The organism is Streptomyces sp. NPDC020299, assembly GCF_044387825.1.
Lineage (GTDB): Bacteria > Actinomycetota > Actinomycetes > Streptomycetales > Streptomycetaceae > Streptomyces.
In genome coordinates this window covers 75,246-188,796 of sequence record NZ_JBIRWL010000007.1, presented here as the reverse complement: position 1 = coordinate 188,796, position 113,551 = coordinate 75,246, and the positions used below count along the sequence as shown (strand labels likewise).

Genomic DNA, 113,551 nt, shown 5'->3' with positions numbered 1-113,551 from the left:
CAACCCGCCGTTCGCCGACCGCGACTGGGGTCACGACGAGCTGGCCTACGACCCGAGGTGGGCGTACGGACTCCCGCCGCGCTTCGAGTCCGAGCTGGCCTGGGTGCAGCACGCCCTCGCCCACCTGGAGCCCGGCGGCCACGCGGTCATGCTGCTGCCGCCCGCGCTCGCCTTCCGCTCCTCCGGCCGCCGTGTCCGCGCGGAACTGATCCGCAGCGGGGCCCTGCGCGCCGTCGTCTCCCTTCCGGCCCGTGCCGCGTATCCGCTGCACATCGGGCTGCAGATCTGGGTGTTCCAACGCCCCGAGCCGGGCGGAACGGACCGTTCGACGGTGCTGTTCGTCGACGGGGAGGGAGAGCAGCGGGACGGCGCCGCGGGCACTCCGTCCGCCACCGACACGGCCACGGCCGGCCCCGGCACGCGTGGCGGCTCACGCCCCCGCCGGTCCGGCTCCTCCCCTTCCCCCGCCGCCTCTTCCTCCTCTGCCTCGTCCTTCGACTGGGAGGGGCTGACCGACCGGGTCCTCGGCCAGTGGGCCGCGTTCACCACCGCCCCCGACACGTACGCCGACGAGCCCGGCGTCGCCCGCGCGGTGCAGCTCGTCGACCTCCTCGACGACGTCGTCGACGTCACCCCGGCCCGCCACGTCCGGGCGACCGCGGCCGACATCGACCCGGCCGCCCTGGCCCGGCGCGTCGACGACCTGCACGGACAACTGGCCGAGCAGGTCGCCGCCCTGGCGGCAGCCTCCGCGTCCGGCGGGTGGCGGCCGTCCGGTCCCTCGGCCCGCGAGTGGCGTACGGCGACCGTCTCCGACCTGGCACGCGGCGGGGCCCTGACCGTGCTGCGGGCGGCGACGCCCGGCACACGGGGCTCCAAGGGTGGAGGCGCCGCCACCGTGGACCGGCCGGTCCTCACCGCCCGGGACATCTCGGCGGGAACCGCCCCCTCCGGCACGGCTGTCGACCTCCACGCGGACGCCGCGCAGCCCGTCGCCGCCGGGGACGTCCTCGTACGTGCCCTCGCGGGCGGCGGCGACTCGGCCGCCATGACCCGGGTCGCGGACGACCGGGACGCCGGAGCACTGCTCGGTCCACAGGTCCACCTCCTGCGCCCCGACCCGGCCCGCCTCGACCCGTGGTTCCTGGCCGGGTTCCTCGGCGCCGCGGACAACATCGCCTCCGCGTCCACCGGCTCCACCCTCGTGCACGTCACACCGGGCCGCCTGCGCGTACCGCTGCTGCCCCTGGAGGAGCAGCGGCGTTACGGGGAGGCCTTCCGCCGCGTGTACGAGCTGCGCGCGGCCGTCCGCCGAACCGCCGTCCTCGCCGCCGACACCGCGACCACCCTGACCACCGGCCTCACCGCCGGCGTACTCCTGCCACCGGACACCCCGGTCGCGCCGGTCACCCCGGACAGCCGTTCCGCCTGAAACGCCCCACGCGTCCCACCGCACACGACCACACTGGATCCCTGCCGTCCCACGCCCGGACGGTGCTCTTCGAAAGGAAGCCGGGACCTCTTGAACAGCAGCAAGCACACGGAGTTGGCGAACCACGCCTGGTCCGTCGCCGATCTCCTGCGCGGTGACTACAAGCAGTCCGACTACGGCAAGGTCATCCTGCCGTTCACCGTGCTGCGCCGCCTGGAGTGCGTCCTGGAGCCGACGCGCGAGAAGGTCGTCGAGACCGTCGCCAGGTTCGCGGGCCAGGACATCGACACCGACCACTTCCTGCGCAAGGCCTCGGGCCACTCCTTCTACAACAAGAGCGACCTCACACTGCGGAAGATCGCCGCCGACCCGCAGAACGCCGCGAAGAACCTGCAGATCTACGTCGGCGCCTTCTCCGACAACGCCCGCGAGGTCCTCGACAAGTACGAGTTCAACCAGCAGGTCCGGAAGCTCGACGGCGCGAACCTGCTCTACCAGGTCATCGGCAGGTTCACCGACCTCGACCTGCACCCCGACGTCGTGCCCAACCACAACATGGGCTACATCTTCGAGGAGCTGATCCGCCGCTTCGCCGAGCAGTCGAACGAGACCGCGGGTGAGCACTTCACCCCGCGCGAGGTCATCAAGCTGATGGTCAACCTGCTGGTGGCGCCCGACGCGGACGCCCTCAGCCTGCCCGGTGTCGTCCGCACGGTCATGGACCCGGCCTGCGGCACCGGCGGCATGCTCAGCGCCGCCGACGACCGCATCAAGGCCCTCAACCCGGACGCGACGGTCGAGGTGTACGGGCAGGAGCTCAACCCCGAGTCCTGGGCGATCTGCCGGTCCGACCTCATGATCAAGGGCCAGAACCCGGAGAACATCCGCTTCGGCAACTCCTTCTCCGACGACGGCCACGCCCGCCGCTCGTTCGACTACCTCCTCGCCAACCCGCCGTTCGGCGTGGAGTGGAAGAAGGTCAAGGAGGAGGTCGAGTACGAGCACAAGTCGCTCGGCGACGCCGGCCGCTTCGGCGCGGGCCTGCCCCGCATCAACGACGGCTCGCTGCTCTTCCTCCAGCACATGATCTCGAAGATGAAGCCGGTGGACGTGAACGGCGGGGGCGGCTCCCGCATCGCCATCGTCTTCAACGGCTCCCCGCTGTTCACCGGCGCGGCCGAGTCCGGCGAGTCCAACATCCGCCGCTGGATCCTGGAGAACGACTGGCTGGAGGCGATCGTCGCCCTCCCCGACCAGCTCTTCTACAACACCGGCATCTCCACGTACTTCTGGATCCTCACCAACCGCAAGGACGCCGACCACAAGGGCAAGGTCGTCCTGCTGGACGCGCGCGACCAGTGGCAGAAGATGCGCAAGTCGCTCGGCGACAAGCGCAAGGAGCTGGGCGACGGGACGAACGGCCGCCCCGACCACATCGGTGACATCACCCGGCTGTATGCGGAGGCGCTGCAGGTCGCGGGCGATCCGGAGCACGCTCTGCACGGCAAGGTCAAGGTCTTCTGGAACGAGGACTTCGGCTACCAGCGCATCACCGTCGAACGCCCGCTGAAGCTCCGCTTCGAGGTGACGGAGGAGACGTTGGCGGCGCTGGCCGAGGCCAAGCCGGTGGCGAGGCTGGAGCGGAGTGAGGAGTTCGTCGCGGCGGTGCGTACGTTGCTCGGCTCGTCCTGGACGACGAAGTCCGAGGCGTTCATCGCGCTCAAGGACGCGGTGGTCGCGGCCGGCCTGACCTGGCCGTCGGGAGCGCCGTTCGCGAAGGCGGTACGGGAAGCGGTCGGGGTCCGGGACCCGGAGGGCGAGGTCCAGAAGATCAAGGGCGCGTCGGAGCCGGACGGGGACCTGCGGGACTACGAGAACGTTCCGCTGGGCGAGGACGTCGAGGAGTACCTCAAGCGCGAGGTGCTGCCGCACGTCCCGGACGCGTGGATCGACCGCACGAAGACCAAGATCGGCTACGAGATCCCGTTCACGCGGCACTTCTACGTGTACAAGCCGCCGAGGCCGCTGGCGGAGATCGACGCGGAGTTGAAGTTGCTGGAGGCGGAGATTCAGGCGCTATTGGGTGAGGTGACCGAATGACCGCCATTCCCGGACTCGGCGTAATTCCTGATCACTGGGCGTCAGAGCGTGCCCGTTGGCTACTGCATCGGCAACAGCGAGACGTTCGCCCCGAGGATGGAATCGTGACCGCTTTCCGGGATGGGCAGGTAACTCTCCGGGAACGGAGGCGCACTGAGGGCTATACTAATGCCATCCAGGAGATCGGCTACCAAGGAATTCGCGCTGGCGACCTTGTAGTGCACGGTATGGATGGGTTCGCCGGGGCTATCGGCGTATCGGATTCTGATGGGAAGTCATCGCCAGTTGTTCATGCGTACCGCCCCAGCAGAAAAACTGATGCTCGATACGTTGCGTACGCGTTGCGCACCATGGCCGTCAATGGATACGTGAGTACGCTGGCGAAGGGAATTCGTGAGCGTTCGACATCATTTGACGCATCTACGTTGGCCAACGTACTTCTCCCTGCCCCGCCGCTGGAGGAGCAGCGCCGTATCGCCGACTTCCTCGACGCCGAGACCACCCGCATCGATCGGCTGACTCAGCTGCGCAGCCGCCAGGCGGGCCTCCTCGAAGAACGATTCACGCTCGCGCTCGACAGAGCTTTCGAGAATTCTACGCATGAGCCCACTAGGTTGAAGTATCTCTTGGCGGTAAAGCCTCGATACGGTGTCCTGGTCCCTCAGTTCAGTGATTCGGGCGTGCGATTCATCCGGGTCAATGATCTTCTTGACCTGGCTGGCAGGGCCGACTCGCTGGCAAAGATCCCGGACGCACTTTCATCCCAATACGCACGGACGGTAACGCGACCCGGGGATGTTCTACTCAGCGTCGTCGGGACGATGGGACGATCCACGGTGGTGCCTCCCCAGCTAGCTGGGGCGAATGTGGCTCGGGCCGTAGCATCCTTGCGGACACGTCAAGGAGTCTCACCTGAGCTCCTTGCCACATGGCTGACCACGCCCTCTTTTCTCCGACAGGCATCGGACGTGACCGGATCGGACACCGCACAGCCGACGTTGGGCATGGAGGACCTTTCCAACTTCAGGTTGTCGTGGCCGGTCGATGAGCGGGGCCGAGACGAGCTCTTGCTAATCACCTCAACAATTCGTCGGCAACAAGGAAAGCTCACCGGGGTTCTCGAAGCCCAACGTCGGGCGCTTGCCGAACGCCGCCAGGCCCTAATCACCGCCGCCGTAACCGGCCAGTTCGACGTAACCACCGCCAGCGGGCGCAACGTAACGGACGGAGTCACCGCGTAGCCATGAGCCCCATCCACACGGAGTCCGCCTTCGGTGACGCCATCGTCGCCGCCATGGTCGAGCGCGGCTGGCGCGAAGCCCGCCCGCAGGACTACCAGGCCGATCTCGGCCTGGACACCAACGAGTTGTTCACCTTCATCGGGGCGACCCAGCCCGACGAGTGGAACGAACTGCTCACCGTCTACGGCAGCGACCCGAACGAGGCGCAGCGTGGGTTCGCCGGACGCCTCGACCAGGCCATCGCCACCAACGGGCTGGTCGATGTCCTCCGGAACGGCGTCAAGGACAGGGGCGTCCTGCTCCGCGTCGCGTACTTCAAGCCGAACCTCGTCGCCCACGACTCCGTGTTGGACGGCTACCGGGCCAACCGCCTCACCGTCGTCCGGGAACTCGAGTACGCGACCAAGCAGGCCGACTGGGGCAACAGGCTCGACCTCACCCTCTTCCTCAACGGAATCCCCGTCGCAACGGCCGAGTTGAAGAACCCGCTGACCAAGCAAGGGGTGGAGCAGGCCAAGGAGCAGTACCGGACCGACCGCGACCCCACCGAGCTGATCTTCACCCGCCGGGTCGTCGCGAACTTCGCCGTCGACCCAGACCTGGTTTTCGTCGCCACCCAGCTCAAGGGCAAGAACACCCGCTTCCTGCCCTTCAACACCGGCTCCAACGGCCCCGGTCAGCCGGGCGGCGCCGGCAACCCGGCCCCGACCGCCTACGGCACGTACGCCACGTCCTACCTCTGGGAGCAGGTCTGGCAGCCGGACAACTGGCTGGACCTGCTCCAGCGGTTCGTGCACCTGCACAAGAGCAAGACGCCCGGTGGCGGCAGCATCAAGACGATGGTCTTCCCCCGGTTCCAGCAGTGGGACGCGGTCAAGAAGCTCACCGCCCACGCAGCCACCCACGGCGCAGGCCACGACTACCTGGTCATGGCCTCGGCCGGCTCGGGCAAGTCGAACACCATCGGATGGCTCGCGCACCGCCTCAGCGACCTGCACACCTCCACCAACCCCGGCGAACTCGACCCCGAGGCCATCGCCAAGGGCCTCAAGCCGGGCGTGCCGGTTTTCGACAAGGTCATCGTCATCACCGACCGCCGCAACCTGGACGCCCAACTCCGGGAAACTGTCGGCAGTTTCGAGCAGACCGCAGGCCTCGTCGTAAAGATCGACGAGAAGCACGGAGCCAAGGGCGAGCAGCTCGCCAAGGCCCTCTCCCGCGACACCGGGAAGATCGTCACGGTCACCCTGCACTCGTTCCCAGCGCTGATCTCGTACATCGAGCGCAACCCCACCGAGATCCGGGGCAGTCACTTCGCGATCATCGTGGACGAGGCTCACTCCTCCCAATCCGGCGACGCCGCCAAGGACGTACGGGCCGCCCTGCGCGACCTCGGCCTGGACTCCGACTCGGAGGACGCGGGCACGACCACGGTCAAGGCCGAGGCCGCCACCCTCGACGAGCAGCTCAAGAAGAGGGCCGAGCAGCGTTCCCGGGCCGCGAACCTCTCCTACTTCGCGTTCACCGCCACGCCGAAGGCCAAGACCCTGGAACTCTTCGGCACGCTCCAGGACATCGACGGCAAGGCGACCTACCGCCCCTTCCACACGTACTCCATGCGGCAGGCCATCGAGGAAGGCTTCATCCTCGACCCGCTGCGCAACTACGTCACGTACAACACGTACTGGAAGCTGGTGAACCAGAACCCCGACGAGCGGGAGGTCGACCCGTCGAAGGCGAACTCCCTGCTCGCCCGGTACGCGCTCACCCATGACTCGACGGTCGCCCAGCACGCCCAGGTGATCGTGGAGCACTTCGTGACGCACAGCCGGGGCCGTCTCGGCGGGCGGGCCAAGTCCATGGTGGTGACCGCCTCGCGGCAGTCCGCCGTGCAGATGGCGCGCGCGATCAAGAGCTACATCAAGGACCGGGACTACGACACCAAGTACCCCGACCTGGGTGTCCTGGTCGCCTTCTCCGGCTCGCTCACCGTCGACGGCGAGGAGACCACCGAGCCGAAGGAGAACGGCGGGCTGTCGGAGAGCGCGCTGCCGAAGGCGTTCGCGTACACGCGTGCCGACGACAAGGCCGCCCGAGCCGGCGGTGCGGGCCAGCGTGAGTACCGGATTCTGGTGGTGGCGGAGAAGTACCAGACGGGCTTCGACCAGCCGCTGCTGACGACGATGTACGTCAACAAGTCGCTGACCGGCATCTCCGCCGTCCAGACCCTGTCCCGGCTGAACCGGACCGCCGAGCGCAAGACCCAGGCGGACCTGGCGGTACTGGACTTCGTCAACGACGCCAACGACATACAGGAGTCCTTCCGCCCGTACTTCGAGGAGGCGCACACCCTTCCCTCCGACCCCAACCTGCTCTACACCGCGCAGAGCCGGGTGATGCAGGAGGCGATCCTCTCGGGGCAGGAGATGGACGATTTCGCCGCCGCGTACTTCGCCGCCAAGGAGAAGGCGGCGGGCTCACAGTCCAAGTGGGAGAAGGCGCACGCCGAGCTGTACCGTCTGCTGTCTCCCGCGGTGGCCCGCTTCACCGCGCTGCAGGACAGCGAGGACGAGGACGACCAGGAGACGGCGGAGGGCTTCCGCGCCGGCCTCAACGACTACGTCAGGAAGTACGGCTTCCTCGCGCAGATCGTCCCCTACTGGGACGCCGAGTTGGAACGGCTGCACCTCTACGGCCGCTACCTCCTCAACCGCCTCCCGCGCCGCGCGGACGGCGGCGTGGACATAGGCGAGGTCGACCTCAGCCACATGCGGGTGGAGAAGACCGGCGAATACGACGTCTCCCTCACCGCAGAGGGGCCGACGACGATGAAGGGCTTCGGCGACGGCTCGGGGGGCGCGAAGGACGCGGAGAAGTCGCTGCTCTCGCAGTTGATCGAGAAGTTCAACGAACGCTTCGGCACCGAGTTCACCGAGCAGGACGTCATCCGCCCGTTCGAGGAGGCCATGGCCGAACCGAAGGTGCAGGCGGCGGCCGTCGCCAACAACGACGTGGAGAATTTCGGGCTCGTCTTCGACAAGGTCTTCGCGGACAAGATGGCCGACCACATCGACACCATCGCGGGCATGGGCCGCCAGTACTTCGGCCCCGACAAGGGCTTCAAGTCCAGCCTGGACCGCAGCGCCCGCAAGGCCGCCTGGCGCATGATCCGCCGCGAGCACGGCGTGGACGACGACATCTGATCCGCGCGCCCCGGCTGGGCATGCCGGCCGGGGCACCCTTTGGCCTCGATTCGTCTGCGGCCTCCCGGCCGTAGGTGATCTGGTGCCTTGCTCTGCGTTCTGTCTTATGTACGCCATAGGTTGTTGTGAGAAAGAGGGGGAGGCAATGGCTGAAGCCCGCAAGGCAATCGTTCCGGTGTGGACGCTGGCGACCGGCGACGTCCGGGCACCCGCATTGACCGGAGGCGAGCCGATGACGGCCGAGCGCCTGGCTGAACTGCGCGGTGTGCTGGCCGCCATGACCGACGCGCCGATTGCCACGCTGGAGGTGCATCCGCTGCCCGACAAGCTCGTCCGCAGCCGAGGTATCCCGCTCGATGCCGCGAGCCCCCTGGCGCAGCACCTGTCACAGTTCATCACGCAATCGACGCGAAGTTCCCTTACAGCGGCCAGGGCGACCGCTACCGGCGAAAACCTGTATCGCATGGTGGTTCCAGCGAAGGTTGCCGCCCAGTTCGGTCAGGGCATGGTTCGTCCGATGGCGTCGAAGGCGGCGGCCGGTGGCATCCACAGTGCGCTCATGAACTCGACGGGCATCGCCGCCAATGCGACGTTCGTGCCGGTCGGTAAAGCGGCAGCAGCAGGCGCAGCCGGTGGAGCCGGTGCGACAGCCGGCGTCGCGGCCGCCGGCAGCGCGGCGCTCACCGTGGCCGCGCCCCTTGTACTCATGGCCGTAGCGGTGGGGGTGAGCGCGCATGCCGACAACAAGCGCCAGCAGGCTATCGAACACATCACAGAACTGCTGGAGCAACTGCACGAGCAGAAGCTCGAAGACGAGCACAGCGAACTCGACGGCTGCCGCGATGCCATCGACAAAGCCACCGCCATTCTGCTCGACCAGGGCAAACTCGGTGTCTCGCTGGGACTGGACTCGGCGGTCCATGCCATCAACACGGCTCTGGGCGCCGCTGACCGCCGCCTTGCCCGGTGGCAGACCGCACTCGACAAGCTGGCCGACGACAAGCCCGTCGAGATCAGCACGCTGACCAAGTCGTTCCCCGGCGTCGACGAGGACGGCGGCATGTTCCGAGCCCACCTCGAACTCGCAGCCTTGGCCATTGCGTTGAAGCGGCGGGTCGTCGTCCTGCAGGCTGTCGATCACGCCCAGGACAACCCTGACAACTTGTTCGAGAACTTCACCCGCGAGCTCAAGCGCGACCAGCAGCGCCTCGAAGAGCTGGAGTCGAGCATCGCCGGTGTCCTGGAACGCCTGTCGGCGCTGGAGTTGGCGCGCCCGAACGGTTTGATGCCTGTCTTCACGACTAGTGAGGTCGATCGCTTGATGCGCGCGGCACACCGCATTCGCAAGCTGGGCGACGGCGTAATGGTCAACAGCCGTACGACAGACGTGGCGATTGAGATTGCCCGCGACAAGGACGGCTCGGTGGTCGTTTTCCCAGCTCTGCCCGTGTAGGCGTAAGCGGTGTCCGATTGACGCGTGGGTGGAGTACAACCCCAGACGTGGGTCCAGCCGCCTGTGCGACTGGATCCACGGGGGTTGCACATGTACGGCTCAGATGGGCTGGTCGGCGGCCAGCCGGACGAGCCCGGCCCACGCGTCGGGGGTGACCGTCAGAACCGGTCCGGATCGGATTTTCGAGTCCCGGATCAGTACGGCCTCGGGAACCTCGGCGACCTCGACGCATTCGCCACCGTTGCCGGTGCTGTAACTGCTCTTGAACCAAGCGGCTTCCGGCACAGCCGCCCTGCTGCGCTGTACGTTCATGCCTCTCCCATCAGTTGCTCGATGAACGCCGACGACTCGCTCGGGGTCAGCGCCTGTGATCGGAGGATGCCATAGCGTGCTTCGAGCGTACGTACGTATGAGGTATCGGTGTAGAGACGGCTGTCGTCCTGAACCTCCGCGTACGCGATGCGATGCCCCTTGTCGGTGTCGATCAAGGTGAAGGGGCCACCAAGCGCGGCATGGTCCTCGCGTCCGATCGGCATGACCTGTACTTCCACGTTCCTCGACTGCCCGGTGAGCAAGATCTGTTCCAGGGTTCCGCGCATGCTTTTCGGGCCGCCGAGCTGCCTGCGCAGCACTGCTTCCTCGATGACGAAACTCATCAGAGGGGCCGGGCGACGGGTGAAGATGCTCTGCCGCACCATACGAGCTTCCAACCGCTGCTCGATTACGTCGTCCTCCAACAGCGGGCGCTGCATCTGGAAAACAGCCCGTGCATAATCCTCCGTCTGCAACAGCCCGGGCACGGCAAACACGGCGTACACATTCAGTGCCGTCGCCCGCGCCTCCAAGCGCGCCGCGTCCCGAAAGAACGCCGGATACTGCGCCCGCCCCACCTCCTCCTTCAGTGCCATGAGAACGCCCCCGGCGTCCAGCACCTCGTCCGCGCGGTCGATGAACCCGGGCGAGGGAATCCGCCGCCCCTGCTCGAAGGAGGCGATCGACTGGCCCGCGTAGCCCACGAGCTTGCCGAACTCCGGCCGTTCCAGGCCCGCCCGTACCCGCAGCAGCTTCAACATCCGCCCGAACGCCGTCACCACGCCCGATCCCGGCTCGTCCTCAGGCCTCGGCCCGGCATCCTCGCGCACACCCTCGGCCTGCTCCACCGACTCCATCGGCTCCACCGCCTCCCCGGCCCAGTTCCCCGGCCCAACGCGCCCGCCCCGAGCCGGTCACGCGACGCGCCGCGTACACCTCCCGCTCCATCGCGTACAACCGGCACGCGACCGCGAGTCACCACTGGTCACGCTACGCCACCACCGGGACCGTTGGAGCATGAACAGCCAGACCGCTCCGCCCGGCAGCATCGCCAGGCCCACCAGCCCCGCCGGCCACTTTGAGATGCGCTTCAGCTCCACCCCGCGCGGTGCGCGGCTCGCCCGGCGTCTTGCCGGGCAGCGGCTGGACGCGTGGGGCATCCCCTACGACTGCGACACGCACCACGCGCTGACGCTGATCGTCGGGGAGCTCACCGCCAACGCCGTCCGGCACGGCCGGGTCCCCGGCCGCGACTTCCACCTCTCACTCACCCGCGACGCCACGACCGTACGGATCGAGGTCACCGACACCCGCACCGAAGGCGTACCGGTCGTGGCGGCACCCACGGACCTCCCCGACACCGGCCGCGGCCTGCTCCTCGTGGAGCACCTCGCCGACCACTGGGACTGGCACCCGCGCCAGGGCGGACCCGGCAAGACGGTCTGGGCGGAGTACGTCCTGCCGGCGCCGGGCTGGCCGACTGCCGCACCCCGGCTGGACATGCCGACCGAGGCTGGTTGTCGAGGGCAACACCGTGCTGGTGGGCTTCGATCGATGTCGGGAAACATCCAATCGGCCACTCGCAGATCATCTGGGCACGTGGTGCGTGATGATGCCCTGGAGGTCGGTGAGCCACCGGCGTAGTGGGACATTCTCTGGAGGGGCGATTCGCAGGCCGAGCACGCGCACTCCTTCCGTCAGCTCGTCGTCCGTCGAGTTGACGGCGAGAAAGCCGTCGATGTCCTGGGGGACGGCCTGGTGGTCCTCATGAGCTTCGGCAGACAGGTAGTCGTCGATCGCTTCGGCGTGGGACTGGTATTCCAGAGAGAAGTCCTGATGGAAGTGCGGCACATGGCTGATTCCCGCGAGCACCCGTGGACGGCCTGTCGCCGCATCCGTACGCTGGGTAGGAAGTCCGGGCAGAGCAAGCAGGGGGCGACGTATGGGCGATACGTGGAACGCGGACCCGCAGGCGCGGCTGACCCGGCGCATCGGCCTCTCGCCGTCCGAGTTGGGTACCACTGGGGGCAGGGACGGCTGTCCGGACATCTGGGAGCTCGAGAACGGCGACTTCGCGGTCATCGGCCGTGACCTTACGGCGGTCTATTCCGAGGGACTGCCCGATGACGCGGTGATCGGCGGTGGAGAACGCCTCGTGGTCATCCCGCGCGTCACTCTGCTGGCCGCCAAGACGCACATTCCGGATGCGTGACCTTCTTGGCGTCTCGCCCGGCGAGCGGTTGGGGCTGGACGCCTATCGCGAGGACTTCCGCAGCAGGGACTTCGTTGTCGACGGGTGCGATTCGTGGAAGCTGGAACGCCGCCAGCACTTCCGTGAGCCGGGCGACGCGAGCTGGAACGCCTTTGCCCAAGGGGACTGGGATGAGGCGCTGAGGCTGATCGAGGCCCAGCGTGCCGAGTTGCTTGACGTGTCTCGTCTGGCCGCGCGTCATCGGTGCCGTCTCCTGCGTGTCCGTGTGGTGGAGCAGCCGCTCACGCCGTACCTGCAGTGGGAGCTGCATCTGCTGCGTGTGCGGGCGGAGTGCGGTGAGCTGATCCGCGTCATCGGCCCGCAGCACCTCGCGGCATACGAACAGGAGGGTCCAGTACCGGAGTTGGTTACGCTGAACGACGACACGGTGTACGAGATCCTTTACGACGTGGAGGGTGTCCTGGAAGGGGCCGTGCGCTACCTCGGTGCGGGAAAGCGGGATCGCGTCGCGGCGCGAGTCGAGGAGCTGTACGTGCTGGGTGAGGACGTCGGCACGTTCTTCGAGCGCGAAGTGGCCCACCTCAAGCCTCCGACGGGTGCGTGAGCCGCGCGAGGAAGTCAACTCCTCACTCTCCGGCACCGCCCGCGACGTCGTGCAGGCCCGCGACGTACAAGGCGGAATACATTTCCATGCTCCGGCGACCGATCGCGTGCGGTCGCCGGTGCCGTACCAACTCCCTTTGGCCGGGCATGGCTTCGTCAACCGACACGCTGAGCGCCAGGCGCTCGACCGTCTACTCGATGACGGTCTCGCCTCTGCGCGGGTGCTGCTGGTAACCGGCACTGCGGGAGTTGGCAAGACGTCGTTGGTGCTGCACTGGTCGCACGCGGTCCGTGACCGCTTCCCGGACGGCCAGTTGTATGCCGACCTGCACGGCTACGACCCGCAGGCCCCGGTCAGGTACGAGCGGGTTCTTGAAAGCTTTCTGCGGGTGCTCGGCGCCCCTGCGGACGCGGTCCATGCCGATGGCGAGCACATGGCCGCGGCCTTCCGCTCATGGCTTGCCGGCCGCAGGCTGCTGATCGTGCTCGACAACGCCGCCAGCGCCTCCCAGGTGAGGCCTTTGCTGCCGGCGACGCCCGGATGCCTGGTCATCGTGACCAGCCGGCACCGTCTGCCTGGTCTGACGATCCGGGAGGGAGCGCGGCGCCTCACGCTGGATGTGCTCGACCAGGACGGCTCAGTCGCCCTGCTGCGCAGCGTCATCCGGGGCTACCGCGACGGGGACGACCCCGCTCACGTGGCGGAGCTCGCCTCGCTGTGCGCGCGCCTGCCGTTGGCGCTCAGGATCGCTGCCGAGCGTGCGGCGGGGCGGCCGTTGATGCACCTGGCGGATTTGATCGGCGAGCTGCGTGACGAGTCCGGTCGGTGGGAAGTTCTGTCGGCAGACGGCGACGAGGAGTCTGAGGCGGTGCGTCCCGTGTTCACGTGGTCTTATCGGGCGTTGCCCTCAGATGCCGCCAGGCTCTTCCGGCTGCTCGGACTGCACCCCGGGCCGGACTTCAGCGACACGGCTGCGGCAGCTCTCGCGGGAGTCGACATCCGTACCGCACGACGCCTGCTTGATGTCGTCGCTGCCGCGCATATGGTCGACCAGACCGCGCCCGAACGCTTCCGCCTGCACAACCTGCTGCGTGCCTATGCCGCCGATCAGGCACGGCTGGAGCAGACCCCCCAGGAGTGCCAGGACGCGCGGCGCAGGGTGCTGACCTGGTACCTGCACACCGCGGACGCGGTCCAGGCCAGTGTCGCACCGCACGAGCCTCGCGTGGAGCTGGTACCTGCCGAGGGAGGGCTGCCCGAGCTGCGGTTCGCCGACGAGGCGCGGGCGATGCGCTGGTACGAGGCAGAACGCGACAACCTCGTGGCCGCTGTGCGCGCGGCGGCGAGTAGCGGGCTGGACCGGATCGCCTGGCAGTTGGCCGTGGTCCTGCGTGCCGTCTACATGACCAACAATCCGTTCCAGGACTGGCTCGCCACCTCGCAGATCGGTCTGGAGGCCGCCCGGCGCGACGGCGATGCAGGCGCCGAAGCCGAACTGGAGGAGAGCCTCGGCATGGCGTACGCCCAGTCCCAGTGCCTGGCAGCCGCCGCCGAGCACTACGAATCGGCTCTGACCCTGCGCCGATACCTGGGCGACACCTTCGGTGAGGCACTGACGCTCAACGGCCTTGGCCTGCTTGAACTACGCCGCCGCAACCTCGCCCAGGCACAAGCGGCGTTCGAAGGCAGCAAGGCGCTGTTCGCGGCCCTGAACGACGGCTTCTGGGAGCCTCGCGTGGCAGTCAATCTCGCGCAGGTGGAACTGGAACTCGGGCACCCGGCCGGCTCACTCGGCCCACTGCGCCGAGGAATCGAGGTATTCAGGGCCCACGGCGATCGTCACGCCGAGGGCAACGGCCTGAGGCTCCTTGCCGCGGCGGAGTTGGACAACGGGAACACGGATGCCGCGTTGGCACATGCCGAGCAAGCCGTAGCCATCGCCGCCGAGATCCGCAGCGCAGCCGCGGAAGGCTACTGGCTACTTGCCTTGGGCGATGCGCAACGCGCCACCGGGCATCCCACCCGGGCACTGGCCTCCTACCGTCGCGCCGCCGCACTCCAAGAACAACTGGGCGACCGCGCCCGCCAAGCCGCAGCCTGGGACGGCCTCGGGCAGACCTGTCTGCAACTCGGCCGCGCTCAGGAAGCCACCGAGTACCACCTCCGGGCAGTGGCCACCTACCGAGACCTTGAGCAGGCATGGGAGACAGCACGAACGCTGGCACATCTGGCGGATGCCCTGGACTGTGCCGGCACACCGCAGGAGGCCGCTGACGCACGAGCTGACGCATGCGATCTGCTCACGGCGTTCACCGATCCGCGCGCTGTACGGCTACGGGAAAGCATGGCCCAGCGGTGACGACCCCACGACGAGACCAGCTGGCGTTCACGAGCCGGAACCGGCCCCGATTCGGTGCCCCACAGCGGCCCGTCCCCGCACCGCATCCTCACACCGCTCACCTCGCTGACGCTGGTCCACAGCACACTGACCCACTTGCCCCGACCGACCGCCAGCGGCCCCGGCACGGCGAACATGCCGAAACGGCAAGCCCCCGAGGCCCTCAGCCCCGTACGACATCAGCACTACGCGTATCCATCAGCCACCTTCCACCATGACGGACGAAGCCGAACCGCAAAGGTGCGTGATCATCTCGTGGATCCGATGACATCCGTGCTCCTGCCCAGCGCCCAGTCCCTCGTCACGGCGATTCTCACCGACGGCTGGACACACGTGCGCGACGCCCTGGCACGCCGCTGGAGCCGACAGACCGGCGAAGCGCGAGCCGACATCGAACGCCGCCTGGACACGGCCCACCGCCAGGCCGGAGGCATGGGCGACGGCGAGGCCGTTCAGAGAGCGTACTGGGCTGGATACCTCGCTGCCGTTCTCGCGGAGCGCCCGGCCCTGCTCGACGTCGTACGCGAGCTGCCCGACATGCCTGACCTGCGCAACACCAACAGCGGAACCGTCACGAACCTTATCCAGGCTCGCGACGTCCACGGCAACATCACCTTCGGACCGCAGTAACGGGCGGCCTGAAGGCGTGCGGCGGTGGGCTACGGACCGTATAGGGGTGCCGCCCGCCCCGAGCCGGTCACGCGGCGCGCCGCGTACACCTCCCGCTCCATCGCGTACAACCGGAAGGCGGCAGAGCGTCACCACTGGTCACGCTACGCCACCACCGGGGAGCGTGGAGGCATGAACAGTGAGACCACTCGAGATGCGCTTCAGCTCCACCCCACGCGGCGCCCGGCTCGCCCGGCGTCTCGTCGGGCAGCGGCTGGACGCGTGGGGCATCCCCTACGACTGCGACACGCACCACGCGCTGACGCTGATCGTCGGGGAGCTCACCGCCAACGCCGTCCGGCACGGCCGGGTCCCCGGCCGCGACTTCCACCTCTCGCTGGCCGCTGACGCCACGACCGTACGGATCGAGGTCACCGACACCCGCACCGAAGGCGTACCGCTCGTACCGGTCGTAACCACGCCCACGGACCTCCCCGACACCGGCCGCGGCCTGCTCCTCGTGCAGCACCTCGCCGACCGCTGGGACTGGCACCCCGGGACGGCCCCGGCAAGACGGTCTGGGCGGAGTACGCCCTGCCGACGGGAGGCCGACCGGCCGCCGCCGCACGACCCCAGCAGAGCGACCGAGAGCGGCCCAGCACGTGTATCAGGTGGGCCGCTCTCGGCCCCTCAGGCGGGACCGGGATCGAAGATCTCGTGTCCACCGACCCGACGCCAGACGACGTGCGGCTCACCTTCGCGGAGTTCATCTCCGTACTGCCAGGTGGCGCGCCCGTCAGGCGCCCAAGTCATTTCCATGATGGGACGCTCGCCGTCAGGGAGCCTGACTCCCTGGACCGGCTTGACCCGGAGGCCGGGTCGAAACTGCCCAGTTGCGACATCCGGTACGAACTTGTTCCGGACGGTGTCCTCGAACCGCTTTCGCTCCTGCGGGAGGAGCTTCTTGAAGTCGCGGTCGAAGCGGGCAGTCGTCGCGAAGGTCGGCAATAGGGCCTCCAGGCGGGTCAGGGTCAGCTCTCCTTGTCGAGGTGCGCGAACATGCTGTCCGCGTCCTCGTGGCGGGTCGTGCGCCCAGCCGCGATGTCCTCGCCGGCCTCGCGCTCACCCGCCTGCCACCGCTCCGTCCAGAACCATGCCTGATCGGTGCGGATCTTCCTCAGCCCGTGAACCTCGACGACTCCGGCGTCGTTGATCTCGAACTCAAGCTCGTCACCTGGGGAGACCCCCAGCGCCTCGCGTACGCCTGCGGGCAGCGTCAGCTGCCCCTTGTCCCGCACGCTGGCCTGGAACGTAGCCGCAGCCATGGATGACCTCCCACTCTCACCTTCCATGTCTTCTTCGCTACTCAGACTACCCAGGATTTAGCTAAATCACGACTCTTCGACTCTTCGCCTTTCCAACTTTCCAACTTTCTCACAATCTACCATCGACGGTAGTCGGCACCGGCCGCCGCATCCCTCCTGCCCGCCATCCACCACCACACCCAAGCCCATTCGCACCCCGACACCTGGACGGCAGATCAACGCAGCGGTCACACTTGACCCCTGACCGTGACTGTTCATCACGCACACCGGGGGCAAGGTGCCGCAGGAGGCGATCTCCGACCGTTACGAACTCCTGGAGGAACTCAGCCACGGCGGCATGGGCGACGTGTGGCGCGGCTACGACGCCGTGCTCGACCGGCCCGTCGCCGTGAAGCTCGTCCGGCAGGCGTCGGTCACCTCCCCGCAGCTGGCCGAGGAGTTCGCCAAGCGCTTCCGCCGCGAGGCCCGCATCACCGCGCGGATCCAGCACCCCGGCGTGCCGCAGGTGTACGACGCGGTGCTCGACGCGTCGTACGAGCGGCTGTTCCTGGTGATGGAGCTCGTCGACGGCGTGCCGCTGTCCGCCTACCTCGATCCCGGCCGGCCGCTGCCGGTCAGCTGGGCGGCCGCCGTCGCCGCGCAGGTCGCGACCGTGCTGTCGTACGCGCACGACGTGCCGGTCATCCACCGGGATCTCAAGCCGGGCAACATCCTCGTCGCCCGTGACGGCACCGTGAAGGTCCTCGACTTCGGCATCGCGGCGATCCTGCGCACCGACGTCACCAAACTGACCGCCACCGGCAGCCCCATCGGCACCCACCAGTACATGTCGCCCGAGCAGGTCCGCGGCGGACGCATCACCCCGCGGACCGACCTGTACGCGCTGGGCTGTGTGCTGCACGAACTCCTCAGCGGGCGCCTCGCGTTCGAGGCGGAGAGCGAGTACCTGCTGATGTACCAGCACGTCAACGCCGCTCCCACCCCGCTGCGACAGCTGCGGCCCGATGTCCCCGAGGCGCTGGAGGAGCTGGTCCTGCACCTGCTGCGCAAGGCGCCCGAGGCGCGGCCCGCCGACACGCAGGAGGTGTACGCGCGGCTCCTGCCGTTCCTCCCGCCGCCGGGCGGAGAAGCGGACGCAGCCGATGCCGGACCGGCCGGCGCACCCGACCCGACGAGCGTGTTCCGCCATCCGTTCGCGCCCCGCGCCCGCGCCCAGGCCCCCGCACCCGGTGGTTCGACGCCGACAGCCGTCCTCCCGGGGGCCCAGCCGGTGCCCGTCCCCGCCCGGCTGCGCGAGGACATCAAGGAGGCGTACGCCCGCTCCGACGCCCTGCTGGCGGAGGAGCGGTTCGCGCAGGCGGCCGAGGTGCTCGGCGAGGTCATCGAACCCGCGGCCCTCGCCCTCGGCTCCGAGAGCAAGCAGGTCCTGGCGCTGCGCCGCCAGCGGGCGGCGATCCGCCTCCTCGGCGGCGACTACCGGGCAGCCCTGCCCGAGTTCGACGCCCTCGCCGACGCGTACGCCCGCATCGCCGGACCCACCGGGGAGCAGGCCCGCGCCTGCCGCGCCCAGGCGGCCCGGTGCCGTGCCGAACTCGGCCAGGTCACCGACGCGCTCGCCGCGCTCCAGGGCGTGCTGAACGTCGTACGGGCCGTCGACAGCGACGTGAGCGAGGAAGCCGTGGAGCTACGGCACAACATCGGGATGCTGCTGCTCGCCCAGGGCCGGTCCGTCGAGGCCCGGCAGGTCCTCGAACCGCTCCACCAGGACATGTGCATGGTGTTCGGCCCCGACGACGAGATGACCGTCGAGATCGCCGAGGCACTCGCGGTGGTCCGCCTCGGCCTCGACGGTTCGGCTACCTGACCCGGGTCCCCGGGGCCCCTGCGTGCGCGACGCGTGAGCGGTCTGCCCGCATGGATGGACCGCGTCCTCGTCGACGACCTGTCCGCCCCGCGCTCCCCGGTCAACGGCATGCGGCGAGACCCGGACGCCGTCCGTCAGCCGCCGACGGGGCCGGTGTAGGTGCCGGGGTGCGTGGCGCCGTCCTGGAGCTGGACGCTGCCGCCGGGCCAGGCCAGGGTGGTCGAGCTGGTCTCGTTGGGCGGGGTGACGACGACCGAGGTGGCCTTGAACTCGGTGCCGCTGCCCTGGTTCCACGGCAGGTAGGTGATGGTGAACGTGGTGGTGCCGCCGGCGGCCAGGGTGACCTTCTTGGGCGCCGCACCGCTGCGGGTCAGCGACCAGCTGCCGCCGGAGGACTTCAGGTCGACCCCGGGGAAGCCCTGGATGGTGCACGCGGCGGAGGTCTTGTTCTTCAGCACCACGGCCAGTTGCTGCTGGTCGTCCGAGCTGCTGACCTTGCCGTCGCCGGAGCCGAAGGAGAAGCCCAGCCCGGCGGTGTGGCAGCGGCCGGCGCCGGTGCCGCCGCCACTGCTGCCGGTCCCACCGCTGCCCGTGCTGGTGCCCGTACCGCCGCCGCCCGTGCTGCTGCCCGCGTCCTTGGTGGAACCCGTGTTCTCGGCCGGGGCGCTGCCGGCCGCAGTGGCCGACGACGAGGACGTCGGTGCGGACGACTTGTCGCCCGACGCGTCGTTGCCGCTGCCGTTCCCGCAGGCGGTGAGCGCCAGGGCCAGCGCGGACGTGGCGGCGAGTGCGGTGGCGGCGTGGAACAGACGCATGGTGGTTTCTTCCCGTTGGGTGAGGGCGCCGACGGGCGCCTGTTGATCACCATGGTACGAGGGGAATCTCAATTACCCTGTCACAGACATGTCCTGAGCTGGCATCAGACATCGCGCGTGCACGCGAGAGGTGGTGCGCGGCCGGCGCTGGCAGGTCACCTCGTGGCCATCGGCGAAGCCCGACCGTCGGTTGGGTCCCGGACGAGTCTCCGGGCCGCCCCCGGACAGGCCGGGGATGAAACCATCCCTACAGAGCTGGAACCCCCGGAAGCCGACCGCGCGTTGGAGACCATAGACGTAGGCACTGACACGGCCCCGCCTGATACGGCTGCCCGTGCGGCTCCGACTTCGTCCGGCGGGCCACGGTCGGAGCAGTCGGCCGAGTAGCCGGTGTCGATAACCTGACCGAGTGAAGACCGAGTTGACGCTCCTGTCGCGTGTGGCCTATCGCGGGCGGGAGATCACCGCGCCCCGGCTGCGCGGGCTGCTCGCGCTGCTGGCAGGTGAGCTGCGGTCCGGTTGCAGCGCCGCGAGGCTGGTGGACGGGCTGTGGGGGGACGAGTTGCCGGCCAACCCGGCCAACGCGCTGCGGATTCTGGTCTCTCGGGCCCGCTCGCAGCTCGGGGCCGATGTCGTGGTCAGTACCCCGACCGGCTACCGGCTGGTGCTGGGTGAGGAGCAGGTCGACAGTTCGGTGGTGGTGTGGTGCGCCGAGGCGAGCGCACGGCACATCCGGGCCGGAGATCATGCCGCCGCCCTGGCGAGTGCGGAGGAGGGCCTCGCCTTCTGGGACGCGGCTCCGGACGCCGAGGCCGTGCCGGGCGACCCGGTCGCGGAGTTGCGGGCCGAGCGGGCGCCACGGTACGGCTCCCTCGTACGCTCCCGGGCGCTCGCGCTCGCCCGGCTGGGGCGACGGGCCGAGGCGCTGGCGCCGCTGGCCGAGGTGTTCGCCGGGGCGCCGCGCGATGAGGAAGTACTGGCCGAGTTGCTGCGCGCCGAGGCGGCCACGGCCGGGCCCTCGGCGGCGCTCGCCCGCTACGACGCGTACCGGCGCGAGCTCCGCGACGATCTCGGCACCGATCCGGGCGCCGGGCTGAAGGCCGTGCACCAGGAGTTGCTGCGGGTCGAGGCCCCCGTGGTCCGGTACGGGGTGCCGCACGATCCGAATCCGCTGCTGGGGCGGGACGAGGATCTCGCGGCGGTGGGCGGGCTGCTGCACTCCTCTCGGCTGGTCTCGATCGTCGGTCCCGGTGGGCTGGGCAAGACGCGGCTCGCGTACGCCGTCAGCCGACAGGCGGAGCAGCGGGTGGTGCACTTCGTCTCGCTGGCCGGAGTCCGTGCGGACGAGGACGTGGCCGGCGAGGTGGCGTCGGCGCTCGGCGGCGGGGCGGCGCCACGCGGGGGCGTCGGGGCGTACGGCGGCGGGGCGGATGTGCCCGCCGGAATCGTCGCCGCCCTCGGCGCCGGACCCGCGCTGCTGGTGCTGGACAACTGCGAGCAGGTCGTCCGGGGCGCCGCCGACCTGGTACGGGAGCTGGTGGCACGGTCCAGGGATCTGCGGGTGCTGGTCACCAGCAGGGCACCGCTGGGGCTGAGTTCGGAAGCGGTGTACCAGCTGCCGCAGCTGAGCCCGGCCACCTCGGTCGAGCTCTTCGAGCAGCGGGCGCGGGCCTCGCGCCCCGATGTCGAGCTGCCGCCCGTCGCGGTCGCGGCGCTGTGCCGGCATCTGGACGGGCTGCCGCTCGCGGTGGAGTTGGCGGCGGCGCGGGTGCGGGTGCTGTCCGTGCCCGAGATCGGCCGCCGCCTCGGCGACCGGTTCGCGCTGCTGCGCGGCGGGGCCCGGGACGCACCCGAGCGGCACCGCACCCTGCACGCGGTCGTGGAGTGGAGCTGGAACCTGCTGGAGGAGGACGCGCGGGCGGCGCTGCGGGCGCTGTCGGTCTTCCCCGGCGGCTTCACCGAAGAGGCGGCCGATCGGCTGCTGGGTGACAGCGGCGGCGCGCTGTACCTGCTGGAGCAGCTGGTGGACCAGTCGCTGCTGAAGGCCGCCGACACCGCGGCCGGGATCCGCTTCCGCATGCTGGAGACGGTGCGGGAGTTCAGCGCCGCCCGGCGGGCGGCCGCCGGGGAGGAGGACTCCGTCACCGACCGGTTCCTCGGCTGGGCACGGGACTTCGGACTGGCCAACCACGACGTGATGGCCGGCCCCGAGCCGCTGCGGCACTGGGCGCGGCTGCGCGCGGAGCAGGACAACCTCGTGCTCGCCCTGCGGTATGCCCTCGCCCGCCAGGACCACGCCACCACCGCGGCGGCCGGCGCGGTACTGGCCGGCACCTGGTTCATAGACTCGACGAACTTCCACCGGGTCTTCGCCCTGGCCGCCGACACCGCGGCGCCGCTGTCGCACTACCGCCCCGACGCCCGGCACACCGAGGTCACCCGCACCCTCAGCACCATCTGTACCGCCGCCCCGTTCATGGGAAACGGCCCGCTCCTGCCGCGCCATCTCGTCACCCTGCGTCGGCTGCCGCCCGCGGAGCCGGACACCCTGCTGCGGGCGCTGGCCGTCGTACTGTGCGCCCTTCCGGACATGCGCCCGCCCGGCTACGAAGCGCTGCACGAACTGTGCGCGAGTGACGCGCCCTTGCTGGCGGGCATCGCCGAGTGCGTGGCCAGCTATCTCTGGGCGTACGAGCACCAGCCGGAGCGTGCGCTGTCCTCCGCTCGCCGGCTGCTCACCGCGGTCGACGCCGTGCCCAATCCGTCGCTCAAGCTGCTCGGCCACTCCCGCTGCAGCGAGCTGTGCGCGGACGCCGGTCTCGGCGAGGAGGCATACCGGCATCTGCTGGCGGCGCTGGACGCCTTGGAGCACCTGAGTGACCAGTCGCCCACGACGGGCCTGCACCGGGGTCTGGCACTGGCCTGCCTGCAGCGCGGTGAGCCGGACGAGGCCGAGGAGTGGCTGCGGCGCGTGGAGCAGAGCCAGCCGGCGGAGCAGACCTCGGCCGTCGCGACCGACCTGGCCGCCTGGGCCGAGATCGCGCTGGCCCGCGGGCTGACCGAGCTGGGTCTCAAGCGGTGGCGGACGGCCGTGGAGCGGCTGCGCGGGGGCGATTCACCGCCCGTCGACCCCACCATGGACATGTGGACGCGGGCGATCGAAGCCTACGCGGTGGCCGCTCACGCGTACGCCGGGCGGCTGGAGCCGGTCGCCGGCCTGGTGGCCGAGCTGGAGGACCGGCTGCGCACGCTGCTCGCCGACGGCTCCCGCCCGGCCGGGGAGAACCCGGGGTCCGGCGTCGACGTGCTGGCCCTCGGTCTGGTCCGGCTGACCACGGGCGAGACCTCGGGCGACACCTCGGCGGTGCGGCTGCTGGCACTGGCGGAGCGGATGCACGTACCGCAGACGTTCCCCGCGATGTCCGCCGACCGTGCCCGGCGGGCCGCCGAGGAGGCCGACGGGGCGGCGTACGCCGACGCGGTGTCGGAGTACGCCGCCCTGGAGTGGAACGGGTTGTGGGAGGCAACCCGCGCACTCATTTCGGGTCGCGGTTGAACTGCGCCGTCGACCATCGGTAGCCGAGCGCGGTCAGGCCGACGCACCAGGCGATCGCGATCCACCCGCTGTTGCCGATCTCGGTGCCGAGCAGCAGGCCGCGCAGGGTCTCGATGGCCGGCGTGAACGGCTGGTACTCGGCGATCGGCTGGAACCAGCCCGGCATCGTGTCGACCGGGATGAAGGCGCTGGAGATGAGCGGCAGCAGGATCAGCGGCATGGCCATGTTGCCGGCCGCCTCGGGGTTCGGGCTGGCCATGCCCATCCCGACCGCGATCCAGGTGAGCGCCAGGGCGAACAGCGCGATCAGCCCGAACGCGGCCAGCCACTCCAGGGCCGTGGCGTTCGTGGAGCGGAAGCCGATGGCGACGCCGACGGCGCCCACGAGGACGACGCTCATCAGGCACTGCAGCACGCCGCCGACGACGTGCCCGACGAGCAGAGACGCCCGGTAGATCGCCATCGTGCGGAAGCGGGCGATGAGCCCCTCGGTCATGTCCATGGACATGTACACCGCGGCCCCGACCACGGTGCTGCCGACGGTCATCAGCAGGATGCCCGGGACGATGTAGGCGATGTAGTCGGAGCGGTCCGCGCCGCCGCCACCGATGCCCCGGCTCATCGTGTCGCCGAAGATGTAGACGAAGAGCAGCAGCATCATGATCGGCGTGAGCAGCAGGTTCAGGGTCGCGGACGGGTAGCGCCACGCGTGCAGCAGATTGCGGCGCAGCATCGTGTTCGAGTCGCGCACGGCGAGGGAGATCCGGGTCGGGCGGGCGGGAGCCAGGGGGGTGCTCATCGGACGTTCTCCTTGGGCTGGTTGGGCTGGTTGGACTGGTTGGACTGGTTGGGGACGTTGGCCGGGCCGGTCAGGGCGAAGAACACGTCGTCGAGGTCGGGGGTGTGCACGGTCAGCTCGTCCGCCTCGATGCCCGCCGAGTCCAGCCAGTCGAGGATGGAGCGCAGTTCGCGCTGGCTGCCGCCGCTGGGGATCTGCAGCGCCAGCGCCTCGTCGTCCCGGGTGACCTCGCGCAGCTCGCGGGCGGCGCTCTGGTACGCGGCCGGGTCGGAGAAGCGGAGTCGTACGTGCCCGCCCGGGATGAGCCGCTTGAGCTCCTCGGCGGTGCCCTCGGCGGCGATCTTCCCGTCGTTGAGCACGGCGATCCGGTCGGCGAGTTCGTCGGCCTCCTCCAGGTACTGCGTGGTGAGGAAGACGGTGACGCCGTCGGAGACGAGCCCGCGGATGATCTGCCACATGTTGTGGCGGCTGCGCGGGTCGAGGCCGGTGGTCGGCTCGTCGAGGAAGATGATCCGCGGGCTGCCGACCAGGGTCATGGCGAGGTCGAGGCGGCGCTTCATGCCGCCGGAGTAGGTGGAGGCGGGCTTCTTCGCCGCCTCGGTGAGATCGAAGCGCTCCAGCAGTTCGGCGGCGACCCGCCGTCCCTCGTTCTTGGAGAGGTGGTGCAGGTCCGCCATGAGGAGCATGTTCTCCTCGCCGGTGATCAGGCCGTCCACGGCGGAGAACTGTCCGGTGACGCCGATCGCGGCGCGTACCGCCTGCGGATCTACGGAGATGTCGTGGCCGCCGACGCGGATGTCGCCGGCGTCGGCGGTGATGAGGGTGGAGAGGATCTTGACGGCGGTGGTCTTGCCGGCGCCGTTCGGGCCGAGAAGGGAGAAGATCGTGCCCGTGGGCACGTGCAGGTCGATGCCGTCGAGGACCAGCTTGTCCCCGAAGGACTTCCGCAGCCCCGTGGCTGCGATGGCGGATGCGGGGGTCGTTGTCGTCATGCCCCGGAGTCTGCGGGGCGCCGCGTTCAGCGACCTTTCAGCGTGGTTTCACTGACCGCCGTCCATCGGCATCGCGGTGAAATGGGCTGGTCAGCGCGTCATCTGTGTCAGGTGGAAGGGCTCGCTGGGCGGCTCGGCCAGGATCCGCAGCGGCAACGGGATATCCGGGCTCACGCTGCCCTCGGCCATCAGTGCGAGCGCCCCGGGCACCGCCTCGTCGAGGGCGATCGCACGGGCCGGTTGGCCGCACGATGCCGGTCCGCAGCCGGGGCATGTCGAGGAGGTTGCCGGCCCGCGCGTCCAGCCGGTTCGCGTGTCCGGCCGGTTCGCGCCCTCCTCGAGCGACTCCAGCAGCTTCGCCTTGTCCTCCTCGGACCAGGCTCCGCAGTGCCTTCCCCGCCGGACCTCACGCCGCCGCGTCGTACGCGGCCCGCAACCGGACGCCGCCGCCCGTTCGCGGCCGCGGGGCGCGCTCCGCGAACACGGACAGACGCAGTACGAGATAGCGGCCGATCCCGACGAGCGCGGTGGCCGACAGGTACACCGTCTGCTGCAGGACGAGTCCGGCGCCGGGCCGGAGCGCGGCGAGCACGCCGACCGCGGCGGACGTGACCAGCCAGCCGACAGCCATGGTGGTCGCGCTCTTGAGGTGGCCGGCCAGGCCGGGCCGTCCGTGGCGGAACGAGACACGGGCATGCAGCTCTGTGGCGGCCACGGTGGAAACGATGGTGGTCAGCACGTTCGCCGCCATCCACGGAATCCACTGCGAGAGCAGGACCAGGGCCGCCGAGGCAGTCAGGGTGACCCCACCGCCCATCCCGGCGAAGCGTACGAAGGCCGCCGCGTGACGGCGGATCAGTCGCAGGCCGTTCATGGTGCTCCCCTCCCGAGCCATGCCCCTCGCGGAGCCGTCGTCGCCATGCCTCAGAGCGTGGCCGACCTGCCATTCATCGCCGTTTCAGAACGTTTTCAGAGGTGTCGGCGGTGGTGAAACCCCGTGCCGTGCCCCAGACCCTCACCCTGGCCGCGCCGAAGTGCCCGTGCAGGGCGATCAGCGGGCGGCCGGGGCGGCCGAACCTTGTTGCTGGGTCGCGCGGTTGCGACAGAGAGAACGTACGCCACGCTTGGGCGCACGCGCAATACGATTGTCTAATACGCTCGTATAAATCTTGCCGGTGTTGAGGGATTGGCTACCGTCTCCGGCACGGGAAACCGTGTGGGCCGCCTCGATCGAGGCGCTGGCCCAGGCAGAGCACCCCCAGGAACTGCGGCCTTACCTGGCCGGTAGCCAGGACCAAGGACGTCGCGGCCTTGCAGCTGAGATGTGCGGCGCACCGGAGGACGAGGTTGACGACACGACGGCCCGCACTCTGAGAGCGACTCAAATGGCATTGTTCACGGGTGTGACGCCCCAACGGCTCACGGATCCGCTGGAATGCGGCTGTACAGGACCAGGACCAGGGCCAGGTCCCCCGTCGGGACACCGGCGTCGGCCAAAATGGGCGCTCCGCATGGGTTTTGGGGTGAAGAGGGCGAAGTATCGATTCAGCGAACGATTGCGTGATGTGAAGACTGTGTGCGCACCGTGTGGTTGAATCTTGCACGGCTCGGCCAGGTGGCTTGATCTGATCGACTGGCTCCCCGTGTGCTGCGCCCTGAGCAGTGCTGCCACGTCGGGTCATGCCCGCCGGGCCGAGCCGCTGCGCACGCGCGGCACGGACGGGAGTGGGCGGTTCGCCGCGCCGACACGTCGCGTCCGTGGTGCGACCTGTCATCCCGTACGTGAAGGGATTCCTCCATGACCGCCACCGTCTCGAACTTCTACTACGGCGCGGCGACTCCCGTGGCCGCCTATCTGATGGCCTGCCTCGGGGCGGCCCTCGGACTGCGGTGCACGACCCGGTCGCTACGGCGCCCGCTCCGCAGGGCCGGTTGGCTGGCGCTGGGCGCCGTATCGATCGGCTGCGGCATCTGGACCATGCACTTCATCGCCATGATCGGCTTCAGCGTCCAGGGCGCCCTGGTCGACTACGACCCGGCGAGGACCCTCCTCAGCCTCGCGGTCGCGATCGCCTTCGTCGCCGTCGGTGTGTTTCTCGTCGGCTACCGCGGCGGTACACCGGCGAACCTGGCGGTGGCCGGCACGGTCACCGGTCTCGGGGTGGCGGCCATGCACTACCTCGGCATGGCCGCCATCCACACCAACGGCACCCTGCACTTCGACACGGTGACGGTGGCGCTGTCCGTCGTGATCGCCGTCGCGGCCGCCACGGCGGCCCTGTGGGCGGCCGTCTCCATCCACACCCTGTGGTCCAGCCTGGGCTCGAGTCTCGTCATGGGGGTGGCCGTGACCGGCATGCACTACACCGGCATGGCTGCGGTCTCCGTACACCTCACCGGCCACGCCGCCTCGGCACAGTCCTCCACCCACCTGCTGTCGTTCCTCCTCGTCATGCTCGCCGGCCCGCTCGTGGTCCTCCTGGTCGCCGCCACGATCGTCATGTTCGACCCCGACATGATGCTCAGCAACGACGAACAGGAGCGGGCAGCGGTCGCACCGCCCGCTGCCGGCGCCGACTTCCCTGTTCAGCAGCAGACCCAACAGTCGCGGTCCCACACCTCCTGGTGACCGGCACGCCGGCACCGTACGCAGGACTCTTCACCAGTCGACGGGAGCAACTGGAGCCAGCTCGGATCGAACTCCTGGAGCGGTGATCACGTATCGGGTGCGCCGGGTAGGGGACGGGGAGCCTCAAGGCGCAGCACGAGTGCGCGTAGGGCATGGAGTTCGGCGTCCAGGGCCTGCGCGCCTTGCCGGGTGAGAGTTACCCATGTTCGGGGGCGTCGACCGGCGTAGCCCTTCTCCACGGTGATCATTCCGGACTCCTCCAGCACCTTCAGGTGCCGGGAGAGATTTCCGTCGGTGACGGCCAGTTGCTTTTTCAAAAAGCCGAACTCGACCCGGTCGGCTTCGCGGGCGACGGTGAGGACGCCGAGCCGCACCCGCTGGTGGACGGTGTCGTCCAGCGCCTGGGTCGGATGCGGTTCCTCCTGGTCGTCCCGCGCGGCGGTCGAGCCTTCGACGCTCATGACAGGACCGTACCCGCACCTGCGACAGGCGCAGCCCGGCGGCGGACCGCCATCCACTCGCACAGACCGGCGAGGAGCAGGATGGCGGCGAGCAGAAGGGCCTTGACCTGCGGTCCGTCGGTCCAGCCCGGTTGGGCGGGGTGTTGCCAAGGGAGCCAGCCGCTGCCCCAGGAAGCTCCCAGGTATCCCGTGAGCAGCACGGCGTGAGCTGTGCCGGCCGCCGCGGCGAGCCAACTGCGTTCGGTTATGCCGAGGGCCAGGAGGCCGATGCCGACCAGGTACCACGGGGAGGCGTAGCTGTTCTCCAGCAGCACGGCCTCCCACGGCTGCTCCTTGCCGAACAGCAGCGCCATCAGGGCTGTCGTGATCACTGTGGTGGATATGACGGTCACGCGGACCCACATGCCGCGCCGCGGGACGATACCCCGGGCCTCGCCACGCAGGCGGTACCAGCGAGCGAAGGCGAACCATGCGAGGGGGAGGAGCGCGAACCACACGCCCCAGGCCGCGAAGCGCAGTACGGCGCCGTCGAACTCGCCCTTCAGACAGGCGGTTCCCGGTTCGTGGACGACGCACAGGCCGGTCAGCTCGGCGTAGGCGAAGGCCGGATAGGACCCGACAGAGCGTCCGTGGGCCCCGAAGTTGAAGGCGTACCGGGCGATCGGGACGGCCGCCAGCGCGAGAAGTCCGAAGCCGAGGAGAGGAATCCATGCGCCGTTCGTCTGCGTACGGGTCTTGGTCCGGAGGCCTTCCGTCGCAGCCAACAAGGCAGCCGCGGCCGCCCTCGGTTCCGATTCCGCGCTGCTCGGTGCGGATGTTCTCATCTGTCCCCCTTGCTGTTGGCGCCTTGGCGCCTCGGCGGCGCTCGGAGCGGACCGCCAGAAGGCCGCCCGCCGGGCGATAACTTTGCATTACAAAGTACCTGGCATTCAAGAGCGACCTGGACGCACCTGCGCGTCGAGGCTGGGGGCGGAGGCGATCGCGGTGCGGAACGCGGTCGACCGTCCGTCGAGCGGCGGGCGCGAGCTCGTGCTCGTCGCGGCCCCCTGGCCATTGGGTCCCGGACGGACTGGGTCTATCGTCGGAATCACGGGGCCAGGACGAGGAGGACGGCCGGTGATGCCGCAGGACGAGGCCGTGATCGGCTGCACGGGGAAGGTGCTCATCGGAACGCGCGGTTCCACGGGTCCCGGCGAAGTACTGGTACGGGTCAGAGGCGGCTCCGAGACCTTCCTCGCCTGGTCGGAGGAGCCCCTGCCCGCGGGCGCCACGGTGCTCGTGATCGAATCACGGGGATGCCGCGAGGTCGGCGTCATCGAGTGGGTGGATCCATTGGACGCGCTCGGCGGGGATGCCGCCGAGGCCGGCTGAGGAGTAACAGGAATGTTCGGATACCGCGTACCCGCTCCCGACGAGGCGATGTTGATCTCGGGGGGCAGGCGGGGACTGGGGGGCGCGCCGTTCCGAGTGGTCACGGGGCACGGGAAGTTCGTGCTGCCGGTCTTTCGGAAGGTCCGGTTCCTCACCCTGTCCATGTGTGAGTCCGAGGTCACCGAGACCTGTGTGACCAAGCAGGGCATCTCGTTGCACGTCCGCGCGGTCATCGCCTTCAAGGTCGGCAACGACCACGAGAGCATCATCAACGCGGGCCAGCGTTTCCTCTCCGACCAGGAGCAGATGTCGGTGCTCACCGGCCGGATCTTCGCCGGGCACCTGCGGGCCATCATCGGCTCGATGACGGTCGAGGAGATCGTCACCGAGCGGCAGAAGCTCGCCGCGGAGGTCCTGGACACCTCGAAGACGGAGATGGCGAAGATCGGCCTGATCGTCGACTCGCTGCAGATCCAGTCCATCGACGACGGCGACACCGGGTACATCGACGCGATGTCCGCGCCGCACAAGGCGGCCATCCAGCGGCAGGCTCAGATCGCCCAGGCGCAGGCCACCCAGGCCGCGGTCGAGGCGGAGCAGGCGGCGGCCCGCAAGCAGGCCGAGTACGGCCGGCAGACCGCCATCGTCAAGGCCGAGTACTCGGCCGAGGTGGACCGCGCCCAGGCGCAGGCCGCGCAGGCCGGACCGCTGGCGCAGGCACACGCCCAGCAGGAGGTGCTCGCCGCCCAGACGGAGCTGGCCCAGCGCCAGGCCAAGCTGCGCCAGCAGCAGCTGGTGGCCGAGGTCGTGAAGCCCGCCGAGGCCGAGGCCGAGCGGGTCAGGATCCTCGCGGCCGCCGAGGCGCAGCGGATGAAGATCCAGGCGGAGGCGGCTGCCTCGTACGACCGGGTCGCGCTCGACCGGATGCTGATCGACCAGCTCCCGCAGATCGTCAAGGAGGCCGCCGGCGGCCTCGCCGGCGCCAACGTCAACGTCCTCAACGGCGCGGACGGTCTCGGCGAGATCGCCGCCGGCCTGGTGTCCCAGGGTCTGACGATCCTCGACTCGGTCCGGCAGAACCTGGGCGGCCAGGACTCCGACGGCAACCGGGCCGACGGCGACCGCGACGGCAACCGCGACGGCCGCCGCTCCGGGGAGGGCGGGAGCAGCGGTGGCAACGGCTTGCTCCAGCTGCCCACCGGCAAGGGGAGGAAGTCGGACGACGGTCCGGTGGGCGTCGACTAGGCGCCGGCGATCGGCGGCCGTCCGTGCCGAGTTGGGCTGTGTGATGATGCACGGACGATGACCGGCCCTGGGGAGGGACCGGGTGCAGGGGAGGGGCTGAGCCACCGTGGGCAAGGGCGGGTCGTCCATACCGGACGAGGAGTGGGAGCGCTTTCTGAGGGAGGCCGAGGCCGGGACTCAGGGTGCGCCCGAGGAGCCGTCGGCGCGGGCTCGGATGGTGGCTCGGCGGTTGCAGGAGGAGTCCGGCAGTCCGGAGGGGTGGCGGGCTCACCGGCCGGCCCGGCGGCGCCGGGGCAAGGGCTGGTACGCGGTCGGGCTGGTGGCCGCGGCCGGTCTGCTGGTGGTGGCGCTGGCTCCGGGGCGGGTGGCCGGGTGGTTCGGCGGTGGAGACGGAGGCGGCGACGGTGCGCCGCTCGCCGTCGAGTCGGAACGTCCGAGTCAGGCACCGCCGACCGAGTCGGCAGCCCAACAGCCCACGCTGAAGCAGCCGTTCAGGGGTTCACCCGCGGCGCGGTGGAGTGATGGGACGGCAGGCATCGGTATGCCTGCCGCCCGGGCGACCGGCTGGATGAGCAAGGCACGGGTCGCGCAGGCGCTCGACCGGACCCGGGACTTCCTTGCGGAATCCAGTCTGGATGCCGGGGTGCTGGGCGGGGAACGGCCGCGGAAGGCCATCGCGTTGATCAATCCGCATCAGCAGGACGTCCAGGACTACCTGTCGGCCGCGTTCCGCTCGCCCAGCAAGGAGAACGATCCGCTGCTGCTGTTCAGCCGGTTCCAGAAGGCGAAGGTGCGGCTCGTCGGGAACGTGGTCAAGACCCGGGGGCGGGTCACGTACCGGGAGGGCAAGCGCGGTGCGGTCGAGGTGACCACCGATGTCACGTACGTCTATCCGGTCGTACGCGCCGCGGCGGGCAGCGACGAGGTCGAGCGGACCATCGTGCGCCGCGAGATCGTGATGAGCTGGGACGACCCGGCGAAGGTGGTCACCGCACCGGGGACGTTCTCCCTGCTCTCCTACAAGGTGGACACCACCAACGGCGGCTGCGACACCTTCACCGGCGGTTACTTCACCCCCAAGTTCGGCGCCGACCGCGCGACCCAGGACCCCCACGACGGCCGCAAGGTGGACCCGTACGACCGCAGCGAGTCAATGGACGAGCGCACGCGGGGGGCCGGCGACGCGGGGTGCGGGACCGCCACCCGGTCGTGAAGGCCGGCTCGCTCCGGTCAGTTAACTGTAAAGAACCTTGACAGTCTATTGGTCTAGTCCAAAGATGGGCGCGCCCCGGTTGCCCCTTCCACCATGGGAGCGTCCATGAGACGACCTGGTTCTCTTCGTGCACTGCTGTCCTGTGCGACCGTCACCGCCCTGTCCGCCGGGCTCGTCGCCCTCGGGGGCGGTGGGGCGGTCGCCGCGCAGGCCGCCGCGCCCTCGCATCACGCCGCGCCCAAGCCCATGCCCGCGCACGTCGCGGCGCCGTATGTCGAGACCTGGACCGGGGAGAGCCCGGCCGCGCTCGCCGCCGCGTCGGGGAACAAGTACCTCACGATGGCGTTCCTCCAGACGGACACCGCGGGCTCGTGCACGGCGTACTGGAACGGTGCGCCCGCACAGCCGGTCTCGCGGGCGAGCTTCGGCAGCGACATCGCCGCGATCCAGGCGCGCGGCGGCAACGTCATCCCGTCCTTCGGCGGCTACAGCGCCGACACCACCGGCACCGAACTGGCCGACAGCTGCACCAGCGTGGACGCCATCGCCAAGGTGTACGAGAGTCTCGTCACGACGTACGGCGTCACCCGGATCGACCTCGACGTCGAGGCCGACTCCATCAACAACTCCGCCGGGATCGACCGCCGCAACAAGGCCATCGCCGAGGTCCAGCACTGGGCCCGGCACACCGGCCACCGCGTGCAGTTCTCCTACACCCTGCCGACGACGAACACCGGGCTCGCGCCCAGCGGTGTGGCACTGCTGAGGAACGCCGTCGACAACGGCGCGCGCGTGGACGTCGTCAACATCATGACGTTCGACTACTGGGACGGCGCCACCCACGACATGGCCGCCGACACCGAGACGGCCGCCGCCGGGCTGCACGGCCAACTGGCCGCGCTCTACCCGAAGAAGAGCCCCGCGAAGCTGTGGAGCATGGTCGGCGTCACCGAGATGCCCGGCATCGACGACTACGGCCCCGAGGAGACCTTCACCACGCAGGACGCCGTCACGGTGAAGAAGTGGGCGGTCGCCAAGGGCATCAACACCCTCTCCTTCTGGGCACTCCAGCGCGACAACGGCGGCTGCGTGGGCACCGCCGGCGCCAACTCCTGCTCGGGCATCGCCCAGGACACCTGGTACTTCAGCCACGCCTTCGAACCGTTCACGCGTGGCGCCGGCACCGGCTCCGGCGTCGGTGCCGGCCGGTGATGCCCACGGTGATACCCAAGGTGATACCCAGGGGATCCTCGCAGGAGCGTCACACAGACTGCACACAGTCTTTCGAATGACTCGTTAGCGTGCTGGACATCCGATCCCACGTGTGAACGTGACCCGTTCGCGGCCCGCTGGGAAGACAGCACGTCAACTCAGGAAGACCGCAGACAGATGGACTACTGCTCCTCGTGCCGTCGGCATCTGAACGGCGCCCTGATGTGTCCGGGGTGCGGTGCCTACGCCCCAGCCCTCGCCGCCGACATCGCCGCCCTCACCGCCGACACCCGCCCCGCCCCGGCCCCCACCGCCCCGGCCCGCACCGCCGAGGCGGCGACGGGGACCGCGGCGTGGGAGGCCGTGCCGTGGGAGGCCATGGACGAGGCACCGCGGACCGACCCGTCGGCCGGACTTCAGGACGTGCCGCCCGCGCCACCAGGGCGGGCGGCACGGCGGCGCAAGATGGCCCGCTGGAAGAAGACCCAGCGCCGGGCCCTGGTCGCGACCGCCGTCGCGCTCGTCGGAGGCGGCCTGACCGTCTCCGCGATGGACCGGCACTCCCCCGACCGGGCGCAGGCCGCCACGGCGCCGGATACGCCGAGCATCCCGACCTCGCCCGCCGCGGACGAGCCGACGACACCGGACACCCGCTCGGGGGCGGCCCGGCCCGACACCCAGCGGTCCTCGCCCGCCCGTTCCGGCCAGTCGCACGCGACCGAACTGCAGCAGGGGCAGTCCGCCGCCGCCCCGCTCCGTAGCACCTCCACCCTGCCGAGCGCCGGTTCCCTGCCGCGTACGGCCCACCCGGCTTCGACGACTCCGGCGACCCATGCGGCGGCGACACCCGCCCCGCAGCAGCACGCCGGCTCCGCGTCCTCCGGCGGAGCGGCCGCCGGTCACACCGGCACCTCGTCCCAGCAGACCTCCGCGCCCGCCTCCGGCAACGGCACGGACCCGGGAACGCCTCAGGCGACCCCCTCCCCGGCAACGCCCTCGTCGCCGGAGCTCTGCCTGCTCGTGGTGTGCCTCGGCTGACGTCGCCGCGATGATGCCGCGGTGATCCTGCTCGGATCTCGTCACCGCCGTGTCACAGGTCGTCGGCCGGAAGAACCCCCGTGCCCGGCCGGTCTGTCTGCAAGGGCAGGTGCCGGCGCGGGCCGGTGCCCTGTGCGATCCGCATTCGGGGGACGACATGCAGTACAGCGATGGCATCCGCAAGACCGTGCTGGCGATGGTCGCGGCCTCGGCCGCCGTGATGGTGGCCGGGTGCCAGGCCGGCGGGGGCGGCGCGAAGGCCGGCGGGTCGCCGTCCGGCGCCGCGAGCGCGGCGGGCACGTCGAGCGCGTCGGCCGCTCCTTCCGAGACCCCTTCAGGGGCTCCTTCCGGTTCGTCGGGCTCCGCCGTCCCGGTCGTTCCGGCGGCGAGCGTCTCCTCCGGATCAGGGACCGGATCAGGGACCGGATCAGGGACCGGGTCGGGGTCCGGCTCGGGGACCGGTTCGTCGGGCGGAGCCGTGAAGAGCTGTACGGCGAGCAGCGTCGAGGCCGCCGCGTACCAGGCCGCCGATCGCCCGGACGGCACCGGGACCGGAGCGGCGATCGTCGAGTTCACCAACGTCTCGAGTCACCCGTGCGTCCTCAAGGGCCATCCGTCGGTTGCGGGGGCCGGCAACGGCTCCCCTGAGCACAACTCCCCGCTGTCCGTGACAGCCACGGGGTCGGCGTCGCCGGTGCGGGTGTCCCCGGGCGGCAAGGCCTGGGTGAAGCTCACCTTCGTACAGGTCCAGGGCGAGGCCGACGGCTCTTGCGAGTCCGGCGCGGACCCCGTGGTGTACCCCACGCTGGTGGTCGGCTTGCCGGGCTCGGGATCGCACCAAGTAGCCCTGGACGACGGGCAGTTCGCCGAGTGCGACAACAAGGTGACGGTCACCGCGGTGTCGTCGGCCAAGCCGTCCTGACACCGGCCCCGAAACCGGCACCCACGGGGTGCACGGTTACCGGCCCCTCCCGCGGCGCTTCCGGTTCGGCCGGTGGGGTCGCTGGAGGGTGTCCAGTGCGCCGACGGCCGCTCGCGCGTGGTCCGGTTCCTGCGGGGCGGGGCCGCCCGCGCACCACCATGCCGGGCCGTCGGAGCCCTGCCCCACGTGCATCCCCAAGTGGTGGACGGGGCAGACCGGCCAGACCTGCCAGAGGCACTCGATGACGGTGTCCTGGGCGGCTTCGGCCACGGCGAAGACGGCGGCCTCGATACTGGTTGCCGAGTCGGGCCACAGGGGCTGACCATGGAAGGCACCGTCCGCGAGGGAGACGTACACCTGCTCCGGTTCCTCCCCCCCCAGGGGTCGTAGGCCAGCAGGCACAGGGCACGCGCCAAGTGTGCCTGGTCGGAGTGCGGCCCCGTCGGCCCGCCGGCTTCTTTACGTATTCCTGACACCTCCCGCGCATCCAACGGCCCCCCGGCCGGTGTCCTCATCCGTGTCTCGAACTGTCGAGTCAGCAGAGGGAGTGGAGTGCCATGGAAGGCACCGTCGTCGCAGTCGTGGCCCTGGCCGCGCTGGCGCTGTTGGTACTGCGCAGTGGGATGCGGGTGGTCAACCAGGTCGAACGCGGGGTCGTGTTCCGCATGGGCAAGGCGCTGCCGGAGTACCGGCATCCGGGCGTCACCTTCCTGATCCCGTTCGTCGACCGGATGCGGAAGGTGAACGTGCAGGTGGTGACCATGCCGGTGGCCTCGCAGGAGGGCATCACCAAGGACAACGTGTCGGTGAAGGTCGACGCGGTCGTCTACTTCCGGGTGACGGACCCGCTGCGGGCCGCCATCGAGGTGCAGGACTACGTCTTCGCCGTCGGGCAGGTCGCCCAGTCCTCCCTGCGGTCCATCATCGGCAAGAGCGACCTGGACGACCTGCTCTCCGACCGGGAGCGGCTGCACGAGGGTCTCGCGCTGATGATCGACAGCCCGGCCGCCCAGTGGGGCATCCACATCGACCGCGTGGAGATCAAGGACGTACAGCTGCCGGAGTCGCTGAAGCGGTCCATGTCCCGGCAGGCCGAGGCCGAGCGGGAGCGGCGGGCGCGGGTCATCACCGCGGACGGTGAGTTCCAGGCCGCGCAGCAGCTGGCCAACGCCTCCCGGATCATGTCCGACACCCCGGAGGCCATGCAGCTGCGCCTGCTGCAGACCGTCGTGGAGGTCGCCGCCGAGAAGAACTCGACGCTGGTGATGCCCTTCCCGGTGGAGCTGCTGCGCTACTTCGACAAGGCGGCCCAGCAGTTCGCGACCCCGGCGGCCCCGGCGGCTGCGACGGGCCCGGCCGGCCCGGCGGCTGCGGCAACCCCGGCGGTTCCCGCGGCGGCCGAGGAGGCTCCCGCGATCCCGCCCGCCAAGCCGGTCCCGCCCGCTACGCCGGCTGCAGCCGCTCCGGTGCCTCTCGCCGAGCAGCCGTAGCCAGCGTCAGCGTCACCGCGGTCGAGGCGAGGGCCATGACCGTCATCGCCGTGGCGGGCGAGGTGAGTTGTGCCACCGAGCCCGCCAGCGAGGCGCTCACGCCCTGCATCGTCAGCATGCCCGCCGAGTGCAGCCCGAGGGCGTGCCCGCTGAGCTCGTCCGGGGTCAGGGCCATCAGGCGCTCCTGCTGCACCAGGCTCGCCCCGAAGCCGACGGAGGCGACGGCGGCCAGGGCCGCGGCGAGCGGCAGGGGCGGGTGGCCGAAGAAGACCAGGTACGGCGCCGCCAGCAGCAACAGCAGCGGTACGGCCAGCCGCGCCCGCACGCCGGGCGGCAGCAGCCGGCCCACGGCCACGTCCCCCACCAGCATCCCCAGCGCGGCGCAGGCGAAGAGCGTGCCGGCGGCGTCGGGATCGTAGGAGACGAAGAGGGACTCGCAGCCCACCACCAGGCCGTTGGGGATCCACAGGCCCAGATAGACCAGCCGGCGTGGACGGGCCGACCACAGCTGGGCGTTGGTGCGCCAGGTCGCGGCGACGGAGGGGCGGCCGGCGGCCCGGGGCGGGCGCCGGGTCAGGCCCAGGCGGGCCCCGAGGGCCGCGGCCAGGTACAGGGCCGCCGACGTCAGCAGCGTCACGCGCGGGGACAGCGCGGCCACGAGGACGCCGCCGGTCGCGTACCCGGTGATCTGGGCGATGCCGCTCATCATGTTGAACACCGAACGCCCCAGCAGGTAGCCGTCCTTGGCCAGGATCTCGTTCAGCAGGCCCCAGCGCACTCCGCCGCCGAGCGAGGCGACCAGTCCCTGGGCGAGCAGGACGGCGAAGACCGCCGCCACGGGCAGCCCGGGCAGCGCCAGGAGCGCGGTGCAGGCGGCGAACGCCAGGGGGAGGCCCGTCATCGCCGCCCTCGGCGGCAGCCGGTCCGCGCCCGACAGGAGCAGGGTCGCGCCCAGCACCTGCGCCAGGGAGGGGCCGAACATGCTGACGGCGGACAGCAGCGGCGAACCCGTCGTCCGTAACACCAGCGTGCCGAGCGCCAGACCGCCCACCGTCTGGGCGGCGGTCTGCGCGGCGGAGGACACGAACAGCGGGGTGAACTCGGGCGTGCGGAACAGGTGTCGATAGCTGCGCGGAGCCGTAGGGGCAGTCGTACCGGGAGTCGGGCGGGAAGTCATGCGGGGAGTCTGTGAGGCCCCGCCGCCGGGCGTTATTGTTTCGCGCCCACGCGAAACCTCCGGAGGTGCCCATGGGCTGGTGGCAGCTCAACGCCGACACGCTCGCCCGCAGCCGGTTCCTGCTCTCGCCGTACGTGGAGACCTTCGCGTGCCTGGAACTGCTGCACGCGGGAGTGGCCGCGCACCCCGGGGAGCGGGACTGGCTGCGCGCACACCTGCCCGCGTACCGGGCGCGGCTGGCCGCCGACCCGGTCACCGCGCTGCTGATACGGGCGGGCCTGGGCCGGAACTGGATCGCCGACTTCCTCACGCCGACGCCCCGGGACGGGGAGGCCTTCGCGCAGACCGCCGCCCGGGTCCGCGCCGCCGACCCGGACCGGGCGCGCGCCCACCTGAGGACCTCCCTCGCCGGGCCGCTCCCGGACGCCCTGGACCGGGACGACCTGCCCGAACGGGCGGCCACGCTGCTGGCGTACGTGTGGACCGAGGCCGTACGGCCGTACTGGGACCGGCGCCGGCGGATCCTGGAGGCGGACGTGGTCGCGCGGACCGCGCAGGTGAGCCGGGGCGGCTGGGCGGCGGTGCTGGACTCGCTGCGGCCCGGACGGACCCGGTGGCTCGGGGACAGCCGGCTCCAGGTGAACCTGCACGAGTACCCGCCCCGCGAGATCTCCGGTGCCGAACTGCTGTTCGTGCCGGTGACACCCCAACGGCACAACTGGGTGTCGTGGGAGGAGGGCACCCGGTACGCGATCGTCTACCCGTGCGCCGGCGCGCTCGCCGGCGGAAGCGGCCGGGCGGTGCCCCGCAGCCTCGGCGCGCTGCTCGGCGCGGCCCGGGCCGAGGTGCTGGTGCTGCTCGACTCCCCCCTGTCCACCACCCAGCTGACCGCGGTGACCGGGCAGGGGCTCGGGTCGGTGGGGCGCCATCTGAAGGTGCTGCGGGAGGCGGGGCTTGTGGAGCGCCGGCGGGCGGGGAGGTCGGTGCTGTACGCGCGCACGGCGGCGGGGCAGGTGCTGATGGAGGCGGGCGGGAGCGCGGCCCCGGGGGAAGCGGGCGGGGAGCGCGACCCCGGGGGAACCGGTCACCGGCCCGACACCTACCGGAGCTAGCATCCGCTTATGACGACTACTGACCACAACGGCTCCGTACTGGACACCGAGATCGGCGCCCTCCAGGGCGGCTCCGCGGACCTCTCCCAGTACGCGGGCAAGGCCGTACTCATCGTGAACGTGGCCTCCAAGTGCGGGCTGACCCCGCAGTACACCGGCCTCGAGCGCCTCCACGAGCGCTACGCCGAGCAGGGCTTCACCGTGCTCGGGGTGCCCTGCAACCAGTTCCTCGGGCAGGAGCCCGGCAGCGCCGAGGAGATCGCCGAGTTCTGCTCCGCGACGTACGGCGTCACCTTCCCGCTGACCGAGAAGGCCGAGGTGAACGGCGAGGGCCGGCACCCCCTCTACGACCGCCTGGTCGGCTTCGCCGACGCCGAGGGGCACACCGGGGACATCCGCTGGAACTTCGAGAAGTTCCTCATCGGACGGGACGGCCGGGTCGCCGCCCGCTTCTCCCCGCAGACCGAGCCGGAGTCGGCCGAGATCGTCGCGGCGGTCGAGGCGCAGCTGGCCTGATGGCCCAGGGAACGGCCTAGGGCAGAGGAGAGCCCTCTCGGCAAGGACGGCGGGCTGGTCGAGAGGGCTCTGGGTGGTGCTTGTGGAGTTGTGGTTGCGGGGAGTCGGGTGGGGCGAGGACGAGGGAGGCCCCCTACGCCTTGACCGAGGCCACGAAGGCGTTCCAGGCGTCGGCGGGGAAGGCCAGGGTGGGGCCCTCGGTGACCTTGGAGTCGCGTACGGCGAGTTCCGCGGTCGCGGGCGACTTGACCTCGACGCACGCCCCGTTCCCGGCGGAATAGGAGGACTTCGTCCACGTCTCGGTGGCGCCCTGAAGCAGTGCCATGTCCACTCCTGTTGCGAGTTGCTCTGTAGTGCGATTCACGCCAACCATGTCGAGCGGTTGGCGTGATCGACGCTACTCGGCAACATCCCCTCCTGGAGCACTCGTTCACTCGACCGGGTGGCATATTCCCGTGGGGACTTACGCTGGGACATGGCACGGAGTATCATCCGTCGCCCTTCATGCCGGAAGGCTCAGCGAGCGTACTCTTTGGCCACGTCCGAGATGAGCTGTCGGGATTGGTCCACATTCAGGGACTGTGCCCGCAGATGTTCGTACATCACGGCGTACTTCTGCACGTCCTGCGCCTTCTCCAGATACAGGTCGCTGGTGACGCCCTCGAGGTAGACCACGCTGGAATCGGCCGCGTCGGCGAACTCCAGGATCGCGTACTGGCCATTGAGCCCGGGATGCGCGCCCACCTCGAACGGCAGCACCTGCACGGTGACGTGCGGCAGCTGGGACATCTCGATGAGGTACTCCAACTGCTCCCGCATCACGAGCTTGCTGCCCACCACCCGGCGCAGCGCGGCCTCGTCGAGCACCACCCACAGCCGGAGCGGGTTGTTCTCGGCGGTGATACGTTCCTGTCGCCGCAGCCGCACCTGTACGCGCTTGTCGATGTCGGCCGTCGAGGTCTCCGGCAACGCCCCCTGCACCAGCGCCTCCGCGTACGCGCGGGTCTGCAACAGGCCGGTGACGAGCTGGGGTTCGTACACGCGCAGCGACTCGGCGTCGGTCTCCAGGCCGATGTAGACGCTGTACGGGATGTCACCGAACGCGTGCCACCAGCCCTGCTGCCGGGAGTCGCGGGCCATCTCCATCAGGGAGTCGACGATCCGCTGGTCCTCGACCTCGTACACCCCGCACAGGTCACGGACGTCGCGCTGGCTGATGCTGCGCCGGCCGTTCTCGAGACGGCTGATCTTCGACTGCGACACCAGCAGTCTTTCCGCCACTTCTTCGGCCGTCATGCCCTTGAGCTCGCGCAGCCTGCGGAGCTCCTGGCCCAGCCGGCGCCGCCTGACGGTGGGATTGACATTGGACGCCACGGGACGTGCACCTCCGGCTGACTGCCTGTACCTACCACTTTGCGTATCTGCTGTTGAGCAGACTGCCACCAAGGAGCTTCCTACCGCTGGGAAACGGTGGATATGCGGCGCGTACGCGTCAGTTCGGGCGCAAGAACGCCAAGGAAGCCGAGAACCCAAGGGAAAAAAGGGAAAAGCGGTCGAGCGGGGCGGTGGGACCTCAGGGTCTCACCACCCCGCTCGACCAGCGGCTCCCGAACCGGGTCTGGGGACGGCTGTGCGGCGGTACGACGGTGCGGCGGTGCTGTGTGCGTGGGTGCCGTGGTACTGCGGCTCAGTGGGCCACGACGCGCGCCATGGACCCGTGGCGCGGTTGCATCGGAACACCCCGCGCGGGTTCCGGTGCGGGCCTGGCTCCTGGTCCGGCCTGACGGCCGGGCGGGGCCGGGCTGCGGCGCGGCTGGGCCGCCGCACCGTTCTGGACGTCCATCACGGCGTGCGCGACGAGACCGCCCATGGGGTCATGCCTGATCAGATCCCTGAGCCGGGACCGTGAGGAGCGTCCCTCATTGCCCGGATACAGGTGCTTGCCGAGGCCGACCGCGTGCGCCAGGGCGGCGAGCGCCGCGGTCCGCGGGTCCGGCGGTACGCCGGTGCGGATCGCGGAATCCAGCCGGGCACGGATCTCCCGGCTGATGGCGGTGTCCGTCGCCTGGTAGCGAGTCGTCGGCAGCACCCCGCACATCTGGCCCGCCACGGCATGCACCATGCCGCACCGCTCCAGATGCGAGAGGTAGACCTGGCGGAGCCCGAGACGCGGCCCGCCGATCCAGTGGACGGCCCGTACCGGAGCGCCACGCCTTCGCAGCAACTCCAACGCGCAGTCCAGTGTTGGATCTCCTGTCGGCCGTGGTGCCACCACGGCGATACGATCCCCGTCTGGGGCTATCCGTCCGGCCAGCGCCAGCTCTACTAGCTGCGCTCCGGCCAGACCTAGGTCGAGCGACTGCGGCTGTGCAGTGGTACCCGTGGCCGGGTCCAGTGCCAGCAGCAGAAGCTCCTCCGGAAGTGTTCTGCGGCTCCTGCCCATCCATGCCTCCCCGCGTGGATGAATGACAGGGTGACCCCTCTCACATTGGTCTGTCGAGAGTGCGTGACCTGTTTGTAAGGGAACCGGTAGGTATGTCGTTCTCGTCTACCACAGGGGACAAGCCCGCACACAGGACACTGGTACATGGTTCGGACAGTGGCGGGGAGGCGTTGTCCGGGTGGGTGTTCGGCCGTCGGACGGGCGGTCGACTGGGTAGGCGTACGGTGACATGCGTCACATGGAGGAGGCATCGGTGGCGGGCGAGTCCCCCGACAGGTCGAAGCAGCGCGAGTCGTCGGTTGAACCGACGTCGGGGAAGGCGGGTCCGGTTCCCGAGGCCCGCGATCCGCGATCCGCGGTGTCCCGCGACTCCGACGAGCGCGGCGGCGTCGACACGGCGACCAGGGTCCTGTCGACCCGCGACCTGAAGTCCGACGACGAGCCCCCCGCCCAGCAGGAAGACGCCCGCCTCCGCGAGGCCGTGGCGGCCTGGGTACGGTCCGGGGACTCGGCCGAGGGGGAGGAGCCGGCGAAGGGTTCTCCGCCCGATGCCTCCGCTGCGGAAGCCGCTGGGCCGGATGACGCCGAGGCGCGGGCCACCGAGGGCGAGAAGGCCGAGGACGACGACGCCGAGGGCGCCGAGCGGACGGCCGACGACAGCGAGGCCGCGCAGGACGACGCGGGCGAGGACGACGAGGCTGCCGCGCAGGCCGGCTCGGACGCCGAGACCGACATGCCCGACGAACACGAGGACGCTGCCGCGGACTCGGACTCGGACGCGGACGCGGACAAGCCGGCGAACACCGACGAGAGCGACAGCGCCTCCTCGGACGAGGACGCCGCCGCGAACGCGGACGAGGGCGCGGACGCTGCCGCAGACGCGGACGAGGACGAGGACGAGGACGAGGAAGCCGCCGCGGACGCGGACGAGCCCACTGACACCGAGCCGGAAGCGGACGTCGCCGGTGAGGCCGACGCTGCCGCCGAACCCGCGCCCGCCGACGGCGATTCCGCCCCGCAGGGGCCACCCGCACCCGACGACGAGAGCCGCACGGGTGGTGCGGGTGGGAACACAAAGGCCGAAGGCGAAGCCGAGGCCACTGACACAGAGCCGGACGCGGACACCGACGCCACCGATGAGGCCGACGGCGAAGGCGAAGCCGAGGCCAAGCCCGTCGATCAGCCCACCGCCGTCTTCAAGGCCCCGCGGCAGGTCGACCAGCCGACCACCATGCTCAAGCTCGGCGGCAAGCCGAAGGCCGAGTCGGACCCCGAGCGCACCAGCAAGTTCGTCGCGCTCAAGCCCCTCGACGACCCGTCCACCCGCAAGCCGGAGCCCAAGCCGGCCGCCCCCAAGCCCGCGCCCACCGCCAAGCCCGCAGCCGCGCCCCCCGCGGACGCCACCACCCCCGTCCCCCAGATCGGCCCCGAGCGCACCACCCAGCAGCCGCTTCCCCCGAAGCCCCCGCTGGACCTGCTCGCCGAGCTGACGAACACGCCTCCGCCCCCGGAGACCCCGGTCCGCACGATCGTGCGCCGGGTCAAGATCTGGACCCCGCTGGCCCTGCTGCTGGCGGTCGTCTTTGCGGTCGTACAGGCCATGCGTCCCCTGCCGGCCCCCACCCTCGCGCTGACCGCCGAGGAGACCTACACGTTCGACGGCAGGACCAGCCTCCCCTGGCCCGGCGAGGGCCAGGGCTGGATGGACGTGAACGGCATCGGCACGATGGGCAACTTCGGCAAGCAGACCCCCGTCGCCATCGGCTCCGTCGCCAAGACGATGACCACGTACATCATCCTCAAGGAACACCCGCTGAAGCCGGGCGCCGAGGGCCCGTCCATCACCGTCGACGCCACCGCCGAGAAGGAGGGCGGCTACAACAAGGCCGGCGAGTCCACCCTCGACACGGTGAAGGAGGGCGACAAGCTCACCGAGAAGCAGGCGATCTCGGCCGTGATGATTCCGTCCGCGAACAACATCGCGCGCCTGCTGGCCCGTTGGGACGCGGGCTCCGAGGCGGCGTTCGTCAAGAAGATGAACGCCACCGCCAAGAAGCTCGGCATGACGCACACCACGTACACCGACCCCTCGGGTCTGAAGGAGACCACGGTCTCCACCGCCGAGGACCAGGTGAAGCTCGGCAACGAGGTCGTGAAGAACCCGGTGCTGACGGCCATCACCAGCGCGGCCAGCTGGGACGACCCCACCCACAAGAACTGGTCGAACCCCAACACGCTCCCCTACGTCATGGGCGCGATCGGCATCAAGACCGGCAGCACCACCGCGGCCGGCGGCAACCTGCTCTTCGCCGCGCGCAGGGAGGTCGGCGGTGAGACGGTCACCGTCGTCGGCGCGATCCTCGGCCAGCACAAGCCGGACATCCTCGCCACGGTCAACGCGGTCAGCAAGACCGCGCTGACCGCCGCGAAGGGCGCGCTGACCTCGGCGAAGATCCTGAAGAAGGGTGACGTCGTGGGCTATGTCGACGACGGTCTCGGCGGCCGGACCCCGGTCGTCGTCACCAAGGACGTCACCGCGGTCGGCTGGGCCGGCCTGAAGGCGAAGCTGTCCTTCGCCCCCGACAAGGTGCCGCACACCGCGAAGGCCGGCACCCAGGTGGGCACGCTCACCGTGGGCGACGGCAAGAGCGGCGCGGTGAAGGTGCCGGTGGCCCTGAAGAAGGACCTCACCGAGCCGGGCCTCGGCAGCAAGCTGACCCGCATCCGCTGACCAGAGGCACCCGACGCGCCCGCGGCACACGCGGCGTCCGGTTCGCCGTCCTCGCACCCCGCCGACCAAGCCCCTCGGCGGGGTGCGTGCTAGCGTCACGAAACGGGGCAGGTGGTCGGCCGAGGGGAAACGGCCGCCATCCGGACAGGAAGCGGCCGGTAACACCGAGCGAAGCGGCCGAGAACAGAAGACGGGACACGGGGAGTGCCTTCAGGTGGCCACTGCGGAGCCGACACGCGCCGACGACACCGATACGGGCCCGGGGACCGGCCCGCGAATACGCCCGTCCGAGGCTGACCCGTCCGCGGACGGCCCGGCCACGGACGGACGGGCCACGGACGGACGAGCCATGGACAGCACGGCCACGGACACCTCAGCCGCGGACACCACAGTCGCGGACGGCCCGGTCGGCCGCCGGGCGCGGCTGCTGGCCGCCGCCGAACCCCTCCGGCAGCGGCTCCTCCTGCACCCCGCCCTGTCCATGACCGCGCTCTCCGGTGTGCTGCACGTCATCTGGTTCTTCACGTTCGCCAACAGTGGCGGCGACCTCGCGGCGCAGGACGCGTGGGCCGAGTTCGTCGGCCGGCACCCGGACTCGGCGTACAACCTGGCCTGGTACGGCGGTATGCACCCGGTGTCGTACAGCGTGGTGTCGCCGTATCTGATGTCGGTGCTCGGTGTCCGTACGACACTGATGATCGCGGGGACGCTGTCGGCGGGCCTGCTGACGGTGGTCCTCATCCGCAGCCGGGCGGTGAAGAACCCGCTGTGGGCCGCGCTGGCCGGGGTGTTCGCGCTGATCTGCAACGCGATCTCGGGCCGGGTGACCTTCGCCCTGGGCACCGTGTTCGCGCTGGGCGCGGTCGCGGCCGTGTTCTGCTGGCCGTACCGCTGGCGGTACAAACGCTGGGCGAAGGCCCTGGCCGCGGGGCCGCTCGCCGCACTCGCCACCATGTCGTCGCCGGTAGCGGGCCTGTTCGTGGGCCTGATCGCGGCGGCGCTGTTCCTGCAGAAGCGGCGGCCGGGCGCCTGGGCGCTGGGGCTGGCGCCGACGGCCGTGGTCGCCGTGTCGACGTGGCTGTTCCCCTTCTCCGGCACGCAGCCGATGACGATCGGCTCGGTGGTCATGCCGCTGCTGTACGGGCTGCTCTGCCTGTTCCTCGTCCCCAAGGAGTGGAAGACCGTACGGCTGACCGCCGCCGTCTTCAGCCTCGCGGTGGTGCTGGTCTGGCTGTTCAGCTCGCAGATCGGGTCGAACATCTCGCGGTTGCCGATGCTGTTCGCGGGTGTGACACTGATCGCGGCGCTGCCGTTCACGGTGCCGCGCTCGCGCAAGTGGTACACGACGGTGCTGGCGTTCCTCGGCTTCGTCGGCTGGATAGGCTTCAAGTCGGTCGACGACATCATCCACACCACCCCGGACGCGTCGTGGGCGCGCGAGCTCGCCCCGCTCGTCAACGAACTCCAGCAGGTCGGCGCCGAGAAGGGCCGCGTCGAGGTGGTCCCGGCCCGCTCGCACCGCGAGGCCTCCGCGCTCGCCCCGTACGTCAACCTGGCCCGGGGCTGGCTCCGCCAGGCCGACATGGAGCGCAACCCGCTCTTCTACGACGACACCCTCGACGCGGCGAACTACCACGCGTGGCTCCAGCGCTGGGCCGTCCACTTCGTCGTCCTGCCCAAGGGCGAGCCGGACGGCGACGGCGGCAAGCGGGAGCGGGCCCTCGTGCGGCGCGGGATGCCGTACCTGACGCAGATCTGGGGCGACGCCAACTGGCAGCTGTTCCGGGTGACCGACCCGGCCCCGCTCGCCGAGCCCAACGCGGTCGTCGACCGGGCGGAGCAGGGCGAGATGACCATCGAGGTCCGCGAGGCCGGCCGCATCCTCATCCGCATCCCCTACTCGCCGTGGCTCAGCATCGTCGACGCCGAGGGCAAGAAGATGAAGCCGCCCCAGGAGACCCAGGCCTCCAAGCACCGGACCGAGGGCACGCCGAAGACGTACGACAACGTCAACGGCTGTCTGATGGAGACGCCGGAGGACGCCAAGGGCGACAAGTGGACGATGCTGCTCGCGCCGAAGGCGGGGACGTACCGGCTGGCCGCGCCCTATGAGCTGCCCAGGGGTACGCCGTGCCCGGACGAGCTGCAGGAGCGGTGAGCCGCCCCGGTCCCCGCCCGAGGCCGGGGCGCCGGGCCGCTGACGCTCAGCGGAGCTTGTCGACGTACCGGTCCGTCCCCGGGACCGTCGGGACGAACGGCGCCACCAGCTCCACCCGCCCCAGCCCCGACTCGGCCACCTGCTCGTCGAGCCCCGCGAAGTACCGCTCCCAGCACTCCCGGGGGTCCGCCTCCAGGAACCACAGCAGGGTCAGCCGGGTGTCGACGCCCTCGACCTGCTTGACGTAGGTCATGCGGTCGCCGGGGAGCGGCGTGGGCCGGAAGACGGTCACCAGCGCCGCCGGGGAACCCGCGACGCGCTTGGGCAGGTGCCGGGCCCGCAGCCACTCCAGCAGTTCGGCGCGCTGCCCGGCGCTGTCGGCGTCGACGACCTCGAGGACCAGGCCCGCGTACGGGTGGTCGAGGGCGTGGAAGTCGCGGGGCCCGGCCGCGCCGTCCCGGTACACCGTGGCCTCGTGGTCCTGGAAGGCCGTGAAGACGTGGGTGCGGTCCTGGTAGACGCGGGCGTCGCGGTTGAGGCGCCGGTTGATGGCGACGGTCCACTTCATGTGGTCGTCGTAGCGGCCGTCGGTGACCCAGTAGGTGGAGAGGTAGCAGCCCGCGGTGACGGGCTGGGCCACCGCCGACTTCTCCGGGTAGCGCAGGAGCTGGAGGTCCCGGGTGGCGACCCAGCGGCGGCCCGCGTACATCCAGGGCATGGCCATCGCGCCGGCGTAGTAGTGGTCGTCCTCGTACCAGCGGTTGTACGCGTACTCGTGGCCCGGGTGCGGTTCGACCATGGTGATCAGGGCGTGGCCGGGGCGCACCCCGTACGGGCCCACGGCGGCCAGTTCGGCGTACGTCTCGCTGCGGGTCTCCTCGCTCATGCCGTTCCCCTTCCTTCCTCTTCCTTCCTCCGCCGGACGCCCATACTCTGACGCCCCGTCAGATGATTCGCCATCCCCCGGGAGGCCCGGATGTCACTGCTCGAGGGCAAGACGGTCGTCGTGTCGGGCGTCGGGGCCGGGCTCGGCCACCAGGTCGCCGCCGCCGTCGTACGGGACGGGGGGAACGCGGTGCTCGGCGCCCGCACCGAGGCGAACCTCGCCAAGAGCGCGGCCGAGATCGACCCGGAGGGGTCCCGGACCGCGTACCGGGCGACCGACATCACCGACGAGGGGCAGTGCGAGGCGCTGGCCGCCCTGGCGCGGGAGCGGTTCGGCGCTCTGGACGCGGTGGTGCACGTGGCCGCCTGGGACTCCTGCTTCGGCGGGCTCGAGGACGCCGACTTCACGACCTGGCAGTCGGTCATCGACGTGAACCTGCTGGGCACGCTGCGGATGACCCGGGCCTGTCTGCCCGCCCTGAAGGAGGGCGGCGGCGGCTCGGTGGTGATCATCGGCACACAGTCGGCGGTGGCCGCGCCCACCCAGGTGAAGCAGGCGGCGTACGCGGCTTCCAAGGGCGCCCTGACCAGCGCGATGTACTCCCTGGCCCGCGAACTGGGCCCGTACCGGATCCGGGTCAACACCGTGCTGCCGGGCTGGATGTGGGGGCCGCCGGTGCAGGCGTACGTCCAGTTCACGGCCCACACGGAGGGCGTCCCCGAGGCCGACGTACTGGGCCGGCTCACCGGCCGGATGGCACTGCCCGACCTGGCGACGGACGGGGACGTGGCCGACGCGGCGGCCTTCCTGGCCTCGGACCGGGCGCGAGCGATCACCGGCCAGTCGCTGCTGGTCAACGCCGGGGAGCTGATGCGCTGACCGCCCGCTACCCACCACCCACTACGACCCGCTGTTTTCAGCCACTTGAGATGTTCACGTAGATGAACTCAGGTCAGTGAGTAGAACATTTTTGCTTGCTCTTGACCTTACGCTCGCTTGTCGTGCCCGCGTAACCCCACCCACGATGAGCGGGCACTTCGCGACCTTCCCCGTCCACGCTCCGCTTATGCGAAGTGCCAGCCAGCTGAGCGGAGTTCACAAGGCGGACCCTGGGAGGGGAGCGCATGAACAGTCTCGACTGGGTCGTGCTCATCGGCTACTTCGGCGTGATGATCGCGATCGGCGTCTGGTCGCACAAACGCGTGGACGACGTCAGCGACTTCTTCACGGCGGGCGGCAAGATGCCGTGGTGGCTGTCCGGCATCTCGCACCACATGTCGGGCTACAGCGCGGTGATGTTCACCGGATACGCGGGTATCGCGTACACCTACGGCGTGACGTCCTTCGTGACGTGGTCCTTCCCGATCGCGCTGGGCGTCGCCATCGGCTCGAAGCTGTTCGCGCCGCGGATCAACCGCCTGCGGTCGCGGCTTCATGTGGCCTCTCCGCTGGAGTACCTGAAGAACCGGTACGACCTGAAGACCCAGCAGGCCCTCGCCTGGTCCGGCATGCTGCTGAAGATCGTGGACGTCGGCGCGAAGTGGGCGGCGATCGCGACGCTGCTGTCCGTCTTCACCGGCGTCACCCTGAACCAGGGCATCCTCATCACGGGCGCGATCACGGCCGTCTACTGCACGATCGGCGGCCTGTGGGCGGACGCCCTCACCGAACTCGGCCAGTTCGTCATCCAGTTGCTGGCCGGCATCTCCATGTTCGTCGCGGTCGTACTGAAGCTGAACGACAAGGGCATCGGCCTCTTCGACGCCTTCGACCAGCCGGCCCTGCACGGCCACGGCAAGCCTCTGGTCGGCCCGTACGGAACCGTCTTCCTGCTCGCCTTCCTCTTCATCAAGCTGTTCGAGTACAACGGCGGCATGCTCAACCAGGCCCAGCGCTACATGGCGACGGGCAGCGCGCGGGAGGCCGAGCGGTCGGCGCGACTGTCGGCGGTGCTCTGGCTGGTCTGGCCGGTCGTCCTCTTCTTCCCGATGTGGGTGTCACCGCTCCTCGTCCACGCCAAGAAACCGGACGGCTCGGACTCCTACGGCCTGATGACCGAACAGCTGCTGCCGCACGGCCTGCTGGGCCTGGTCATCGTCGGCTTCTTCTCCCACACCATGGCCATGTGCTCCTCCGACGCGAACGCCATCGCGGCCGTCTTCACCCGGGACGCGGCGCCGGTGTTCTCCCAGCGGGCCCGTCAGTGGGGCCAGCGCTCCGGGCTGATCGCGGCCCGGGTGACCACAGTGGTCTTCCTCGGCCTGTCGATGGCGGTGGCGACCCAGGTCAACTCCCCCGCCTTCAAGGACATCATCACGGTGGTCATCAAGTGGGTCGCCGGCCTGATGGGTCCGATCGCCATCCCCATGATGCTGGGGCTGCTGCGCCCCTTCCGCCGCTCCGGCCCGACAGCGGCGCTCACCAGCTGGTCGATGGGCCTGCTGGCCTTCTGGCTGGTCAACTACCCGATCAACTGGAACGTCGACGGCGGCGTCCCGCTCCAGTACCAGGTCTCGGTCCCGCTGGCCGTCTCCCTGGTCCTCTACATCGTCATCGGCTACATCAAGCCGGAGGACACCCCGGAACGCCTCGCCGTCATCGAGCGGATCAACACGGACGACGACGGCGCGATGGCAGCGGTCCCGGCACCCGCCGGCGCGGGCGACGACATGGTCGGCGCCCCGGTCAAGGACTGACCCCGCGGCTACCCGCCCCTGGGGTAGCGGGCCAGCCAGGCCGGCGCGGACCCCGCCGGCCCGTGCAGCGCGGGCCCCTGGGTCATCTCCATCGCGAAGTCGTCGGCCAGCTCCAGGATCGTCGGACGGCCCTCCAGCTCGGCCAGCCAGGCCGGCGGGAGGGCCGTCTCGCCGTGCAGGGCCCCGAGCAGCCCACCGGTCAGCGCACCGGCGGCACCGGAGGGCCCACCCTGGTTCACGGCCAGGCACAGCCCGTGCCGTACGTCCTCCCCCACCAGCGCGCAGTACACCGCACCGGCCAGCATCCCGTCCGCCGCGCCGTCCCCCACCAGCTCCTCCACCCGGGCCGGCGACGGCATCCCCTGCCGTACGGCCCCCAGCGCGTGCTGAAGGGCGTCCGACACGGGCTGATGCCCCGACCGGGCGGCGAGCAGGGCCAGCGCCCGCTGCACGGCACCGTCCAGGCTCTCGCCGCGGGCCAGCGCGTGCACGATCACCGCGTACGCGCCGGCCGAGAGACAGGCCGTGGGGTGCCCGTGCGTCTGGGCCGCGCACTCCACGGCCAGCTGCACCACCAGCTGCGGCTCCCAGCCGACGAGCAGCCCGAACGGCGCGGAACGGGCCACGGCCTCCGGCCCCAGCTCCCCCGCGTTCTTGGGCGACTCCAGCGTGCCCATGGTCTCGTCGCCGAGCCCCAGCAGCAGCGCCCGCGTCGGGTCCCGCCGCGCGTACAGCCACTCCTCCCGCGCCAGCCACCCGTCGTCCTTGCGCCGCTCGTCGGGACCCCAGTCCCGCTGCGTGGCCGCCCATCTCAGATACGCCCGGTGCAGATCGGTCGGCGGATGCCAGGCCCCGGTGTCCCGCCGCACCTGGGCCCGTATCAGCCCGTCCACGGTGAAGAGGGTGAGCTGCGTGTGATGCGTGACGGCACCGCGCCGCCCGTACCCCACCGCCAGGTCGACCAGCCCCTCCACCCCGTACCCAGCCCGGATCTCCTCCACCCCGAGCTCGTCGACCGGCGCCCCCAGCGCATCCCCGACGGCGACCCCCAGCAGCGTCCCCCGCACCCGGCTACGGAAGTCCTGCTGCTCGGCACGCCCCCAGACGGCCCCGGATGCCGCATCCATCCTGACCTCCCACGTTGGCACCGTCCGCACGTACGACGTCCAGCACTGTAATCGAACGGGGACGGTCGGTAGAGGGGCCGGACAGGGGGCGGGGTGTGGGTCGGGTGAACGCGAGTGTGCGTCAGCCGTACCACGTGACATTGCAGACGTACACGCACTCATGGCGGGGCACGGCCAGGAAGCTGATGAAGCCACGCCCGCCGAGAAGGTCGAACTCGCGGAGGCCGCCTCCCGATCAGTGGGTCTGCCCACCCGCACGGAGTCGTGGCCAAGCGCGGCCAGCCGCCTCCCGGATCGCGTGAATCTCGGCGATGGCCGCAGCGGGATCCAGTTCGCCGGCGTCCACGATCCGCTCCAGCTCCCGCAGCCGGGCGGCCCGGGCGGGGTGGCGTTCGATGGCGACGGACACGGCCCAGGAGTGCACGAAGGCGCGCAGGGGCGCGAGACTCTGGGTCTGCTGAGCGTTGGTCGTGGCTTCGAACAGGTGCTGCGTGAGGGCCGGGAGCCGGCTGGGAGCGATCCGGGCCACCGCGTTCCGGAGCGCGTCCGGAGTCGGCTCGGGCATGGGGATCAGCGGTCCGTACGGGCCGTCACTCTGGGCACTCACGGTGGCCTCCGGTGCTGCTGGTTCGCTCCCCGTACGGTACCGGCGAAGGCCGCGGCACGCCGCCGGGGCAGCCCAAGCGATGGGACTCGTTTCCGGCATCGCTATGCCACCTTCCGTTCGGCCGTCCGGCAGTCGCGGCAGTGGCCCGGGGCGGGGGCGCGGAACGCGCGGTCGCAGCGGTCGCAGGTCTGGAAGGGGGCGGGCCGGGTCGGCTCTGGAGCGGGTTCGACAGCCGGGGGCAGGAGAGCGGTGAGGCGGTGGGCCAGGAAGCCCCCGGGATGGCGCACGCCTTCCGGCGGGAGCCCCGCACAGAGTGTTCGCTGCACGTCCTCCGGACCGACGCCGCGTTCCAGCCAGGCGACCACGGCGGGAACGAGACGGCGTACCTCGCGCTCGGCCAGGTGGAGGCGAGGGTCACGTAGGCGCAGACCCGCCAGTACCGCGCGTGCGGCGCGGTGGGCGGGCAGGTCAGATGCGGCCGGGGTCGGTTGTTCCGGCTCCTTGAGGTCTGGGGCGGGTTCGCGGCGCGGTGCAGGCGTCGCGTGAGCCGTGCGCGTCCGGGGCTTGTTGTAGGAGGTCGTGCGCGTGACGATCCGTCCCGACGGCAGCCGCTCCTTGGTGCGGGCCAGGTAGCCGTGCTCCTCCAGCTCCCGCAGCGCAGACGCGATCCGCGTCTCTCCCTCGGGGAACTTGGCCGCCAGGACCTTGATGCCGACGAGGGCGCCGGTGGGCAGCGACTGGATGTGGACGGCCAGCCCGATGGCCGTCAGTGACAGATCCGGATGCTGCGCCAGATGGTTTCCGACCACGGTGAACTCTTCGTCGTGGCGTTCGTCCACGTGGGTAACTCCGAGGCGGGAACGGACGGAACGGGTGCGCGCGTGCGCGCTAAGGTGCTGCTCAGTCATCGGGAAGGTGTCTCTTCCTAGGTGATCAGGCCCTCGTTCGGGATGGCAGTCCCGGCGGGGGCCGTTACGTGTGTGTCGAGGCTGACGCTGCCTCACCGACTCACCGACGCGCCAGGTGAACCGACCGCGATCACCCGACCGAGTGACCAGGGGTGCGGTGGGCGACGGGCTGGGTGGGGCGGGTTTGGTTCTTTCCCCGGTTCTTTGTCTTTGGCGTCGGGCCCGCCCGGGTCATCACTCCGCGCGATCCGGCGTAGTGGCGCATGAGGAGCTGAACAGCACTGACATCGGCACGGAGAGCGACCGTACGGTTACGTGGAGGCGAGCGGTATGGAGGACGAGGAGGCCACGGCCGTACTCAAGGCGGTCGGACGGCAGATCAAGGTCTGGCGCGAGGCGGCAGGTATGCGGCAGGCGGAGCTCGGGGCCGCCATCGGGTACAGCGAGGAAACGGTCTCGTCCGTGGAGCGCGGGCGGAAAGCTGGCCGCGATGAAGGAAGACGTGGAGAAGGCCCGTTACCCGAAGAAGGTGCGGGACCTGAAGAGGCTGGAGGACGAGGCGGTCGAGCTCGGCGCGTACGCCAGCCACAACATGCACGGCCTTCTCCAGACCCCGGAGTACGCCCGCGCGTTGTACGCGATGCGGCGGCCCGCGTACACGGAGGAGGAGATCGACGGCCATGTCGCCGCGCGCCTGGCCCGGCAGCGTGTCTTCGAGCGCGTGCCCTCACCGCTGCTCACCTTTGTCCAGGAAGAGGTGACGCTGCGGCGGCCAATCGGGGGCAGGATGGTGTTGCGGCAACAACTCGAACATCTGCTGGAGATCGCAGGGTTGAGGCACGTCGCGATTCAGGTGATGCCCACGGACCGCGAGGACCACGCGGGCATGGCGGGACCGATCCGGCTGCTGAAGCTCGGGGACGGCAAGACGCTCGGGCACTCCGAGGCCCAGCTGCACAGTCGAGTGATCAGCGATCCCCGGGACGTCCAGATCCTGGAGATGCGCTATGGCATGATCCGGGCGCAGGCTCTCCCGCCACGGGAGTCTCTGGCCTTCATCGAGAAAGTTCTGGGAGAGACATGAGCGACCTCGACTGGTTCAAGAGCAGCTACAGCAGCAATGACGGCCCTGATTGCGTCGAGGTCGCCATACCCGCGGCCGCCACCACCGTCCACGTCCGCGACTCCAAGAACAAGCACGGCGCCCAACTCGCCTTCACTGACGCCCCGTGGGCCGAGTTCGTGGCGTTCGCGGGTCATTCCGCGTAGCGGGCCTGAAGGGCATCACGGGCCTCTGTGATCGTTGCGAGGCGCTCGGTCAGGTACGACCGGTCGGCGCCCGGGCTGTGCAGAAGCTCGGTCAGGTAGAGGGCCGCATCCGCCAACTCGTCCCAGGTGGGGTTCGAGGCCAGGAAAGCGTGCAGGGCCCGTTCGCCCTCGTGCCGGTCGTCGAGGGCACAACTGGCGACGCACCACCGCAGCGCGCCCTCGTTCACTTCCGCGGCACCCGGCTCCACCAACCGCGCCAGCTCCCGCCACAGAGGTCTCGCCGCCTCCAGTCCGCGGGATCCGCCGACGGCAAGAGCCAGATGAAGGGTTCCGGTGACCGGGTCGGTCGCGCGCAGCCGCTCGGCGATGCTCCGGGCCGACGCCCACCGCCCGGCATGCCGGTGGGCCTTGGCGCGCAGTGCGTCCCAGCCGCCACCGGCCCTTGCCGACCGGTCGGCGAGGGCCAGACCGGCCGAAGCCTGGTCCCATCGGCCGCAGCGCATCAGCACCTCGATGAACTCGGTACGCGCCCACTCCGATCTTCGCTCCAGTGCGGCATACCGCCCCAGGTCGGCCAGGGCCCGACCGGTCTGTCCGGTCGCCAGGAAGACACGCGCCCGCCGACCGTGAGCCAGCCCATCGTCGGGGTTCACCTCCAGGGCGCGGTCCAGACAGAACAGCGCCTCCCGATCGGCCCCTCGGGCGTAGTACGCGGCGCCCAGGCCGGACCATGCCCCGCCGTGGTCCGTGTGCCGTTCCAGTACGCCCCGGAAGGCGGCTATCGCCTCCCCGTACAGGTGCTTTTCCAGACAAGCCTCACCCAGCTCGACGCCGATCCAATCGATGCCCGGGGCCGCCTCGGCCGCTCGGCGCAGGGCTTCCAGCATGCCCTGCTGGTCTCCCAGCCGCCGCTTGACCCGGGCCAGCCACCCCAGCGCCCAGGCATAGCGGGGCGCCGACTCGACAGCCCGGGCGAGGTCGGCGAGCGCCTCTTCACTCCGTCCCAGGTTGTAGTAGGACACGCCACGGCTCGCCAGGGCCGACGAGTAGTCGGGGGTGAGGGAGACAGCTCGGCCAAGCTCGGTGACAGCCTCCTCGTAACGGCCCGCGAGCCGGTAGGCGTCGCCCCGTTCGGACGCGACCCAGGCGGCATCCGGCAGCAGGCGCACCGCACGATCCAGGTCGGCGAACGCGTCGTCCCACTCTCCCCTGACCCGGCGCAGCCGCGACCTGCGCACGAGCGTCCATGTCTCGTCCTCGTCGAGACTCAGCGCGCGGTCGAAGTCGGCGAGTGCCTCGTCGTACCGGCCGAGTGCATGTCGGCACACGGCTCTGTAGGCGAGGGAAGCGGAGTCGGTCGGGTCGAGGGCGATGGCCCGGTCGCAGTCGGCGATGGCCTCCTCGAACCGCCCCGCACGCCAGTGGGTCTTGCCACGGCCCGCGAGGATGCGACTGGAGTCCGGGACCAGCTCGTTCGCACGGTCGAACGCGGCCACCGAAGCCGGGAAGTCGCCGAGCCGCTGGTGGGCGAGCCCACGGTTGTAATAGGCCGGGGCGAACTCCGGCTCCAGCTCGGTCGCCCGGTCGTATTCGGCCAAGGCCGCCTCGTGTCCGCCCGCGCGGGCCAGTTCCACTCCGCGCAGCGTGTGGGCCAGTGCCCGGCCAGTCCGGTCCAGTCCGGTGGTGTCGGCCAGGAGGAGGCCCAGCGCCTCGGTCACTCCGGACGTGTCGTTCGCGAGCGCCTCGTGCAGTCGCGTACCCCAGTCGAGCAGGACCGGCGCATCCGTGTCGCGGCCCGCCTCTGTCAGCATCTGGGCCCAGCGGCGGCCGGCGGCCAGGTCTGCCGCACAGACCCCGACCAGGTCGCGCAGCGCTCCTGCGAGCGCCCCGTCCGGTCGGGCACACAGCAGGTGATACGTCTCCTCCAGCCGCGCTTCACGCCACGGCTTGTGTGACCAGTGCGAGTACGGACGCAGTCCGACCGCCGCCTCCTGCCGCCCCCGCCCGAAGACACCCGCCAGCCGCTCGTGGTCCTCGGCCCAGCCCCGCCGGGAACGACCACGTTGGCGCCGGAGCATCATCCCGCGAACCAGGTCGTGGTACGTCAACCGGTTACCGCGATCCGTGACGAACGACAGCCCGCGCAGCCAGTCGAAGAGATTCTCGGCCTCATCCCGCGGGCAGTCCACGGTCTCCTGGAACACGTCCAGGTTCAGGCCCCGGGGCAGCGCGCAGGCCAGCGCCGCCTTCCGGTGCGCCGGATCCCGCTCCCACCGCAGGAAGCGTTCCACGACCGTCGAACAAGGATCATCGATGTCACCGACGTCGGCGTGGCGCTGCTCGGCCAGGGTGGACACGTACAGCGGCAGCCCGTCGCTCAGGCGCAGCACCTCCGCGACGACCGGCTCCGCCACCACGCCCCGGCCGGCGAGCAGCTCTCGTGTCTCCGCCTCCGTGAACGGCCGGAGCGGAAGGTCGGCCCGGGAGTTCGCGAAGCCGCCCCAGCGGGCGGCGTCCAAGGGCAGCTGTCCACACGTCACCACGACGACGTTCTCGGGCACCTCACCGTACCGGTGCGTCGTCATCACCTCGTGCAGCCAGCCGTCGAGAAGCGGGCCGGTCCGCTCGTACGTGTCGAGGAACAGGACGATCCACGGCACGGAGGAGGGCACGGCCGCGAGTTCGCGCAACAGCAGTGGGGTGAGTTCCCGCACCGGAGCCGTCACCAGCCGCACGTCGTCCTGGTTCCGCAAACGGGCGCTGACACCGGCCAGCAGCCGTCCGGCCTCCTGGGGGTCAACGGCCCCGGCGAGGGGGCTGACACCCGGGACCAGCTCCAGCGCCGCCAGCGCGGCACGGGCCGCCGTCATGGCCGCCGGGGACGGTCCTTCGGCCTCGGGTCCCGTCCCGGCCAGCGCCACCTCGGTTTCGTGACGCAGCTTCCGGTATGCCGCCAGACGCCGGTCGAGCTTCTTCAGCCGCCGGCGCTGAGCACCGAACTGGTCGCAGATCTCCTCCAGCAACTCCGGGACACTGCTGACGGTCTCGTTCACATAGGCCGTCAGCGCCCCACGTTGACGTGCTATCCCCTCGAACTCCCGCACCAGGGCCGATTTTCCGACGCCCGCAATGCCGTGCACATGGAACAGGAAGCGGTGCCGCGCGTCCGTGGGCGAGAGGTCGAAGTTGCCGCGGAACGCGGCCAGAGCGTCGCTGCGCCCCACGAAACCCGGCCGCTCGGGCCTCCCACTCGGCTCATGCGCTGACCACCCCACGCGATATGCCCCCTCGTCCAGCAGCCGCCCGAGCCCCGCCAATTGTGGCTCAATGTGTACGACCCGAACCAGACCGCGTGGGGAAGGTGACCGCCGTGATCACTACTCCAAGAGCCCCACGCCTCGCCGCCACCCTCCTGACCGGCACGGTCGCCCTCTACATCGCCCTCGTCGCCTTCGGCAACATCACCGACTTCGGCACCAACCAGCAGTTCGTCCGCCATGTACTCGCGATGGACACGACGTTCAAGGACGACGACCTGATGTGGCGCGCCATCACCTCGCACGCCTGGGAGGACGCGGCGTACGTGGCGATCATCGTCTGGGAGACACTCGCAGCACTGATACTGGTCGCCGCCACCTACCTGTGGGCCCGGCAACACCCGCGCGCCCGCCAGGCCTCCACCATCGGCCTGCTGATGCTCCTGCTGCTGTTCGGCGCCGGGTTCGTCGCGATAGGCGGGGAATGGTTCGCGATGTGGCAGTCGAAGACATGGAACGGCCTGGACGCGGCCACCCGGGTGATCGTGCTGACCGGGGTGGCGCTGCTGGTGACGTACCTGCCGGGGGCGGCCCAGGAGAACGATTGACCCCTTCACACACACGGGACGGCAGGGGTCGCGTGCCCCGGCAACCGGTGCACGCGAACCTAGTCCGCCGGGCGCACTCAGCACAGGCAGCGAGCCGCCCCGAGCAGGCCGGAAGGTCCGGTTCCCAGGGCGGCTGTTCAGCTCACGGTGACACCGCACGGTGTACCTCGTGTACGCGGCCACGCGCCACCCCAAAGACACTGACTAGCCGCGACTAGCCGTGCGGGGCGAACTTCTGCAAGGGCCCTAACATGAGAGGCAGTTCGGGGCCTGGGTGGGTCATTGGGCGTTCTCGGTGAACATCTTGATCAGGTCGTGGGCGTTGTTGTGTTCGGAGTCGATCCGGTAGTGCTCGGCATCTTCAGCAGCGGCGACCTCGGCGCTACGGAGGAACATGGCCTGCTCGTACTCGGTGAGCGCGGCCTCGATGTCGTCGGGGTGCGCGGCGAGGGCTTGGCCGAGTTCGGCGCCGTCGAGCATGGCCAGGTTGGCGCCCTCGCCGTTCGGGGCCATCAGGTGGGCGGCGTCGCCGAGCAGGGTCACCCCCGGCACCCGGTCCCACCGGTGTTCGGCAGGCAGGGCGTAGAGGGAGCGCAGGACCGGTGCGGTGTCGCCGTCGGTGAGCAGCGCGGTGAGCTCCGGCGCCCAGCCGTCGAACTCCGCCGCGATCCGCGCGGTCGCCGCGGCGGTATCCGCGAAATCGACGCCGGCGAACCAGTCCAGCGGCCTGGACAGCATCACGTAGGCGTGCAGGGTGTCGCCGCGCTCCCGGTGGGCGAAGATCTCCGTGCCCGGCGAGGGCGCCATCATCGACCCGCCGCCAACCGCCTTCGCGGTGGCCGGGTGCCGGGTGTCGGCGTCGAACAGGTAGGTCTCGACGACCGACGTGCCCACGTACTCGGGTATCACGTCGGAGAGCAGCGGCCGCACCCGTGACCAGGCGCCGTCCGCGCCGACCAGCAGGCCGGTGTCGACGGTGCCGCCGTCGGCGAAGGTCACCTCGTGGCGGCCCTCACCGAGGGCCCGGGTGCCGCTGACCTTGTGCCCCCACCGGACGGTGCCGGCCGGAAGCGAGTCGAGCAGGATCCGCCGCAGGTCGCCGCGCATCGCCTCGGGGCGTCCGCCCGTACCGTCGTCGGCCTGTTCGAACAGGGCGGTCCCGTCCCGGTCGAGGACCCGCATCGCCTGGCGGCCCTCCAGGACGACGGCGTGGAACTCGTCCATCAGACCGGCCGCCTTGAGAGCGAGCTGCCCGTTGTAGTCGTGGATGTCGAGCATCCCGCCCTGCGTACGCGACTGCGGCGAGGGCTCGGCCTCGTACACGGTGGCCGGGATTCCGTGGACGTGCAGAACGCGGGCCAGCGTGAGTCCGCCGAGTCCGGCACCGATGATCGTGACTGGAGTATGCATGATGGCTCCTCGGGATCGGGCCGCCCGGTGAACTCCGGGCCGGCCGTCCCCAGAAAAGTGCCACCCGCCGCCGACGGGCCGCCGATATCCGACCGACGGCCCCCCGACATGCGACCGACAGCGCAGATCGACTGTCAGTCCAATACCGGCAACAGCTCCGGCAGATGCCCGTCCGAAGCAGTCGCCGCCCGCTGCCGCTCCTCCGTCACCTCCCCGTACAGCGTGGTGCGGGGCCTTGCCGGACGGCCGGCCGCATCGGCTACGGCGATCAGGTCGCGTACCGACTTGTAGGAGCCGTAGGAGGAGCCCGCCATGCGGGAGATGGTCTCCTCCATCAGGGTGCCGCCCAGGTCGTTCGCGCCGGAGCGGAGCATCTCCGCCGCGCCTTCGGTGCCGAGTTTCACCCAGCTGGTCTGGATGTTGGGGATGTGCGGGTGCAGGAGGAGGCGGGCCATGGCTGTGACCGCGCGGTTGTCACGGGTGGTGGGACCGGGCCGCGCGATGCCCGCCAGGTACACCGGCGCGTTGGTGTGGATGAAGGGGAGGGTGACGAACTCGGTGAAGCCGCCCGTCTGTTGCTGGATGCGGGCGAGGGTGCGGAGGTGGCCGAGCCAGTGGCGGGGCTGGTCCACGTGGCCGTACATCATCGTCGACGAGGAGCGGATGCCCAGTTCGTGGGCTGTCGTGACCACCTCGATCCAGGTGGCCGTGGGCAGCTTGCCCTTGGTGAGGACCCAGCGGACCTCGTCGTCGAGGATCTCCGCCGCCGTGCCCGGGATGGAGTCCAGGCCCGCCTCCTTGGCCGCCGTCAGCCACTCGCGGATGGACATCCCGGTGCGGGTGGCGCCGTTGACGACCTCCATCGGGGAGAAGGCGTGCACGTGCATCCCGGGGACGCGGGACTTGACCGCCTTGGCGATGTCGAAGTACGCGGTGCCGGGTAGGTCAGGGTGGATGCCGCCCTGCATGCACACCTCCACCGCGCCTACCTCCCAGGCCTGTTGGGCCCGGTCGGCCACCTGTTCCAGGGAGAGCGTGTAGGCGTCGGCGTCGGTGCGGCGCTGGGCGAAGGCGCAGAAACGGCAGCCGGTGTAGCAGACGTTGGTGAAGTTGATGTTCCGGGTGACGATGTAGGTGACGTCGTCGCCGACGGCCGACTTCCGTACGTCGTCGGCGATCCGGGTCAGCGCGTCCAGCGCCGGGCCGTCCGCGTGCAGCAGGGAGAGGGCTTCCTCGTCGGTGAGGCGCGTCGGGTCCTCGGCCGCCGTGCGCAGGGCCTGCCGTACGTCGGTGTCGATGCGCTCCGGAGCCATCCCGGGGGCGGCGGCCTCGCGCAGGGCGGACCAGTCGCCGTACACCTCGTCGAAGTCGTCGCGCCGGTCGGACGTGCGGCCCTCGGTGTCGATCGACGTGTGCAGGTCCGTACGGCCGGAGGCCACGAAGGCCTCCTCCGGCTCCTGCCACGGATGTCCCTCGACGAGGGCGTCGGGACGCGCCAGACCCGTCTCCGGGTCCGCCAGCGCCCGTACGTGCGGCAGCAGCCGCGGGTCCAGCCAGGGCTCGCCGCGTGTGACGAACTCCGGGTACACGCAGAGACGTTCCCGCAGCTCGAACCCGGCCGCCGCGGACTTCGCGGTCAGCTCCTCGATCTGCGGCCAGGGGCGTTCGGGGTTGACATGGTCGATGGTCAGGGGCGACACCCCGCCCCAGTCGTCGATGCCCGCGCCGATGAGCCGCTCGTACTCGGAGTCGACCAGGTTGGGCGGGGCCTGGAGGCAGGCGGAGGGGCCGAGCAGGTGCCGGGCGACGGCCACCGTGGCGACCAGGTCGTCCAGTTCGGCGTCCGGCATACCGCGCATGGCCGTGTCCGGCTTGGCGCGGAAGTTCTGGATGATCAGTTCCTGGATGCCGTGGTACGCACGGGAGACCTTGCGGAGTGCGAAGAGGGATTCCGCCCGCTCCTCGTACGTCTCGCCGATGCCGATGAGGAGCCCGGAGGTGAAGGGGACGGAGGAGCGGCCGGCGTCCTCCAGGACGCGCAGGCGGACGGCCGGTTCCTTGTCCGGGGAGCCGTAGTGCGGGCCGCCCGGTTCGGACCACAGGCGGGTCGCGGTGGTCTCCAGCATCATGCCCATGGACGGGGCGACCGGCTTCAGGCGCTGGAAGTCGGTCCAGGTCATGACGCCGGGGTTGAGGTGGGGCAGCAGGCCGGTCTCCTCCAGGATGCGGATGGAGATGGCCCGGACGTAGGCGATGGTGTCGTCGTAGCCGTGCGCGTCGAGCCACTCGCGCGCCTCCGGCCAGCGGTCCTCGGGCTTGTCGCCGAGGGTGATCAGGGCTTCCTTGCAGCCCAGGGCGGCGCCCTTGCGGGCGATGTCCAGCACCTCGTCGGGGGACATGAACATCCCGTGGCCGGCCCGGCGCAGCTTGCCGGGCACGGTGACGAAGGTGCAGTAGTGGCACTTGTCCCGGCACAGCCGGGTGAGGGGGATGAAGACGCTCTTCGAGTACGTGATGACACCGGGCCGGCCCGCCGCCTCGAGGCCCGCGTCCCGCACCCGGGCGGCGGACGCGGTGAGGTCCTCCAGGTCCGCGCCGCGCGCCTGGAGCAGGACCGTCGCCTCGGAGACGTCCAGGGCGACTCCCTCGCGGGCGCGTTTGAGAGCGCGACGCATGGAGTTCTCGGTCGGGCCGGTTCCGGGGGTCGCGGAAGTCGTCATCCTTCGAGCATACGAGTGCGTTGACCAGGGCAGTCAGGGCCGCCCCCGGGTCCGTCCGCCGCCGCGCTCAGTGGAGGGCGAGCCAGCCGATACCGGCGGCGCCCACGAGGCCGCCGGCGATCATGTCGGCCGGTCTGTGGCGGCGCAGTGCGGAACCGGCCACCAGGGCGCCGAGCAACACGGCGACCGTGCCGACCGTGCCGAGCAACGGCCCCTTGCTGTAACCGAATTCGTTGATGTGCAGCACGAGGCGCACCAGCCAGTAGAGCCTCATGACGCGACCCTCTCCCCCTTTTCCGCTGCGATCGGCGATGGTCGGACGCCGATCCGATGCGGACCCGAGTCGGGATTTTACGGTTGGATCGCGTCGAGCGCGCGCAGCACCTCCGTCTCCCCCGCAGCCGGCAACTGCACCACGACCTCCTCGATGCCGAGTTCGGCGTAGTGCGCGAGCTTGCCCGGGCTCGGGTGGACGGCGTACGGCACGACCTGAAGGGCGGCCGGGTCGCGGCCGGCGTCGGCCCAGGCGGCGCGCAGCACCGGCAGTGACTCGGTCAGCCCGCGTCCGCCGATCGGCAGCCACCCGTCGGCATACTCAGCGATGTGCGCGAACAGCTTGGGTCCGGCGGCCCCGCCGACGAGGGTGCGGGGACCCGTGACCGGCCCGCGCGGCTTCTGCGCGGGCTTGGGGTGGGCGTGGCTGGGCCGCACGCTCCCGGACTCGCTCTCGTACCCGGTCGGCTCCTCGGCCCACAGCGCCCGCATGAGCGCCATCCGGTCCCGGACCAGTTCCCGCCGGGTACGCCAGTCCACGCCGTGGTCGGCGGCCTCCTCGACGTTCCAGCCGAAGCCGACGCCGAGGGTGAACCGGCCGCCGGAGAGGTGGTCCAGCGTGGCGGCCTGCTTGGCGAGGTCGATCGGGTCGTGCTGGGCCACGAGGGTGATCCCGGTGCCGAGCCCCAGCCGCTCGGTCACGGCCGCCGCCTGGCCGAGCGCCACGAAGGGGTCGAGGGTACGGCCGTACTCGCGCGGCAGCTCGCCGCCGGCCGGGTACGGGGTGGTCCGCTCGACCGGGATGTGGGTGTGCTCGGGCAGGTACAGCCCGGCGAACCCGCGCTGCTCCAGCTCACGGGCGAGCCGGGTGGGGGTGACGGTCTCGTCGGTGAGGAAGATCGTGACGGCGATTCGCATGTTCCAGGTGTACCGGGGTGGGGGGCGGCTGTCCATACCGACTGGTCGGCACACCCAGTCGACCGCGCGTCCATGACAAGCCGTCAACTCGCCCTTGCCTTGCATACGAGGAGAGTTCACGCCCACACAGGACGGTGACCCCATGTGTGACGACACGCACGGCATCGGAAGACGCGCCCTGTTCGTGACGGGAGCGGCGGCCGCGCTTACGTTGGGAAGCGTGAGCTTCGCGGCGGCGGACGAGCAGGGCCAGGAGACCCGGACGGTACGCGGCACGCTGCCGCCCGGCTCCCCGGACTTCGTGTACGTACCCGTCGAAGTCCCGGCGGGTGTACGGGAGATCAAGGTCTCCTACACCTACGACAAGCCGTCCGTCCCGGCCGGCACCCAGGGCAACGCACTCGACATCGGCATCTTCGACCAGCACGGCACCGAACTCGGCGGCCGGGGCTTCAGGGGCTGGTCGGGCGGCGCCCGCAGCGAGTTCTCCATCCGCGCGGACGAGGCCACGCCCGGCTACATCCCGGGCCCGGTGCGGGAGGGCACCTGGCACATCGCCCTGGGCCCCTACACGGTCGCGCCGCAGGGCCTGACCTACGAGCTCACGATCACGCTGACGTACGGCGAACCGGGCACCACGGCACCCCCGTCATACCCGCCCGCCCGGGCCAGGGGGCGCGGCCGGGCCTGGTACCGGGGCGACTGCCACCTCCACTCCTGGCACTCCGACGGCCGCCGCACCCCGGCCGAGATCGTGGCCCTGGCCCGGGCGGCGGGCCTGGACTTCATCAACTCCTCGGACCACAACACGCACTCCGCCCACGCCCACTGGGCGGACGCCGCCGAGGACGACCTGCTGATCATGCTCGGCGAGGAGATCACGACGAGGAACGGCCACGTGGTCGCCCTGGGCACCGACCCCGGCACCTTCGTCGACTGGCGCTACCGCGCCCGGGACAACCGCTTCGGCCGTTTCGCCAGGCAGATCCACCGGGCCGGCGGCCTGGTGGTTCCCGCCCACCCGCACGCCACCTGCGTCGGCTGCGGCTGGAAGTTCGGCTTCGTCGAGGCGGACGCCGTGGAGGTGTGGAACGGCCCGTACACGCCGGACGACGAGGTCATGCTGGCCGAGTGGGACAACCTGCTCGTCGCCTCGGTACGGGGCGGCCGGGCCTGGCTCCCGGCGATGGGCAGCAGCGACGCACACCGCGACCCGGACGTGGTCGGCAGCCCCCAGACCGTCGTCCTGGCCGACGACCTGACCCGCGAGGCCATCCAGGAAGGCATCCGCGCGGGCCGCTCGTACATCGCCGAGTCCAAGAACATCTCCCTGACCTTCACGGTGTCCGACGGCCGAGGCCGGCACGCGGGCATCGGGGAACGGCTGGAGGTCGGTGCGGACGCCCCGGTGACGGTCCGCCTGGAAGTCTCGGGCGCCCCGCGCTGCACGGCCCGCATCGTCACCGACCAGGGGGTACTGCTGACCAGCGACCCGCTCCCGGTCTCGGGCTCCAGCGTGGTGGAGTGGCATACGACCCCGTCCTACGCGGCCTACGTACGCGCCGAACTCCGCCACGAGACAGCGGCGGGAACGGTTCCCGGGGCGTTGGCCGCACTGACGAACCCGATCTTCCTGGGGCGATGGGGCGGGTGAACCGGACGCCGGTCGAGTGGTGACCGTGGGGCCGCCCGCTTCTTTTGCAGTGTCGGGATTCCGTGATCCGCGTCAAGGGCGCTCCCGCTCCGCTGCGCTCCACGTCCGCGTCGCCTGCGGCGATCGGCCTTGCGGCCGCCCCTTGACCCGGCTCACGAAATCCCGGGGAAGAAGCGAGCGGGCAGCCCGGAGAAAGCGGGGGCCAAGGTGGGTAGTCCCTTGCGTGGGCTGGGCTGCGGGGCGGGGTCGGGGCTGCGCGGTGGCGCCTCGCCTGCACGCCGGGTGGCTTCGGCGGCTTGCGGTGGGTGGGTTGGTGGGGGTGTGCGCGCTGGGTGGGCGGGGCACGACGGGCGGGCTTGGCGGCCGGCGGGTGGGACCGACGGCCGGCGGCCGACGGGTGGACTTGGCGGCTTGCGGTCGGCGGGTGGGGGCGCGTTGGGTGGGCGCGGGTACGCCGGCTGGGCTCAACGGGGATCGCGCTACGGGGCGCGGGGCCCGGGGATCGCGTGGCGGGGCCTGGGGCTTGTGTGGGGTGGGCCGCCATGGACCTGGGCCGCGATGGACCTGGGCTCCTCGCCCCGCTCCTGCGAGTCACAAACGCCTCATCCGCCACGCCCGTTCGGCGAGTGGAAGGAACGTACCGGGGGCGGAGGGAGTAGTGGCAGGCCCGCGAGCTTGAGGGGTGAGACATTCCTTCCACTCGTCGTCACCACCCCACCCCAGCGCCCCGTTTGTTCGCTTTTGGCGTCTAGTCTCCAGTCCCCAGCCACCGATCGCGGCCAAACCCACCCCGGCCCCTCCCCACTCACTGACCGTAAGCCGCCAAGCCCGTCCGGCGTGCCCCGCCCACCCAGCGCGCCCCAGCCGCCCACCCAGCCACCCACCGATCGCCGCCGGACCCACCCGGCGTGCAGGCGAGGCGCCACCGCGTACCCCGACCCCGCCCCGCAGCCCAGCCGACGGCAGGGGTCGCCGACCTTGGGCCCCGCTTTCTCCGGGCTGCCCGCTCGCTTCTCACCCGGGCTGGAGTGGACCGGGTCAAGGGTGGCCCGCAGGGCCATCGCCGAAGGCGACGCGGACGTGGAGCGCAGCGGAGCGGGAGCGCCCTTGACGCGGGCCGCTCCAGCCCGACAATCAGAAGAAGCGGGCGGCCCCACGGCCCCCACCCAACCGGCGCCCAGCAAACCCACCCCCTTCCACCCCGCACAGTAGCTTTCAGCCCCGCATGGCCCATGCGCCGGATGGACTCAGTCCACCACTTGTGGATCACGGAAGTAGTAGACGACCGTCACTCCCATACCGGGCGTGTGCGTGTAGACCACGGTGATCGCCTCGGCTGAGTCGCGGCAAGGGGTGTCGTGTACGTGTACTCGACTGAAGGAGGGCGCCAGCCTGGGATCTCGCGGCCCAGCGCGGGATCACGGCCGATGGCCACGAGGGCGTCCCGGACGACTTCCTGCTCCCCTCCGTCAGATCACCGAACGCCTTTCCGGCCGGTTCGGCTTCTTCCAACGGAACATCGCTCACCTGGTACTTCCCCCCGCACGCGCGTCCTCGAGGGCAGCCATGATCTCCGGCGAGTTGCTGATCAGGACCCGGTGCCGGTAGGCCCGGACCACGGCGGCGGGCGTGAGGTCGTCCGTCGGGGAGGCTCCTATGGCAGCCGCCAGCTCGTCCTCGAAACGTTCCCGGTCGCCCGGGAAGCCATAGCGGCTGAGCGCACTGCGCAGGTCGTACACGGTCCGGATCTCCGGGAGGGGCATCGATCCCCAGCCGTGCTCAGGCTGTGCGCTCATGGTCTGCTCCTGATGAACGGGCATGGCTCCGTTTCCCAGTATGGCCCTGATCATCGCGCCGCTCCCCCGTCTCCGCACCCCGCCCACAGCAGCTTCCCGCCCTTCGACGCGCCCAGCTCGCGGAGCGCCGACACGCCCCACGTGTCCGCGCGGGCCCGGACCAGGTGGAGTCCGCGACCGCCCTCGGCGTCCGGTGGGGGCGGCGCGCCCGGGACGGAGAAGCCGGGCGGGACGCGTGGGTCGGTGTCCCACGCCGCCACCCGGAGCCGGCCGGAGCTCCCGGACAGGACGCGCAGGGCGTACGGGCCTTTCGTGTGCCGGTGCGAGTTCGTCAGCGCTCCGCCGCGAGGAGCTCCGCGGTGGGCGTGAGGTCCGGCATGCCGTGGGCGGCGAGGATCAGTCTGAGGGTGCCTCGCGAGATGCCCGGTGCGCGTGGAAGGTGCCGCTCGGGTGCCAGGTGCCGGTGACGGTGACCCAGGTGTTGACGAAGGGGGCCTGAGTACCGTAGACGCGTACCTTCACCGTCTGGGCGTCGGCCGCGCAGCACGATTTGACCCCGGCTCCCACCCTTTGACAGCGGGTCGCACATAGCGTGGAAGCTGCACTTACAGGTCAAGCCCGTCCCAAAGCCCGTCCCAGGGGAGCACCTCGACCATGTCCCGTCTCGCCGACCTGCGCTTTCGCGCCACCACCGGCTTCCAGCGCCATGTGGGCAATCCGGTGCTGCGCCGCCTTCCCTTCCAGACCGTGCTGGAGACCACCGGTCGCGTCTCCGGGCTGCCCCGGCAGACTCCGGTGGGCGGACGCCGGGTCGGGGGCTCCTTCTGGCTGGTGTCGGAGTTCGGGGAGAGGTCGCAGTACGTACGGAACATCAGGGCGAACCCGGCGGTCCGGGTCCGGATCGCCGGGAAGTGGCACACCGGCACCGCCCATCTGCTGCCCGACGACGACCCGGTGGCCCGCCTGCGCCACCTGCCCCGGATGAACAGCGCGGCGGTGCGGGCGCTGGGGACCGGTCTGCTGACCGTGCGGGTCGACCTGACCTCCTGAGCCGGGCGGACCCGGGCGGCCCCTCACCCCGGCCAGACGATCGCCTGCACCTCGCTGTACGCGTGCAGGGCGTACACCCCCACGTCCCGGCCGACGCCACTCCTCTTGAACCCGCCGAACGGCGCCTCCATGTTGCGGCCGACCGTGTTGATCCCGACCCCGCCGGCCCGCAGCCGCCGGGCCACCCGGAAGGCCCTGGCCACGTCGCCGGACCAGACGTAGTCGATCAGGCCGTAGTCGGAGTCGTTGGCGAGGGTGACCGCCTCGTCCTCGTCGTCGAAGGGGACGACCGCGACCACCGGGCCGAAGATCTCCTCGCGGACCGCCCGCATGTCGTTGGTGCAGTCGGCGAGGAGGGTCGGGGAGACATAGAAGCCGCGGTCGAGAGGGGGGCGTTCGCCACCGGTGACCACCGTCGCGCCTTCCTTGCGGGCGAGTTCCACGTACGACTCCACGCGGTCCCGGTGTTCCGCCGAGATCACCGGGCCGACCGCCGTGGCCGGCTCGCTCGGACTTCCCACCTTCAATCGGCTCGTGTAGGCAGACAGTTGCGATACGAGGGCGTCGTACACACCTCGCTGTACGAGGACCCGCGTCGGCGCCGTGCAGATCTGTCCGCTGTAGAAGGAGAAGGTGGTGCCGATTCCCGCGACCGCCGAGTCGAGGTCCGCGTCCTCGAAGACGAGCGCCGCGCCCTTCCCGCCGAGCTCCATCAGCTGGCGTTTCATCTCCCGCCCGCACACCTCGGCGATACGCTGCCCGACCGCCGTGGAGCCGGTGAAGCTCACCATGTCGACGTCGGGGGAGGCGACGGTCGCCTCGCCGACGGCCACCTCGCGGCCGGAGACGACGTTCACCACGCCGGGTGGCGCGCCGGCCGCCTCCAGGGCCTCGGCCATGCGGTAGACGGACAGCGGGTCCTGCGGGGCGGGTTTCACCACGACCGTGTTGCCCATGGCGAGTGCCGGGGCGACCTTTCCGGCCGGGTTGGCCCACGGGTTGTTGTAGGAGGTCACGCAGGTGACGACGCCCACCGGCTGGCGTACGGCCAGCGCGCCCATGACGCCGGCCTTCCCCATCGGGCCCGCCTCGTTGATCTGCGGCGGGATGGCCCATTCGGACGGTTCCACGCGGGCGTAGCGGCGGAAGCGGGCCGCGGCGACCCCGACCTGCATGGCGCGGGCGGTGCCGGTGGTGGCGCCGGTCTCGGCGCGGGCCAGGTCGGCGTACGGGGCCAGGTGGGCGCGGATGTGGTCGGCGGCCCGGGCCAGGACCGCCGCGCGTTCCTCCGGCGGGGTGCGGGACCAGGGGCCGAGGGCCTCGCGGGCCGCGGCGCAGGCCGCCTGTGCCTGTTCCCGCGTGGCCTCCGGCGCCCAGCCGACGGTCTCCTCGGTCGCCGGGTCGGTCACCGGGTAGTGGCCGGCGCCCGGCTCCACCCATGCGCCGCCGATGAACAGCCTTTGGGGGTCGGTCACTTGGTGCTCACCGTCCGGGTGTCCCGGCCCGAGCGCAGTACTCGCCCCGGCACCGCCCCGGTCACCACGTCGTCCCGGATCGCCTCGATCCCGTTGACCCAGACGGCCCGTATCCCGATGGCCTTGGCGTCCAGCCGGGGGCTGTCACCCGGCAGGTCGTGCACCAGGGTGGCCTGGCCCGCGTCGATCCGTTCCGGGTCGAACAGGACGAGGTCCGCATGCCAGCCCTCCCGGATCCGGCCCCGCTCGCGCAGGCCGAAGAGGCGTGCCGGGTCGTCCGTCAGCATCTTCACCGCTTGTTCGAGGCCGACCAGTTTCCGGCGGCGCAGGCAGTCGCCGAGGAACCGGGTGGTGTACGGCGCCCCGCACATGCGGTCCAGGTGCGCGCCCGCGTCGGAGCCGCCGAGCAGTACGTCCTCGTGCTGCCAGGTCTCCGCCCGGAGCGTCCAGGACGCCGGGTCGTTGTCGGTGGGCATCGGCCACAGGACCGTACGCAGGTCGTCGGCGGCGCAGATGTCGACCAGGCAGGCGAAGGGGTCCTGGCCGCGCTCCTCGGCGATGTCCCGGACGACCCGGCCGGTCAGCCCGCGGTTGGCCTCGCTGTAGGTGTCGCCGATGACGTACCGGCCGAAGTTCGCCAGCCGCCGGAAGACGCCCGCCTCCTTGGAGTCGGCTCGGCGCAGCATCTCCGCCCGGACGTCCGGGTCGCGCAGCGTCGCGATGCGTTCCGGGACGGGCAGGGCGAGGATCTCGCCCCAGCCGGGGATGAGGTTGAGCGCGCAGAAGGTGCCCAGGGACATGTTCATCGGGGTGAGGATCGGCATGGTGAGTGCCACGACCCGGCCGCCGGCCTTGCGGGCCCGTTCGCTCGCCGACAGCTGTCTGGGCACGCGCTCGGGGACGGCCGCGTCGACGGTGAGGACGTTCCAGTTCAGGGGGCGCCCGGCGCTCGCGCTCATCTCCACGAACAGGTCGATCTCGGCGTCGCTGAACTGGTCGAGGCAGCCGGCGACGATCGCCTCGATCTGGGTGCCCTCGTGCTCGCCGACGGCCCGGGCGAGGGCGAGCAGTTCCTCGGGGCGGGCATGGCGGGAGGCGACCGGTTTGCCGTCGCCGTCGGAGTGCGTGGACGACTGGGTGGTGGACAGGCCCCAGGCGCCCGCGTCCATCGCCTCGTGGAAGAGGCGCAGCATCTCCTCCAGTTGCGCGGCTGTGGGCTGCCCGCCGACCGCGTCCGGGCCCATCACGTACCGGCGGAGCGCGCAGTGCCCCACCATGAAGCCCGCGTTGACGGCGATCCGGCCCTCCAGCGCGTCCAGGTACTCCCCGAAGGAGTGCCAGCTCCAGGGTGCTCCCTCCTCCAGGGCGACCAGGGACATGCCCTCCACCTTGGACATCATCCGGCGGGTGTAGTCGGCGTCCTCGGGCCGGTCCGGGTTGAGGGGGGCGAGGGTGAAGCCGCAGTTGCCGGCGGCGACCGTCGTCACGCCGTGGTTCAGCGACGGGGTCGCGTACGGGTCCCAGAAGAGCTGGGCGTCGTAGTGGGTGTGCGGGTCGACGAAGCCGGGGGCGAGGACGAGGCCGTGCGCGTCCTCGCTGGTGCGGGAGTCCTCGGTGATCTCGCCGACCGCGGCGATCCGGCCGTCCCGTATACCGATGTCGGCGGTGCGGGCGGGGGCGCCCGTCCCGTCGACGACGGTCGCCCCCTTGATGACGTGGTCCAGCATCCCCTGGCCCCCTACGCCGCTTCCCGGAACCGGGTGGTCCGGTGGACGGGGTCCGTGTCGATCTTCGGGATCACGTGCTCCCCGATCAGCCGGATCGTCTGCAGCGTCTCCTCCTTGGGCACCCCGACCGGCAGCCCGAAGCTGAGCTGATCGGCGCCGGCCTGCTCCCAGCGCTTGCACTGGCGCAGCACCTCGTCGGGGTCGCCGCAGATCAACAGCTCCTCCTCGACGAGGAGTTCGACGAACTCGGGGGTGTACTCGGGCAGCGTCTCCGGCCACTCCGGGAAGCCTTCCGGGCGCGGGAAGGTGTCGTGGTAGCGGAAGACGAGGGAGGGCAGGTAGTGCAGGCCGCCGCTCGCCGCGATCCGGATCGCCTCGTCGTGCGTGGGCGCGCAGATGGCGGTGGTCGTCACCATCACGTTGTCGTTGACGAAGTCCCCGACGGGCTCGGCGTTCACGACCGCAGTCTTGTACTGCTCCAGCACCCACTCCATGTCGGAGACCTTCTGGATGCTGAAGCCCAGCACCCCGAGCCCCTTCCTCGCGGCCATGGCGTAGGAGGGCGGGGACCCGGCCGCGTACCACATCGCCGGGTGCGACTTCCCGTACGGCTTGGGCAGGACCTTCCTCGGAGGCAGCTGCCAGTGCTTGCCCTGGAAGCCCGTGTACTCGTCCTGGAGCCACATCTTGGGGAACTCGGCGATGGTCTCTTCCCAGATCTCCTTGGTGTAGTTCATGTCGGTGATGCCGGGCAGGAAGCCGAGGATCTCGTGGGACCCGGCGCCGCGCCCGCTGCCGAACTCGAAGCGGCCCTCGCTGAGATGGTCGAGCATGGCGACCTTCTCGGCCACCTTCACGGGGTGGTTGACCTGGGCGAGGGGGTTGAAGATCCCGGAGCCGAGGTGGATGCGGTCGGTGGCGTGGGCGAGATAGCCGAGGAAGACGTCGTTGGCGGAGAGGTGGGAGTACTCCTCCAGGAAGTGGTGCTCGGAGGCCCAGGCGTACTTGAAGCCGGACTTGTCCGCCTGGATGACGTACTCGGTCTCCTCCATCAGTGCCTTGTGCTCGGCCAGCGGGTCGGTCTCGGCTCGCTTGCCCACGTATCCCTGTACAAAGAGCCCGAATTCCAAGGCGGATCACCGTCCCTACACTTACTGACACACCGTCAGATTTACCTGCCGCCCGACTGTCGCACCGCCCGCACGCACCGTCAATAGCTGACGACTCGTCAGATGACCGAGGGTTGGCCGTCGGTCGTCCGTCAGATGACGCTGACGCCCGCCAGCCACCCCCCGTCGATCACGAACGGCTGCCCGGTGATGTACGAGGAGTCGTCACAGGTCAGGAAGAGCGCCAGCCTGGCCACCTCCTCCGGCCGCCCGATCCGGCCCAGCGGCACGAGCTTGCGGTACAGCTCGTCCAGGGCGCGGGTGGTCTCCTCGGGGTCGGCGTCGGGGTCCAGCCGGGCCGGGTTGGACATCGGGGTGTCGACGGCGCCCGGGCAGATGGCGTTGACGCGGATCTTCCGCTGCGCGAGCTCCAGCGCGGCGACCCGGGTGAGCCCGAGGACGGCGTGCTTGGTGGCCGCGTACGTGCCGACCGCCGCCATGCCGGTCAGCGCGGTGTAGGAGGCGGTGTTGACGATCGTCCCGCCCTCCGCCATCGCGGGCGCGACCGTCTTCATGCCCAGGAAGCAGCCGACCTGGTTGACCTGCACGACCTGCATGAACTCCGCCAGCGGGGTGTCCACCAGGGAGTTGAAGCGCAGGATGCCGGCGTTGTTGACCAGCCCGTCGACCCGGCCGTACGCCTTCCGCGCGGCGGCGAGGGCGGCCTGCCAGTCCTCCTCACGGCTCACGTCCAGGTGGGCGTACGTCGCCCCCAGCTCCTTGGCCAGCGCCTCCCCCTGGTCGTCCAGCACATCCGATACGACCACCCGCGCGCCCTCCGCCGCGAAGAGCCGCGCCTCCTGCTCGCCCTGCCCGCGTGCCGCCCCGGTGATGATGACGACGCGTCCGTCCAGCTTGGCCATGTCTCTCCTCAGTCCAGTGCGGGGGCCACCTCGGCCCCGAAGGCGGCTATCTGATCGGTGAGTTCGGCGCGGCTCCGGCAGCGCAGCCGCACCTGGATCTGGTGCACGCCCATCGCGCGGTACGCCCGGAGCGACTCGGCGAGGGCCTCGGGGGCGCCGGTGAGGGTGCGGCGGCCGGTGTCCCAGGCGGGCCGGCCGACGTACAGGGGCTCGGTGATCGCACCGACGGTCAGGGGCGCCTCGATCCCGGCCCGGTTCCTCAGGTCCTTTATCCGGGCGATCTGCGCGGGCAGCCGGTCGCGCGGATCCCCCTGCGGCAGCCAGCCGTCACCCTTGAGCGCGGCCCGGCGCACGGCGGCGGGTGAGGAGCCGCCGACCCAGAGGGGGACGCGGGGCTGGGCGGGCCGGGGCCGCTGCCCGAGCCCCTCGAAGTCGTACTCCTTGCCGTGGTGCTCGGGGAACTCCTCCGGGCCCAGGGCCGCCCGGAGCGCGTCGATCGACTCGTCGAGGAGCGGGCCGCGCCGCTCGAAGTCCACGCCCAGCACCTCGAACTCCTCCCGCACGTGCCCGGCGCCCACCCCGAGGATCAGCCGCCCTCCGCTGAGGTGGTCGAGGGTGGCGTACTGCTTGGCGGTGACGAGCGGGTGCCGGAGACCGACGACCGCGACATGGCTGAGCAGCCGGACGCGTTCGGTGACGGCGGCGAGGTGGGCGAGGGTGGCGACGGGGTCGTACCAGACCGTGCTCATCGCGGGCGCGAGGCGGCGCGGGATGGCGACGTGGTCGCAAGCGGCGATGTAGGCGAAACCGGCGCGGTCGGCGGCGCGGGCGATCCCGACGAGGTCGGCGGGGCCGGCGTCGGCCTCCCAGGCTTCCGTGTAGAGGGTGCTCTGGGACTGGACGGGGAGCTGGATGCCGTAGGCGAGGCGCTGCTCGGGCAGGACGGGCACGGTGACCCCCTCCGCGAATGACTGACGGATCGTCAGACGACGACCGTTGGGCACATGGTCGTAGCTGACGATCCGTCAGACAAGAGCAAACGCAGATATGAGGGCGTCTCGCGTCAGCGCGCGAAGCCGTCCCCGAAGTTGGCGTCGGCGACGGGCGCGCCGAGGGTGGCGGGCCCGAAGGAGACCGAGCCGGAGGCGGTGGGCCCGGTGCCGGTGGAGCGGAAGGCCCAGGCGGAGCCGTCGAAGGTGTTCTCGCCGGGGGCGCCGACGTACAGCTCGGCGCGGCCGTCGTGGTTCGTGTCGACCAGCGCGGTGTGGCTGCCGAAGAAGTCGTTCTGCTCAGCGGTGCCGGGCACCCCCGTGGCGTTCTGGTTGAAGGACACGGCACCGGTGCCGGTCAGCCCGCCCCTGCCGCCGCGCAGCACGGTCACCGCGCCCACCGAGGCGACCCGGCCGATGTCCTCGTTCGGGGAGCCGACGGCGACGTCGGCGTAGCCGTCGCCGTTGACGTCGGCGACCGAGATGCCCCAGCCGAAGCCGTCGCCGGCCTCGGAGGTGCCGGGTACGCCGGCCGTGTTCTGGTTGATCACCGTCGTACGGGAGGTGTCGGGCCCGTTCACCGAGCCGTACACCACGCCGATCTGGCCGCCGATGAGCTCCGAGTCGACCGGGGTCTCGCCGGAGCCGTCGACGGGGCGCCCGATGACGAGGTCCGCGTACCCGTCCTTGTCCACATCGCCGATGCCGAGGCTCGAACCGCCGGGCACCTTGGTGCCGCCGGGCTTCTTCAGGGTGATCGGGGCGCCCAGGCCCCTCTTGGAGCCGTACAGGTAGACGACGCGCTCATTGACCGGCTCTCCCTCCTCGCCGTAGTCGTGGATGAGCGCGACCAGGTCGGTGATGCCGTCGTGGTCGACGTCCCCGGCGGCGATGTCGTCGGTGGCGTAGTCCAGGTCGAACGAGAGGCCACGGGACTGGGCGGCGCCGGCGGTACGGGTGAACGGCCCGTCCAGCAGACGGGTGGCCGTGGCCAGGTCCGGGTGGCCGTCGCCGTTGAAGTCGCCGATGGTGGGCGACTGGGCGTTGACCCGGTCGCCCTCGACGCCGGTGGCCACGACCTTGCCGCCGGACAGCCCCTGCTTGCCGCCCCAGACGACGGTCAGGGTGCCCGCGTTCTGCACGGACCCGACGTCCTCGCCGCCCGCTCCCACGACCAGGTCCGCGTACCCGTCGCCGTCCAGGTCACCGAGGGCCAGACCGGAGCCGAAATAGTCCTCGGTCTCGGCTCCGCCGGGTATCCCGGCCGTGTCCTGGCTGATGATCTGCCGGTGAGAGGTGTCCAGCCCCGTCGAGGAGCCGTACACGACGCTCACGTACCCCGCGCGGGCGTGCCCGCCGACCTTGCCGTACGAGGCGCCGACGGCGAGGTCCGCGTACCCGTCTCCGTTGAAGTCGGCGCGCACGCTCTGCGCACCGGCGGCCTGCGCGCCTGCCGCGTGCGCGCTCACCGGGCCGACGACGGCCCCGGCGACGGCCACGGCGGCCACGAGTCCGAGGCGGGAACGAAACCTGCGCTTGCTCATGTGGAACCCAACTCCCGTTTCCTGTCGGTCGGTGACAGACGGGAGAGCCAAGATCTCCACGCCGCCGCCCAGTACGACCCACTGGGCGGCGACGGGGTTGCCCCGGAGGGCGCCGGGAATTTCCCGGCCGTCAACCGACGCCGCCCGCGCCGCCCCCGGGCCACAGCCCGCCCTCGGTCAGCCCCAGCAGCTCGATCGCGTTCCCCCGCACGATCCGCTCGACCACGTCGCCCGCCAGGTGCCCCATCTGCGCCTCGCCGACCTCCCGGGACTTCGGCCAAGTGGAGTCGGAGTGGGGATAGTCGGTCTCGTAGAGCACATTGCCGACACCGATGGAGTCCAGGTTCCTGAGCCCGAAGGCGTCGTCGAAGAAGCAGCCGTGGACGTGCTCGGCGAAGAGCTCGGAGGGCGGCCGGTGCACCTTGTCGGCGACGCCGCCCCAGCCCCGGTTCTCCTCCCACACCACATCGGCCCGCTCAAGGATGTACGGGATCCACCCGATCTGCCCCTCCGCGTACATCACCTTCAGGTTCGGGAACCGCTCGAACTTGCCGCTCATCAGCCAGTCGACCATGGAGAAACAGCAGTTGGCGAAGGTGATCGTGGAGCCGACGGCGGGCGGGGCGTCGGCGGAGGTGGAGGGCATGCGGCTGCTGGAGCCGATGTGCATGGCGACGACCGTGCCGGTCTCGTCGCAGGCGGCGAGGAAGGGGTCCCAGGCGTCGGTGTGGACGGAGGGCAGGCCGAGGTGCGGGGGTATCTCGGAGAAGGCGACGGCCCGGACACCGCGCGCCGCGTTCCGCCGGACCTCCCGGGCGGCGAGCTCGGCGTCCCAGAGAGGAATGAGGGTGAGCGGGATGAGCCGCCCGCCCGCCTCGGGCCCGCACCACTCCTCCACCATCCAGTCGTTGTACGCCTCCACGCACAGCAGACCCAGCTCCCGGTCCTTCGCCTCGGTGAAGGTCTGCCCGCAGAAGCGCGGGAAGGTGGGGAAACACAGGGCCGACTGCACATGGTTGACGTCCATGTCGGCGAGGCGCGCGGGGACATCGTACGAGCCCGCCCGCATCTGCTCGTACGTGATGATCTCCAGCTTGATCTCGTCCCTGCTGTAGCCGACGGCGGTGTCCAAGCGGGTGAGGGGCCGGTGCAGATCCTCGTACACCCACCAGTCGCCGACCGGCCCCTCGTCGCCCGGATCGCCCATGACGGGCTTGAACCGGCCACCGAGGAAGGTCATCTCCTTCAGCGGGGCACGGACGATACGCGGCCCTATGTCCCGGTATTTCGCGGGGAGTCGGTCCTGCCAGACGTGCGCGGGCTCCACGGTGTGGTCGTCGACGGAGATGATCCGCGGGAAGTCACCGGGGATGTCGGGGGTCTCGGGGGCGTCGATCCGGGTGTCGTGGGTGTCCATGCCGCCCACGTTAGCGCCGATCTGACGCACCGTCAGCTAGTGGGTTGTGTGCTCTCCGATGACGGGGTCTGTGCGGATGTGTGCGAAGAGCATGTGAGGGGGTTGTGGACTCCCGTGAGTCGGCCTGTGATCGGCGTCTCCCACGGCTGACGCAACCACTCCGAACAAGGCAAACTGGCGGGGTTGTTCGGGCTGCCTAGGGGGACCAACGCATGGACGGTGTACCGCGAGTACCGGAGCAGCGGCGCCCCGGCTCCTCCTCGGGGGAGCCGACGGCGCTGCGCTTCAGCGTGCTCGGTCCGGTGCGCGCCTGGCGCGGCGAGGAGTCGCTCAGCACCGGCTCCCCCCAGCAGCGCGCCCTGCTCGCCGCCCTGCTGCTGCGCGAGGGCCGCACGGCGACCGCCGCGGAACTGATCGACGCGCTGTGGGGCCCCGAGCCCCCCTCGCAGGCCCTGGCGGCGGTCCGTACGTACGCCTCACGGCTCCGCAAGGTTCTGGACCCCGGGGTCCTGGTGAGCGAGTCCGGCGGCTACGCGGTGCGCTCCCCGGGCGAGGGCGCGCTGGATCTGGTGGTGGCGCAGGACCTGACGGCGGAGGCGGAGAAGTCACGCGGCGCCGGGGACCTGTGCCACGCGCGGGAGGTGCTGAACCGGGCGCTGGCGCTGTGGGACGGTGAAGCCCTGGCAGGCGTCCCGGGCCCGTACGCGGACGCCCAGCGGGTCCGCCTGGAGGAATGGCGCCTCCAACTCCTCGAATCTCGCCTCGACATGGACCTGGAGCAGGGCTGCCACGCGGAGGCGGTCTCGGAACTGACGGCCCTCACCGCAGCCCATCCCCTCCGCGAGCGGCTGCGCGAGCTGCTCATGCTGGCGCTGTACCGCAGCGGCCGGCAAGCGGAGGCCCTGGCGGTGTACGCGGACACGCGGCGCCTGCTGGCGGAGGAACTGGGCGTGGACCCACGCCCCGGCCTGAAGGAACTCCAGCAGAAGATCCTCCAGGCCGACCCGGCCCTCGCCGAGCCCTCGGCGCCGGTCGCGGAACCCGCGGTGGTACCGGTACGCCCGGCCCAGCTTCCCGCCACCGTCCCGGACTTCACGGGCCGTGCCGCCTTCGTGGGCGAGCTGAGCGAGGTGCTGGCGTCTGCGTCCGAGGCCGACGCCGGCGGTGGCGGCCGGGTGATGGCGGTGTCGGCGCTGGCCGGGATCGGCGGCGTGGGCAAGACGACACTCGCGGTCCACGTCGCGCACCAGGCGCGTGCCGCCTTCCCCGACGGCCAGCTGTACGTCGACCTCCAGGGCGCGGGCGCGCGGGCGGCGGAGCCGGAGACGGTACTGGGCTCGTTCCTACGGGCGCTCGGCACCGCCGACTCGGCGATCCCGGACTCCCTGGAGGAACGGGCGGCGCTCTACCGCTCCGTCCTCGACGGCCGCCGGGTCCTCGTACTCCTGGACAACGCGAAGGACGCGGCCCAGGTGAGGCCACTGCTGCCGGGCACGGAGGGCTGCGCCGCGCTGGTGACGTCGCGGGTCCGGATGGTGGATCTGGCCGGCGCCCACCTCGTCGACCTGGACGTCATGTCCCCCGACGAGGCCCTCTCCCTGTTCACCAAGATCGTGGGCGACGAGCGGGTGGCGAGCGAGCGGGAGGCCGCGCTGGACGTGGTGGCGGCGTGCGGTTTCCTACCGCTGGCGATCCGGATTGCCGCGTCTCGGCTGGCGGCCCGGCGTACCTGGACGGTGTCGGTACTGGCGGTGAAGCTCGCGGACGAACGCCGCCGACTGGACGAACTCCAGGCCGGTGACCTGGCGGTCAAGGCCACCTTCGAGCTCGGCTACGGCGCCCTGGAACCGGCCCAGGCCCGCGCCTTCCGGCTCCTCGGCCTGGCGGACGGCCCGGACATCTCCCTGGCGGCTGCCGCGGCGGTACTGGACCTCCCTGCCGAAGACACCGAGGACCTGCTGGAGGCCCTGGTCGACACGTCCCTGCTGGAATCGGCGGCACCCGGCCGCTACCGCTTCCACGACCTGGTCCGGCTCTACGCGCGTGCCTGCGCGGAGAGGGACGAGCAGCCGCCGAGCGAGCGGGATGCGGCGATGTCGCGGTTGCTGGACTTTTACCTGGCCACTGCGGCGGGGGTTTACGCGATCGAGCGGCCGGGGGACCGCACCGTGGTGCACCTGGAGCCCACCAACTATCCGGGGCTCTCCTTCCCTGGCCACAAGGAGGCTCTGGACTGGCTGTACTCGGAGGCGGACTGCCTGTTGGCCTGCGTACGGCAGTCCGTGTCCCCGGCAACTCTTCGCCGGGCCGTCGACCTCCTTCTCGCGGCGAAGGACCTCGCGGAGTCGGGGGCCAACGCCCATCAGTTCGGGGCCGCGGCAACCGTCATTCGTGATGCCGCACAGACAACGGGAGACGCGCGGGCCGAGGGACGCGCCCGGACGACTCTTGCTCAGGTCCACCTCACGGCCGGCCGGTTCAACGAGGCGGAGGAGGAGGCCCAGCGCGCCGTGGAACTGGCGGCGGACGCGCACGATCCCTGGATCGACTGCAACGCCCCCAGCGAACGGGGGATCGTGGCTGCCTACGGGAACAGGCACGCCGAGGCCGAGCTCTACCTCCAACGGACTCTCGCCGCATACCGCGCGGACGGCAATCTTCCGGGAGAAGCGAGCGCCCTGTGCAATCTCTCCCGCGTCCATCTGGCGATGGGGAGGGTGGAGAGCGCCGTGGAGTTGGCGGAGGCGGGAGTCCACATCTACCGTCACATGGGACTCACCGTCCGTGTAGCGAACGGAAGTTACGCACTCGGCCTCGCCCTCGCCGAATTCGGCCGCCCGGAAGAGGCGCACAAGCAGCTCTCCGAGGCTCTGACCATCTTCCGTGACAGTCGGCAGCGGCTATGGGAGGGCATGACCCTCTTCCGGCTGGCCGAGGTCCAACTGGCTTCAGGACGCCCAGCGTCCGCCGCTGCCCAGGCGGAACAGTCACTCACCGTGCTCCTGCACGTCGGAGGAGACTGGCGACGCGCCAATGTGCTCGCAATGTTGGGCAGGGCACTTGACGCCCTGGGAGAGTCGGACCGGGCCCGGGCCTGTTGGAGTGACGCGCTGACCGCCTTCGAGCGGCTGGGCGCCCCAGAGGCGGAAGGCCTGCGGCGCCTGCTGTCCCCAGCAACAGCGGGGTAGGTCCGTCAGGGCGTTCATCATTCGTTTATCGTGCCGGAGCATCCTCTAAGCAGTCGATTCGTCGCGTCGGGGGGCAGGCGAATCGACCGCGTGGCCGAGCGCCTCGGCGTGATCGGCTGTGGAAGGCCCGTCCGGAAGCCCTCGGGGGAGCGGCCGGACGGGCCTCGCCGCCCCAGCACACCCATATCAATGGAGTTCCGACGATGAGCGACAGCAAGAAGTCCGACGAGGTCACCACGCAGGAAAGCCACATCACCGACGCCAAGGCCACGGCGGAGGCGGAGAAGATCACCACGCAGGAAAGCCACATCACCGGCGGCGAGACGGCCACGGCCGACGCGGACGAGGTCACCACCCTGGAGAGCCACATCACCATCGGCGATCCTCGCTAGACCAGCTCGACGGGGGATATTCGGCCGCGGCAGCACGGAGGGGAGCTGCCGCGGCCGAGGTGTAGCAACCGACAGGTCTAGGTCATTCCGTGACTGGAAAGGTTCGATCCTCTCGAACAATTATGCCGGTGGCACTAGCGTCCCAAAGCGTTCGGAAGTACTTCTCTGTCTCAGGAGTCGGAATGACCCGCACCAAGAAGATCTTCGCGACCGCCGCCCTGGTGCTCGGCGCCACCGCCGCCATCACCAGCCCGGCGCTGGCGGAGAACCACGCTGGAGTGGCTCCGCAGGAGAACCACGCTGGCATCGTGACTACGCAGGAGAACCACGCTGGAGTGGCTCCGCAGGAGAACCATGCGGGCATCGTGACTCCGGCCGAGAACCACGCTGGCTGACTCCACCACAGCAGGCCGATGGGACCGGTTCTTTACCGGTCCCATCGGCGTGTGACCAAGGATTCTAGGTTGGCGCTAGTGGCGTAGGCTTCAGCACCGGATCTTCCTCGGGAACGTAAATGAGGTCTCCGTGCTACTCATCGAGCAACTCTCAGCCACCCGCCAGGCGAGCCCGCTGGCGGTCCGCCCGTAGCAGCAGCTCGGCTTCCGCCCCGCCCAGCTCGCACCACACGGTCTTGCCAGCGCTCCCCTGCTCCACCCCCCACCGCGACGCCACCGCATCGAGCAGAGCGAGGCCACGCCCCTCCTCCTCGTCGTCCGCCGCCCGCACGAGCACCGGCAGGGCTCGCGCGTCCGGGTCGGTGACCTCCACACGCACGCCGCCATCGTCCGCGCGGGCCACTCGTACGCGGACCGGAGTGCCCTCCCCCACGTGCCGGATGACGTTGGCAACGAGTTCGGTGACGCAGAGCTGGACATCGTCGCAGGGCACGTCCAAGTGGCGGCGTACCGTGCGGCGCAAGCCCGCCATCGCCTCGGGTACGGCCGGTAGCTCAAGGTCCAGCGGTGGTGGACCCGGCATCCGGCCGTCGCCTCGCAACACGGCCGCCAGCTTGTACGCGGTCGCGGCATTGCAGTTGCCGAGCGCGACCAGCCTCGCCGGAGGCCGGTACTCCGCCGCGAAGCTCGGCAGGTCCACGCGGAGGGACGGCAGCGTGATGCCATGGGCTGCGAGGGCGTCGCGCAACTCCTCCACGCAGAGGGTCGAGTCGTAGACGCCGGAACTGGGAGTGGGGGGTTGCGGAGGCATGGTCGCTCACACCTTCCAGTGCGCTCTGTGACGGAACAGTCACACCATGACGTCGATTCGCGTAGCGTTGCAGTCGTTTCGGCTGCGCAAACGCATCTGGCAAACGGCGGTGATGAGTTGTGCCCCCACGCAAGGACCCCGACGCGTCCGCGAACGTCCCCTCCTTCTACGGTGCCGAGTTGCGCTACCAGCGCGAACTGGCCGGCCTCACCCTCGAACAACTGGCGGAGGGAAGCTTCCGGGGCGTCCCGTTCCTGAGCCAGATCGAGCGCGGCGAGCGGCGCATGCCGGTGGATCTGGCCCGGCACGTGGACACGGTGCTGAAGACGGACGGGTTTTTCGAGCGGCGTTGTGAAGATGCCCGGAGGGCGCGGCAGTCGGGGCATGCGGAGTACTTCGCGGATGTGGCGGAGATGGAGACGCACGCCGAGTTCATCGAGGACTGGGCTCCCATGCTGGTGCCTGGGCTGTTGCAGACAGCGGCCTATGCACGGGCGATCGTGCGAGCGGCCATGCCAAGGGCCTCCGACGAGGAGGTCGAGGAGAAGGTGAAGGCCCGGATGCACCGGGCCAAGCTCTTCGACTCGGAGAACCCACCGAAGTTCTGGGCGATCATGGACGAGTCGTTGATTCGCCGCCCAGTGCTACCCGATCCTCAGATGGCGGAGCTACTGGAGCACATCGCGGAGGCGGTCAGGACCACGCACTCCATTCTGCAGATCGTTCCGGAAACCGCTGCCGCTCACCCGTTCATGATGGGCATGACCAGGTTCATGACCTTCACGGACGCGCCTCCCGTGGTGTACACCGAGGCACTGCACAGTGGCCAACTCATCGACTATCCAGCGCTCGTGAAGCAGTACCGGGAGTCGTACGATCTGCTCAGGGCCGCCGCACTGCCGCCTGAGGCGACCCTTGCGATGATCGAGGCTGCGGCAGAGGACTATCGACATGGCAAGCCACGAGATTGACGTGAGCGCCACCCAGTGGCGCAAGAGCAGCTACAGCAACGGCACCGGCGGCGAATGCGTCGAGGTCGCCACCGCCCACCCCGACGTAATCCCCGTCCGCGACTCCAAAAGGGCCCAGGACGGCCCCGTACTCCTCTTCCACCCGCCCGCCTGGGCCACCTTCCTCGACTCCCTGAAGGACTGACCCCGCCGGTTATCCACAGGCCAAGCGTCAGGCTGGGAATTCTGCGATCTTGGCCTGGTGGAACGGAGGGACTTGAGGACGCTGGCGGTGGGAGGAATCCTCCTCACCTCGCGGGCCGTCGCGGCCGGCTGGTCCCGGCCGACCCTCGCGCGTGCGCTGCGGACCGGGGGCTGGACCCGGATCCGGTACGGCGCCTGGGTGGAGCCGGGCCGCAACCCGGACCTGGTGACTCAGCTCCGGGCGGTGCAGTTGCTCGAGCCCCGGCTGATCGTGAGCCACCGCTCGGCAGCCGCCGTATGGCGCATCGAAACGCTGACCGGCGCCTCGAAGGCACCCCTGGAATTCATCGACCCGCAGCTGACGCTCCGCCGTGCGGGCAGCGGCGTCCGCGCTTACCGGATGCCGCTGGTCGCACTGGACGTGGCGGAACGACAGGGGCTACGGCTGACAACCCCGCTCCGCACCCTCACCGACCTGCTCCGCCAAGGGCCGAGGGACGAAGCGGTCGTCGCGCTGGACTCGGCTTTCTCCTACCGCGACATCGGCCGACTCCACCGTGCCCCGCTCACCAGACCCGAAACGATCGCGGCCGCGCTCGCGACCACCGACCGTGGTTCGACGAACAGAGCGCTGCACTGGCTGCGGCTGGCCGATCCCCTCGCCGGGTCCCCTGCCGAAACCATCGCCCGACTGCGCATACACGACGCCGGCCTCCACCCCGAGAGCCAGGCGGAGTTGCGCACTCCGGACGGCCGACGCCGCTACCTCGACTTCCTCTTCCGGAGGGAGGGGCTCGGAGTAGAGATCGAGGGATACGCCTACCACGGCACCCGCGACTCCCACCGCCGGGACATCCTCCGCTACAACCAACTGACCCAATGCCCGCAAATCCGCAGCCTCCTCCGCTTCAGCGCGGAGGTCGTCTTCCACCGGCCTGCCTACATGGTGGAGGAAATCCGCAGTGCCCTTGCCGCACTGACCGCCCATTGACAGTGACCGTGGGGCCGCCCGCTTCTTTTGCAGTGTCGTGCTTCCGCGACCCGAGTAAAGGGCGCTGCGTTCCGCTGCGCTGCACTCCGCGTCGCCTGCGGCGATCGGCCTGGCGGCCGACCCTTGACTCGGCTCGCTCCAGCACGGGGAAGAAGCGAGCGGGCAGCCCGGAGAAAGCGGGGGCCGAGGTCGGTGTTCCCTTCCCCCGGTTGGGCTGTGGGGCGGGGTTGGGGGGCGCGGTGGCGCCTCGCCTGCACGCCGGGACGGCTTAGCGGCGATCGGTGAGTGGGTGGCTGGGGGGCGGGCTGGGGGCGCGCCAGGCGGCCTTGGCGGCTTACGGTCAGTGGGTGGGGCGGGGCCGGGGTGGGGTCGGGGTGGGGTCGGGGTGGGCTTGGCGGCGATCGGTGACTGAGGACTGGCGACCGGCGACCGGCGACTGGCGACTGGCGACTGGCGACTGGCGACTGGCGGCTGACGGCTGGCGACTGGCGGCTGACGGCTGGCGACTGGCGACTGGCGACTGGCGAAACGGCACAAATGGGGCGCGGAGATGGGGTGGCGACTACGAGTGGAAGGAATGTCTCGCCCCTCAAGCCCGCTGGCCTGCGACTACTCCCTCCGCCCCCGATACATTCCTTCCACTCACCGAACAGGCGTGGCTGATGAGGCCTTTGTGACTCGCGGGGGCGGCGCTAGGCGCCAAGGTCCTCGGCGGCCAAGGCCCACGGCGGTCCACCCCACACAGCGCCCCAGGTCCCGCCGCGCAATCCCCGCCGAGCCCACCCGGCGTACCCGCGCCCACCCAACCCGCGCCCACCCACCGACCGCCAGCCCCACCACCCCACCGACCGCCAGCCCCACCCACCGACCGCCGGCCGCCAAGCCCGCCCAGCGTGCTCCGGCCCGCCCAGCGCGCACACCCCCACCACCCACCCATCCACCGCAAGCCGCCAAGCCCACCCGGCATGCCCCCTTCCGCCCCGCGCGCACCCCAACTCCCAACCCACCGCAAGCCGCCAAGCCATCCCGGCGTGCAGGCGAGGCGCGACCGCGCACCCCAACCCACCGCAAGCCGCCAAGCCATCCCGGCGTGCAGGCGAGGCGCGACCGCGCCCCCACACCCCGCCCCGCAGCCCGGTCGGCGGAAGGGAACACTGGCCTCGGCCCCCGCTTTCCTCGGGCTGCCCGCTCGCTTCTCCCGCGGGATTCCGTGGGCCGGGTCAAGGGTGGCCCGTAGGGCCATCGGCGTAGCCGACGCGGGAGTGGAGCGAAGCGGAACGGGAGCGCCCTTGACGCGGGTCGCGGAATCCCGACAATGCGAAAGAAGCGGGCGGCCCCACGGTCACACGTCAACGGGGGTTCCGATCGCCCGCCCGAAGCTCCCCCTTCACCACCTTGCCGCTCGCGTTCCGGGGGAGCTCGCCCACGAACTCCACCACCCTGGGGACCTTGTAGTTGGCCATCTCTCTCCGGGCCCAGGCGATCAGGTCATCGCCGGTGACCACGGATCCCGGGCGTCTGACGACGTAAGCCTTGCCCACCTCGCCGAGACGTGCGTCCGGGATTCCGATTACCGCGATGTCGGCCACGTCCGGGTGTAAGCCCAGGAGTTGCTCTATCTCGGCCGGGTAGGCGTTGAAGCCGCCGACTATGTACATGTCCTTGATGCGGTCGGTGATGCGGAGGTTGCCCGCCTCGTCCAGGACGCCCACGTCGCCGGTTCGCAGCCAGCCGTCGGCCGTGATCGCCTCCGTGGTCGCCGGCTCGTCCTCGTAGTAGCCGCGCATGACGTTGAAGCCTCGGACCAGGATCTCGCCCGGGGTGGCGGCGGGGACCGGTGTGCCGTCGGCGTCCACCACCTTCACCTCCGTCCCGGGTATCGCTCGGCCCGATGTGGATGCGATCACCGGCGGGTCGTCGCCTCGGCGGCACATGGTCACGATGCCGCTCGCCTCGGAGAGGCCGTACGCCGTGAGGACCGTGCCGACGCCCAACTCCCCGCGCAGGCGTTCCACCAGGCGCAGGGGGACCACCGCCGCCCCCGTGACCACCAACCTCAGCGCCGAGAGGTCGTGCGTGTCCCTCGCCGGGTGGTCGAGGAGGGACTGGTGGAGGGTCGGGGGGCCAGGCAACACCGAGACCCGTTCCGCGGCTATGTTCGCCAGCGCCGTGTCCACGTTGAAGACCGGCTGGGGAATCATCGTCGCGCCGCGCATCAGGCACGCGATCACGCCCGCCTTGTAGCCGAAGGTGTGGAAGAAGGGGTTCACGATCAGGTAGCGGTCGGACGAGCGCAGTCCCGCCAGGTTCGCCCAGATCTCGTATGCCCTCAGGGTCTGCGCGTGGGTGATCATCGCGCCCTTGGGGCGGCCGGTCGTGCCCGATGTGAAGATGATGTCCGAGAGGTGGTCGCCGGTGAGCTCGCCGGTCCGTTGGTGGACCTCCGTGGCCCCCGTCCCCTCTCCGCTCGCCAGGAAGTCCTTCCAGGTGCGGAAGTCGGGTGGGGCGTCGTCGGAGAGGACCACCACCTGCTGCAGGTCCGGCAGCCCTGGCAGGGGACCGGCGGTCCCGCCCCCGGCCCCCGCCGCCCGCCTCAGCGACGCCACGTACGACGTGCCCAGGAACGTCCCCGTCACGAACAGCAGTCGCGCCCCGCTCCTCCCCAGTACGTCCCTCGCCTCCGTGCCCTTGAAGCGGGTGTTCAACGGTACGAGCACCGCGCCCGCCGAGACCGCCCCGAGCGCCGCGACGATCCAGTCGAGGGAGTTGGGGGCCCATATGCCCACCCGGTCGCCCACCCTTACGCCGTTCGCCATGCAGGCCGCCGCCGCTCGCTCCACCCGGGCACCCAGCTCCGCGTACGTGATCCGCGTACGGCCGTCGACCACCGCCTCGGTGTCCGCGTACCGCTCGGCCGACCACCGCACCAGCTGGGGAATGGTGCCCCAGTCACTCATAGCGGCCCCCTACTCCGTAGCTGACTGACCGTCAGATTAGCTGTAACCTGACGCTCTGTCAGCAGGAGAGAAGGGTGGGTGCACCATGGCAGGCACCACGGCAGGCACCACGGCAGGACCAGGGCTGAAGGACGCCACCGCCATCGTCGGGATCGGGCAGACGGCCTTCGCCAAGCGGCTTCCCGAGGACGAGAAGACCCTCGCCTGCCGGGCCGTCCTCGCCGCCCTCGACGATGCCGGGATCGCGCCCGGCGAGGTGGACGCCCTCGCCTCCTACACCATGGAGGAGACGGATGAGGTGGAGCTCGCGAAGGCCGTCGGGTTCGGGGATCTCAGCTTCTTCAGCAAGGTGGGGTACGGGGGCGGCGGTTCCTGCGCCACCGTCGCCCACCTGGCCGGTGCGATAGCGAACGGGCAGGCCACGGTCGGGGTCGCCTGGCGGTCGAGGAAACGGGGGTCCGGTCCGCGGCCCTGGACCAATACCGCCGTCCAACTGCCCACTCCCGCCCAGTGGACCCGGCCCTTCGGGCTTCTTCGGCCGGCCGACGAGATCGCCATGCTCACGCGGCGGTACATGCACGAGTACGGCGCCACCCGGGATCACCTCTTCAACGTCGCCCTCGCCTGCCGGAACCGGGCGAACCAGAATCCGGCGGCGGTGATGTACGAGCGGCCGCTGACCCGGGAGATGTACATGACCGCCCGGTGGATCAGTGAGCCCCTGTGCCTCTTCGACAACTGCCTGGAGACGGACGGGGCCCTCGCCTGCGTGGTCGTCTCCCGCGAACGCGCCCTCGACTGCCGGCAGCGGCCCGTCTACGTCCACTCCGCCGCCCAGGGCCTCCCCGCCCAGCACCACGGGATGGTCAACTACTGGAACGACGACCCCCTCACCGGGCCCGCCTGGACCGCCGCCCGGCATCTGTGGAAGCACGCGGACTTCACGGCGGAGGATGTCGATGTCGCCCAGATCTACGACGCGTTCACGGCCCTCATACCGCTCTCCCTGGAGGGGTACGGCTTCTGCGGGAGGGGGGAGGGCGGGGCGTTCACCGAGGGGGGCGCCCTGGAGATCGGGGGGCGGCTGCCCGTCAACACCGGTGGGGGTGGGCTCTCCGAGGCCTATGTGCACGGCTTCAATCTCATCAACGAAGGCGTGAAGCAGCTGCGCGGGACCAGTACCGCGCAGGTGCCCGGCGCCGCCACCTGCCTCGTCACCGCCGGGGAAGGTGTCCCGACGTCCGCGCTGCTGCTGAGGAGTTGACTGCCCCGTGCTGAGTCCCGTCATCGATGCCGACGGCGGCCCGTTCTGGCGCTACGCCGCCCAGGGCGAGCTGCGTGTCCAGGCCTGCGCCGACTGCAGGGAGATCCGTTTCCCGCCCCGCCCGTGCTGTCCGCACTGCCAGTCCTTCGCCTGCGAGTGGCGGCTCACCTCGGGGCGCGGGCGGGTGTGGTCGTACGTCGTGCCGCATCCGCCGTTGCTGCCGGAGTACGCGGAGCAGGCGCCGTACAACGTGATCGTGGTCGAGTTGGAGGATGCGCCGCGGGTGCGGCTCGTCGGGAATCTCGTCAGCCGTGCCGGGGCTCCGCTCGACTCCGTTGATCCGCAGGTGGTGAAGATCGGCGCTCGGGTTCGGGTGGTGTTCGCGGAGGGGCTTCCGCAGTGGGTTCTGACATGAACTCCGTGCGGAGGTGCGGAGGTGCGGAGGTGCGGAGGTGCCGATGAACGGTCTGCGGCTTGACGTCGACAAACACACCGGTGTCGCCGTCGTCACCCTCGACCGGCCCGAGCGGCTCAACGCCATCGATCTGGAAATGGTCGGTGAACTCCGGGCGCTGTGGGACGCGTTGCGGTTCGACGACGGGGTGCGCGCCGTCGTGCTCACCGGGGCCGGTGAGCGCGCCTTCTGTACCGGGATCGACCGGGACGTGGTGGTGCCGCAGCCCTCGTCGCCGTACATGCAGGACGATCCGTTGCTGGACGTCGGGCCGAAGGCCTGCGGCCTGTGGAAGCCGGTCGTCGCCGCCGTGTGCGGGATGGCCTGCGCTGGGGCCTTCTATCTGCTGGGCGAGTGCGAGTTCGTCGTCGCGGACGTGACAGCGGCCTTCTTCGATCCGCACACCACGTACGGGATGGTCAGCGCCTACGAGTCCGTGCTGATGGCGCAGCGGATGCCCTACGGGGAGGTCGCCCGGATGGTGCTCATGGGCAACGCCGAGCGGATCGGGGCCCGGCGGGCGTATGAGATCGGCCTCGTGTCGGAAGTCACGGAGGAGGGGCGGGCGTTGGCGGGTGCCGTGCGGTGTGCCGAGGTCATCGCGCGGTGTCCCACCGAGGCGGTGCAGGGGACCGTGCGGGCGCTTTGGGCGGCCAAGGAGGCGGCGCTTGCGCAGGCGTTCGCGCAGGCGCCGCATCTCATCGCGCTGGGGAATCTGCCGATGGAGCGGCAGGCCGAGCTGTTCACCGGGCGGCGGAGCGGTGAGTTCCGGGTGCGGTGAGTCCCCCCGGAAGTGCGGTCAGCGCGGCGGTCACTCCGGCTCGGCCTCCGGTTCCACCCGGCAGTGGTCGATCCCGGTTCCGTCACCCCCGTAGGGCTTCACCCGGACCCGCGTCGTGCCCTTCGCCGGGACGGTGACGTACTCGAAGCCGTAGCCGATCACGCTGTCGGAGTCGTCATAGAAGGAGACGTCGGCGCTGAAGGCGGCCTTGCGGCTGTTCGGGTTCGTGACCTCGACCGTGGCGTACGGCCTCTTCTCGGTCGCGCAGCTGATCAGCTTCGCCTCGCCGTTCTCCAGCGGCTTGCTGCTCCCGCCAGAAGGGGTGGAGGTGGCCCGGTGGGTCGGGCGCCGCGTGTAGTGGCTTCCTCCGGTGCCACCACTCGTACCGCTGCTGCCGCTGCTGCCGTAGCTGTCGTCGTCCGAGGCACCCGAGGTGCCCGAGTCGTCCGAGTAGTCGTCCGATCCGCTGCCGCCGGAGGTGGAGGTGGAGGTGTCGTGGTCCTGGCGGGAGCTGCTGCATCCGCCGCCGCTCCCGTGGCCGCCGCGGTGGTGGCCCGTCGAGAAGCCGGTGAGGCTGAGCGTCACGAAGGCAAGTACGGCCGTGAACCTGAGCGTGCGCGTCCGTCCAGTCATGTGATCAGCGTATCCAGCGGTGTGCACCGCGTGGCAGCTGCCCGATGCCGGGGGTAGCGTCAGCCGTGTACGGCCGCCGTCCGCAGCCCCTTCCGTGCTACTACTGCCGCGGCGGCCGTCCCGGGGTGGGAGTGAGCGGGCACCGGCTCAGGTCGTCCGTGCGGTGCCCGTCCCTTTCTCCGCGTCCAGCGCGTACACGCAGCGGTCTTTGCTGCACGCGTACACCACGCCGTCCTTGACCACCGGGGAGCCGGTGATCTCGCCGCCGGTGGCGAGTTTCCAGCGGAGGCGGCCGTCGTCGGCCTTGAGGGTGTAGAGGAGGTGGTCGGTGGAGCCGAAGTGGATGCGGCCCTCGGCGACGGCGGGGGCGCCCACGACGTCGCCGCCCGCCTGGAAGCGCCACTTGGGGGTGCCGGTGACGGCGTCCAGGGTGTAGAGGCCCTTGCCGCTGCCGACGTGGACGTGGCCGGCGGCGACCAGGACCGGCTCGATGGAGGCGCGGGACTCGGTGGCGATGCGCCAGCGGTCGCGGCCGTCGGTGGCGTCGAGGGCGTAGACCGTGCCGAGGTAGTCGGCGAGGTAGATGCCGCCGCCGGTGACCGCGGGGCCGGGGGCGAAGGTGGGCGCGCAGAGGAAGGCGGCGGGGGCCTCGAAGTGCCAGCGCACCATGCCGTTCGCCACGTCGATGGCGAGGACGCGGGTACCGGCGGAGATGTACACGTGGCCGTCGGGGGCGTGGGTGAGCCGGATCGGTACGCCGCCGCAGGAGGCCGCGTCGCCGATGGGGTACGACCAGCGTTCCTCGCCGGTGCGGGCGTCCAGGGCGCGCAGGCGGGCGTCCTGCCAGATGAAGGCGGTGCCGTCGTGCAGGGCGGGGCCGGCCTCGGGGGACTCGAAGTCGGTCTGGCAGCCGGTGATCTCCCACAGCTTCTGGCCGCTGGAGGCTTCCCAGGCCTGGACGCCGCCGCCGCGGGTGCCGGTGACGACGGTGCCCCGGTCGGCCTGGAGGGAGTACACCCAGGCGTCGGTGGACAGCCGCCACAGGTCGGTGCCCTCGCGGCAGTCGAGGGCGAACAGGGTGGGGCCGTCGGAGGCGTGGATGCGGCCGTCGGCGACGTCCATGGACCAGGCGACGTCCCGGGTCTTGAAGCGGCGGCGGCCGGTGGCCACGTCCAGGGCGTGCACCTCGAAGGAGGTGACGTAGACGAGGTCGCCGTCGACGGCCGGGGTGCCCCAGACGTCGTTGGACATGCGGAAGCGCCAGGGCCGCCAGCCGGTGGCGGCCTCCGGGGGCGGGGGCGCGGCTACGGCGGGGTCGGCGCCGTTGACGCCGGGGCGGGGGCGGGACCAGCTGGCGACCAGGCCGGACTCGGGCGGGGGTGCCTTGACGGCGGCGGCGCGGGTGTCGCTGACGCGCGGGCCGGGGCCGATGGGCACCTTGCCGCTGGCGAGGCGGACGGGGCCGGTGTCGGGGGCGCCCGTGGGGGCGGGGGTCGCCGCCGGGACGGGGCCGGGGCCGGGTGCCGGGACGGCGGGGTCGTACGAGGGCGGCGGGGGCAGCGCGGGCCGGGCGCCGCCGCGGGCGCCGGACGGGGACGGCTGGGCGGGGCGGCCGTTGCGGCGGCTCTCGATGAGGGCGACCGCCTTCTCCGGCAGCCAGGCGGAGGCGGTGCCGCTGTCGTCGGAGCCGGAGCCGAAGAGGTGGGGGGCGAGCTGGGCCTGGAGGTCGGCGGGGTTGGGGCGGCCCGTGGCCTCCATCTGCATGCAGGACTCGATGAGCGGGCGCAGCTCGTCCGGGAGGCCTTCGAGGTCGGGGCCCTCGCGCAGCAGCATGAAGACGGTCTCGACCGGGTTGGCGCCGTGGAAGGGCGGGTGCCCGGTGGCGGCGAACACCAGCATGGAGCCGAGCGAGAAGACGTCGCTGGCGCCGGTGACGCTGCGGGAGTCCTTGGCCTGCTCGGGTGACATGTAGGCGGGGGTGCCGACGGCCACGTTCGTCATCGTCAAACGTGTGTTCGAAACGCCGGACGCGATGCCGAAGTCGATGACCCGGGGGCCGTCCTCGACGACGAGCACGTTGGACGGCTTGAGGTCGCGGTGCACGAGCCCGGCGCCGTGGATGGACTGCAGGGCCTCCGCGACGCCCGCCGCGAGCCAGCGCACCGCCTGGGCCGGGAGCGGCCCGCAGTCGTTCACTATCTCCTCGAGGGAGGGCGCGGGGACGTAGGCGGTGGCCAGCCACGGCACGGCGGCGCGCGGGTCGGCGTCGACGACCGCGGCCGTGTAGAAGCCGGAGACCGCCCGGGCCGCCTCCACCTCACGCGTGAAGCGGACGCGGAACAGCTGGTCCTCGGCGAGCTCCGTGCGGACCGTCTTGATCGCCACGCGCCGCCCGGACGCCGAGCGCGCGAGATAGACCAGCCCCATGCCGCCGGCGCCCAGTCGGCCCAGCACCTCGAACGGCCCGATCCGCCGCGGATCGTGCTGCGTCAGCTGATCCACCACTTGCCTGCCACCTCCCCGTACGAGCCGCGTCACCCACATATGTACGCGACCGAAGTGCAGCGTCTCACCACCGCACCGCCGCGGCGGCACGCACCCCGATTCTTCCTGGCCGGGGTCCATGTTGCGAACCCGGTGACAAATCGGGGTGTCTCCCTATAAGGGAGGCAAAAGCCCACGGTCTCAGCGGTGGAGCAGCGCGAAGGACGCCCCCTGATTGTCCGTGACGACGGCCACGGTTCCGTACGAGGCCTCGAAAGGGGCCGCCTGCACCCGTCCGCCGAGCCGCTGGACCGCCCCGAGGGCGTCGTCGAGGTCGTCCACCCGGAAGTGGACGAGGAAGTGCGGGGGCATCTCGGCGGGGAAGACGGCGGAAACCGGGGCCCGGCCGAAGTCGGGCTCGGCCTCGGTGCCGAACAGGGCGTCGTGGAAGAGGCCGCCGTAGAAGGCGTTGGCCGCCTCGGTGTCCCGGGTGTACAGCTCGGCCCAGATGAAGGTGCCGGGGGCGTGGCGCAGCACGAAGCCGGGGTGCTCGCCCGGCTGCCACAGGCCGAAGACGGCGCCCTCGCGGTCGGTGGCCAGCGCGGCCGTGCCCAGGTCGTCGACCGGCACCGGCAGCGCGACGATCTGCCCGCCGGCCGCGACGATCCGCCGGCACAGGGCCCCGGCGTCCGGGGTGGCGAAGTACACCGTCCAGACGGTGGGCATACGGCCGTCCGTCTTGGGTGTGAGGGCGGCGACGGGTTCACCGTCCAGCCGCGCCCATACGGAGGTGCCGTACGCCTCCTCGAAGGTCCAGCCGAAGAGTTCTCCGTAGAACCGCTCCCCGGCCGCCACGTCGGGGAGCTGCGCGTCCACCCAGCAGGGGACGCCCTCTCCGTACACCGATGCCCTGTTTTCGGCCATGTCGCCAAAGTAACCGTGCCTCGCGCACCGCGCAGACCAGGCACACCACCTCATCCACGCCCTTGCACCCCATTTGCAGTCGGCCGAATCGCGCTCCCATCACCCCTCGGTAAGCTGACGACATGACAGGACAAGTGCGTACCGTCGACGGCCGCGTGGCCGGTCGGCGTGGGCAGGCGACCCGGCAGAAGCTGCTCGACTGCCTCAGCGAGATGCTCAGCTCTTCCCCTTACCGGGACGTCAAGGTCATCGATGTGGCCCGGAAGGCGGGCACTTCGCCCGCGACCTTCTACCAGTACTTCCCGGACGTCGAGGGCGCCGTCCTGGAGATCGCCGAGGAAATGGCCGCCGAGGGCGCCGGGTTGACCGAGTTGGTCGCCGGGCGGTCCTGGGCCGGCAAGGCGGGTTGGCAGACCGCGCAGGAACTCGTGGACGGATTCCTCGAGTTCTGGCGGAAGCACGACGCCATCCTGCGCGTCGTCGACCTCGGCGCCGCCGAGGGGGACAAACGCTTCTACAAGATCCGCATGAAGATCCTGAATTCGGTGAACAACTCCCTCACGGAATCGATCACCGAGCTTCAGTCCAAGGGCAGGGTCGACAAGGACGTGAACCCGGCCGCGATCGCGGGCTCGCTCGTCGCGATGCTCGCCGCGGTGGCCGGGCACCAGAAGGGTTTCTCGTCCTGGGGCGTCAAACAGGCCGAACTCAAGCCGAATCTGGCACTGTTGGTGCACCTGGGCGTGACGGGCCGGAAGCCGACGAAATAGGCCGTTCGGCGGCACTCCCTTTTAGGCATCCTTTGTCCGACACCAAGTCCTGTCTGCCAGGCGGTGGTTCACGCGAGTGGACCGCCGCCTGTCGTGCTTTCCGGCCCGGCAAACGCTTACGCCGGCAGTGGCCGGTCCTTCACCACGTGTTTCATCACCAGTGTGGACGTCAGCCGCTGCACTCCCGGCAGGGTGGCGAGCCGTTCGTCGTAGAGCCGCTGGAAGGCGGCGAGGTCGGCGGTGGCGACCCGCAGGAGGTAGTCCGGTTCGCCGAACAGGCGCTGGGCGTCCAGGACGTACTCCACCTCGCTGACCGCCCGCTCGAACTCCGCGACGGTGTCGCGGTCCTCCTGCCGCATGGACACGAAGACCAGCGCCTCGAAGGTCAGTCCGACGGCCGCCGGGGCCACGACCGCGCGGTAGCCCTGGATGGCGCCGGACCGCTCCAGCTCACGCAGCCGCCGGTGGCACGGCGAGACGCTCAGCCGCACCCGCGCGGCCAGCTCGGTCACGGTCAGCCGCCCGTCCTGCTGGAGCTCGGCAAGAATTTTCTGATCGACGTCGTCCATGAAGAAGATATTTGCTCAGTATCCGCGATCATGGGCAAATTTCGGGAACACATTCGGGCCATTCACGCCTAATGTCCCCCTCATGGAATCCGCAAGCCTCCTTTCCTTCCTGGCCCTGGACCTGCTGCTGGTGTGCGTACCGGGCGCCGACTGGGCCTATGTGATCGCGGCCGGCCTGCGCGGCCGCCGGGTCACGGGCGCGGTGGCGGGCCTGGTCGCCGGGTACGCGCTGCACACGGTCCTGGCCGCGGCGGGCCTCGCGGTGCTCGTGGCGGGCTCGCCCCGGCTGCTCACCGCGCTGACGGTGACGGGCGCCGGGTACCTGCTGTGGCTGGGGTGGGGTGTGCTGCGCCGCCCGGCCGTGCCCGGGACGGCGGCCGAGGCCGACGGCTCCCGGGTCTTCCTGCGCGGCGCCGCGATCAGCGGCCTCAACCCCAAGGGCCTGCTGCTCTACCTCTCCGTGCTCCCGCAGTTCCTCACCCTCCGCGGCGACCACCTGCCCGTCCCCGTCCAGACGGCCGCCCTGGGCCTGCTCCACATGGCGTGTTGTGCCGCCGTCTACCTGACCGTCGGCGTCCTCGCCCACGCCCTCCTGGCCGCCCGCCCCGCCGCCGCCCGCGCGGTCACCCGCACCTCGGGGGCTGCGATGCTCGGCGTCGGCGCGTTCCTGCTGGTGGAGCGGCTGGCGACGCTGTGATGCGGCGGGCCGACGATGTGATGCGGCGGGGGACCCTATGTGCGGTGGGTGGCTCTGTGCGCGACGGGTGACTCCCTGCGCGACGGGCGTCGCTATGCCCGGCGCGTGAGCCGGAAGACCCGGATCTCCCGCTCCACCCGCGCCTGGTACGTCGCGTACGGCGGCCAGAACTCCAGCAGCGCCTGCCAGGCCGCCGCCCGCTCGTCCCCCGCCAGCAGCCGGGCCGTGACGGGGATGTCCTCGCCCTTCGAGCTGACGGAGGCGTCCGGGTGGGCGAGGAGGTTGGCGGTCCAGGCCGGGTGGCCGGTGCGCCCGAAGTTGGAGCCGACGAGCAGCCAGCTGCCCTCCTCGGGCATGCAGGCGAGCGGTGTGCGGCGGGCCAGGCCGCTGCGGGCGCCGGTCGTGGTGAGCACGACGCCGGGCAGCAGCTGCGCGCTGAGCAGCACCCGGCCCCGGGTGAGCCGGTGGACCGCCCGGTCGAGGGCCGGGAAAACGTGCGGGGCGACCTTGGCGAAGCCCCGGGTGGACGACACCTTCTGCACCAGACGCACTCCGACGGCGGTCATCGGGCCGCCACCCCCTCCCGCTCGAAGAACCGGGCCGCCTCGGCCGCCCGCGCCCGCAGCCGGTGCACCGGCCCGAACAGCAGCTCGTCCCCGGCGGCCCGCTTGAAGTACAGGTGGGCCTCGTGCTCCCAGGTGAAACCGATCCCGCCGTGCAGCTGGATCGCCTCGCCCGCCGCACACCGCAGGGCCTCGATGGCCTGCGCCAGCGCGAGCCCGCCCACGCGTTCCCCGTGGGCCGTCGCCCAGGCGGCGTAGTACGCGGCCGACCGGGCCGCCTGCACCTGTACGTACACGTCCGCGAGGCGGTGCTTGACCGCCTGGAAGGAACCGATCACCCGCCCGAACTGCTCCCGCTGCCCGACGTACTCCACGGTCCGCTCCAGCGCCCGGTCGGCGGCCCCGACGGCCTCGGCGGCGAGTACGGCGGCGACGGTGTCCCCGAGGGCGGCGAGGGCGGCGAGCACGTCGGCGTCCTCGTCCCCGAGCAGCTCGGCCCGCACGTCCCGCAGCTGGACCCGCCCCTGCGGCCGGGTGGAGTCGAGGGCGGTCCGCCGGGCCCGTACGAGCCCTGCGGTATCCCCTTCCACGAGGAAGAGGAGGGTCCGGGACCGCGCGAAGCCCCCGGCGTGCGCGGCGACGACCAGCAGACCGGCGCTGTGCCCGTCCAGCACCTGGTCGGCCTGCCCGTACAACCGCCACCCCGCCCCGTCCCGGCGAGCCTGCACGCCCCCCGCCCGGCCCCCGCCCGCCCACTCCCCGCCGTTGCCGCCGGTCAGGGCGAGGGCGGTGGTGAGGGCGGTCCCGGGTACGGCGAGGGCCGCGGTGAGCGCGCCCGAGGCGAGGCGGGGCAGCAGGGCGGCGCGCTGGGCGTCGGTACCGAGGGCGTGGATCAGCGGGGCGGCGAGGACCGCGGTGGCGAGCAAGGGTGAGGGGGCGAGCGCCCGCCCCACCTCCTCGCAGGCGAGGGCGAGATCGGTGACGGGGCAGCCGACACCGCCGTACGCCTCGGGGAGGGCCAGGCCCGGCAGGCCGAGCTGGTCGGCGAGGGCGGTCCACAGGACGGGGTCGTGCCCGGCCGGGCTGCCGACGGCGGCCCGCAGCTCCTCCGCTCCGCAGCGTTTGTGCAGCAACTCGCGCAGCGTACGGCGGATCTCGTCCTGCTCGGCGGTGAGGCGCGTGTCCATGGCTGTTCCCTCCCGACCAGATCTGACGGTCCGTCATATTAGGGCGGGGGGATGGAGATGCCCAGAGGTGCGGCGGGGGTGCGGCGGGGCGTGCGGCGGGGTGCGCGGGAGTACGCGACCTGCCGCGAGCCATCAAACCTGATGTACCGTCAGATTCATGACGCGAGGGAGCCGGAAAGTCGCCGTGGTGGGTGCAGCCCTCTCCGACTGCGGCCGCGTGGCCGACGCGACCCCGTACATGCTGCACGCCCAGGCTGCCCGCCGCGCGCTCGCGGACGCGGGACTGGACCGGGCGCTCGTGGACGGCTTCGCCTCGGCCGGGCTCGGCACGCTGGCCCCGGTGGAGGTGGCGGAGTATCTGGGCCTGCGCCCCACCTGGGTGGACTCCACCTCGGTCGGCGGTTCCACCTGGGAGGTCATGGCGGGGCACGCGGCGGACGCGATAGCGGCGGGCCACGCGAACGCCGTCCTGCTGGTGTACGGCTCCACGGCACGCGCGGACATCAAGGCGGGCCGGCGGACCGGCGACCTGTCCTTCGGCGCCCGCGGCCCGCTGCAGTTCGAGGTCCCCTACGGTCACACGCTGATCGCCAAGTACGCGATGGCGGCCCGCCGCCACATGATCGAACACGGTACGTCGATCGAGCAGTTGGCCCAGGTCGCGGTGCAGGCCAGGGCCAACGCCGCACTCAATCCCGAGGCGATGTTCCGCGACCCGATCACCGTCGACGACGTCCTGTCCGGCCCGGTGATCGCCGATCCCTTCACCAAGCTGCACTGCTGCCTCCGCTCCGACGGCGGGGCGGCGGTGCTGCTGGCGGCCGAGGAGTACGCGCGGGACTGCCGCACCACCCCCGTCTGGATCCTCGGCACCGGCGAACACGTCTCGCACGCCACGATGTCCGAGTGGCCCGACTTCACCGTCTCCCCCGCCGCGGTCAGCGGCCGGCTCGCCTTCGAGCGGGCCGGCGTCCGCCCCGAGGAGATCGACTTCGCGGAGATCTACGACGCCTTCACCTACATGACCCTGGTCACCCTGGAAGACCTCGGCTTCTGCCCGAAGGGCGAGGGCGGGGCGTTCATCGAGAAGGGACGGCTGCTGGTGCGGGGCGGGGAACTGCCGGTGAACACCGACGGAGGCGGCCTGTCGGCCCAGCACCCGGGGATGCGGGGCCTGTTCCTGCTGGTCGAGGCGGTACGGCAGCTGCGGGGCGAGGGCGGGGAACGGCAGGTGCGCCTCGCGGGAGGCGAGCTGCCGCGGCTGGGGGTGGCGTCGGGGACCGGGGGGTGGTTCTGCTCGTCGGGGACGGTGGTCCTGGGGCGGTGATCCTGGGGCGGGGGTGAAGCGGCAGCGGGCTGTTCCGCACGCCCCGCCCCGTACACGCCCGCAAGCCCCCGCTCGCGCCTCCACAGCGGCCCCGGAGTGATACTCGGCCCATGGCTGCAACCGATCTTCACGAGCTTCTGCGGGCACTGCGGGTCTGGGACCCCCAGGTCACGGAGCTACCCGCCTTCGACCCGACGACCGCGCCCCCGACCCCGCTCGCCCTGTTCACCGCCTGGTTCTCGGAGGCGGTGGCCGCCGGGCAGGTCGAGCCGCACACCATGTCGCTGGCGACGGCGGACGAGGAGGGCTGTCCGGACGTGCGGACCGTGATGCTGCACGGTGCCGACGCCGACGGCTGGTCCTTCGCGTCCCACTCCACCAGCCGCAAGGGCCGGCAGCTCGCCGCCCGTCCGTACGCGGCCCTCGGCTTCTACTGGCCGGTGCTCGGCCGGCAGGTCCGGGTCCGGGGACAGATCACGGCTGCGCCCTCGCCGGAGAGCCAGGCCGATCTGCACGCGCGCTCGACGGGTGCGCTCGCGGCGGCGTTGACCGGCCGGCAGAGCGAGGTCCTGCCGTCGCTGGAGGAGCTGCGGTCCGCCTCGCAGGCGGCCTGGGACCGGGCACGGGAGAATCCGACCGCCCCGTCCCCGACGTGGACGCTGTACCGGCTGCGGCCGGAGGAGGTCGAGTTCTTCCAGGGCGACCCCGAGCGGCGCCACGTCCGGCTCGCCTACCGGCACACGGCGTTCGGCTGGGAGCGGACGCTGCTGTGGCCCTGACCCTGCGGCCCTGCCCCCGTGGACCTGCCCCTGTGGCCCTGCCCCTGCGACCCTGGCTCTGCGGCCCTAACCCTGTGGCCCCGCCTCGAACCCGTACACCGCGAAGTCGGCCACCGGCCGGTAGCCGATGCGCTGGTACAGCCCGTTGCTGGTCGGATTGGCGAGGTCGGTGAAGAGCAGCACCTCCGTCCCCGCCTCGCGCGCGACCCGGCTCACCTCGGCCGTCACGGCCCCCGCGTAGCCGCGTCCACGCAGGTGGGCCGGGGTGTAGACGGGCGCCACCCGGGCCTGCCCGGCGACCTCGGGGGTCACCCCGGCCATGGCGACGGGGGCGCCGTCAGGGGTCTCCCAGAGGGTGACGCCGCCGCTGGCGATGCGGGCGTCGGCCCAGGCGCCGGGCTCCTGGAACCCGCGCTGGCCGACGGCGTCGGCGAACTCCTCGCACCAGCGGGCCAGCAGCTCCCGGTCCGCCGTCCCGGCCACCCGCGCCCGGCCTTCAGGTACGGGCTCCGGGAACACCAAGTCACCCAAACGATAGAGCCGTTGACGCTCACGCAGCGCACCGCGGCCCCCCGCCCGCCGCTCCCACGCCGCCGTGAACGCCGCCGCCGTCTCCCGCTCGGCCGAGACGCCGGGGACGACGTGGCCGAGGGCGAGCAGCCGGGCGGCGAGGGCGTCGGCCTCCTCGGCGGTCACCGCGGTGACGTGCAGCGGGTGCGGAGGCGTCCGGAACAGCACCGCGCGTACCGCGCCGCCGGGTTCGGCCAGCCACCCGAACACGGGGGCCTCGTCGCCGTAGAGGCGCAGTCCGCGCTTGCGCAGCGCGTCGGTCACCGTCAGCGTCACGGTGTGCCGCGCGGGCCGTGAGCGCAGGAAGTCACCGGCGCGGGAGAGGAATTCGTCGAGGTCTTCGGTGAGGTGCCAGTCGTACTGCCGGTCGTGGTGCCGGTCGTGGTGCCGGTCATCGGGATTCATGTCTCATGCTCCCTTCCCGCCCCCGCGCCCCGCCTCCCATTTACTCCACGGCCGGCTCCGGGTCGGTGGCGATCCGTGCGTGCAGGTGCACGTCCCGGAACGCGTCCAGCCGCCCGGCCTCGGGCATCGCCCCGCGCAGCGTCCCCTCGTAGGGGTATCCGCATCTGTCCGCGACCCGGCACGACGCGTCGTGTCCGACCGCGTGCCCCAACTCCAACCGGTACAGGCCGAGTTCAGTGAACGCCCAGCGGCTCGCGAGGGCGAGTGCCCGCGTGGCGACCCCCTTCCCCCGCGCCTGAGGAAGGACTGAGTAGCCGACGCGGGCGACGCGCATGACCCGCTCGATGGTGTTCAGGCCCATGTGGCCGAGCGTGGCGCCGGTGTCCGCGTCGGTGACGCGGAAGGGCACGCAGTCGTCGTTCGCGGCTCTCGACGCCAGCGCACGCAGGGATTCCCGGGCGGTGTCCAGGTCCTTGACCACCTTGAACGGGGTGTTCCAGCGCAGGAATTCCGGATCCGCCAGGCCACGGAGCCAGGCCGCCGCATCGGCGTCGGATTCCGCGTCCCAGCGGCACAGGCGCAGGCCGTAACCGTGCGGTTCGGAGGCGGTGTTGACGGTGGGCTGCTCATTCACAGAGACCATGACACCCATTCAACAGAGACCACTACACCCGTTCAATCGTGCGCCCCCCGCTCACTCCCACACCGGCCGGAAGACCGGCACCCCCGTCCGGAACGCCACCTCGACCGCCATCCCCGCCCGCAGCTCCCCGGCCGGACACTCCACCACCTCGGTCATCATCCGGGGGCCCTCCGCGAGTTCGACGACGGCCGCGACGTACGGGACGCGTTCGCCGAACGGGGGCAGGTCGTTGCGGTGGACGACGGACCAGGTGTAGAGGGTGGCGCGGCCGGTCGCGCGGCCCCAGGTGACGTCGTCGCTCCAGCAGTGGGGGCAGAACTCGCGCGGGTAGTGGTGGGCCCGGCCGCACGCGCCGCAGCGGCGCAGGAGGAGCCGGCCCTCGGCCGCCGCGTCCCAGTAGGTCCGGGTGAAGGCGTCGGGCTCGGGGACGTCGAACCGTACGGCCGCCATCAGAACCATCCCAGAGCGTGGTCGACGGACCACACCTGCCAGGACATCCCGAACAGCGCGACCAGTGAGATCAGCGCCATCATCGAGTTCTGCCCCTGCTCGGCCCAGTCGTGGATCATGAGGACGAGGTAGAGGAGGTTCAGGAGCAGGCCGCCGGCCAGGGCGACGGGGGTGAGGAAGCCGGCCACCAGGCCCAGGCCGAGGGCGAGTTCGGCGTACACCACGATGTACGCCATCACCCGCGGCCGTGGCTCGACCATGACGTGGAAGCCGGAACGGACCGCGTTCCAGCGGTGCTTCGCCGCGACGTCCGCCGCCCAGGCGATGCCGGTGCCGCGTTCGAACCAGCTCTTCCTGTCCTTGTGCCGCCAGCTCTCCAGCCACCACAGGCCGAGCCCGATGCGGAGCACGGCCAGCCACTCGGATCCGCTCAGCCAGATCGCGTCCATGACATCTGACGGTACGTCAGATAAGCGGGAAAGCCGAGAGCCGGTGCGGAAATCCTGTGCGCCACCGGTGAAGCTGTGCGTCTCCCCTGAGTTCCGGCGAAATTGTTGATGATTTTGTCGGCGTCAACCTACGTTCGCAAGCGAAAGGCGAAGAGCCCCCGAAGGACGAGCCCCCGAAGGACGAGAGGCAGCATGGTGAAGCACAGTGCAGTCAAGCGCAGGACGGTAGTCATGGGCCTCGGCGCCACCGCCGGTGTCGCGGCGGTCGGCGGCCTCGCCCTCAGCGCTCAGGCGTCCGACGACTCGTCGACCTCGTCCTCCCCGGACTCGCTGGTCTTCGACGCGGACGGCCACACCGAGCTGACGGCCACGGTCACGGACCCGGACGGCACCGAGCACGAGGTGAAGTACCGCTTCTGGAAGGCGATCACCTACGTCGCCAAGCCGGTGGACGAGAAGTACCAGAGCCTGAACGTCAGCGTGCCGGTCGAAATCGACGGCAAGGCGGTCGACGCGAGCAACGCGCCGATCCTGCTCGCGAACTCGATCGGCGGATACATGCCGTCCTCGGTGGCGGACGCGACCGGCATCGGCGCGTCCGGCGGCCCGGTGGGCCCGGGCGGCCCCGGCGGCCCCGGCGGCACGGCCTCCGCCTCCCCCAGTGCCTCGGCCTCCGCCCCCGGCGCGAACGGCAGCACCAACGCCAACGGCGGCGCCCTGAACACCAACCAGTACCTGGCCCTCGGCGCGGGGTACGTCGTCATCGAGCCCGGCGCCCGCGGCCGTACCCTCAAGAACTCCGACGGCGAGTACTACGGCACCGCCCCCGCCGTGATCGTCGACCTCAAGGCGGCGGTGCGGTACATCAGGTCCAACAAGGGCCGCATCCCGGGCGACACCGACCGCATCGTCTCCGCCGGCACCAGCGCGGGCGGCGCCGTGTCCGCTCTGCTCGGCGCCTCCGGGGACAGCCCGATCTACGAGAAGTACCTGAAGGAGCTCGGCGCCGCCGACGCCTCCGACGCGATCTTCGCGACCGGCGCCTGGTGCCCGATCACCGACCTGGAGCACGCCGACGGCGCCTACGAGTGGAACTGGGGCACCAACGAGCTGAGCAGCGGCAAGCAGGTCGACCAGACCGTCTCCAGGGAGCTGAAGGCGCAGTTCGCCGAGTACCAGGCCGGTCTGAAGCTCAAGGGGCTGGGCGGCTTCGGGCCGCTGACCGCCCGCAACTACGACGAGTACCTGGTCGAGCGGTACCTCGAGCCGTCGGCGACCACCTACCTGACGGGCCTGTCGGACTCCGACCGCACGGCCTACCTGGCCGCGAACACCTTCATCACCTGGAAGAACGGCAAGGCCCGCTTCTCCTGGGACGACTTCCTCACCCACGTCGGCGCCCGCAAGAAGGACGCCCCGTCCTTCGATGCCTTCGACCTGTCGACGGGCGAGAACAACGAGTTCGGCAAGGGCACCACCGAGGCCCGCCACTTCACGGCGTACGGCCTGAAGAACGACACCACCGGGGTCACGGGCAAGCGCCTCGACAGCGACATCCCCGAGCTGCTGCGGCTGATGAACCCGATGTTCCACCTGGTCGGCAAGGCCAACCCGAACCGCACCAGGCACTGGTGGATCCGGCTTGGCACCAAGGACTCCGACACCTCGCTGACGGTCTCCGCCAACATCGCCGCCGCCGTGGGCAACCTCGGCGACGACGTGAACCATCTGTACTACTGGGACCAGGGCCACGGCGCCAACACCGACCCGGGCGACTTCATCAAGTGGATCGCCAAGGTGACGGGGCACAAGGCCCGCCAGAAGTAGCCCAAAAAAAGAGCCGCGGCGCCCGTTCCCGTTTGTCATCGGACGCCGCCCACCCCGCGACCCCGTGCTCCAGCGCACCGGAGCCCGGCGTCGCGGGCTTTTTCCGCACCGGTCCCACTCACACCTCTTACAGGCGTGATCAATCCGCAACCAATTCCGGTCTTGACCGAGACCCATCAACCCGGTGCGTGATTACGCTCGCGCTCATGGCCGACTCTCCCCTGTCCGCGTCCTCCCCCACCGACCGACCCGTCTACGTCATAGGCGCCGGCCCCGGCGGTCTGGCCGCCGCGCACGCGCTGCGCGCCCGGGGGATACGCGCGGTCGTGCTGGAGAAGTCCGACCGGGTCGGAGCGTCCTGGCGGCGCCACTACGACCGGCTGCACCTGCACACCACCCGCCGCCTCTCGGGGCTGCCCGGGCTGCCGATGCCGCGCCGGTTCGGGCGGTGGGTGTCCCGGGACAACGTGGTGCGCTACCTGGAGAAGTACGCCGAGCACCACGGCCTGGAGATCGTCACCGGCGTCGAGGTCTCCCGGATCGAGCGGACGGCCGACGGCACGGGCTGGCTGCTGCACGCCTCCGGCGGGCGGGAGCTGACCGGTGGCGCGGTGGTCGTGGCGACCGGTTACAACCACACCCCGCGCGTGCCCGACTGGCCGGGCCTGGAGGGCTACGGCGGCGAGTTCCGGCACGCGGGCGAGTACCGCAACGCCGAGCCGTACGCCGGGCGGGACGTGCTGGTCGTCGGGGTCGGCAACACCGGGGCCGAGATCGCCGTGGACCTGGTGGAGGGCGGCGCGTCCCGGGTGCGGCTGGCGGTGCGGACCACGCCGCACATCGTGCGCCGGTCGACCGCCGGGTGGGCGGCGCAGTACACGGGTGTGCTGGTACGGCGGCTGCCCGTCGCCCTCGTCGACAGGCTCGCCGGGCCGATGGCCAAGCTGAGCGTGCCGGACCTGTCCGCCCACGGCCTGCCCCGCCCGGACACCGGGCTGTACAGCAGGGTCCGGGAGGGGTCGATCCCGGTGCAGGACGTCGGGCTGATCGACGCCGTGCGCGAGGGGAAGGTGGAGGTCGTGGCCGCCGTCGAGGGGTTCGAGGACGGCAAGGCCGTCCTCGCCGACGGTACGCGCCTGTCGCCGGACGCGGTGATCGCCGCGACCGGGTACGTCCGCGCACTGGAGGGCCTGGTCGGCCACCTCGGCGTGCTCGACGCCCGCGGCAGACCGGCCGTGCACGGCCCCCACGCCCCGAAGGACGCCCCGGGGCTGTACTTCACCGGTTTCACCAACCCGATCAGCGGCATGTTCCGCGAGCTGGCCATCGACGCGGAGAAGATCGCGAAGGCGGTGGCGAGGGACGGCGCCGGACGGCTGTCGGGGCTGCCGGACCGGGTCTGATCCCGTGCTGTCTTTCGCGCGGGTTCCTGTGGTTCCGTTTCCGCAGGAGACGTATGGCGAGCTTGTTGCGCGCGGATTCCGCTTACCCGCCGACGGCAGCACCTCGTGGCATGTCAGCATCAAAATGGTCTTGCGTCCGCCGGTAGCCGTGTGGCTAAAGTGACGGCCTGCTCCCAGTCGGTTGGGGAATCGTCTGCCCGTATCGTCCGGGCGGGAGGGAGCGGACGACCACTGGAAGCTCAGCGCAACGGGGACCGCACGCGCGCGTGCCGCACGGGCCGGTCTCCTCGCGCCTTCATCACTGGGGGAACACCGCCATGCGCAAGTGGCTGCCCACTCTTGCCCTGTCCACCGCTGTCATCTCTTCGCTCCTGGCAGCTCCGCAAGCCCTGGCCCTGGAGTCGAAGCCGGCTCCGGCCAAGGTGTCCAGCACCAAGGTCGAGTTCGCGTCGGCGGCGAGCGCGCAGACCCGTTCGATCGCGTCGGCGAATCCCGAGACGGTGAGTGCCGCCGCCACGTTGTGCGGAAGCGGATACAAGCTCGCACGCGCGGAGCAGCTTCCGGACTCCCGTCGGTTCGGAACCCTGTTCACGTACACCAAGTACGTGACGGGTGGGACGGACGGCGCATGCGCCGTCTTCGACAACAACACCGGGTCCGCGAAGCACATGAAGCTGAAGCTGTGCTGGACGACGTGCAAGGCCGACGAAGGCACATTCTCCAACTACGCGGGGCCGGTCAAGTACGAGAGCAGCGCCTCCACGTTCCAGCCGGCCTGTGTCGTGGTGAACGCCCTGATGTGGTCGGACGGTGTCGCGATCATCGACCGGCAGACGCACATCGACGCCTGCGACTGACCGCGGCCCGTCGCCCTCCCTCTCCCGGTCGCGGTGATCGCCGCGACCGGGTACGCCCGGATCGCGAGGGCGGCGGCTAGTCGCGCCCGGAAGGCTCCTGGGCCACCGCGTAACCGGGTACGGACGGCCAGCGGACCGTCAGTACCACCGAGTCCTCCTCGGCGAACCAGGAGTGGTCGACCCCGCGACCCCACACGACGTAGTCGCCCTGCTCTTCCAGGACGACACTGCGGCCGGGAAGCTCGACGCGGAAGCGGCCGCTGACGAGGACGAGGAGAGCGGTGCGCTCCTCCCCCTCCACCCACGCCGCTCGCTCGTCGCCGCGCGGGTGGACACCCCACTTGATCTCCACGGCCTCGCTGTGCCGGGGATCACCGGTGTCCTTGAAGTGCCCGAGGAGCCACCCTCGGTCCAGCGCCGCGTCCTTGCCCGCGTTACCCACATACACACCGTCGCTCACCGCCTGGACGGTACCAGCCGCTCCGGTCATCCTGGGTGCATCTTTGCGTGCACGACCGTTTCCTGACAGTACGTCAGTTCAGTAATCTGACAGAGCGTCAGTTGAATGGCTGTCACACAGGAGCGGGCGGACCGATGCTTGGATCAACCCACGGCACCCTCACCACCGACTCCCGCCGGGCCCGGGTCATCGCCTGCGGTGAGCCCCGGACCGGACCCGCCGTGCACGGCCGGGCGGACGATATGGACGAGCTGGACGTCAGCGGGCGTCCACTGCACCGGGACGTACCCGATCTCGACCGGTTCTTCCGGCCCGGGTCCGTCGCCGTGATCGGCGCCTCGGACGCGGAGGGGCGGCCCAACACCGGCATCACCAGGCAACTGCTCTGCTGGGCCGAGCGGGTGGGGGCGCGGGTGCATCCGGTGCATCCCAGCAGGCCGGCCGTCTTCGGCATCCCCTGCGTTCCCTCCGTCGCCGGCCTGCCCGAGCAGGTGGACCTGGCCGTGCTCCTGGTCGCCGACCCGCTGCCGGTGATCGAGGAACTCGCCGAGGCCAAGGTGAGGTTCGCCGTCGCCTTCGCCTCCGGGTTCGCGGAGACCGGCGAGGAGGGCGCCCGCGCCCAGGCCCGGCTCGCGGCGGCCGCCCGGCGCTCCGGCCTCCGGCTGCTCGGGCCGAACACCAACCTCAACGCCTTCGAACGTTTCCGCGACGATCTGGACGGCCCGGCGATCGCCCTCATCACCCAGTCCGGGCACCAGGGACGGCCGGTCTTCGCGCTCCAGGAGCTCGGCATCCGGCTCTCCCACTGGGCGCCCACCGGCAACGAGGCCGACCTGGAGACCGCCGACTTCATCTCCTACTTCGCCGAACGACCGGAGGTCGGCGCCATCGCCGCCTACGTCGAGGGCCTGAAGGACGGCCGCTCCTTCCTGCTCGCCGCCGACCGGGCCGCCCGCCGCAAGGTCCCGGTCGTCGCCGTGAAGGTGGGGCGCACCGAGGCCGGGGCCCGTACCGCCGCCTCCCACACCGGCAAGCTCACCGGGGCCGACGACGTGGTGGACGCGGCGATGCGGCAGTACGGGGTCATCCGCGTCGACGGCCTCGACGAACTCCAGGACACCGCCGCCCTGCTGGCCCGCGCCCGGGCACCGCGCGCCGACGGGGTCGTCGTCTACTCCATCTCGGGCGGCACCGGCGCGCACGTCGCCGACCTGGCCTCCGGGGCGGGGCTCAGGCTGCCCGTGCTGTCCGAGGGCAGGCAGGCCGAGCTGCACCAGTGGATACCCGAGTACCTGAACGTGGCCAACCCGGTGGACAACGGCGGCCATCCGGTCGGCGACGAACGCGGCCGGAAGATCATCGACGCGATCCTCGACGACCCCGAGGTGGGCGTGCTGATCTGCCCGATCACCGGGCCCTTCCCGCCGCTGAGCGACAAGCTCGTCCGGGACCTCGTGGACGCGGCGGAGCACTCGGACAAGCTGGTGTGCGTGGTGTGGGGGTCACCGGTCGGCACCGAGCCCGCGTACCGGGACGTGCTGCTCGCATCCTCCCGGGTGGCCACCTTCCGTACCGTCGGCAACTGCCTCACCGCCGTCCGCGCCTACCTCGACCACCACCGCTTCGTCCACGCCTACCGCTCCCCCTTCGACGAGGCGCCCCGCACCCCCTCGCCCTCCTTCCGCAAGGCGCGCATGCTGATGCGGCCCGGCCAGCAGCTGAGCGAGCACGCGGCCAAGCAGCTGCTGCGCGCCTACGGCATCCGGGTGCCGCGCGAGCAGCTGGTGACCAGCGCGGCGGCGGCCGTGCGCGCGGCCGGCCAGGTCGGCTACCCGGTGGTGATGAAGGCCTCCGGCGGCCAGATCGCGCACAAGACAGAGCTCGGACTCGTGAAGATCGGGCTGACCTCGGCCAGCCAGGTCCGGGACGCCTACCGGGAGCTGACCGACATCGCCCGCTACGAGGGCGTCTCGCTGGACGGCGTCCTGGTGTGCCAGATGGTCGAGCGGGGCGTGGAGATGGTCGTCGGCGTCACCCATGACGAGCTGTTCGGGCCGACCGTGACGGTCGGGCTGGGCGGGGTGCTGGTGGAGGTGCTGCGTGACGCGGCCGTCCGCGTGCCGCCGTTCGGCGAGGACCAGGCCCGGGACATGCTCGCGGAGCTGCGCGGGCGGGCCCTGCTGGACGGGGTCAGGGGACGGCCGCCGGCCGATCTCGACGCGCTCGTGGAGGTCGTGCTGCGGGTGCAGCGCATGGCGCTGGAGCTCGGGGACGAGCTGGCCGAGCTGGACATCAACCCGCTGATGGTGCTGCCCAGGGGGCAGGGCGCGGTGGCGCTGGACGCGCTGGCGGTGTGCCGCTGATGGCGGAGCTGACGGAGGAGGAGACGTGGGTGCTGCACGAGAGGGCCGGTCAGGTCTCGTCGATCACGCTCAACCGGCCCGAGGCCCTCAACGCCCTCACCCCCGGCCAGCGGGAACGTGTCATCGGGCTGCTGGCGGACGCCTCGGCCGACCCGGAGGTGCGGGCCGTGGTCATCACCGGGACGGGGCGCGGTTTCTGCGCGGGGGCCGATCTGCGGGGCGGAGCGGGGGCGGGCGAGCGGGTCGCCGGTGATGTGGCGCGTGTGCTCCGCCTCGGCGCACAGCGGCTGACCACCGCCGTCCTCGACTGTGAGAAGCCGGTGATCGCCGCCGTGAACGGTACGGCGGCCGGTCTCGGCGCCCATCTCGCCCTGGCCTGCGATCTGGTGCTGGCGGCGGAGTCGGCCCGGTTCATCGAGGTGTTCGTGCGGCGCGGACTCGTACCCGACGGCGGGGGCGCGTATCTCCTGCCCCGGCTGATCGGCCCGCAGCGGGCCAAGGAGCTGATGTTCTTCGGTGACGCGCTCACCGCCGCCGACGCCGAGCGGCTCGGGCTGGTCAACCGGGTCGTGCCGGACGAGGAGTTGGCGAAGACGGCCCGCGTGTGGGCGGAGCGGCTGGCCGCCGGCCCCACCCGCGCCCTCGCCCTGACCAAGCAGCTCGTCAACGCCTCCCTCGACACCGACCGCGCCACCGCCTTCGCCGCGGAGGCGGCCGCGCAGGAGATCAACATGACGACGGCGGACGCGCGGGAGGGGCTCGCCGCGTTCGTGGAGCGCAGGAGCGCGGAGTTCAGGGGGCGGTGAGGCCGGGTGCGAGGGCCGGCGCGACCCTTCCCATCTGACGCGCCGTCAGCTTCAATTGAAGGCGTGATGGGACACGCAGGGGCGGCCGCCGCCGCCGTCCGATATCTCAGGTCGGCCGGGACTCCGGCCACCGTGGAAGCGCTGCCGCGCCCGGAGTTGCGCTGCGTCGGCGCGGACGAACGCGCCCCGGTCGACCAGGCCGGGTTCCGGCGCGTCCTCGGGAACTTCGCGACGGGCGTGACCGTGATCACCGCCCCGTCCGCCGACGGCGCCCACTCCCCCGCCGGGTTCGCCTGCCAGTCCTTCTCCTCCCTCTCCCTCGACCCGCCCCTGGTCGCCTTCATGGTCGGCCGGGCGTCGACGACCTGGCCGCGCATCGCCCGCGCGGGCGCCTTCTGCGTCAACGTCCTCGCCGCCCACCAGGGCGACCTGTGCCGCGGCTTCGCGGTGAGCGGCGCGGACAAGTTCGCCGGCGTGGAGTACGACGCGGCCCCGGTCTCCGGCTCCCCGCGCCTGGCGGGCACGGTCGCGTGGATCGACTGCACGATCCACGCGGTGCACACCGGGGGCGACCACCTCATCGTGGTGGGACGGGTGGACGCTGTGGGGACGGGCGACGGGGACGAGGCGCCGCTGCTGTTCCACCGGGGGCGGTTCCTCTGAGCCGCCGCTAGGCCAGCGCCGGTACGGGGACCGCGGGCCGCCGCCGGATCATCAGGGCCATCAGGGCCGCCGCCGCGCACAGGGTGCCGGAGGCGTACCAGACCATGTTGTAGGAGCCGAAGGCGTCCCGGGCGACGCCGCCGAGGTAGGCGACGAGGGCCGCGCCGACCTGGTGGGAGGCGAGGACCCACCCGAAGACGATGGCGCTGTCGTCGCCGTACTGCTCGCGGCACAGGGCGAGGGTGGGCGGGACGGTGGCGACCCAGTCGAGGCCGTAGAAGACGATGAAGAAGATCATCGGCGGGTGCACGGCGGGGCCGAGCAGCATCGGCAGGAACAGCAGGGAGAGGCCCCTCAGCGCGTAGTACACGGCGAGCAGGCGGCGCGCTTCGAAGCGGTCGGTGAACCAGCCGGAGGCGATGGTGCCGGCCACGTCGAACACGCCGATGACCGCGAGCAGCGAGGCCGCCGTCGTGACCGGCATGCCGTGGTCGTGGGCGGCGGGCACGAAGTGGGTCTGGATCAGGCCGTTGGTGGAGGCCCCGCAGATCGCGAAGGTGCCGGCGAGCAGCCAGAACGGGCCCGTGCGGACGGCGGAGGACAGGACCGTGAGGGTGCGGCGGGCGGCGCCGGTGACCGGGGGCGGCTTGGGGACGAACTCCGCGGCGCCGTACGGCTTCTGGCCCACGTCGGCCGGGTGGTCGCGCAGCAGCAGCCAGACGAACGGGACGACGGCGAGGGCGGCGAGCGCCACCGTCACGGCGGCCGGGCGCCAGCCGTGGTTCTCGACCAGCCAGGACAGCACCGGCAGGAAGATCAGCTGGCCGGAGGCGGAGGCGGCGGTGAGGATGCCGCTGACCAGGCCGCGGCGCTCGGTGAACCAGCGGTTGGTGACGGTCGCGGCGAAGGCCAGTGCCATGGAGCCGGAGCCGAGGCCGACCAGCAGGCCCCAGCACAGCATCAGTTGCCAGGCCGCCGTCATCCACACGGTCAGGCCCGAGCCGAGCGCGATCACGGTCAGCGCGACGGCCACCACCCGGCGGATACCGAAGCGGTCCATCAGCGCGGCGGCGAACGGCGCGGTGAGCCCGTACAGCGCGAGGTTGATGGAGACGGCCGCGCCGATGGTGCCGCGCGACCAGCCGAAATCCTCGTGGAGCGGGTCGATGAGCAGTCCGGGCAGCGAGCGGAAGGCCGCCGCGCCGATGATCGTCACGAAGGTGACGGCGGCGACGAACCATGCCCGGTGGATGCGCGGCTTCTTGGTGAACGGAATTTCCTCTGCGGTGGCCACGGCCTCGGTTGTCTGGGTCACGCCATAAAGCTTCCGCCGCCGGCCCACGCGCATCGAGTGGCCCGAAGGACAGCATTCGCTAGGATCGGGCCATGGAAACGGCCACCGGCTTCCGCCCGCACCGCGTCGTCGTCCTCGCCCTGGACGGCCTGCTCCCCTTCGAGCTGGGCATCCCGCACCGCATCTTCGGCCGCCCCAAGGACGGCGAGGGGCGGCTCCTGTACGAGGTCGTGACCTGCTCGGTCCGGCCGCCCGGCCCGGTCGACACCGACGCCGACTTCGCCATCCACGTCGCGCACGGCCCCGAGGCGCTGGCCACCGCCGACACGGTGATCGTCCCGGCCTCGTACGAGCTGGGCCCGGTCTTCGAGGAGGGCGTGCTGACCGGGGAACTGGCCGCCGCGCTCGCCCGGGTCCGCCCCGGCACCCGGCTCGCCTCCATCTGCACCGGCGTCTACGTCCTGGCCGCCGCGGGCCTCCTCGACGGCCGTCCCGCCACCACGCACTGGGCCGACGCCGACCGTTTCCAGCGCCTCTTCCCGCACATCCAGGTGGACCCGGACGTGCTGTTCATCGACGACGGCGACGTCCTCACCTCGGCGGGCGTCGCCGCCGGCATCGATCTGTGCCTGCACATGGTGCGCCGCGACCACGGCACGGCGGTCGCCAACGAGGTGGCCCGCCGTACGGTCGTACCGCCGCACCGCGACGGCGGGCAGGCGCAGTACATCGAACGGCCGGTGCCCGACCCCCAGCAGGCCACCACGACCGGCGCCCGCGCCTGGGCGCTGGGCCGGCTGCACGAGCCGATCCAGCTGCGGGACATGGCCGCCCAGGAGTCCATGTCGGTACGGACCTTCACGCGCCGCTTCCGCGAGGAGGTCGGCGTCAGCCCCGGCCAGTGGCTCACCCAGCAGCGCGTCGAGCGGGCCCGGCACCTGCTGGAGTCCACCGGCCTGTCCGTCGACCAGGTGGCCCGGGACGCCGGGTTCGGCACGGCCCAGTCGATGCGGCAGCACCTCCAGGCGGCGCTGGGGGTGACGCCGACGGCGTACCGGCGGACGTTCCAGACAGTGGTGGGAACGTAAGCGGTAGGACGGTGCGCGGTCAGAAGGTGAGCACCGCCCGCGCCACCCGCCCCGCCTCCGCGTCCGCCCGCGCCTTCTCGAAGTCCTCCACCGGGTAGGTCGCGGTCACGAGTTCGTCGAGGAGCAGCTCGCCCCGGCGGTACAGCTCGGCGTAGAGGGCGATGTCGTGCTGGGGGCGGGAGGAGCCGTAGCGGCAGCCCAGGATCGACTTGTCCAGGTACATCGAGGAGACCAGGAAGGACGCCTCCGCGGTGGCCGGGGGGACGCCGAGGAGGATCGCCTGGCCCTCCCGGTCGAGGAGGTCGATCGCCCGGCGGATCAGCTCGATACGGCCTACGCATTCGAAGGCGTGGTCGGCCCCGGTGGGCAACAGCTCCTTCGCCCCTTCCGTCGAGGTCAGGAAGTCGGTGGCGCCGAACTGCCGGGCCACCGCCTCCTTCGCCGGGTTGTTGTCCACGGCCACGATCCGCAGGGCGCCCGCGAGCCGCGCGCCCTGGAGGACGTTCAGGCCGATCCCGCCGGTGCCGATCACCACGACGGTGTCCCCGCGCTCCACCCGGGCACGGTTGAGCACGGCCCCCACCCCGGTCAGCACCGCGCACCCGATGAGCGCGGCGGAGGGCAGCGGGATGTCCTTCGGGATGCGGACCGCCTGCACGGCCTTCACCACCGTGCGCTCGGCGAAGGCGGAGTTGGACGCGAACTGGTACAGCCGTTCGGCAGAGGTGTCCTCGCCCCTGGTGAACGGCCGCCCGGGCCGCCCGATCGCCTTCCGGCACATCGTCGGCCTGCCCCGGTCGCACTCCGCGCAGGTGCCGCAGTTGGCGAGCGTGGACAGGGCCACGTGGTCGCCGGGCGAGACATGCGTGACGCCCTCGCCGACCGCCTCCACCACCCCGGCGCCCTCGTGCCCCAGGACCACGGGGACGGGGAAGGGGATGGTGCCGCTCAGCACCG

97 protein-coding genes and 4 pseudogenes (2 of these 101 only partly in view) are annotated in these 113,551 nt (G+C 71.0%); 52 read left to right on the top strand and 49 right to left on the bottom strand.

Annotated features, from left to right (window positions below):
* From ACH45E_RS19835 to ACH45E_RS19815, 5 genes are all read left to right on the top strand, one after another.
* On the top strand, positions 1–1,432 hold the 3' portion of the coding sequence (locus ACH45E_RS19835; RefSeq protein ID WP_361443830.1) for an N-6 DNA methylase. It extends 788 nt beyond the left edge of the window; only the last 1,432 of its 2,220 coding nucleotides appear in the window; the start codon falls outside the window, past its left edge; the stop codon is at positions 1,430–1,432.
* 90 nt (positions 1,433–1,522) lie between these two features.
* Positions 1,523–3,532, top strand: coding sequence for a class I SAM-dependent DNA methyltransferase (locus tag ACH45E_RS19830; protein WP_361443132.1), 2,010 nt, complete (start codon positions 1,523–1,525; stop codon positions 3,530–3,532).
* A gap of 104 nt (positions 3,533–3,636) precedes the next feature.
* Entirely contained in the window at positions 3,637–4,773 is a 1,137-nt protein-coding gene (locus ACH45E_RS19825) for a restriction endonuclease subunit S (RefSeq protein ID WP_361443129.1), read from the top strand.
* A gap of 2 nt (positions 4,774–4,775) precedes the next feature.
* The gene (locus tag ACH45E_RS19820) at positions 4,776–7,976 is read left to right on the top strand and encodes a UvrB domain 3-containing protein (protein ID WP_361443126.1); all 3,201 of its coding nucleotides are present in this window, start codon (positions 4,776–4,778) and stop codon (positions 7,974–7,976) included.
* 145 nt (positions 7,977–8,121) lie between these two features.
* Positions 8,122–9,429, top strand: coding sequence for a hypothetical protein (locus ACH45E_RS19815; RefSeq protein ID WP_361443123.1), 1,308 nt, complete (start codon positions 8,122–8,124; stop codon positions 9,427–9,429).
* Positions 9,430–9,528: 99 nt separating this feature from the next.
* Here the strand turns inward: ACH45E_RS19815 and ACH45E_RS19810 are convergent, their stop codons facing one another.
* The gene (locus tag ACH45E_RS19810; protein WP_361443120.1) at positions 9,529–9,741 is read right to left on the bottom strand and encodes a DUF397 domain-containing protein; all 213 of its coding nucleotides are present in this window, start codon (positions 9,739–9,741) and stop codon (positions 9,529–9,531) included.
* A complete protein-coding gene (locus ACH45E_RS19805) occupies positions 9,738–10,598 on the bottom strand; it encodes a helix-turn-helix transcriptional regulator (protein WP_361443117.1) in 861 nt (286 codons plus the stop codon). Before ACH45E_RS19805 ends, ACH45E_RS19810 begins: the two co-directional genes overlap by 4 nt.
* A gap of 160 nt (positions 10,599–10,758) precedes the next feature.
* Between ACH45E_RS19805 and ACH45E_RS19800 the strand changes: the two are divergent.
* A pseudogene (locus ACH45E_RS19800) lies at positions 10,759–11,211 on the top strand (ATP-binding protein); the annotation flags it as partial.
* Between the two features lie 117 nt (positions 11,212–11,328).
* Here the strand turns inward: ACH45E_RS19800 and ACH45E_RS19795 are convergent.
* Entirely contained in the window at positions 11,329–11,613 is a 285-nt protein-coding gene (locus tag ACH45E_RS19795; protein ID WP_361443114.1) for a contact-dependent growth inhibition system immunity protein, read from the bottom strand.
* Between the two features lie 70 nt (positions 11,614–11,683).
* Here ACH45E_RS19795 and ACH45E_RS19790 point away from each other — a divergent pair, with 70 nt between their 5' ends.
* From ACH45E_RS19790 to ACH45E_RS19770, 5 genes and pseudogenes are all read left to right on the top strand, one after another.
* A complete protein-coding gene (locus ACH45E_RS19790) occupies positions 11,684–11,953 on the top strand; it encodes a hypothetical protein (RefSeq protein WP_361443111.1) in 270 nt (89 codons plus the stop codon).
* Positions 11,946–12,557: a DUF6879 family protein gene (locus ACH45E_RS19785; RefSeq protein WP_361443108.1), complete on the top strand. Its 612-nt coding sequence runs from the start codon at positions 11,946–11,948 to the stop codon at positions 12,555–12,557. The genes ACH45E_RS19790 and ACH45E_RS19785 overlap by 8 nt, the downstream gene beginning before the upstream one ends.
* Positions 12,550–14,916, top strand: coding sequence for an NB-ARC domain-containing protein (locus ACH45E_RS19780; protein ID WP_361443105.1), 2,367 nt, complete (start codon positions 12,550–12,552; stop codon positions 14,914–14,916). Before ACH45E_RS19785 ends, ACH45E_RS19780 begins: the two co-directional genes overlap by 8 nt.
* A 303-nt stretch (positions 14,917–15,219) precedes the next feature.
* Positions 15,220–15,585, top strand: coding sequence for a hypothetical protein (locus tag ACH45E_RS19775; protein WP_361443102.1), 366 nt, complete (start codon positions 15,220–15,222; stop codon positions 15,583–15,585).
* A 193-nt stretch (positions 15,586–15,778) separates the two neighbouring features.
* Positions 15,779–16,167 (top strand): annotated as a pseudogene (locus ACH45E_RS19770) (ATP-binding protein); the annotation flags it as partial.
* Between the two features lie 87 nt (positions 16,168–16,254).
* Here ACH45E_RS19770 and ACH45E_RS19765 read toward each other — a convergent pair.
* Together ACH45E_RS19765 and ACH45E_RS19760 are read right to left on the bottom strand one after the other, a co-directional pair.
* Positions 16,255–16,572, bottom strand: a complete 318-nt coding sequence (locus ACH45E_RS19765; RefSeq protein WP_361443827.1) for a hypothetical protein — start codon at positions 16,570–16,572, stop codon at positions 16,255–16,257.
* A 23-nt stretch (positions 16,573–16,595) separates the two neighbouring features.
* Positions 16,596–16,889 (bottom strand): AbrB/MazE/SpoVT family DNA-binding domain-containing protein, encoded by a 294-nt coding sequence (locus ACH45E_RS19760; protein WP_361443099.1) that lies wholly within the window; start codon positions 16,887–16,889, stop codon positions 16,596–16,598.
* Positions 16,890–17,166: 277 nt separating this feature from the next.
* Between ACH45E_RS19760 and ACH45E_RS19755 the strand changes: the two genes are divergently transcribed.
* A complete protein-coding gene (locus tag ACH45E_RS19755; RefSeq protein ID WP_361443096.1) occupies positions 17,167–18,753 on the top strand; it encodes a serine/threonine-protein kinase in 1,587 nt (528 codons plus the stop codon).
* A gap of 134 nt (positions 18,754–18,887) precedes the next feature.
* On the opposite strand, the gene ACH45E_RS19750 is transcribed toward ACH45E_RS19755, so the two are convergent.
* Positions 18,888–19,568 carry a DUF4232 domain-containing protein gene (locus ACH45E_RS19750; protein WP_361443093.1) on the bottom strand — a complete coding sequence of 227 codons (681 nt, stop codon included), beginning with the start codon at positions 19,566–19,568 and terminating at the stop codon, positions 18,888–18,890.
* Positions 19,569–19,977: 409 nt separating this feature from the next.
* Between ACH45E_RS19750 and ACH45E_RS19745 the strand changes: the two genes are divergently transcribed.
* Complete coding sequence (locus ACH45E_RS19745) at positions 19,978–23,124, top strand: BTAD domain-containing putative transcriptional regulator (RefSeq protein WP_361443090.1); 3,147 nt, start codon at positions 19,978–19,980, stop codon at positions 23,122–23,124.
* Here the strand turns inward: ACH45E_RS19745 and ACH45E_RS19740 are convergent.
* The 3 genes from ACH45E_RS19740 to ACH45E_RS19730 form a co-directional block, all read right to left on the bottom strand.
* Positions 23,105–23,923, bottom strand: a complete 819-nt coding sequence (locus ACH45E_RS19740; protein WP_361443087.1) for an ABC transporter permease — start codon at positions 23,921–23,923, stop codon at positions 23,105–23,107. The two genes, ACH45E_RS19745 and ACH45E_RS19740, sit on opposite strands and share 20 nt — an antisense overlap.
* The gene (locus ACH45E_RS19735) at positions 23,920–24,915 is read right to left on the bottom strand and encodes an ATP-binding cassette domain-containing protein (protein ID WP_361443084.1); all 996 of its coding nucleotides are present in this window, start codon (positions 24,913–24,915) and stop codon (positions 23,920–23,922) included. Before ACH45E_RS19735 ends, ACH45E_RS19740 begins: the two co-directional genes overlap by 4 nt.
* Positions 24,916–25,321: 406 nt before the next feature.
* Complete coding sequence (locus ACH45E_RS19730; RefSeq protein WP_361443081.1) at positions 25,322–25,789, bottom strand: GtrA family protein; 468 nt, start codon at positions 25,787–25,789, stop codon at positions 25,322–25,324.
* Positions 25,790–26,713: 924 nt separating this feature from the next.
* Between ACH45E_RS19730 and ACH45E_RS19725 the strand changes: the two genes are divergently transcribed.
* Positions 26,714–27,544, top strand: coding sequence for an MHYT domain-containing protein (locus ACH45E_RS19725; RefSeq protein ID WP_361443078.1), 831 nt, complete (start codon positions 26,714–26,716; stop codon positions 27,542–27,544).
* 86 nt (positions 27,545–27,630) lie between these two features.
* On the opposite strand, the gene ACH45E_RS19720 is transcribed toward ACH45E_RS19725, so the two are convergent.
* The gene (locus ACH45E_RS19720; RefSeq protein WP_361443075.1) at positions 27,631–28,005 is read right to left on the bottom strand and encodes a transcriptional regulator; all 375 of its coding nucleotides are present in this window, start codon (positions 28,003–28,005) and stop codon (positions 27,631–27,633) included.
* Positions 28,002–28,769 carry a hypothetical protein gene (locus ACH45E_RS19715; protein WP_361443072.1) on the bottom strand — a complete coding sequence of 256 codons (768 nt, stop codon included), beginning with the start codon at positions 28,767–28,769 and terminating at the stop codon, positions 28,002–28,004. The genes ACH45E_RS19720 and ACH45E_RS19715 overlap by 4 nt, the downstream gene beginning before the upstream one ends.
* Positions 28,770–29,124: 355 nt before the next feature.
* Between ACH45E_RS19715 and ACH45E_RS19710 the strand changes: the two genes are divergently transcribed.
* The 6 genes from ACH45E_RS19710 (at position 29,125) to ACH45E_RS19685 (ending at position 35,006) form a co-directional block, all read left to right on the top strand.
* Entirely contained in the window at positions 29,125–29,376 is a 252-nt protein-coding gene (locus tag ACH45E_RS19710) for a hypothetical protein (protein WP_361443069.1), read from the top strand.
* 12 nt (positions 29,377–29,388) lie between these two features.
* Positions 29,389–30,621 (top strand): SPFH domain-containing protein, encoded by a 1,233-nt coding sequence (locus ACH45E_RS19705; protein WP_361443066.1) that lies wholly within the window; start codon positions 29,389–29,391, stop codon positions 30,619–30,621.
* 106 nt (positions 30,622–30,727) lie between these two features.
* On the top strand, positions 30,728–31,834 hold the full coding sequence (locus ACH45E_RS19700) for a hypothetical protein (RefSeq protein WP_361443063.1): 1,107 nt from the start codon (positions 30,728–30,730) through the stop codon (positions 31,832–31,834).
* 105 nt (positions 31,835–31,939) lie between these two features.
* Positions 31,940–33,046, top strand: coding sequence for a chitinase (locus ACH45E_RS19695; RefSeq protein WP_361443060.1), 1,107 nt, complete (start codon positions 31,940–31,942; stop codon positions 33,044–33,046).
* 177 nt (positions 33,047–33,223) lie between these two features.
* On the top strand, positions 33,224–34,084 hold the full coding sequence (locus ACH45E_RS19690) for a hypothetical protein (protein ID WP_361443058.1): 861 nt from the start codon (positions 33,224–33,226) through the stop codon (positions 34,082–34,084).
* Between the two features lie 157 nt (positions 34,085–34,241).
* The gene (locus tag ACH45E_RS19685) at positions 34,242–35,006 is read left to right on the top strand and encodes a DUF4232 domain-containing protein (protein WP_361443055.1); all 765 of its coding nucleotides are present in this window, start codon (positions 34,242–34,244) and stop codon (positions 35,004–35,006) included.
* Between the two features lie 36 nt (positions 35,007–35,042).
* On the opposite strand, the gene ACH45E_RS19680 is transcribed toward ACH45E_RS19685, so the two are convergent.
* Positions 35,043–35,363, bottom strand: a complete 321-nt coding sequence (locus tag ACH45E_RS19680; RefSeq protein WP_361443052.1) for a hypothetical protein — start codon at positions 35,361–35,363, stop codon at positions 35,043–35,045.
* Positions 35,364–35,563: 200 nt separating this feature from the next.
* Between ACH45E_RS19680 and ACH45E_RS19675 the strand changes: the two genes are divergently transcribed.
* A complete protein-coding gene (locus tag ACH45E_RS19675) occupies positions 35,564–36,496 on the top strand; it encodes a slipin family protein (protein WP_361443050.1) in 933 nt (310 codons plus the stop codon).
* Here the strand turns inward: ACH45E_RS19675 and ACH45E_RS19670 are convergent.
* Positions 36,450–37,673, bottom strand: coding sequence for an MFS transporter (locus ACH45E_RS19670; RefSeq protein WP_361443047.1), 1,224 nt, complete (start codon positions 37,671–37,673; stop codon positions 36,450–36,452). The two genes, ACH45E_RS19675 and ACH45E_RS19670, sit on opposite strands and share 47 nt — an antisense overlap.
* A 71-nt stretch (positions 37,674–37,744) precedes the next feature.
* On the opposite strand from ACH45E_RS19670, the gene ACH45E_RS19665 reads away from it, so the two are divergent.
* A complete protein-coding gene (locus tag ACH45E_RS19665) occupies positions 37,745–38,785 on the top strand; it encodes a winged helix-turn-helix domain-containing protein (RefSeq protein WP_361443044.1) in 1,041 nt (346 codons plus the stop codon).
* A 9-nt stretch (positions 38,786–38,794) separates the two neighbouring features.
* Positions 38,795–39,301 carry a glutathione peroxidase gene (locus tag ACH45E_RS19660; RefSeq protein ID WP_361443041.1) on the top strand — a complete coding sequence of 169 codons (507 nt, stop codon included), beginning with the start codon at positions 38,795–38,797 and terminating at the stop codon, positions 39,299–39,301.
* A gap of 133 nt (positions 39,302–39,434) precedes the next feature.
* Here ACH45E_RS19660 and ACH45E_RS19655 read toward each other — a convergent pair whose 3' ends face one another.
* From ACH45E_RS19655 to ACH45E_RS19645, 3 genes are all read right to left on the bottom strand, one after another.
* On the bottom strand, positions 39,435–39,626 hold the full coding sequence (locus ACH45E_RS19655) for a DUF397 domain-containing protein (RefSeq protein WP_361443038.1): 192 nt from the start codon (positions 39,624–39,626) through the stop codon (positions 39,435–39,437).
* A gap of 191 nt (positions 39,627–39,817) precedes the next feature.
* Positions 39,818–40,675, bottom strand: a complete 858-nt coding sequence (locus tag ACH45E_RS19650) for a helix-turn-helix transcriptional regulator (RefSeq protein WP_361443035.1) — start codon at positions 40,673–40,675, stop codon at positions 39,818–39,820.
* Between the two features lie 313 nt (positions 40,676–40,988).
* Complete coding sequence (locus ACH45E_RS19645) at positions 40,989–41,744, bottom strand: GPP34 family phosphoprotein (RefSeq protein WP_361443032.1); 756 nt, start codon at positions 41,742–41,744, stop codon at positions 40,989–40,991.
* A 238-nt stretch (positions 41,745–41,982) separates the two neighbouring features.
* On the opposite strand from ACH45E_RS19645, the gene ACH45E_RS19640 reads away from it, so the two are divergent.
* Both ACH45E_RS19640 and ACH45E_RS19635 read left to right on the top strand, forming a co-directional pair.
* Complete coding sequence (locus ACH45E_RS19640; protein WP_361443029.1) at positions 41,983–44,475, top strand: D-alanyl-D-alanine carboxypeptidase; 2,493 nt, start codon at positions 41,983–41,985, stop codon at positions 44,473–44,475.
* A gap of 214 nt (positions 44,476–44,689) precedes the next feature.
* On the top strand, positions 44,690–46,633 hold the full coding sequence (locus tag ACH45E_RS19635) for an MFS transporter (RefSeq protein WP_361443026.1): 1,944 nt from the start codon (positions 44,690–44,692) through the stop codon (positions 46,631–46,633).
* Positions 46,634–46,679: 46 nt separating this feature from the next.
* Here the strand turns inward: ACH45E_RS19635 and ACH45E_RS19630 are convergent, their stop codons facing one another.
* The gene (locus tag ACH45E_RS19630) at positions 46,680–47,519 is read right to left on the bottom strand and encodes a hypothetical protein (protein ID WP_361443023.1); all 840 of its coding nucleotides are present in this window, start codon (positions 47,517–47,519) and stop codon (positions 46,680–46,682) included.
* Positions 47,520–47,609: 90 nt separating this feature from the next.
* Here ACH45E_RS19630 and ACH45E_RS19625 point away from each other — a divergent pair, with 90 nt between their 5' ends.
* Together ACH45E_RS19625 and ACH45E_RS19620 are read left to right on the top strand one after the other, a co-directional pair.
* Positions 47,610–48,398, top strand: a complete 789-nt coding sequence (locus ACH45E_RS19625; RefSeq protein ID WP_361443020.1) for an SDR family oxidoreductase — start codon at positions 47,610–47,612, stop codon at positions 48,396–48,398.
* 245 nt (positions 48,399–48,643) lie between these two features.
* A complete protein-coding gene (locus tag ACH45E_RS19620; RefSeq protein ID WP_361443017.1) occupies positions 48,644–50,215 on the top strand; it encodes a sodium:solute symporter family protein in 1,572 nt (523 codons plus the stop codon).
* Positions 50,216–50,223: 8 nt separating this feature from the next.
* Here the strand turns inward: ACH45E_RS19620 and ACH45E_RS19615 are convergent, their stop codons facing one another.
* From ACH45E_RS19615 to ACH45E_RS19605, 3 genes are all read right to left on the bottom strand, one after another.
* Positions 50,224–51,342: an ADP-ribosylglycohydrolase family protein gene (locus ACH45E_RS19615; RefSeq protein WP_361443015.1), complete on the bottom strand. Its 1,119-nt coding sequence runs from the start codon at positions 51,340–51,342 to the stop codon at positions 50,224–50,226.
* Between the two features lie 235 nt (positions 51,343–51,577).
* Positions 51,578–51,949, bottom strand: a complete 372-nt coding sequence (locus ACH45E_RS19610) for a DUF6247 family protein (RefSeq protein WP_361443012.1) — start codon at positions 51,947–51,949, stop codon at positions 51,578–51,580.
* A 101-nt stretch (positions 51,950–52,050) separates the two neighbouring features.
* Positions 52,051–52,857 (bottom strand): helix-turn-helix domain-containing protein, encoded by an 807-nt coding sequence (locus ACH45E_RS19605; RefSeq protein WP_361443009.1) that lies wholly within the window; start codon positions 52,855–52,857, stop codon positions 52,051–52,053.
* Between the two features lie 330 nt (positions 52,858–53,187).
* On the opposite strand from ACH45E_RS19605, the pseudogene ACH45E_RS19600 reads away from it, so the two are divergent.
* Together ACH45E_RS19600 and ACH45E_RS19595 are read left to right on the top strand one after the other, a co-directional pair.
* Positions 53,188–53,941 (top strand): annotated as a pseudogene (locus ACH45E_RS19600) (Scr1 family TA system antitoxin-like transcriptional regulator).
* Complete coding sequence (locus ACH45E_RS19595) at positions 53,938–54,126, top strand: DUF397 domain-containing protein (protein ID WP_361443006.1); 189 nt, start codon at positions 53,938–53,940, stop codon at positions 54,124–54,126. Before ACH45E_RS19600 ends, ACH45E_RS19595 begins: the two are co-directional and overlap by 4 nt.
* On the opposite strand, the gene ACH45E_RS19590 is transcribed toward ACH45E_RS19595, so the two are convergent.
* Positions 54,114–57,350, bottom strand: a complete 3,237-nt coding sequence (locus ACH45E_RS19590) for a tetratricopeptide repeat protein (protein WP_361443003.1) — start codon at positions 57,348–57,350, stop codon at positions 54,114–54,116. The genes ACH45E_RS19595 and ACH45E_RS19590 overlap by 13 nt on opposite strands.
* Positions 57,351–57,496: 146 nt before the next feature.
* Between ACH45E_RS19590 and ACH45E_RS19585 the strand changes: the two genes are divergently transcribed.
* A complete protein-coding gene (locus tag ACH45E_RS19585; protein ID WP_361443000.1) occupies positions 57,497–57,991 on the top strand; it encodes a DUF2165 domain-containing protein in 495 nt (164 codons plus the stop codon).
* 279 nt (positions 57,992–58,270) lie between these two features.
* Here the strand turns inward: ACH45E_RS19585 and ACH45E_RS19580 are convergent, their stop codons facing one another.
* The 4 genes from ACH45E_RS19580 to ACH45E_RS19565 all read right to left on the bottom strand — a co-directional run bounded on the left by ACH45E_RS19580 (position 58,271) and on the right by ACH45E_RS19565 (position 63,312).
* Complete coding sequence (locus tag ACH45E_RS19580; protein WP_361442997.1) at positions 58,271–59,401, bottom strand: NAD(P)/FAD-dependent oxidoreductase; 1,131 nt, start codon at positions 59,399–59,401, stop codon at positions 58,271–58,273.
* 134 nt (positions 59,402–59,535) lie between these two features.
* Entirely contained in the window at positions 59,536–62,121 is a 2,586-nt protein-coding gene (locus ACH45E_RS19575; RefSeq protein WP_361442994.1) for a bifunctional FO biosynthesis protein CofGH, read from the bottom strand.
* Positions 62,122–62,188: 67 nt separating this feature from the next.
* Positions 62,189–62,395 (bottom strand): hypothetical protein, encoded by a 207-nt coding sequence (locus tag ACH45E_RS19570; RefSeq protein WP_361442991.1) that lies wholly within the window; start codon positions 62,393–62,395, stop codon positions 62,189–62,191.
* 77 nt (positions 62,396–62,472) lie between these two features.
* Positions 62,473–63,312 carry an LLM class F420-dependent oxidoreductase gene (locus tag ACH45E_RS19565; RefSeq protein WP_361442988.1) on the bottom strand — a complete coding sequence of 280 codons (840 nt, stop codon included), beginning with the start codon at positions 63,310–63,312 and terminating at the stop codon, positions 62,473–62,475.
* A gap of 142 nt (positions 63,313–63,454) precedes the next feature.
* On the opposite strand from ACH45E_RS19565, the gene ACH45E_RS19560 reads away from it, so the two are divergent.
* A complete protein-coding gene (locus tag ACH45E_RS19560) occupies positions 63,455–64,966 on the top strand; it encodes a CehA/McbA family metallohydrolase (protein ID WP_361442985.1) in 1,512 nt (503 codons plus the stop codon).
* Positions 64,967–66,489: 1,523 nt separating this feature from the next.
* Here the strand turns inward: ACH45E_RS19560 and ACH45E_RS19555 are convergent.
* Complete coding sequence (locus ACH45E_RS19555; protein WP_361442982.1) at positions 66,490–66,762, bottom strand: hypothetical protein; 273 nt, start codon at positions 66,760–66,762, stop codon at positions 66,490–66,492.
* 396 nt (positions 66,763–67,158) lie between these two features.
* Positions 67,159–67,311: pseudogene (locus ACH45E_RS19550) on the bottom strand (TIGR03943 family protein); the annotation flags it as partial.
* A gap of 105 nt (positions 67,312–67,416) precedes the next feature.
* On the opposite strand from ACH45E_RS19550, the gene ACH45E_RS19545 reads away from it, so the two are divergent.
* Positions 67,417–67,812 (top strand): nitroreductase/quinone reductase family protein, encoded by a 396-nt coding sequence (locus ACH45E_RS19545; RefSeq protein ID WP_361442979.1) that lies wholly within the window; start codon positions 67,417–67,419, stop codon positions 67,810–67,812.
* Positions 67,813–67,835: 23 nt separating this feature from the next.
* Here the strand turns inward: ACH45E_RS19545 and ACH45E_RS19540 are convergent, their stop codons facing one another.
* The 7 genes from ACH45E_RS19540 to ACH45E_RS19510 all read right to left on the bottom strand — a co-directional run bounded on the left by ACH45E_RS19540 (position 67,836) and on the right by ACH45E_RS19510 (position 76,996).
* The gene (locus ACH45E_RS19540; protein WP_361442976.1) at positions 67,836–69,287 is read right to left on the bottom strand and encodes an aldehyde dehydrogenase family protein; all 1,452 of its coding nucleotides are present in this window, start codon (positions 69,285–69,287) and stop codon (positions 67,836–67,838) included.
* Entirely contained in the window at positions 69,284–71,014 is a 1,731-nt protein-coding gene (locus ACH45E_RS19535) for a D-aminoacylase (protein WP_361442973.1), read from the bottom strand. Before ACH45E_RS19535 ends, ACH45E_RS19540 begins: the two co-directional genes overlap by 4 nt.
* 11 nt (positions 71,015–71,025) lie before the next feature.
* The gene (locus tag ACH45E_RS19530; RefSeq protein ID WP_361442970.1) at positions 71,026–72,144 is read right to left on the bottom strand and encodes an LLM class flavin-dependent oxidoreductase; all 1,119 of its coding nucleotides are present in this window, start codon (positions 72,142–72,144) and stop codon (positions 71,026–71,028) included.
* A 131-nt stretch (positions 72,145–72,275) separates the two neighbouring features.
* Positions 72,276–73,046: a glucose 1-dehydrogenase gene (locus ACH45E_RS19525; protein ID WP_361442967.1), complete on the bottom strand. Its 771-nt coding sequence runs from the start codon at positions 73,044–73,046 to the stop codon at positions 72,276–72,278.
* 8 nt (positions 73,047–73,054) lie between these two features.
* Complete coding sequence (locus ACH45E_RS19520) at positions 73,055–73,996, bottom strand: LLM class F420-dependent oxidoreductase (protein WP_361442964.1); 942 nt, start codon at positions 73,994–73,996, stop codon at positions 73,055–73,057.
* A gap of 113 nt (positions 73,997–74,109) precedes the next feature.
* On the bottom strand, positions 74,110–75,579 hold the full coding sequence (locus tag ACH45E_RS19515) for a VCBS repeat-containing protein (RefSeq protein ID WP_361442961.1): 1,470 nt from the start codon (positions 75,577–75,579) through the stop codon (positions 74,110–74,112).
* Between the two features lie 130 nt (positions 75,580–75,709).
* Positions 75,710–76,996, bottom strand: a complete 1,287-nt coding sequence (locus ACH45E_RS19510; protein WP_361442959.1) for an amidohydrolase family protein — start codon at positions 76,994–76,996, stop codon at positions 75,710–75,712.
* A gap of 212 nt (positions 76,997–77,208) precedes the next feature.
* On the opposite strand from ACH45E_RS19510, the gene ACH45E_RS19505 reads away from it, so the two are divergent.
* The 3 genes from ACH45E_RS19505 (at position 77,209) to ACH45E_RS19495 (ending at position 80,971) form a co-directional block, all read left to right on the top strand.
* On the top strand, positions 77,209–80,184 hold the full coding sequence (locus ACH45E_RS19505) for a BTAD domain-containing putative transcriptional regulator (protein WP_361442956.1): 2,976 nt from the start codon (positions 77,209–77,211) through the stop codon (positions 80,182–80,184).
* 203 nt (positions 80,185–80,387) lie between these two features.
* Positions 80,388–80,576 carry a hypothetical protein gene (locus ACH45E_RS19500; protein WP_361442953.1) on the top strand — a complete coding sequence of 63 codons (189 nt, stop codon included), beginning with the start codon at positions 80,388–80,390 and terminating at the stop codon, positions 80,574–80,576.
* A gap of 182 nt (positions 80,577–80,758) precedes the next feature.
* Complete coding sequence (locus tag ACH45E_RS19495; protein WP_361442950.1) at positions 80,759–80,971, top strand: hypothetical protein; 213 nt, start codon at positions 80,759–80,761, stop codon at positions 80,969–80,971.
* A gap of 151 nt (positions 80,972–81,122) precedes the next feature.
* Here the strand turns inward: ACH45E_RS19495 and ACH45E_RS19490 are convergent, their stop codons facing one another.
* Positions 81,123–81,782: an ATP-binding protein gene (locus ACH45E_RS19490; RefSeq protein ID WP_361442947.1), complete on the bottom strand. Its 660-nt coding sequence runs from the start codon at positions 81,780–81,782 to the stop codon at positions 81,123–81,125.
* A gap of 119 nt (positions 81,783–81,901) precedes the next feature.
* Here ACH45E_RS19490 and ACH45E_RS19485 point away from each other — a divergent pair, with 119 nt between their 5' ends.
* The 3 genes from ACH45E_RS19485 to ACH45E_RS19475 all read left to right on the top strand — a co-directional run bounded on the left by ACH45E_RS19485 (position 81,902) and on the right by ACH45E_RS19475 (position 83,927).
* On the top strand, positions 81,902–82,753 hold the full coding sequence (locus ACH45E_RS19485) for a helix-turn-helix transcriptional regulator (protein WP_361442944.1): 852 nt from the start codon (positions 81,902–81,904) through the stop codon (positions 82,751–82,753).
* A complete protein-coding gene (locus ACH45E_RS19480) occupies positions 82,734–82,937 on the top strand; it encodes a DUF397 domain-containing protein (RefSeq protein ID WP_361442941.1) in 204 nt (67 codons plus the stop codon). Before ACH45E_RS19485 ends, ACH45E_RS19480 begins: the two co-directional genes overlap by 20 nt.
* An 87-nt stretch (positions 82,938–83,024) precedes the next feature.
* Complete coding sequence (locus ACH45E_RS19475) at positions 83,025–83,927, top strand: hypothetical protein (RefSeq protein ID WP_361442938.1); 903 nt, start codon at positions 83,025–83,027, stop codon at positions 83,925–83,927.
* Between the two features lie 1,349 nt (positions 83,928–85,276).
* Here ACH45E_RS19475 and ACH45E_RS19470 read toward each other — a convergent pair.
* The gene (locus tag ACH45E_RS19470; RefSeq protein WP_361442935.1) at positions 85,277–86,884 is read right to left on the bottom strand and encodes a FadD3 family acyl-CoA ligase; all 1,608 of its coding nucleotides are present in this window, start codon (positions 86,882–86,884) and stop codon (positions 85,277–85,279) included.
* An 85-nt stretch (positions 86,885–86,969) separates the two neighbouring features.
* On the opposite strand from ACH45E_RS19470, the gene ACH45E_RS19465 reads away from it, so the two are divergent.
* Genes ACH45E_RS19465 through ACH45E_RS19455 form a run of 3 tightly spaced genes read left to right on the top strand, consistent with a single transcriptional unit; the run spans position 86,970 to position 89,383 of the window.
* On the top strand, positions 86,970–88,148 hold the full coding sequence (locus ACH45E_RS19465; protein ID WP_361442933.1) for a lipid-transfer protein: 1,179 nt from the start codon (positions 86,970–86,972) through the stop codon (positions 88,146–88,148).
* A 7-nt stretch (positions 88,149–88,155) separates the two neighbouring features.
* Positions 88,156–88,563 carry an OB-fold domain-containing protein gene (locus ACH45E_RS19460; protein ID WP_361442930.1) on the top strand — a complete coding sequence of 136 codons (408 nt, stop codon included), beginning with the start codon at positions 88,156–88,158 and terminating at the stop codon, positions 88,561–88,563.
* 43 nt (positions 88,564–88,606) lie between these two features.
* Positions 88,607–89,383: an enoyl-CoA hydratase/isomerase family protein gene (locus ACH45E_RS19455; RefSeq protein ID WP_361442927.1), complete on the top strand. Its 777-nt coding sequence runs from the start codon at positions 88,607–88,609 to the stop codon at positions 89,381–89,383.
* A 30-nt stretch (positions 89,384–89,413) separates the two neighbouring features.
* Here ACH45E_RS19455 and ACH45E_RS19450 read toward each other — a convergent pair whose 3' ends face one another.
* The 3 genes from ACH45E_RS19450 to ACH45E_RS19440 all read right to left on the bottom strand — a co-directional run bounded on the left by ACH45E_RS19450 (position 89,414) and on the right by ACH45E_RS19440 (position 93,424).
* Complete coding sequence (locus tag ACH45E_RS19450) at positions 89,414–90,016, bottom strand: hypothetical protein (protein ID WP_361442924.1); 603 nt, start codon at positions 90,014–90,016, stop codon at positions 89,414–89,416.
* A 147-nt stretch (positions 90,017–90,163) separates the two neighbouring features.
* A complete protein-coding gene (locus tag ACH45E_RS19445; protein ID WP_361442922.1) occupies positions 90,164–92,521 on the bottom strand; it encodes a PQQ-binding-like beta-propeller repeat protein in 2,358 nt (785 codons plus the stop codon).
* 180 nt (positions 92,522–92,701) lie between these two features.
* The gene (locus ACH45E_RS19440; RefSeq protein ID WP_361442919.1) at positions 92,702–93,424 is read right to left on the bottom strand and encodes a VOC family protein; all 723 of its coding nucleotides are present in this window, start codon (positions 93,422–93,424) and stop codon (positions 92,702–92,704) included.
* A gap of 122 nt (positions 93,425–93,546) precedes the next feature.
* On the opposite strand from ACH45E_RS19440, the gene ACH45E_RS19435 reads away from it, so the two are divergent.
* Complete coding sequence (locus ACH45E_RS19435) at positions 93,547–94,194, top strand: TetR family transcriptional regulator (protein ID WP_361442916.1); 648 nt, start codon at positions 93,547–93,549, stop codon at positions 94,192–94,194.
* A gap of 116 nt (positions 94,195–94,310) precedes the next feature.
* Here ACH45E_RS19435 and ACH45E_RS19430 read toward each other — a convergent pair whose 3' ends face one another.
* Complete coding sequence (locus ACH45E_RS19430) at positions 94,311–94,763, bottom strand: Lrp/AsnC family transcriptional regulator (protein WP_361442913.1); 453 nt, start codon at positions 94,761–94,763, stop codon at positions 94,311–94,313.
* Between the two features lie 82 nt (positions 94,764–94,845).
* Between ACH45E_RS19430 and ACH45E_RS19425 the strand changes: the two genes are divergently transcribed.
* Positions 94,846–95,460 (top strand): LysE family translocator, encoded by a 615-nt coding sequence (locus tag ACH45E_RS19425; protein ID WP_361442910.1) that lies wholly within the window; start codon positions 94,846–94,848, stop codon positions 95,458–95,460.
* Between the two features lie 92 nt (positions 95,461–95,552).
* On the opposite strand, the gene ACH45E_RS19420 is transcribed toward ACH45E_RS19425, so the two are convergent.
* Positions 95,553–96,026, bottom strand: a complete 474-nt coding sequence (locus tag ACH45E_RS19420; RefSeq protein WP_361442907.1) for a nitroreductase family deazaflavin-dependent oxidoreductase — start codon at positions 96,024–96,026, stop codon at positions 95,553–95,555.
* Positions 96,023–97,210 carry an acyl-CoA dehydrogenase family protein gene (locus ACH45E_RS19415; RefSeq protein WP_361442904.1) on the bottom strand — a complete coding sequence of 396 codons (1,188 nt, stop codon included), beginning with the start codon at positions 97,208–97,210 and terminating at the stop codon, positions 96,023–96,025. Before ACH45E_RS19415 ends, ACH45E_RS19420 begins: the two co-directional genes overlap by 4 nt.
* Before the next feature lie 157 nt (positions 97,211–97,367).
* Here ACH45E_RS19415 and ACH45E_RS19410 point away from each other — a divergent pair, with 157 nt between their 5' ends.
* A complete protein-coding gene (locus tag ACH45E_RS19410) occupies positions 97,368–98,537 on the top strand; it encodes a thiolase C-terminal domain-containing protein (RefSeq protein WP_361442901.1) in 1,170 nt (389 codons plus the stop codon).
* 110 nt (positions 98,538–98,647) lie between these two features.
* A complete protein-coding gene (locus ACH45E_RS19405; RefSeq protein WP_361442898.1) occupies positions 98,648–99,316 on the top strand; it encodes a pyridoxal 5'-phosphate synthase in 669 nt (222 codons plus the stop codon).
* 66 nt (positions 99,317–99,382) lie between these two features.
* On the opposite strand, the gene ACH45E_RS19400 is transcribed toward ACH45E_RS19405, so the two are convergent.
* The 4 genes from ACH45E_RS19400 to ACH45E_RS19385 are packed head-to-tail and all read right to left on the bottom strand — an operon-like array spanning position 99,383 to position 101,833.
* Positions 99,383–100,291, bottom strand: a complete 909-nt coding sequence (locus ACH45E_RS19400) for a GNAT family N-acetyltransferase (protein WP_361442895.1) — start codon at positions 100,289–100,291, stop codon at positions 99,383–99,385.
* A gap of 40 nt (positions 100,292–100,331) precedes the next feature.
* Positions 100,332–100,934 (bottom strand): GNAT family N-acetyltransferase, encoded by a 603-nt coding sequence (locus tag ACH45E_RS19395; protein WP_361442892.1) that lies wholly within the window; start codon positions 100,932–100,934, stop codon positions 100,332–100,334.
* Between the two features lie 51 nt (positions 100,935–100,985).
* Positions 100,986–101,384 carry a Zn-ribbon domain-containing OB-fold protein gene (locus tag ACH45E_RS19390; protein ID WP_361442889.1) on the bottom strand — a complete coding sequence of 133 codons (399 nt, stop codon included), beginning with the start codon at positions 101,382–101,384 and terminating at the stop codon, positions 100,986–100,988.
* Positions 101,384–101,833: a DoxX family protein gene (locus ACH45E_RS19385; RefSeq protein ID WP_361442886.1), complete on the bottom strand. Its 450-nt coding sequence runs from the start codon at positions 101,831–101,833 to the stop codon at positions 101,384–101,386. Before ACH45E_RS19385 ends, ACH45E_RS19390 begins: the two co-directional genes overlap by 1 nt.
* 192 nt (positions 101,834–102,025) lie before the next feature.
* Between ACH45E_RS19385 and ACH45E_RS19380 the strand changes: the two genes are divergently transcribed.
* The 3 genes from ACH45E_RS19380 (at position 102,026) to ACH45E_RS19370 (ending at position 105,920) form a co-directional block, all read left to right on the top strand.
* Positions 102,026–103,660 carry a subtype B tannase gene (locus ACH45E_RS19380; RefSeq protein ID WP_399041067.1) on the top strand — a complete coding sequence of 545 codons (1,635 nt, stop codon included), beginning with the start codon at positions 102,026–102,028 and terminating at the stop codon, positions 103,658–103,660.
* A gap of 206 nt (positions 103,661–103,866) precedes the next feature.
* Positions 103,867–105,063 carry an NAD(P)/FAD-dependent oxidoreductase gene (locus ACH45E_RS19375; protein WP_361442883.1) on the top strand — a complete coding sequence of 399 codons (1,197 nt, stop codon included), beginning with the start codon at positions 103,867–103,869 and terminating at the stop codon, positions 105,061–105,063.
* 317 nt (positions 105,064–105,380) lie between these two features.
* Positions 105,381–105,920 (top strand): hypothetical protein, encoded by a 540-nt coding sequence (locus ACH45E_RS19370; RefSeq protein WP_361442880.1) that lies wholly within the window; start codon positions 105,381–105,383, stop codon positions 105,918–105,920.
* Positions 105,921–105,996: 76 nt separating this feature from the next.
* On the opposite strand, the gene ACH45E_RS19365 is transcribed toward ACH45E_RS19370, so the two are convergent.
* Positions 105,997–106,380 (bottom strand): signal peptidase I, encoded by a 384-nt coding sequence (locus tag ACH45E_RS19365; RefSeq protein ID WP_361442877.1) that lies wholly within the window; start codon positions 106,378–106,380, stop codon positions 105,997–105,999.
* A 134-nt stretch (positions 106,381–106,514) separates the two neighbouring features.
* On the opposite strand from ACH45E_RS19365, the gene ACH45E_RS19360 reads away from it, so the two are divergent.
* The 3 genes from ACH45E_RS19360 to ACH45E_RS19350 all read left to right on the top strand — a co-directional run bounded on the left by ACH45E_RS19360 (position 106,515) and on the right by ACH45E_RS19350 (position 110,212).
* A complete protein-coding gene (locus tag ACH45E_RS19360; RefSeq protein ID WP_361442874.1) occupies positions 106,515–108,743 on the top strand; it encodes an acetate--CoA ligase family protein in 2,229 nt (742 codons plus the stop codon).
* Entirely contained in the window at positions 108,743–109,549 is an 807-nt protein-coding gene (locus ACH45E_RS19355) for an enoyl-CoA hydratase-related protein (protein WP_361442871.1), read from the top strand. The genes ACH45E_RS19360 and ACH45E_RS19355 overlap by 1 nt, the downstream gene beginning before the upstream one ends.
* A 66-nt stretch (positions 109,550–109,615) precedes the next feature.
* The gene (locus ACH45E_RS19350; protein ID WP_361443821.1) at positions 109,616–110,212 is read left to right on the top strand and encodes a flavin reductase family protein; all 597 of its coding nucleotides are present in this window, start codon (positions 109,616–109,618) and stop codon (positions 110,210–110,212) included.
* Positions 110,213–110,219: 7 nt separating this feature from the next.
* Here the strand turns inward: ACH45E_RS19350 and ACH45E_RS19345 are convergent, their stop codons facing one another.
* Positions 110,220–111,527, bottom strand: a complete 1,308-nt coding sequence (locus tag ACH45E_RS19345) for an MFS transporter (protein WP_361442868.1) — start codon at positions 111,525–111,527, stop codon at positions 110,220–110,222.
* A 71-nt stretch (positions 111,528–111,598) separates the two neighbouring features.
* Here ACH45E_RS19345 and ACH45E_RS19340 point away from each other — a divergent pair, with 71 nt between their 5' ends.
* Entirely contained in the window at positions 111,599–112,594 is a 996-nt protein-coding gene (locus tag ACH45E_RS19340; protein WP_361442865.1) for a helix-turn-helix domain-containing protein, read from the top strand.
* A 19-nt stretch (positions 112,595–112,613) separates the two neighbouring features.
* Here ACH45E_RS19340 and ACH45E_RS19335 read toward each other — a convergent pair whose 3' ends face one another.
* A protein-coding gene (locus ACH45E_RS19335; protein WP_361442862.1) for a Zn-dependent alcohol dehydrogenase crosses the window boundary here: on the bottom strand, positions 112,614–113,551 show its 3' portion. Its footprint extends 124 nt past the window's final position; 938 of the gene's 1,062 nt are visible here — the last part of the coding sequence; the start codon falls outside the window, past its right edge — the gene reads right to left on this strand; its stop codon occupies positions 112,614–112,616.

Excerpts from the sequence above, each read along its gene's own strand:
- ACH45E_RS19790 (WP_361443111.1), top strand. The coding sequence starts at position 11,684 with ATGGGCGATACGTGGAACGCGGACCCGCAGGCGCGGCTGACCCGGCGC.
- ACH45E_RS19370 (WP_361442880.1), top strand. The coding sequence starts at position 105,381 with ATGCGCAAGTGGCTGCCCACTCTTGCCCTGTCCACCGCTGTCATCTCT.
- ACH45E_RS19440 (WP_361442919.1), bottom strand. The coding sequence starts at position 93,424 with ATGGCCGAAAACAGGGCATCGGTGTACGGAGAGGGCGTCCCCTGCTGG.
- ACH45E_RS19720 (WP_361443075.1), bottom strand. The coding sequence starts at position 28,005 with ATGAGCGTCGAAGGCTCGACCGCCGCGCGGGACGACCAGGAGGAACCG.
- ACH45E_RS19705 (WP_361443066.1), top strand. The coding sequence starts at position 29,389 with ATGTTCGGATACCGCGTACCCGCTCCCGACGAGGCGATGTTGATCTCG.
- ACH45E_RS19350 (WP_361443821.1), top strand. The coding sequence starts at position 109,616 with ATGGGACACGCAGGGGCGGCCGCCGCCGCCGTCCGATATCTCAGGTCG.
- ACH45E_RS19645 (WP_361443032.1), bottom strand. The coding sequence starts at position 41,744 with ATGGGCAGGAGCCGCAGAACACTTCCGGAGGAGCTTCTGCTGCTGGCA.
- ACH45E_RS19575 (WP_361442994.1), bottom strand. The coding sequence starts at position 62,121 with ATGACGACTTCCGCGACCCCCGGAACCGGCCCGACCGAGAACTCCATG.
- ACH45E_RS19545 (WP_361442979.1), top strand. The coding sequence starts at position 67,417 with ATGTCCCGTCTCGCCGACCTGCGCTTTCGCGCCACCACCGGCTTCCAG.
- ACH45E_RS19425 (WP_361442910.1), top strand. The coding sequence starts at position 94,846 with ATGGAATCCGCAAGCCTCCTTTCCTTCCTGGCCCTGGACCTGCTGCTG.
- ACH45E_RS19390 (WP_361442889.1), bottom strand. The coding sequence starts at position 101,384 with ATGGCGGCCGTACGGTTCGACGTCCCCGAGCCCGACGCCTTCACCCGG.
- ACH45E_RS19660 (WP_361443041.1), top strand. The coding sequence starts at position 38,795 with ATGACGACTACTGACCACAACGGCTCCGTACTGGACACCGAGATCGGC.
- ACH45E_RS19740 (WP_361443087.1), bottom strand. The coding sequence starts at position 23,923 with ATGAGCACCCCCCTGGCTCCCGCCCGCCCGACCCGGATCTCCCTCGCC.
- ACH45E_RS19355 (WP_361442871.1), top strand. The coding sequence starts at position 108,743 with ATGGCGGAGCTGACGGAGGAGGAGACGTGGGTGCTGCACGAGAGGGCC.
- ACH45E_RS19405 (WP_361442898.1), top strand. The coding sequence starts at position 98,648 with ATGGCTGCAACCGATCTTCACGAGCTTCTGCGGGCACTGCGGGTCTGG.
- ACH45E_RS19435 (WP_361442916.1), top strand. The coding sequence starts at position 93,547 with ATGACAGGACAAGTGCGTACCGTCGACGGCCGCGTGGCCGGTCGGCGT.
- ACH45E_RS19560 (WP_361442985.1), top strand. The coding sequence starts at position 63,455 with ATGTGTGACGACACGCACGGCATCGGAAGACGCGCCCTGTTCGTGACG.
- ACH45E_RS19375 (WP_361442883.1), top strand. The coding sequence starts at position 103,867 with ATGGCCGACTCTCCCCTGTCCGCGTCCTCCCCCACCGACCGACCCGTC.
- ACH45E_RS19710 (WP_361443069.1), top strand. The coding sequence starts at position 29,125 with ATGCCGCAGGACGAGGCCGTGATCGGCTGCACGGGGAAGGTGCTCATC.
- ACH45E_RS19670 (WP_361443047.1), bottom strand. The coding sequence starts at position 37,673 with ATGACTTCCCGCCCGACTCCCGGTACGACTGCCCCTACGGCTCCGCGC.
- ACH45E_RS19630 (WP_361443023.1), bottom strand. The coding sequence starts at position 47,519 with ATGAGCGAGGAGACCCGCAGCGAGACGTACGCCGAACTGGCCGCCGTG.
- ACH45E_RS19360 (WP_361442874.1), top strand. The coding sequence starts at position 106,515 with ATGCTTGGATCAACCCACGGCACCCTCACCACCGACTCCCGCCGGGCC.
- ACH45E_RS19555 (WP_361442982.1), bottom strand. The coding sequence starts at position 66,762 with ATGAGCGCACAGCCTGAGCACGGCTGGGGATCGATGCCCCTCCCGGAG.
- ACH45E_RS19495 (WP_361442950.1), top strand. The coding sequence starts at position 80,759 with ATGACCCGCACCAAGAAGATCTTCGCGACCGCCGCCCTGGTGCTCGGC.
- ACH45E_RS19410 (WP_361442901.1), top strand. The coding sequence starts at position 97,368 with ATGACGCGAGGGAGCCGGAAAGTCGCCGTGGTGGGTGCAGCCCTCTCC.
- ACH45E_RS19595 (WP_361443006.1), top strand. The coding sequence starts at position 53,938 with ATGAGCGACCTCGACTGGTTCAAGAGCAGCTACAGCAGCAATGACGGC.
- ACH45E_RS19695 (WP_361443060.1), top strand. The coding sequence starts at position 31,940 with ATGAGACGACCTGGTTCTCTTCGTGCACTGCTGTCCTGTGCGACCGTC.
- ACH45E_RS19640 (WP_361443029.1), top strand. The coding sequence starts at position 41,983 with ATGGAGGAGGCATCGGTGGCGGGCGAGTCCCCCGACAGGTCGAAGCAG.
- ACH45E_RS19810 (WP_361443120.1), bottom strand. The coding sequence starts at position 9,741 with ATGAACGTACAGCGCAGCAGGGCGGCTGTGCCGGAAGCCGCTTGGTTC.
- ACH45E_RS19580 (WP_361442997.1), bottom strand. The coding sequence starts at position 59,401 with ATGCATACTCCAGTCACGATCATCGGTGCCGGACTCGGCGGACTCACG.
- ACH45E_RS19615 (WP_361443015.1), bottom strand. The coding sequence starts at position 51,342 with ATGGATGCGGCATCCGGGGCCGTCTGGGGGCGTGCCGAGCAGCAGGAC.
- ACH45E_RS19415 (WP_361442904.1), bottom strand. The coding sequence starts at position 97,210 with ATGGACACGCGCCTCACCGCCGAGCAGGACGAGATCCGCCGTACGCTG.
- ACH45E_RS19455 (WP_361442927.1), top strand. The coding sequence starts at position 88,607 with ATGAACGGTCTGCGGCTTGACGTCGACAAACACACCGGTGTCGCCGTC.
- ACH45E_RS19535 (WP_361442973.1), bottom strand. The coding sequence starts at position 71,014 with ATGCTGGACCACGTCATCAAGGGGGCGACCGTCGTCGACGGGACGGGC.
- ACH45E_RS19450 (WP_361442924.1), bottom strand. The coding sequence starts at position 90,016 with ATGACTGGACGGACGCGCACGCTCAGGTTCACGGCCGTACTTGCCTTC.
- ACH45E_RS19605 (WP_361443009.1), bottom strand. The coding sequence starts at position 52,857 with ATGACTGAGCAGCACCTTAGCGCGCACGCGCGCACCCGTTCCGTCCGT.
- ACH45E_RS19685 (WP_361443055.1), top strand. The coding sequence starts at position 34,242 with ATGCAGTACAGCGATGGCATCCGCAAGACCGTGCTGGCGATGGTCGCG.
- ACH45E_RS19515 (WP_361442961.1), bottom strand. The coding sequence starts at position 75,579 with ATGAGCAAGCGCAGGTTTCGTTCCCGCCTCGGACTCGTGGCCGCCGTG.
- ACH45E_RS19395 (WP_361442892.1), bottom strand. The coding sequence starts at position 100,934 with ATGGTCTCTGTGAATGAGCAGCCCACCGTCAACACCGCCTCCGAACCG.
- ACH45E_RS19490 (WP_361442947.1), bottom strand. The coding sequence starts at position 81,782 with ATGCCTCCGCAACCCCCCACTCCCAGTTCCGGCGTCTACGACTCGACC.
- ACH45E_RS19675 (WP_361443050.1), top strand. The coding sequence starts at position 35,564 with ATGGAAGGCACCGTCGTCGCAGTCGTGGCCCTGGCCGCGCTGGCGCTG.
- ACH45E_RS19500 (WP_361442953.1), top strand. The coding sequence starts at position 80,388 with ATGAGCGACAGCAAGAAGTCCGACGAGGTCACCACGCAGGAAAGCCAC.
- ACH45E_RS19430 (WP_361442913.1), bottom strand. The coding sequence starts at position 94,763 with ATGGACGACGTCGATCAGAAAATTCTTGCCGAGCTCCAGCAGGACGGG.
- ACH45E_RS19420 (WP_361442907.1), bottom strand. The coding sequence starts at position 96,026 with ATGACCGCCGTCGGAGTGCGTCTGGTGCAGAAGGTGTCGTCCACCCGG.
- ACH45E_RS19510 (WP_361442959.1), bottom strand. The coding sequence starts at position 76,996 with ATGGACACCCACGACACCCGGATCGACGCCCCCGAGACCCCCGACATC.
- ACH45E_RS19655 (WP_361443038.1), bottom strand. The coding sequence starts at position 39,626 with ATGGCACTGCTTCAGGGCGCCACCGAGACGTGGACGAAGTCCTCCTAT.
- ACH45E_RS19735 (WP_361443084.1), bottom strand. The coding sequence starts at position 24,915 with ATGACGACAACGACCCCCGCATCCGCCATCGCAGCCACGGGGCTGCGG.
- ACH45E_RS19665 (WP_361443044.1), top strand. The coding sequence starts at position 37,745 with ATGGGCTGGTGGCAGCTCAACGCCGACACGCTCGCCCGCAGCCGGTTC.
- ACH45E_RS19470 (WP_361442935.1), bottom strand. The coding sequence starts at position 86,884 with ATGAGTGACTGGGGCACCATTCCCCAGCTGGTGCGGTGGTCGGCCGAG.
- ACH45E_RS19620 (WP_361443017.1), top strand. The coding sequence starts at position 48,644 with ATGAACAGTCTCGACTGGGTCGTGCTCATCGGCTACTTCGGCGTGATG.
- ACH45E_RS19775 (WP_361443102.1), top strand. The coding sequence starts at position 15,220 with ATGACATCCGTGCTCCTGCCCAGCGCCCAGTCCCTCGTCACGGCGATT.
- ACH45E_RS19340 (WP_361442865.1), top strand. The coding sequence starts at position 111,599 with ATGGAAACGGCCACCGGCTTCCGCCCGCACCGCGTCGTCGTCCTCGCC.
- ACH45E_RS19380 (WP_399041067.1), top strand. The coding sequence starts at position 102,026 with ATGGTGAAGCACAGTGCAGTCAAGCGCAGGACGGTAGTCATGGGCCTC.
- ACH45E_RS19525 (WP_361442967.1), bottom strand. The coding sequence starts at position 73,046 with ATGGCCAAGCTGGACGGACGCGTCGTCATCATCACCGGGGCGGCACGC.
- ACH45E_RS19760 (WP_361443099.1), bottom strand. The coding sequence starts at position 16,889 with ATGGCTGCGGCTACGTTCCAGGCCAGCGTGCGGGACAAGGGGCAGCTG.
- ACH45E_RS19400 (WP_361442895.1), bottom strand. The coding sequence starts at position 100,291 with ATGAATCCCGATGACCGGCACCACGACCGGCACCACGACCGGCAGTAC.
- ACH45E_RS19625 (WP_361443020.1), top strand. The coding sequence starts at position 47,610 with ATGTCACTGCTCGAGGGCAAGACGGTCGTCGTGTCGGGCGTCGGGGCC.
- ACH45E_RS19465 (WP_361442933.1), top strand. The coding sequence starts at position 86,970 with ATGGCAGGCACCACGGCAGGCACCACGGCAGGACCAGGGCTGAAGGAC.
- ACH45E_RS19565 (WP_361442988.1), bottom strand. The coding sequence starts at position 63,312 with ATGCGAATCGCCGTCACGATCTTCCTCACCGACGAGACCGTCACCCCC.
- ACH45E_RS19730 (WP_361443081.1), bottom strand. The coding sequence starts at position 25,789 with ATGAACGGCCTGCGACTGATCCGCCGTCACGCGGCGGCCTTCGTACGC.
- ACH45E_RS19570 (WP_361442991.1), bottom strand. The coding sequence starts at position 62,395 with ATGAGGCTCTACTGGCTGGTGCGCCTCGTGCTGCACATCAACGAATTC.
- ACH45E_RS19480 (WP_361442941.1), top strand. The coding sequence starts at position 82,734 with ATGGCAAGCCACGAGATTGACGTGAGCGCCACCCAGTGGCGCAAGAGC.
- ACH45E_RS19385 (WP_361442886.1), bottom strand. The coding sequence starts at position 101,833 with ATGGACGCGATCTGGCTGAGCGGATCCGAGTGGCTGGCCGTGCTCCGC.
- ACH45E_RS19815 (WP_361443123.1), top strand. The coding sequence starts at position 8,122 with ATGGCTGAAGCCCGCAAGGCAATCGTTCCGGTGTGGACGCTGGCGACC.
- ACH45E_RS19725 (WP_361443078.1), top strand. The coding sequence starts at position 26,714 with ATGACCGCCACCGTCTCGAACTTCTACTACGGCGCGGCGACTCCCGTG.
- ACH45E_RS19820 (WP_361443126.1), top strand. The coding sequence starts at position 4,776 with ATGAGCCCCATCCACACGGAGTCCGCCTTCGGTGACGCCATCGTCGCC.
- ACH45E_RS19785 (WP_361443108.1), top strand. The coding sequence starts at position 11,946 with ATGCGTGACCTTCTTGGCGTCTCGCCCGGCGAGCGGTTGGGGCTGGAC.
- ACH45E_RS19505 (WP_361442956.1), top strand. The coding sequence starts at position 77,209 with ATGGACGGTGTACCGCGAGTACCGGAGCAGCGGCGCCCCGGCTCCTCC.
- ACH45E_RS19690 (WP_361443058.1), top strand. The coding sequence starts at position 33,224 with ATGGACTACTGCTCCTCGTGCCGTCGGCATCTGAACGGCGCCCTGATG.
- ACH45E_RS19805 (WP_361443117.1), bottom strand. The coding sequence starts at position 10,598 with ATGGAGTCGGTGGAGCAGGCCGAGGGTGTGCGCGAGGATGCCGGGCCG.
- ACH45E_RS19750 (WP_361443093.1), bottom strand. The coding sequence starts at position 19,568 with ATGCGTCTGTTCCACGCCGCCACCGCACTCGCCGCCACGTCCGCGCTG.